The sequence below is a fragment of the Phascolarctobacterium sp. Marseille-Q4147 genome (genome assembly GCF_017968825.1).
Lineage (GTDB): Bacteria > Bacillota > Negativicutes > Acidaminococcales > Acidaminococcaceae > Phascolarctobacterium_A.
The window spans coordinates 2,251,866-2,367,208 of record NZ_CP072874.1 but is presented as its reverse complement, the minus strand read 5'-3'; the positions used below and the strand labels follow the sequence as shown (position 1 = coordinate 2,367,208).

General features: G+C 48.0%; 103 protein-coding genes, 1 pseudogene and 1 riboswitch (2 of these 105 cut by a window edge). Of the genes and pseudogenes, 89 read left to right on the top strand and 15 right to left on the bottom strand.

Translation table 11 applies throughout. The features are described 5' to 3' along the window. Window positions 1-875, bottom strand: the start of a protein-coding gene (locus KAH19_RS10820; protein WP_210684598.1) for an NAD(P)-binding protein. Its footprint begins 976 nt before the window's first position; only the first 875 of its 1,851 coding nucleotides appear in the window; its start codon is at window positions 873-875; its stop codon lies off the left edge, out of view. Window positions 876-1,158: 283 nt separating this feature from the next. On the opposite strand from KAH19_RS10820, the gene KAH19_RS10815 reads away from it, so the two are divergent. The 16 genes from KAH19_RS10815 to KAH19_RS10740 all read left to right on the top strand — a co-directional run bounded on the left by KAH19_RS10815 (window position 1,159) and on the right by KAH19_RS10740 (window position 20,022). Then, window positions 1,159-2,538, top strand: a complete 1,380-nt coding sequence (locus KAH19_RS10815) for a sodium:solute symporter (RefSeq protein ID WP_210684597.1) — start codon at window positions 1,159-1,161, stop codon at window positions 2,536-2,538. 494 nt (window positions 2,539-3,032) lie between these two features. Next, on the top strand, window positions 3,033-6,440 hold the full coding sequence (locus KAH19_RS10810; protein ID WP_210684596.1) for a DNA polymerase III subunit alpha: 3,408 nt from the start codon (window positions 3,033-3,035) through the stop codon (window positions 6,438-6,440). A 134-nt stretch (window positions 6,441-6,574) separates the two neighbouring features. Next, window positions 6,575-7,369 carry an electron transfer flavoprotein subunit beta/FixA family protein gene (locus KAH19_RS10805; protein ID WP_210684595.1) on the top strand — a complete coding sequence of 265 codons (795 nt, stop codon included), beginning with the start codon at window positions 6,575-6,577 and terminating at the stop codon, window positions 7,367-7,369. A gap of 8 nt (window positions 7,370-7,377) precedes the next feature. After that, window positions 7,378-7,578, top strand: a complete 201-nt coding sequence (locus KAH19_RS10800) for a 4Fe-4S dicluster domain-containing protein (protein WP_210684594.1) — start codon at window positions 7,378-7,380, stop codon at window positions 7,576-7,578. 12 nt (window positions 7,579-7,590) lie between these two features. After that, on the top strand, window positions 7,591-8,571 hold the full coding sequence (locus KAH19_RS10795) for an electron transfer flavoprotein subunit alpha/FixB family protein (RefSeq protein WP_210684593.1): 981 nt from the start codon (window positions 7,591-7,593) through the stop codon (window positions 8,569-8,571). Between the two features lie 33 nt (window positions 8,572-8,604). Further along, a complete protein-coding gene (locus KAH19_RS10790) occupies window positions 8,605-8,799 on the top strand; it encodes a glutamate decarboxylase (protein ID WP_210684592.1) in 195 nt (64 codons plus the stop codon). Between the two features lie 15 nt (window positions 8,800-8,814). Further along, window positions 8,815-10,566 (top strand): pyruvate kinase, encoded by a 1,752-nt coding sequence (gene pyk / locus KAH19_RS10785; RefSeq protein ID WP_210684591.1) that lies wholly within the window; start codon window positions 8,815-8,817, stop codon window positions 10,564-10,566. A 4-nt stretch (window positions 10,567-10,570) separates the two neighbouring features. Further along, window positions 10,571-11,509 carry a hypothetical protein gene (locus KAH19_RS10780; RefSeq protein WP_210684590.1) on the top strand — a complete coding sequence of 313 codons (939 nt, stop codon included), beginning with the start codon at window positions 10,571-10,573 and terminating at the stop codon, window positions 11,507-11,509. 25 nt (window positions 11,510-11,534) lie between these two features. Continuing rightward, window positions 11,535-12,416, top strand: coding sequence for a ribokinase (gene rbsK, locus KAH19_RS10775; protein ID WP_210684589.1), 882 nt, complete (start codon window positions 11,535-11,537; stop codon window positions 12,414-12,416). After that, a complete protein-coding gene (gene rbsD / locus KAH19_RS10770) occupies window positions 12,416-12,814 on the top strand; it encodes a D-ribose pyranase (RefSeq protein ID WP_009146329.1) in 399 nt (132 codons plus the stop codon). Before rbsK ends, rbsD begins: the two co-directional genes overlap by 1 nt. A 31-nt stretch (window positions 12,815-12,845) precedes the next feature. Beyond that, window positions 12,846-14,327, top strand: coding sequence for a sugar ABC transporter ATP-binding protein (locus KAH19_RS10765; protein ID WP_210684588.1), 1,482 nt, complete (start codon window positions 12,846-12,848; stop codon window positions 14,325-14,327). Window positions 14,328-14,332: 5 nt separating this feature from the next. After that, on the top strand, window positions 14,333-15,262 hold the full coding sequence (locus KAH19_RS10760; protein WP_210684587.1) for an ABC transporter permease: 930 nt from the start codon (window positions 14,333-14,335) through the stop codon (window positions 15,260-15,262). A gap of 106 nt (window positions 15,263-15,368) precedes the next feature. Beyond that, entirely contained in the window at window positions 15,369-16,283 is a 915-nt protein-coding gene (gene rbsB / locus KAH19_RS10755; protein WP_009146332.1) for a ribose ABC transporter substrate-binding protein RbsB, read from the top strand. Between the two features lie 444 nt (window positions 16,284-16,727). Further along, complete coding sequence (gene glyQ, locus KAH19_RS10750; protein ID WP_021719659.1) at window positions 16,728-17,609, top strand: glycine--tRNA ligase subunit alpha; 882 nt, start codon at window positions 16,728-16,730, stop codon at window positions 17,607-17,609. Continuing rightward, complete coding sequence (gene glyS, locus KAH19_RS10745) at window positions 17,609-19,780, top strand: glycine--tRNA ligase subunit beta (protein ID WP_210684586.1); 2,172 nt, start codon at window positions 17,609-17,611, stop codon at window positions 19,778-19,780. The genes glyQ and glyS overlap by 1 nt, the downstream gene beginning before the upstream one ends. 23 nt (window positions 19,781-19,803) lie before the next feature. Beyond that, window positions 19,804-20,022, top strand: coding sequence for a hypothetical protein (locus KAH19_RS10740; protein WP_021719657.1), 219 nt, complete (start codon window positions 19,804-19,806; stop codon window positions 20,020-20,022). Window positions 20,023-20,249: 227 nt separating this feature from the next. On the opposite strand, the gene KAH19_RS10735 is transcribed toward KAH19_RS10740, so the two are convergent. After that, a complete protein-coding gene (locus KAH19_RS10735) occupies window positions 20,250-20,630 on the bottom strand; it encodes a desulfoferrodoxin (RefSeq protein WP_210684585.1) in 381 nt (126 codons plus the stop codon). 281 nt (window positions 20,631-20,911) lie between these two features. Here KAH19_RS10735 and rlmD point away from each other — a divergent pair, with 281 nt between their 5' ends. After that, entirely contained in the window at window positions 20,912-22,288 is a 1,377-nt protein-coding gene (gene rlmD / locus KAH19_RS10730; RefSeq protein WP_210684584.1) for a 23S rRNA (uracil(1939)-C(5))-methyltransferase RlmD, read from the top strand. Window positions 22,289-22,491: 203 nt separating this feature from the next. Here rlmD and KAH19_RS10725 read toward each other — a convergent pair whose 3' ends face one another. Continuing rightward, complete coding sequence (locus KAH19_RS10725; protein ID WP_210684583.1) at window positions 22,492-23,382, bottom strand: GIY-YIG nuclease family protein; 891 nt, start codon at window positions 23,380-23,382, stop codon at window positions 22,492-22,494. A gap of 327 nt (window positions 23,383-23,709) precedes the next feature. On the opposite strand from KAH19_RS10725, the pseudogene KAH19_RS11010 reads away from it, so the two are divergent. The 3 genes and pseudogenes from KAH19_RS11010 to KAH19_RS10715 form a co-directional block, all read left to right on the top strand. Then, window positions 23,710-23,915 (top strand): annotated as a pseudogene (locus tag KAH19_RS11010) (terminase large subunit); the annotation flags it as partial. 132 nt (window positions 23,916-24,047) lie between these two features. Further along, window positions 24,048-24,986 carry a Fic family protein gene (locus tag KAH19_RS10720; RefSeq protein WP_210684582.1) on the top strand — a complete coding sequence of 313 codons (939 nt, stop codon included), beginning with the start codon at window positions 24,048-24,050 and terminating at the stop codon, window positions 24,984-24,986. Window positions 24,987-25,411: 425 nt separating this feature from the next. Further along, entirely contained in the window at window positions 25,412-25,561 is a 150-nt protein-coding gene (locus KAH19_RS10715; protein WP_210684581.1) for a hypothetical protein, read from the top strand. Between the two features lie 133 nt (window positions 25,562-25,694). Here KAH19_RS10715 and KAH19_RS10710 read toward each other — a convergent pair whose 3' ends face one another. Beyond that, window positions 25,695-26,366 (bottom strand): Crp/Fnr family transcriptional regulator, encoded by a 672-nt coding sequence (locus KAH19_RS10710; RefSeq protein WP_210684580.1) that lies wholly within the window; start codon window positions 26,364-26,366, stop codon window positions 25,695-25,697. Window positions 26,367-26,675: 309 nt separating this feature from the next. Between KAH19_RS10710 and KAH19_RS10705 the strand changes: the two genes are divergently transcribed. From KAH19_RS10705 to KAH19_RS10695, 3 genes are all read left to right on the top strand, one after another. Next, a complete protein-coding gene (locus KAH19_RS10705; protein WP_210684579.1) occupies window positions 26,676-27,092 on the top strand; it encodes a TIGR04076 family protein in 417 nt (138 codons plus the stop codon). Between the two features lie 203 nt (window positions 27,093-27,295). Next, entirely contained in the window at window positions 27,296-29,572 is a 2,277-nt protein-coding gene (gene priA, locus KAH19_RS10700) for a primosomal protein N' (RefSeq protein ID WP_210684578.1), read from the top strand. A gap of 127 nt (window positions 29,573-29,699) precedes the next feature. Next, window positions 29,700-30,734, top strand: a complete 1,035-nt coding sequence (locus tag KAH19_RS10695; protein WP_009145209.1) for a 3-deoxy-7-phosphoheptulonate synthase — start codon at window positions 29,700-29,702, stop codon at window positions 30,732-30,734. A gap of 99 nt (window positions 30,735-30,833) precedes the next feature. On the opposite strand, the gene KAH19_RS10690 is transcribed toward KAH19_RS10695, so the two are convergent. After that, the gene (locus tag KAH19_RS10690; protein WP_210684577.1) at window positions 30,834-31,244 is read right to left on the bottom strand and encodes an amino acid-binding protein; all 411 of its coding nucleotides are present in this window, start codon (window positions 31,242-31,244) and stop codon (window positions 30,834-30,836) included. A 389-nt stretch (window positions 31,245-31,633) separates the two neighbouring features. Here KAH19_RS10690 and KAH19_RS10685 point away from each other — a divergent pair, with 389 nt between their 5' ends. The 10 genes from KAH19_RS10685 to rpe all read left to right on the top strand — a co-directional run bounded on the left by KAH19_RS10685 (window position 31,634) and on the right by rpe (window position 41,797). Beyond that, complete coding sequence (locus KAH19_RS10685; protein ID WP_210684576.1) at window positions 31,634-32,671, top strand: substrate-binding domain-containing protein; 1,038 nt, start codon at window positions 31,634-31,636, stop codon at window positions 32,669-32,671. A gap of 169 nt (window positions 32,672-32,840) precedes the next feature. Then, complete coding sequence (gene def / locus KAH19_RS10680) at window positions 32,841-33,323, top strand: peptide deformylase (protein ID WP_021719674.1); 483 nt, start codon at window positions 32,841-32,843, stop codon at window positions 33,321-33,323. Window positions 33,324-33,366: 43 nt separating this feature from the next. Continuing rightward, complete coding sequence (fmt, locus tag KAH19_RS10675; RefSeq protein ID WP_210684575.1) at window positions 33,367-34,302, top strand: methionyl-tRNA formyltransferase; 936 nt, start codon at window positions 33,367-33,369, stop codon at window positions 34,300-34,302. A 32-nt stretch (window positions 34,303-34,334) separates the two neighbouring features. After that, window positions 34,335-35,150, top strand: a complete 816-nt coding sequence (locus tag KAH19_RS10670) for a DUF116 domain-containing protein (RefSeq protein WP_210684574.1) — start codon at window positions 34,335-34,337, stop codon at window positions 35,148-35,150. After that, the gene (rsmB, locus tag KAH19_RS10665; RefSeq protein WP_210684573.1) at window positions 35,119-36,480 is read left to right on the top strand and encodes a 16S rRNA (cytosine(967)-C(5))-methyltransferase RsmB; all 1,362 of its coding nucleotides are present in this window, start codon (window positions 35,119-35,121) and stop codon (window positions 36,478-36,480) included. The genes KAH19_RS10670 and rsmB overlap by 32 nt, the downstream gene beginning before the upstream one ends. Window positions 36,481-36,495: 15 nt before the next feature. Continuing rightward, a complete protein-coding gene (rlmN, locus tag KAH19_RS10660; RefSeq protein ID WP_210684572.1) occupies window positions 36,496-37,551 on the top strand; it encodes a 23S rRNA (adenine(2503)-C(2))-methyltransferase RlmN in 1,056 nt (351 codons plus the stop codon). Then, complete coding sequence (locus KAH19_RS10655; protein ID WP_210684571.1) at window positions 37,551-38,297, top strand: Stp1/IreP family PP2C-type Ser/Thr phosphatase; 747 nt, start codon at window positions 37,551-37,553, stop codon at window positions 38,295-38,297. Before rlmN ends, KAH19_RS10655 begins: the two co-directional genes overlap by 1 nt. Next, window positions 38,290-40,254 carry a Stk1 family PASTA domain-containing Ser/Thr kinase gene (gene pknB, locus KAH19_RS10650; protein ID WP_210684570.1) on the top strand — a complete coding sequence of 655 codons (1,965 nt, stop codon included), beginning with the start codon at window positions 38,290-38,292 and terminating at the stop codon, window positions 40,252-40,254. Before KAH19_RS10655 ends, pknB begins: the two co-directional genes overlap by 8 nt. A 2-nt stretch (window positions 40,255-40,256) precedes the next feature. Continuing rightward, the gene (rsgA, locus tag KAH19_RS10645) at window positions 40,257-41,156 is read left to right on the top strand and encodes a ribosome small subunit-dependent GTPase A (RefSeq protein ID WP_210684569.1); all 900 of its coding nucleotides are present in this window, start codon (window positions 40,257-40,259) and stop codon (window positions 41,154-41,156) included. Beyond that, window positions 41,156-41,797 carry a ribulose-phosphate 3-epimerase gene (gene rpe / locus KAH19_RS10640; protein WP_210685548.1) on the top strand — a complete coding sequence of 214 codons (642 nt, stop codon included), beginning with the start codon at window positions 41,156-41,158 and terminating at the stop codon, window positions 41,795-41,797. The genes rsgA and rpe overlap by 1 nt, the downstream gene beginning before the upstream one ends. 111 nt (window positions 41,798-41,908) lie before the next feature. Here the strand turns inward: rpe and KAH19_RS10635 are convergent, their stop codons facing one another. Continuing rightward, window positions 41,909-42,535, bottom strand: coding sequence for a DNA-3-methyladenine glycosylase (locus KAH19_RS10635; RefSeq protein ID WP_210684568.1), 627 nt, complete (start codon window positions 42,533-42,535; stop codon window positions 41,909-41,911). 259 nt (window positions 42,536-42,794) lie between these two features. Between KAH19_RS10635 and gltX the strand changes: the two genes are divergently transcribed. The 18 genes from gltX to KAH19_RS10545 all read left to right on the top strand — a co-directional run bounded on the left by gltX (window position 42,795) and on the right by KAH19_RS10545 (window position 61,185). Further along, the gene (gltX, locus tag KAH19_RS10630) at window positions 42,795-44,264 is read left to right on the top strand and encodes a glutamate--tRNA ligase (RefSeq protein WP_009145224.1); all 1,470 of its coding nucleotides are present in this window, start codon (window positions 42,795-42,797) and stop codon (window positions 44,262-44,264) included. A gap of 131 nt (window positions 44,265-44,395) precedes the next feature. Continuing rightward, the gene (locus tag KAH19_RS10625) at window positions 44,396-45,238 is read left to right on the top strand and encodes a protease inhibitor I42 family protein (RefSeq protein WP_210684567.1); all 843 of its coding nucleotides are present in this window, start codon (window positions 44,396-44,398) and stop codon (window positions 45,236-45,238) included. Window positions 45,239-45,254: 16 nt separating this feature from the next. After that, entirely contained in the window at window positions 45,255-45,707 is a 453-nt protein-coding gene (gene zapA / locus KAH19_RS10620) for a cell division protein ZapA (RefSeq protein WP_210684566.1), read from the top strand. Between the two features lie 7 nt (window positions 45,708-45,714). Next, window positions 45,715-48,180: a DUF3656 domain-containing protein gene (locus tag KAH19_RS10615; protein ID WP_210684565.1), complete on the top strand. Its 2,466-nt coding sequence runs from the start codon at window positions 45,715-45,717 to the stop codon at window positions 48,178-48,180. A 286-nt stretch (window positions 48,181-48,466) separates the two neighbouring features. After that, complete coding sequence (locus tag KAH19_RS10610; protein ID WP_210684564.1) at window positions 48,467-49,723, top strand: DEAD/DEAH box helicase; 1,257 nt, start codon at window positions 48,467-48,469, stop codon at window positions 49,721-49,723. Between the two features lie 200 nt (window positions 49,724-49,923). Beyond that, window positions 49,924-50,715, top strand: coding sequence for a xanthine dehydrogenase family protein subunit M (locus KAH19_RS10605; RefSeq protein ID WP_210684563.1), 792 nt, complete (start codon window positions 49,924-49,926; stop codon window positions 50,713-50,715). Beyond that, window positions 50,715-51,182 (top strand): (2Fe-2S)-binding protein, encoded by a 468-nt coding sequence (locus KAH19_RS10600; RefSeq protein WP_210684562.1) that lies wholly within the window; start codon window positions 50,715-50,717, stop codon window positions 51,180-51,182. The genes KAH19_RS10605 and KAH19_RS10600 overlap by 1 nt, the downstream gene beginning before the upstream one ends. 15 nt (window positions 51,183-51,197) lie before the next feature. Further along, window positions 51,198-53,477 carry a xanthine dehydrogenase family protein molybdopterin-binding subunit gene (locus KAH19_RS10595; protein WP_210684561.1) on the top strand — a complete coding sequence of 760 codons (2,280 nt, stop codon included), beginning with the start codon at window positions 51,198-51,200 and terminating at the stop codon, window positions 53,475-53,477. 464 nt (window positions 53,478-53,941) lie between these two features. Beyond that, window positions 53,942-54,898 (top strand): GTP 3',8-cyclase MoaA, encoded by a 957-nt coding sequence (gene moaA, locus KAH19_RS10590; protein ID WP_210684560.1) that lies wholly within the window; start codon window positions 53,942-53,944, stop codon window positions 54,896-54,898. Window positions 54,899-54,922: 24 nt separating this feature from the next. Then, a complete protein-coding gene (gene moaC / locus KAH19_RS10585; RefSeq protein ID WP_210684559.1) occupies window positions 54,923-55,411 on the top strand; it encodes a cyclic pyranopterin monophosphate synthase MoaC in 489 nt (162 codons plus the stop codon). Continuing rightward, entirely contained in the window at window positions 55,396-56,346 is a 951-nt protein-coding gene (locus tag KAH19_RS10580; RefSeq protein ID WP_210684558.1) for an MOSC domain-containing protein, read from the top strand. The genes moaC and KAH19_RS10580 overlap by 16 nt, the downstream gene beginning before the upstream one ends. A 5-nt stretch (window positions 56,347-56,351) precedes the next feature. Continuing rightward, window positions 56,352-57,026 (top strand): molybdate ABC transporter permease subunit, encoded by a 675-nt coding sequence (gene modB / locus KAH19_RS10575; protein WP_371816707.1) that lies wholly within the window; start codon window positions 56,352-56,354, stop codon window positions 57,024-57,026. Between the two features lies 1 nt (window position 57,027). Continuing rightward, window positions 57,028-57,819 carry a molybdate ABC transporter substrate-binding protein gene (gene modA, locus KAH19_RS10570; RefSeq protein WP_210684556.1) on the top strand — a complete coding sequence of 264 codons (792 nt, stop codon included), beginning with the start codon at window positions 57,028-57,030 and terminating at the stop codon, window positions 57,817-57,819. A gap of 13 nt (window positions 57,820-57,832) precedes the next feature. After that, complete coding sequence (locus tag KAH19_RS10565) at window positions 57,833-58,864, top strand: molybdopterin-binding protein (RefSeq protein WP_210684555.1); 1,032 nt, start codon at window positions 57,833-57,835, stop codon at window positions 58,862-58,864. Between the two features lies 1 nt (window position 58,865). Then, window positions 58,866-59,210: a winged helix-turn-helix domain-containing protein gene (locus KAH19_RS10560; RefSeq protein WP_021720233.1), complete on the top strand. Its 345-nt coding sequence runs from the start codon at window positions 58,866-58,868 to the stop codon at window positions 59,208-59,210. Window positions 59,211-59,442: 232 nt separating this feature from the next. Beyond that, window positions 59,443-60,069 (top strand): MotA/TolQ/ExbB proton channel family protein, encoded by a 627-nt coding sequence (locus KAH19_RS10555; RefSeq protein WP_009145240.1) that lies wholly within the window; start codon window positions 59,443-59,445, stop codon window positions 60,067-60,069. Window positions 60,070-60,085: 16 nt separating this feature from the next. Beyond that, window positions 60,086-60,499 (top strand): biopolymer transporter ExbD, encoded by a 414-nt coding sequence (locus KAH19_RS10550; protein WP_021720231.1) that lies wholly within the window; start codon window positions 60,086-60,088, stop codon window positions 60,497-60,499. Beyond that, the gene (locus tag KAH19_RS10545) at window positions 60,496-61,185 is read left to right on the top strand and encodes an energy transducer TonB (protein ID WP_210684554.1); all 690 of its coding nucleotides are present in this window, start codon (window positions 60,496-60,498) and stop codon (window positions 61,183-61,185) included. Before KAH19_RS10550 ends, KAH19_RS10545 begins: the two co-directional genes overlap by 4 nt. Window positions 61,186-61,464: 279 nt before the next feature. Here the strand turns inward: KAH19_RS10545 and KAH19_RS10540 are convergent, their stop codons facing one another. Beyond that, the gene (locus KAH19_RS10540) at window positions 61,465-62,658 is read right to left on the bottom strand and encodes a pyridoxal phosphate-dependent aminotransferase (RefSeq protein ID WP_210684553.1); all 1,194 of its coding nucleotides are present in this window, start codon (window positions 62,656-62,658) and stop codon (window positions 61,465-61,467) included. Between the two features lie 388 nt (window positions 62,659-63,046). Here KAH19_RS10540 and rimP point away from each other — a divergent pair, with 388 nt between their 5' ends. The 10 genes from rimP (at window position 63,047) to rpsO (ending at window position 71,464) form a co-directional block, all read left to right on the top strand. Further along, window positions 63,047-63,526, top strand: coding sequence for a ribosome maturation factor RimP (gene rimP / locus KAH19_RS10535; RefSeq protein WP_246869372.1), 480 nt, complete (start codon window positions 63,047-63,049; stop codon window positions 63,524-63,526). Between the two features lie 24 nt (window positions 63,527-63,550). Continuing rightward, window positions 63,551-64,624: a transcription termination factor NusA gene (gene nusA / locus KAH19_RS10530; protein WP_210684552.1), complete on the top strand. Its 1,074-nt coding sequence runs from the start codon at window positions 63,551-63,553 to the stop codon at window positions 64,622-64,624. Continuing rightward, the gene (gene rnpM / locus KAH19_RS10525; protein WP_365688225.1) at window positions 64,624-64,896 is read left to right on the top strand and encodes an RNase P modulator RnpM; all 273 of its coding nucleotides are present in this window, start codon (window positions 64,624-64,626) and stop codon (window positions 64,894-64,896) included. The genes nusA and rnpM overlap by 1 nt, the downstream gene beginning before the upstream one ends. Then, window positions 64,883-65,179, top strand: a complete 297-nt coding sequence (locus KAH19_RS10520; RefSeq protein ID WP_009145248.1) for a ribosomal L7Ae/L30e/S12e/Gadd45 family protein — start codon at window positions 64,883-64,885, stop codon at window positions 65,177-65,179. Before rnpM ends, KAH19_RS10520 begins: the two co-directional genes overlap by 14 nt. An 84-nt stretch (window positions 65,180-65,263) precedes the next feature. Further along, a complete protein-coding gene (infB, locus tag KAH19_RS10515) occupies window positions 65,264-67,813 on the top strand; it encodes a translation initiation factor IF-2 (RefSeq protein ID WP_210684550.1) in 2,550 nt (849 codons plus the stop codon). Window positions 67,814-67,918: 105 nt separating this feature from the next. Continuing rightward, window positions 67,919-68,296, top strand: coding sequence for a 30S ribosome-binding factor RbfA (gene rbfA / locus KAH19_RS10510; protein WP_021720223.1), 378 nt, complete (start codon window positions 67,919-67,921; stop codon window positions 68,294-68,296). Then, a complete protein-coding gene (locus KAH19_RS10505; RefSeq protein WP_210684549.1) occupies window positions 68,289-69,239 on the top strand; it encodes a bifunctional oligoribonuclease/PAP phosphatase NrnA in 951 nt (316 codons plus the stop codon). The genes rbfA and KAH19_RS10505 overlap by 8 nt, the downstream gene beginning before the upstream one ends. A gap of 1 nt (window position 69,240) precedes the next feature. Further along, on the top strand, window positions 69,241-70,116 hold the full coding sequence (gene truB, locus KAH19_RS10500) for a tRNA pseudouridine(55) synthase TruB (protein WP_210684548.1): 876 nt from the start codon (window positions 69,241-69,243) through the stop codon (window positions 70,114-70,116). A 2-nt stretch (window positions 70,117-70,118) separates the two neighbouring features. Then, window positions 70,119-71,042: a bifunctional riboflavin kinase/FAD synthetase gene (locus tag KAH19_RS10495; RefSeq protein WP_210684547.1), complete on the top strand. Its 924-nt coding sequence runs from the start codon at window positions 70,119-70,121 to the stop codon at window positions 71,040-71,042. A 155-nt stretch (window positions 71,043-71,197) separates the two neighbouring features. After that, a complete protein-coding gene (rpsO, locus tag KAH19_RS10490; RefSeq protein ID WP_210684546.1) occupies window positions 71,198-71,464 on the top strand; it encodes a 30S ribosomal protein S15 in 267 nt (88 codons plus the stop codon). A 434-nt stretch (window positions 71,465-71,898) separates the two neighbouring features. Here the strand turns inward: rpsO and KAH19_RS10485 are convergent, their stop codons facing one another. Beyond that, a complete protein-coding gene (locus tag KAH19_RS10485; RefSeq protein ID WP_044484102.1) occupies window positions 71,899-72,099 on the bottom strand; it encodes a helix-turn-helix domain-containing protein in 201 nt (66 codons plus the stop codon). A 223-nt stretch (window positions 72,100-72,322) separates the two neighbouring features. Here KAH19_RS10485 and KAH19_RS10480 point away from each other — a divergent pair, with 223 nt between their 5' ends. The 9 genes from KAH19_RS10480 to KAH19_RS10440 all read left to right on the top strand — a co-directional run bounded on the left by KAH19_RS10480 (window position 72,323) and on the right by KAH19_RS10440 (window position 86,234). Then, window positions 72,323-75,559, top strand: coding sequence for a helicase-related protein (locus KAH19_RS10480; protein ID WP_210684545.1), 3,237 nt, complete (start codon window positions 72,323-72,325; stop codon window positions 75,557-75,559). Then, window positions 75,559-76,173, top strand: a complete 615-nt coding sequence (locus KAH19_RS10475; protein ID WP_210684544.1) for a DUF4391 domain-containing protein — start codon at window positions 75,559-75,561, stop codon at window positions 76,171-76,173. Before KAH19_RS10480 ends, KAH19_RS10475 begins: the two co-directional genes overlap by 1 nt. Continuing rightward, on the top strand, window positions 76,170-78,053 hold the full coding sequence (locus tag KAH19_RS10470) for a site-specific DNA-methyltransferase (protein WP_246869370.1): 1,884 nt from the start codon (window positions 76,170-76,172) through the stop codon (window positions 78,051-78,053). Before KAH19_RS10475 ends, KAH19_RS10470 begins: the two co-directional genes overlap by 4 nt. After that, entirely contained in the window at window positions 78,053-81,220 is a 3,168-nt protein-coding gene (locus tag KAH19_RS10465) for a type III restriction-modification system endonuclease (protein ID WP_210684543.1), read from the top strand. Before KAH19_RS10470 ends, KAH19_RS10465 begins: the two co-directional genes overlap by 1 nt. Window positions 81,221-81,381: 161 nt before the next feature. Then, window positions 81,382-81,547, top strand: a riboswitch (Lysine riboswitch). A gap of 93 nt (window positions 81,548-81,640) precedes the next feature. Then, complete coding sequence (dapB, locus tag KAH19_RS10460) at window positions 81,641-82,411, top strand: 4-hydroxy-tetrahydrodipicolinate reductase (RefSeq protein ID WP_210684542.1); 771 nt, start codon at window positions 81,641-81,643, stop codon at window positions 82,409-82,411. A 20-nt stretch (window positions 82,412-82,431) separates the two neighbouring features. Next, a complete protein-coding gene (locus KAH19_RS10455; RefSeq protein WP_210684541.1) occupies window positions 82,432-83,469 on the top strand; it encodes an aspartate-semialdehyde dehydrogenase in 1,038 nt (345 codons plus the stop codon). Window positions 83,470-83,580: 111 nt separating this feature from the next. Further along, on the top strand, window positions 83,581-84,801 hold the full coding sequence (dapG, locus tag KAH19_RS10450) for an aspartate kinase (RefSeq protein ID WP_210684540.1): 1,221 nt from the start codon (window positions 83,581-83,583) through the stop codon (window positions 84,799-84,801). A 132-nt stretch (window positions 84,802-84,933) separates the two neighbouring features. Continuing rightward, window positions 84,934-85,830: a 4-hydroxy-tetrahydrodipicolinate synthase gene (dapA, locus tag KAH19_RS10445; RefSeq protein ID WP_210684539.1), complete on the top strand. Its 897-nt coding sequence runs from the start codon at window positions 84,934-84,936 to the stop codon at window positions 85,828-85,830. Beyond that, window positions 85,827-86,234, top strand: coding sequence for a CGGC domain-containing protein (locus tag KAH19_RS10440; protein ID WP_210684538.1), 408 nt, complete (start codon window positions 85,827-85,829; stop codon window positions 86,232-86,234). Before dapA ends, KAH19_RS10440 begins: the two co-directional genes overlap by 4 nt. Window positions 86,235-86,308: 74 nt before the next feature. Here the strand turns inward: KAH19_RS10440 and msrB are convergent, their stop codons facing one another. The 3 genes from msrB to KAH19_RS10425 all read right to left on the bottom strand — a co-directional run bounded on the left by msrB (window position 86,309) and on the right by KAH19_RS10425 (window position 89,526). Continuing rightward, the gene (gene msrB / locus KAH19_RS10435) at window positions 86,309-87,280 is read right to left on the bottom strand and encodes a peptide-methionine (R)-S-oxide reductase MsrB (RefSeq protein ID WP_246869369.1); all 972 of its coding nucleotides are present in this window, start codon (window positions 87,278-87,280) and stop codon (window positions 86,309-86,311) included. Window positions 87,281-87,767: 487 nt separating this feature from the next. Continuing rightward, complete coding sequence (gene panF, locus KAH19_RS10430; RefSeq protein ID WP_210684537.1) at window positions 87,768-89,270, bottom strand: sodium/pantothenate symporter; 1,503 nt, start codon at window positions 89,268-89,270, stop codon at window positions 87,768-87,770. Continuing rightward, window positions 89,263-89,526 (bottom strand): YhdT family protein, encoded by a 264-nt coding sequence (locus KAH19_RS10425; RefSeq protein ID WP_210684536.1) that lies wholly within the window; start codon window positions 89,524-89,526, stop codon window positions 89,263-89,265. Before KAH19_RS10425 ends, panF begins: the two co-directional genes overlap by 8 nt. A 181-nt stretch (window positions 89,527-89,707) precedes the next feature. Here KAH19_RS10425 and KAH19_RS10420 point away from each other — a divergent pair, with 181 nt between their 5' ends. From KAH19_RS10420 to KAH19_RS10410, 3 genes are all read left to right on the top strand, one after another. After that, window positions 89,708-90,115: a hypothetical protein gene (locus KAH19_RS10420; protein WP_210684535.1), complete on the top strand. Its 408-nt coding sequence runs from the start codon at window positions 89,708-89,710 to the stop codon at window positions 90,113-90,115. Then, the gene (locus KAH19_RS10415) at window positions 90,105-90,914 is read left to right on the top strand and encodes a Cof-type HAD-IIB family hydrolase (RefSeq protein ID WP_210684534.1); all 810 of its coding nucleotides are present in this window, start codon (window positions 90,105-90,107) and stop codon (window positions 90,912-90,914) included. The genes KAH19_RS10420 and KAH19_RS10415 overlap by 11 nt, the downstream gene beginning before the upstream one ends. 62 nt (window positions 90,915-90,976) lie before the next feature. After that, entirely contained in the window at window positions 90,977-91,348 is a 372-nt protein-coding gene (locus tag KAH19_RS10410; RefSeq protein WP_246869368.1) for a metal-sensing transcriptional repressor, read from the top strand. A 44-nt stretch (window positions 91,349-91,392) separates the two neighbouring features. Here KAH19_RS10410 and KAH19_RS10405 read toward each other — a convergent pair whose 3' ends face one another. After that, on the bottom strand, window positions 91,393-92,703 hold the full coding sequence (locus KAH19_RS10405; protein WP_256437804.1) for an MATE family efflux transporter: 1,311 nt from the start codon (window positions 92,701-92,703) through the stop codon (window positions 91,393-91,395). 146 nt (window positions 92,704-92,849) lie between these two features. Between KAH19_RS10405 and KAH19_RS10400 the strand changes: the two genes are divergently transcribed. From KAH19_RS10400 to ftsY, 4 genes are all read left to right on the top strand, one after another. Continuing rightward, window positions 92,850-93,860 (top strand): elongator complex protein 3, encoded by a 1,011-nt coding sequence (locus tag KAH19_RS10400; RefSeq protein ID WP_210684532.1) that lies wholly within the window; start codon window positions 92,850-92,852, stop codon window positions 93,858-93,860. Continuing rightward, the gene (locus KAH19_RS10395; protein WP_246869367.1) at window positions 93,830-94,327 is read left to right on the top strand and encodes a DNA-deoxyinosine glycosylase; all 498 of its coding nucleotides are present in this window, start codon (window positions 93,830-93,832) and stop codon (window positions 94,325-94,327) included. The genes KAH19_RS10400 and KAH19_RS10395 overlap by 31 nt, the downstream gene beginning before the upstream one ends. A gap of 88 nt (window positions 94,328-94,415) precedes the next feature. Then, a complete protein-coding gene (gene smc, locus KAH19_RS10390) occupies window positions 94,416-97,985 on the top strand; it encodes a chromosome segregation protein SMC (RefSeq protein ID WP_210684531.1) in 3,570 nt (1,189 codons plus the stop codon). Further along, complete coding sequence (ftsY, locus tag KAH19_RS10385; RefSeq protein WP_210684530.1) at window positions 97,985-98,902, top strand: signal recognition particle-docking protein FtsY; 918 nt, start codon at window positions 97,985-97,987, stop codon at window positions 98,900-98,902. The genes smc and ftsY overlap by 1 nt, the downstream gene beginning before the upstream one ends. 173 nt (window positions 98,903-99,075) lie before the next feature. On the opposite strand, the gene KAH19_RS10380 is transcribed toward ftsY, so the two are convergent. Next, entirely contained in the window at window positions 99,076-99,267 is a 192-nt protein-coding gene (locus KAH19_RS10380; RefSeq protein WP_210684529.1) for a hypothetical protein, read from the bottom strand. 22 nt (window positions 99,268-99,289) lie between these two features. Next, complete coding sequence (locus KAH19_RS10375; RefSeq protein ID WP_210684528.1) at window positions 99,290-100,132, bottom strand: Rpn family recombination-promoting nuclease/putative transposase; 843 nt, start codon at window positions 100,130-100,132, stop codon at window positions 99,290-99,292. 350 nt (window positions 100,133-100,482) lie between these two features. Here KAH19_RS10375 and KAH19_RS10370 point away from each other — a divergent pair, with 350 nt between their 5' ends. The 8 genes from KAH19_RS10370 (at window position 100,483) to KAH19_RS10335 (ending at window position 107,903) form a co-directional block, all read left to right on the top strand. Next, on the top strand, window positions 100,483-101,355 hold the full coding sequence (locus tag KAH19_RS10370) for an AAA family ATPase (protein ID WP_210684527.1): 873 nt from the start codon (window positions 100,483-100,485) through the stop codon (window positions 101,353-101,355). Between the two features lie 67 nt (window positions 101,356-101,422). Continuing rightward, the gene (locus KAH19_RS10365) at window positions 101,423-101,908 is read left to right on the top strand and encodes a GNAT family N-acetyltransferase (protein WP_210684526.1); all 486 of its coding nucleotides are present in this window, start codon (window positions 101,423-101,425) and stop codon (window positions 101,906-101,908) included. 293 nt (window positions 101,909-102,201) lie between these two features. Further along, a complete protein-coding gene (locus tag KAH19_RS10360) occupies window positions 102,202-103,218 on the top strand; it encodes an exo-alpha-sialidase (RefSeq protein WP_210684525.1) in 1,017 nt (338 codons plus the stop codon). Window positions 103,219-103,245: 27 nt separating this feature from the next. Next, window positions 103,246-104,214, top strand: a complete 969-nt coding sequence (locus KAH19_RS10355) for a tripartite tricarboxylate transporter substrate binding protein (RefSeq protein ID WP_021720217.1) — start codon at window positions 103,246-103,248, stop codon at window positions 104,212-104,214. Between the two features lie 156 nt (window positions 104,215-104,370). Continuing rightward, a complete protein-coding gene (locus KAH19_RS10350; protein ID WP_210684524.1) occupies window positions 104,371-105,474 on the top strand; it encodes an adenosylcobinamide amidohydrolase in 1,104 nt (367 codons plus the stop codon). A 93-nt stretch (window positions 105,475-105,567) separates the two neighbouring features. Continuing rightward, window positions 105,568-105,882: a hypothetical protein gene (locus KAH19_RS10345; RefSeq protein WP_040565031.1), complete on the top strand. Its 315-nt coding sequence runs from the start codon at window positions 105,568-105,570 to the stop codon at window positions 105,880-105,882. A gap of 419 nt (window positions 105,883-106,301) precedes the next feature. Beyond that, on the top strand, window positions 106,302-107,060 hold the full coding sequence (locus KAH19_RS10340) for a hypothetical protein (protein WP_210684523.1): 759 nt from the start codon (window positions 106,302-106,304) through the stop codon (window positions 107,058-107,060). A gap of 204 nt (window positions 107,061-107,264) precedes the next feature. After that, entirely contained in the window at window positions 107,265-107,903 is a 639-nt protein-coding gene (locus KAH19_RS10335; protein WP_246869366.1) for a recombinase family protein, read from the top strand. Window positions 107,904-107,940: 37 nt separating this feature from the next. Here KAH19_RS10335 and KAH19_RS10330 read toward each other — a convergent pair whose 3' ends face one another. Next, window positions 107,941-108,264: a hypothetical protein gene (locus KAH19_RS10330; RefSeq protein ID WP_210684522.1), complete on the bottom strand. Its 324-nt coding sequence runs from the start codon at window positions 108,262-108,264 to the stop codon at window positions 107,941-107,943. Between the two features lie 182 nt (window positions 108,265-108,446). Between KAH19_RS10330 and KAH19_RS10325 the strand changes: the two genes are divergently transcribed. The 4 genes in view from KAH19_RS10325 to KAH19_RS10310 are tightly spaced (at most 16 nt apart) and all read left to right on the top strand, a layout consistent with a single transcriptional unit that may run on beyond the window. Further along, complete coding sequence (locus KAH19_RS10325; protein WP_210684521.1) at window positions 108,447-110,171, top strand: phosphoadenosine phosphosulfate reductase family protein; 1,725 nt, start codon at window positions 108,447-108,449, stop codon at window positions 110,169-110,171. 16 nt (window positions 110,172-110,187) lie between these two features. After that, window positions 110,188-111,090 (top strand): DUF4007 family protein, encoded by a 903-nt coding sequence (locus tag KAH19_RS10320; protein WP_368501797.1) that lies wholly within the window; start codon window positions 110,188-110,190, stop codon window positions 111,088-111,090. Continuing rightward, window positions 111,090-114,710 carry a hypothetical protein gene (locus KAH19_RS10315; RefSeq protein ID WP_210684519.1) on the top strand — a complete coding sequence of 1,207 codons (3,621 nt, stop codon included), beginning with the start codon at window positions 111,090-111,092 and terminating at the stop codon, window positions 114,708-114,710. Before KAH19_RS10320 ends, KAH19_RS10315 begins: the two co-directional genes overlap by 1 nt. Before the next feature lie 12 nt (window positions 114,711-114,722). After that, window positions 114,723-115,343, top strand: the 5' portion of a protein-coding gene (locus KAH19_RS10310; RefSeq protein WP_210684518.1) for an aminotransferase class V-fold PLP-dependent enzyme. It continues 525 nt past the right edge of the window; the window shows 621 of its 1,146 coding nt (coding positions 1-621); its start codon is at window positions 114,723-114,725; the stop codon falls past the right edge of the window.

Here is a 115,343-nt window from a genome sequence, read left to right as displayed (position 1 = left end):
TCTACGCCGGTGGACAAAATAGCGTCCAGATCCTCCTGCAGACGCTCGCGTGGGAAGCGGTAGGCAGGAATGCCGTAGCGCAGCATGCCGCCGAGCTTGCTCTTTTCTTCAAACACAACAGCATGATGGCCCATCAGCTCCAGATAGTAGGCTGCGGACATACCGCTGGGGCCGCCGCCGATGATGGCGATACGTTTGTTGGTAGCAGGCTGCTTTTCGGGCAGCGGAACGGTGTTGCTGGGTGCATTGTCGACAGCCATGCGTTTCAGACCGCGGATGTTGATGGGAGCATCAATCATACTGCGGCGGCAGCGTGCTTCACAGGGATGCTCGCAGATCAGACCGCAGGCAGTCGGGAAGGGGTTATCCTTGCGTATGAGCTTGACAGCGTCGGCATAACGGCCTGCGCCGACCAGTGCAATGTAGCCGGGGATATCAACCTGTGCCGGGCACAGAGCAACGCAGGGGATAGAATGATGGACGTTGACAGAGCATTTGCCCTTCTTTATGTGGTTAATGTAATCTTCACGGAAGCCTTCAAGACCGGCCAAAACCATTTTGGCTGCTTCGAAGCCGATGGCGCAGTCAGCGCTGTTGGCAACGTTTTGCGCGGTGCTTTCGATTAAATCCAGAGTGTGCATGTCAGCCTTGCCGGCGAGCACGTCTTCCATGAGATTCTGCAGCTGCGCGAGACCTACGCGGCAGGGTACGCATTTGCCACAGGTTTGTGCGTGGCAGACTTTGAGAAACGACAGCTGCAGGTCAACAGGGCACAGTCCCGGGGGGCTGGCGATGATGTGTCGTTCCAGGTCTTTGTACAAGCGCTCGACCGTAAGCTGGGCCTGGTCGGGTGTTTCGATTCTTAAACGGCTCATAATTTTCCTCCAAAAAGCATACACTAAATATATAAAGGTATAAACTATATTATACAGAAAAAAGCTGAATTTCGCAATAATAAAGAAGATAGTTTTTGTGTAACAATCTGAGCAAAACAAGCTTGCAAGCGCTTTTTTCGTCTGCTGCCGCAGCAAAGCATTCTTGCGGGGGCTATGCTTTTTTTGCCGTATTTTTTGTGTTATACTAATACTGAGCTTTTTAGCATTAATGCTGTCGGCAGAACGTTTGCATCCGGCAGCTTAAAATATTGGAGGGTTGGATATGCAGCTTACTGCTACACATTATATAAGCCTGGCTGTAACGCTTCTGGTGACGCTGCTCCCGGGGATTTTGGCAGCCAGAAGGGTGAAGTCTGCCGATGATTATAACGTAGGCGGCCGCAGCTCGGGTGCAGGCCTTGTCGCAGGTACGATTATCGGCACTATTGTCGGCGGTGCTGCTACCGTCGGTACGGCACAGCTTGGCTTCAAGCTGGGACTGACGGCTTGGTGGTTCACCTTGGGCAGCGGTATCGCACTTTTTCTGATGGCGGCGTTTTACGCTGTGCCATTGCGCCGCAGCTCACTGACCACAGTAGCGGAGTATCTCGTTACGGATTACGGCAAGCCTGCGGGGTGGCTGGCAACCTTCAGCGCCTGCGCCGGCATTTTTTTCAGTATTGTAGCGAGCACGCTTACAGCGCTGCATCTGATTGCCGGCTTGTTCGGTGTACCGCTTTTGGCTGCAGCGGCAATTGTTATCGCTGTTACTTTGCTGCTGGTGTTTTTCGGCGGCCTCAGCAGCAGCGGTATGGCCGGCATTTTTAAGATTGTGCTGATTTTCGCCAGCATTTTCGTCGGCGGCTTTCTGGCTTACGTCGATATGGGACATTGGCAGGGCCTGACGCAGAGCTTCGCTGCGTATCCCTGGTTCAGCCTTTTCGGACGCGGCGTGGAGGATGGTCTTGTCAGCCTCGGTTCGATGATTGTGGGTGTTATTTCTACGCAGACCTATGTGCAGGCGCTGTTTTCGGCGCGCGATACCAAAACTGCAGCTGTTGGCTGCTGTGCTGCCGCGCTGATAGTAATTCCCGTGGGATTGCCGTCAGTAATGATCGGTATGTTCATGCATCTGCATCATCCGGAGATAAATTCTATTGACGCACTGCCGCTGTATCTCGTTACCTATCTGCCGCAATGGCTTGGCGGTATCGGCCTGGGTGCTGTGCTGCTTTCGGCCCTGGGCTCAATCGCCGGTCTGGCGCTGGGCGTAGGTACGATGATTTCACGTGATATCGTCAGCAAAATCTGGCTGAAGGCTACGTCTGCAGGCCAGCTGTGGGCAAGCCGCCTGAGCGTGCTGGCCGTTTCTGTCGCTGCGATGGTGTTTGTCTTTATGCACCTTGATTCGTCGGTGCTGGAGTGGAATTATCTCTCCATGGCGCTGCGGGGCAGCGGTATCTTTCTGCCGCTGACGTTCTGCATTTTCTTCCCGGGGAGGGTACGCGCTTCAATGGGCGTGGCTGCTATGGGCGCAGGTATTTTTGCGGTGCTTTTCTGGAAGCATATCAGTCCTTGGGAAATCAACAGCCTGTTGCCGGCGCTCGTGTATAATCTGTTCTTTCTGCTCATTGGTCTGGCGTGGGGAAAAAAAGGGGAGTAGAAAAGAAAAAGCTGCTTTTGCAGCAAGCGGGTTGCTTGCAAAAAGCAGCGTAATATGCTATATTATAGACAAAGGACAACCGCCCACGTCGGTGGGTTGCCACAAGTTCTAAAGCGGAAAGACCGCCCTGTCACCTGGCAAAGTTTAAGGGCGGTTTTCCTATGTCTGGGTTATTTACTGAATTGAAAAATAAATGTCAGCAACGCCAGAATGAATACGCCAAAGGCCATCAGGTCCTTAAAGTCGTAGTTCTTCATAGGCATCACCTCCATTCTGTTGGAGAATGATGGCAATGCCCACCCGTAAGCACGATTGTCCAAAGTCTGAATATATTGTAACATAGATAAAGAGAACATACAACGAACGAATTGTGAATTCACGGTTGTATGTTTTTTCAGTTTTAGGCAGGAAATTTATCTATAATGCTAGAATAGTTTTACATACATTTGCCGCAGATTTACGCGGCAGCGGTCTTTTAATTTAAGGAGCAAGAGATGACAAAACGCTTTACTCATTTACATGTACATACGGAATACAGCCTGCTAGACGGCGCTTCGAAAATCCCTGAGCTGGTGGCCTACGCCAAGGAGCTGGGCATGGACAGTCTGGCGATTACCGACCACGGCGCAATGTACGGCGCAGTGGAATTTTATCAGGAGTGCACCAAGGCAGGCATCAAGCCGATTATCGGCTGCGAGGTGTATCTTGCAAAGGGCTCGCATCTGGAAAAAAATAACCGCGGCATGTACCATTTAATCCTGCTGGCGGAGAACGATACAGGCTACCATAACCTGATGAAAATCGTCAGCATCGGTCAGCTGGAGGGCTTTTACTATAAACCACGCGTAGACAAGGACGTACTGCGCACCTATCACGAGGGCATAATCTGCCTCAGTGCCTGCGTTGCCGGTGAAGTGCCGCAGATGATTCTGCAGGACAACCTGGAGGGAGCACGCCGCTGTATTCAGGAATATATAGATATTTTCGGCAAGGAAAATTACTTTTTGGAAATCCAGGACCATGACCTTGATGAGGAGCACAAGGTCAGCGCGGAGCTGAAGCAGTTGGCGCAGGAATTCGGTCTTGGCTTAGTGGCGACAAACGATTTGCATTATGTGCAGCAAAAGGATGCCGCGGCGCAGGATATTCTGCTGTGCATCCAGACGACGAGCACGGTTGATGAGCCTGATCGTATGCGCTTCAACAACGACAGCTATTATCTGAAAAGCTATGATGAGATGGAGGCACTGTTCGGAGATTGTCCGGAGGCTTTGAGCAATACCAATAAAATTGCCGACCGCTGCAACGTGAAGATGGAATTTGGCCATCTGCTGCTGCCGGAGTTTCCGGTGCCGGAGGGCTTTGACGCTGTGAGCTATCTGCGTCACCTGTGCGAGGAGGCTTTGCCTAAGCGCTATGAGGTTGTGGATGAGAAGGTGCGCAAGCGTCTGGATTTTGAGCTGGACATTATCAACACGATGGGCTATGCCTGCTACTTCCTCATTGTATGGGACTTCATCAACTACTGCCGCAGCCATGATATTCCGGTCGGGCCGGGTCGTGGCAGTGCCGCAGGCAGTATCGTGGCCTATCTGTTGCGTATAACGAATATCGAACCTTTGCGCTATCATCTGCTGTTCGAACGCTTCCTGAATCCTGAACGCGTCAGCATGCCTGATATTGATACCGACTTCTGCTATGTAAAGCGCAATCAGGTGCTGGATTATGTAGTGCGCCGTTACGGACAGGAGCGTGTAGCGCAGATTATTACTTTCGGCACACTGCAGGCGCGCGCGGCGGTGCGCGACGTAGGTAAGGCACTGGGCATGAGCTACGGCGAGGTGGACGAAATTGCCAAGCTGATTCCGCGTGAGCTGGGCATTACGTTGGAGAAGGCGCTGAACGGCAGCAAGGATTTCCGTCAGGCATACGACTCGCGCCCGGAGGTCAAAAAGCTGATTGACCTTGCGCAAAGTGTGGAGGGCCTGCCGCGTAACGCAGGCACGCATGCCGCCGGTGTAATTATCGCACCGCATAATATGAAAAATTACGTACCGCTGCAGCAGGGCAGTGAGGGTGGCGTCATCACCCAGTACGATAAAAATAAGGTAGAAGAGCTTGGCCTATTGAAGATGGACTTTTTGGGCCTGCGTACGCTGACTGTTATCGGTGACTGCATTCGCTTTATTCGCGAAACTACGGGTGAAGAGGTTGATATTGATAACATTCCGCTGGCAGATGAGGCGACCTGCGCAATGCTGCGCCGAGGTGAAACGGCCTGCGTCTTCCAGCTGGAGTCGGCTGGCATCACCAAGCTGGTTATGGATTTGGCGCCCGAAAGCTTTGAGGACCTGATTCCGTTGGTGGCTCTGTACCGTCCGGGTCCTTTGGGCACCGGTATGGCGGAGGACTTTATCGCCGGCCGTCACGGACAGCGCACGGCGAAGGTATTGCATCCGCTAATGGAGCCTATTTTGAAGGACACCTACGGCGTTATTCTGTATCAGGAGCAGGTTATGCAGATAACCTCTGCGCTGGCAGGCTTTACGCTCGGTCAGGCAGATATTCTGCGCCGTGCAATGGGCAAGAAGAAGGCCAAGGAGCTGGATTCTATGCGCCAGTCGTTTATCGACGGTGCCAAAAAGCTGCATGATATCCCCGAAGAGCTCAGCGACCAGATTTTCTCGCTCTTGCAGCACTTCGCCGGTTACGGCTTCAACAAATCCCACTCCGTAGCCTATGCGCTGGTAGCTTATGAAACCGCTTATCTGAAGGCACACTGGCGTCCGCAGTTCTATGCGGCCTTCCTCAACAGCATTATCGGTGATGCGGATAAGGTGAGCTGGTATATCAACGTCTGCCGTAATGATAATGTCAAAATCCTGCCGCCGGATGTCAACGAAAGCGGTCACAACTTTACGGTACATCAGAATGCATCTATCCGCTTCGGCCTGGCAGGCATCAAAAATACCGGTGATGCAGCAGTCGATGCAATTATAAGCGCCCGCAACGAGGGCGGTCCGTTCAAGAGCCTGACGGATTTCTGCTGCCGTGTGAATATGCGCGTGGTCAACAAGCGCGTTATCGAAAATATGATTAAATGCGGTGCAATGGATTCCTTCGGCGCCAGACGCTCACAGATGCTGTCTATTATGGAGCAGGCGGTTGATTTGGGTGCCGCCTGCCAGAGGGACAAGGCCAACGGCCAGCTGGGACTGTTCGGTGACGATAGCTTCGGCGTGACGGAAATCAAGCTGCCGCCGCTGCCGGAAATCCCCAAGCAGCTTATTCTGCAGAACGAAAAGGAAATTATCGGCTTTTACGTTACCGACCATCCGCTGAGCGATTACAAGCAGATGCTGCAGCGCTTCATGCCGTTGCACCAGTTCGGCGGTGAAACGCAGGTACAGGACGGACAGTTCGTGCGCGTGGCCGGTATTATTACGGACTGTGTGATAAAAAATACCAAGCGCGGTGATACGATGGCCATTTTGACGCTGGAGGATTTCAGCGGACGCTTTCCGGTTATCGTTTTCCCGCAGGCTTATCATACAAATGTCAAGGATATCTATGAGGACAGCATTGTGGCGATTGAAGGACGCTTCAGCGTGGATGAGCGTGAAAGCAAGATTATTGCCAACAGCGTGCGCGCTCTGCCGTCCAAGCCGCCTACGGAAATCCGCCTGCGCATCGAAGCGCATCTGGAAAATCCGCTGGTGCAGCGTGAGCTGATGCAGCTGTTTCAAAAATACAAGGGCGATGACTGCGTATACCTGCAGCTGATGGGCTCGCGTAAGCTTATCAAGACAACGCCTAACTTCTGGGTGAACAGCGAAGCACCGGGCTTTGCCGAGGATGTGGTCAAAATACTTGGTGAAAACTGTGTGGTAAAGAAAAATTGATGTAATTATTTGAGCTGTTTTTCATAAACTTTCATGATATACTTGCAAGTTTAAGTACAAAAATGCTAAAATAAAGAGAAGAATGTAAAAAAGCCGGAGCAGCAGCTCCTGTAATAAGCTTAAGGAGGCAGCAAATGAATATTCTCGTTTGTTTAAAACAAGTGCCGGATACGGCAAAAGTAAAATTTAACCGCGAAACCAATACCTTAGACCGTACGGGTGTAGAAAATATTATGAACCCCTATGACCGTCAGGCATTGGAGGTAGCACTGTGCCTGAAGGACAAAGAAGGCGCTAAGGTAACTGTACTGACCATGGGCCTGCCCCAGGCAACCGATATTCTGAAGGAAGCAATCGCTATGGGCGCTGATGACGGCGTTCTGCTGAGCGACCGCGTTCTGGGCGGCAGTGATACTCTGGCAACCAGCCTGGCTCTGGCTGCTGCTGTAAAACATCTGGGCGAATTCGACCTCGTGCTCTGCGGCAAGCAGGCAGTAGACGGCGACACCGCACAGGTTGGCCCGGAAATGGCAGAGCATCTGGGAATTCCTCAGATTACCGGCGCTCTGAGCCTGAGCTATGAAGACGGTAAATTTGTTGTTGTCCGTGAAAACGAAAACTACCAGCTGACTCTGGCTTGTGCTGCACCGCTGCTGGTTACCGTAACCAAATCCGAAAAAGAGCCGCGTTTTGCCAGCATCAAAGGCAAAATGAAAGCACGTAAGGCACAGATTCCTACTCTTACCGTTGCTGACCTGGATCTTGATCCTGCAACCGTAGGCCTGAAGGGCTCTCCGACTAAGGTTAAAAAAGCCTTCACCCCGACCCCGCCTGAAATCAACGGCGAAATCATTACCGAAGAAGATGCTGATGCAGCAGTAGATATGCTGTTTGAAAAGCTGGTTAAGGCAGAGGTTATTACCCGCTAAGGTGAACCATGCTGATAAAAGTAAACAGGCAGCTTTGCTGTGGCTGTGAGGAATGTGTGGCAGTCTGCCCGATGGGCGCTGCGACGCTGCGTGAGGGCAAGGCGCAGATTGATATGCAGCAGTGTGTCTGCTGCGGTGCCTGCATCCGCGAATGTCCCATGGAGGCTATAGCTATTGCCGAAACTGACGATACTGAAGATAACGAATAGGAGTGTGTAAATATGTGGGTTATTGCTGAACAGGAAAATGGTCAGCTGATGAATGTTACCTTTGAGCTGTTGGGCGCTGCCAAAGAGCTGTGTGCCAAGCTGGAGGAAAAATGCTGTGCGGTACTGGTGACCGCTGCTGCAGGCGAGCTGCCGCAGCAGCTGATTGCTGCCGGCGCTGATGTTGTTTATGTCGTTGAGGATGCTAAATACGCAGATTACGATACCGAGTTGTATACCGATGCTATCTGCCAGCTGTCCAAGAAATATGATCCGGCTTCCATTATGTTCGGTGCTACCGATGACGGCCGTGACCTGGCTCCGCGTGTTGCAGCACGTCTGCATACCGGCCTGTGCGCTGACTGCACCGCTCTGGATGTAACCGATGACAAGCTCGTTGCCTGGACTCGTCCCGCACTGGGCGGCAACATCTGCGCTACCATCATCTGCGACGTTAACCGTCCGCAAATGGGTACCGTTCGTCCTAAAGTATTCAAACCGGCTGAAATGGACAACACCCGCACCGGTGAGGTTATTGCCTTCACTCCGGAAGCAGGCGCTGTAAGCCGTGTTGAACTGGTTAAAAAAGAAGCTCTGAGCAGTGAAAACGCTGTTAAGATTGATGAAGCTGATATGATCGCAGCAGGTGGCCGTGGCTTCGGCAGCAAGGAAAACTTTGACGTGCTCGAACAGCTGGCTGCTCTCTTTGAAAATTCCGCAGTAGCAGGCACCCGTGCCGCTATCGACGAGGGCTGGCTGACTCACTCCCAACAGGTTGGCCAATCCGGTAAATCCGTTACTCCGCATATCTACTTTGCCTGCGGCATCAGCGGTGCTATCCAACATCTGTCCGGCATGAAGGACAGCGATATCATCATCGCTATCAACAAGGATGCAGAGGCACCGATTTTCACCGTTGCTCATTATGGCATCGTAGGTGATGTAAACGTAATCCTGCCGAAGCTGATTGAAAAAATCAAAGCTTACAAGGCTTAATCCAATTACCTGATTTACAGGAGGCATTCTAGTATGTGGAAAACAATTTATATTGCCCACACTGAGGAACAAGCCAAAAAAATAAAGCAAATGCTGACGGAAAACGGCTTTTTGGTACAGCTGAAAAGTGCCGGAGGCAAGCATAATAAGGCTTATGAAATCTGTCTGCCGGTTTCGGAGGCAGAGGATGCCTATGAGGTTTTGTGTGAGAATAAGTTTCAGTACTGAGGAGGCGCAGTCCTGATGAAGAAAACAAAGATTATCTGTACAGTAGGTCCCAGCACGGACAACGTAGAGCTGCTGCGTAAGATGATGCTTGCAGGCATGGACTTGGCACGCTTCAACTTTTCGCACGGCAACCATGAGGACCATGGCAAAAGGCTGCAGCTGGTGCGTCAGGCAGCAGAAGAGGCCGGAAAGGTAATCGCTACGATTGCCGATACCAAAGGCCCGGAAATGCGCCTTGGCATGTTTGCCGAAAGTAAAATCGAGCTGCACGAGGGTGATGATTTCTGCCTGACTACCGAGGATTATCTGGGCGACCGCCATATGGCACATGTCAATTATGCCGGTCTGCCGCAGGAGGTAGAAATCGGCAGCAATATTCTGCTGGCCGACGGACTGCTTTCCTTAAAGGTTGTACGCATTGACGGCTGCAAAATTTATACCAAGGTAGTCAACGGCGGTGAGCTGAGCTCGCGTAAGCGTGTGGCTTGCCCCGGTATCGAGCTGAAGCTGCCGTTTTTGTCGGAGCAGGACAAGGCAGATATTCTTTTTGCTGTCGAGCATGATATGGATTATATTGCGGCATCTTTTGTGCAGAAGGCCGATGATGTTATCGCTATCCGTAAAGTGCTTGAGGAAGCAGGCTCTTCTATCGGGATTATTTCCAAAATCGAGAATGAGGCCGGTGTGCAGCATATCGATGAAATTATCGGCGTATCCGACGGCATTATGGTTGCCAGAGGCGATCTGGGTGTAGAGATTCCGACCGAGGATGTACCGCTGGTACAGAAGGATATCATTGCGCGCTGCAATAAGGCGGGCAAGCCTGTTATTACGGCTACGCAGATGCTGGAAAGCATGATTAACAGCTATCGTGCAACCCGTGCCGAAGCCAGCGACGTTGCCAACTCTATTTTCGACGGCAGCGACGTTATTATGCTGAGCGGCGAAACTGCCAGCGGCAAATATCCGCTGGAGGCGGTGCAGACGATGGCCAAGATTGCCGTTCGCACGGAAAATGCGCTTGATTATGTGCATATCTTCCAGAAGAAGGGCATCAGCGAGCGCATCCATTCTACCGATGCCATCAGCCATGCTACCGTGCAGATTTCTCAGGAAATAAAGGCAGATACTATTCTTACGATTACCGAATCAGGCTTTACGGCACGTATGATTGCCAAATATAAGCCTCAATGTACTGTTGTTGCTGTATCACGCTTGCCTGAGCGCGTGCGTGCGATGCAGCTTTATTGGGGTGTGCTGCCGCTTTTGGGGCCATACTCCACAAATACTGATGAAATGATAGAGCTGTCTTTGCAATGTGCTTTGCATCACTCCGTAATCAAGGACGGCGCATCTGTTGTTATAACTGCCGGCGTGCCTATCGGTACTCCGGGCAGTACAAATCTGATTAAGGTGGTTACAGTGGGTACCAAACTTCTCAGCGGTACCGGTATCGGCAGCAAGACTGTCACCGGCCGTATCTGCGTAGGCAGAACTGCGGCAGATTTCAAGGACAAGCTCCAAAAGGGTGATATCCTTGTAGTTGATGTGCTGAATGATGAGTTTGTACCGCAGGCTGCTGCCAAGGCAGCAGCAATTATCGCCGAAGAGGGCGGCCTGACATCCTCCACCGCCATTGTTGCCGTAACCTGCGGCCTGCCTGTTATCGTAGGCGCGGAGAAAGCAACCTCCAAGCTGGCCGACGGCCTGCTGGTAACGGTGGATCCTGTTTCCGGTGACGTCTACGAAGGCGATATTAACCTGTAGGAATATGGTAACAGAACTTATTTTAGAAACATGTATTGCTCTGCGTGACGGCAGAGAACAAAACGCCTGCACAGCTTTTTCGGGTATTATTGCTGAAGCAGCAGATAATGAAGCATTACAAGCAATCAGCTGCTGTCTGCTGGTGGCCTTACGCCACCGGCAACGGCAGCTTTTTGCGGCTTGGATGCAGGAAAGCAGGCCGCGTCTGGAGCAGCTGCTGGTCAATCCGCAGCTGGCACATCAGGGCGGCAGCGTTCTGCTGCGGCTGACGTTTGCCGTGTGCGACAGGCGTTTGGCTGAGGTGAGTCCCATGCTCGCACTGCTGGTGCGGCGCTGGCTGCGGACGCAAGCCGACAATACTGCGATGCTGCAGGAATTTATGGGCGAATGGCTCAGTCTGGCGGCGCGTATGGCACGCAGGCGGTGGCGCGAGGAAACCGCGTTTCTGCTGCGTGAGGCCGGACGTTGGCTTTTAAAGCAGCAGGACCTGCAACAGTGGGCGTGGAGCCTGCAGCAGCTGCAGCTGCATTTCGTCGTGTATGCACGCTGGGACGGCTTTGACAAGGCCTGCAGAATTTACAGAGAGCTGACGCTTTTGTATCGCCTGCTGCTGCGGCGTGTGCCGAAGGCACCGCCTGAGCGGCAGACAGCGCTTCTGCAGCTGCTTTTGCGTCACCTGCGTGACGTTACAGCCAACGTATCGCGTTCGGCGATGCTGGATGATGCTGATATCTTCCGCCAATGGTACAGCTTTTTCTGGCAGCTGACTGCCGATGACAAGAGTGCCAGGGAGGAGCTGCTGCGTCTGCTGCAGCTTGCTATCACCTATTGGCAGCAGACCATGCCCAAAACCAGCCGCAAGCAGGCAGTACTCCTTAAGGATTTGCTGCAGCCGAATCTGATTGACGGGCAATACGCATTGTTATTACAAAAAATTATATAAATCCTGAAGACAGGAGGTAGAAAATATGTCAAAGATTGTCGTAGTAGGTAGCTGTAATATTGATATTACCGTTGAATGTGACCGCTGGGTGCATCCCGGAGAAACTATTTTCGGCAACCGCCTGACCGTTTCTCCCGGCGGCAAGGGTGCCAACCAGGCTGTTGCTGCAGCCCGCCTGGGAGCAGATGTTATGATGGTCGGCTGCATCGGTGATGATGTATACGGCCAGCTTGTATTGAAGGCTTTAAAGGAAAACAACGTTGATTCCACCTATGTGAAGGTGCTGCCGGGTGAAAACAGCGGTACCGCGCACATTACCGTAGCGGAGGACGATAACACGATTATAGTTATCAAGGCCGCCAATGACTTGGTATCCACGGCGTTGATTGATGAAGCGTGGGAGGACATCAGCAAGGCAGATATGGTGCTTTTGCAGCACGAAATTCCTGCCGCTACTAACGCTTATGTTATCGAAAAATGCGCAGCGCACGGTGTACCTGTGCTGCTGAACCCCGCACCTGTTGCTCCGGTGCCGCAGGCTCTGCTGGATAAGATTACTTATCTGACTCCCAACGAGCATGAGGCAGCAACATTGTTTGCCGGTAAGGGCAAGGCGGATATCCTTGATCAGAACCAGGGCAAGGTGATTATGACGCTGGGCAGCAAGGGTGTTGCCTATGCGGAAAAGGGGCAGGTTATTACTGTTCCCGGCTTTAAGGTAAAGCCGGTTGACACTACGGGTGCAGGCGACACCTTTAACGGTGCCTTTGCCGTTGCCCGTGCAAATGGCAAATCCATGCAGGAAAGCATCAGCTTTGCCAATGCTGCCGCAGCTCTTTCGGTGCAAAAGCTGGGAGCACAGGGCGGTATGCCTTATTTACATGAAGTAGAGGAGATGCTTAAGTAATGCAAAAGGGTGGAATGTTAAACAGCTCTATTGCGAAGGTGCTGGCTGATTTGGGCCACACTGACACTATCGTTATCGGTGACTGCGGTCTGCCTGTGCCTGCAGGCGTGCAGAAAATCGACCTGGCTCTGAAGCCGGGAACTCCCTCCTTCCTGGAGGTTGTTGAGGAAGTAGCCAAGAATATGGTTATCGAAAAGGTAGAAATTGCAGCGGAAATGGAAGGCAGAAATCCTGCTGTCTACGGCGCTATGAAGCAGCTCTTCACTGAAGAGCAGTGGATTATCGATGCAGACCACGAAGCCTTCAAGGAGGCAACCAAGCATGCAAAATGCATTATCCGCACCGGCGAAATTACTCCTTTTGCCAATGTGATTCTGCACAGCAATGTTTTCTTTTAAAAATTAGCGTAAGGTAGGAATAAGGAAAAGTATGGAGATTGAATTAAGAAATATCCATAAGGCCTTTGGTTCTAATGAGGTGCTCAAGGGTGTTGACCTGAAGCTTAAAAGCGGTGAGGTACACGCTCTGATGGGTGAAAACGGTGCCGGCAAATCAACACTGATGAATATCCTGACGGGTATTCACAAGCAGGATAAGGGACAGATTTTTGTCGACGGCAAGGAAATCAGCTTCAAAAATCCTCTGGAGGCAGAAGCTTACGGCATCGCCTTCATCCATCAGGAGCTGAATATCTGGCCGAACCTGAGCATTCTGGAAAACCTGTTTTTGATGCACAGCGTAACCAACGGCATGGGTATCCTGGATTTTAAGGCTATGCGTGCTATGGCAGAGCAGAAATGCCGTGAAATTGAAATTGAGCTGCCGCTGGATATGGAAGCTGGCGAATGCTCGGTAGGACAGCAGCAGATGACGGAAATCGTCCGTAACCTTCTGCTGGATGCCAAGGTTGTTATTATGGACGAGCCTACGGCGGCGCTGACCGAAAGAGAAACAGAAAAGCTCTTTGAGGTTATGCGCTCCCTGAAAAAACGCGGTGTAGCAATGGTTTATATTTCGCACCGTATGGAAGAGGTTACGCAGAACTGCGACACGATTACCGTTATGCGTGACGGCGTATCCGTTGCAACCAAGCCTGTTAAGGAATACAGCATGGAGCAGATTGTCCGCGATATGGTAGGACGCTCCATTACGGAATTTTATCCCGACCGCCGCAATAAGCCTGGCGAGGTGCTGCTGGAGGTTAAGCACTTTGAACAGCCGGGAGTTTTCCATGATATTAACTTTAACCTGCGCAAGGGCGAGATTTTGGGTTTTGCCGGCCTTATGGGCAGCGGCCGTACCGAAATCATGCGCGCCGTTTTCGGCGTTGATCCTCATGCAGGCGGCGAGCTGGTTTTCAAGGGCGAGCCTTTGAAGATTACCAAGCCTGAGGATGCTATTAAGGCAGGATTGGGCTTCGTAACCGAAAACCGCAAAACAGAAGGTCTGATTCTGGACTTCTCCATTTTGCGCAACATCGCTCTGCCGAGTGTTGACAGCTTTGCCAAAAGCGGTGTCATCAATTTTAATATTCTTAACGATTTTGCCGATAAAATGGCAAAAAAGTTGGGCGTAAAGACCAGCAGCCTGGACCTTGAGGCCGGTGCGTTGTCCGGCGGTAACCAGCAGAAGGTGGTTATTGCCAAATGGGTTGGCAGGCACCCGGAGGTCATTATTATGGATGAGCCTACCCGTGGTATCGACGTAGGTGCAAAACGCGATATATATGAGCTGATGAACGAGCTTACTGCAAGTGGCGTTTCGATTATTATGGTTTCTTCGGAGCTGCCGGAGGTATTGGGCATGAGCGACCGCATCGTCGTTGTTCACGAAGGCCGCATTGCCGGCGAGCTGCTGCACGATGAAGCAGACCAGGAAAAAATCATGACACTTGCAACGGGAGGGCAATAAAAATAATGGATGTAAAAGCAATCTTAAAAAAATCCGGTTCCATAATCGGACTCATTGTGTTGTTTGTGGTCATTTCCTGCCTTAACAGCAGCTTTATCGACCCCAGCAACCTGAAAAACCTGCTGCGTCAGGTTTCTATCAATGCCTTAATTTCCTTTGGCATGACCTTTGTTATCTTAACCGGCGGTATTGATTTGTCCGTCGGCAGTATTCTGGCGCTTTCCAGTGCACTCATGGGCAGCTTTATCAAGGGCGGTATGGATCCTGTATTCGGTATCGTGCTGGCCTGCCTCATCGGTGCTGTACTGGGCAGTGTCAACGGCTTGGTAATTACCTACGGCAAGGTGGCACCCTTTATCGCAACCCTGGCGACCATGACCATTTTCCGTGGTCTGACTTTGGTATATACCAACGGCAACCCTATCAGCAGCCTGTCTGAGGATGACCGCTTCCTTGAATTCGGTCAGGGATATGTTGCCGGTCTGCCGGTTCCTGCCATTATGATGCTGATTATGTTTTTCATTTTGTGGTTCATCCTGCACAAAACTCCGCTGGGACGCAAAACCTATGCTGTCGGCGGTAATGAGAAGGTTTCCTTCATTGCAGGTATCAAAATCAACCGCATTAAAATATTTGCTTATACCGTAACAGGTTTCCTTTGCGGTATGGCAGGCGCTATTCTTACCAGCCGTCTGAACAGTGCTCAGCCTACTGCCGGTACCGGCTATGAGCTGGATGCTATCGCAGCTGTAGTATTGGGCGGCACCAGTCTTTCCGGCGGTAAGGGCCGCATCTTCGGTACCATTATCGGTGCGCTGATTATTGGCACGCTGAACAATGGTCTGAATATCTTAAACGTATCCAGCTTTTACCAACAAGTTGTCAAAGGTATTGTAATTTTGCTGGCTGTGCTGATGGACAGAAAGAAAAACTAAGCATGATGCGGACGTAAAGCACCATTCAGTGCTTTTCAGCCGCAGCCTGCTTAATTCAAGTTTTTGTCCGCATAGTAATTTCTAATTCCGGGAGGTATTTTCTCACATGAAAAAAATTTTATTGGTATTAACCTGCATTGTAGCAATGGCTATGATGATTGTCGGCTGCGGCGGCAGCGACAAGAAGGATGCTGCAAAAGGCAACGACAAGAAAATCACCGTTGGCTTCTCCGTATCCACTCAAAACAATCCGTTCTTCGTTTCCCTGGCTAAAGGCGTAGAAGCTAAGGCTAAGGAGCTGGGCGTAACCGTAAAGGTTGTTGACGCTCAGAACGACCCTGCAAAGCAGGCTAATGATATTGCTGACCTGCTGCAGCAAAACATCAGCGTTCTGCTGGTTAACCCTGTTGACTCTGATGCAATTTCTACATCCGTAAAAGCTGCCAACAAGGCTAACATCCCTGTTATCTGCCTCGACCGCAGTGCTAACCAGGGTGATGTAGCATGCCTGGTTGCTTCCGATAACGTAAAGGGCGGCGAAATGGCTGCTGATTACATTATCAAAAAGCTGGGCGAAAAGGTTAAGGTTGCTGAGCTGGAGGGTATCCCCGGTGCCAGCGCTTCCCGTGAACGCGGTGAAGGCTTCCACAAGCTGGCTGACAGCAAGCTGACCGTTGTTGCTAAACAGACTGCTGAATTTGACCGCAGCAAGGGCCTGACTGTAGCAGAAAACATGCTGCAGGCTAACCCGGATATCAAAGCTATTTTCGCTCAGAACGACGAAATGGCTTTGGGTGCAATCGAAGCTGCTAAGAGTGCCGGCAAGCAAATCTTCATCGTTGGCTTTGACGGCACTGCTGACGGCGTAAAGGCTGTAGAAAGCGGCGCTATGAGCGCTACTATCGCTCAACAGCCGGAAATCATGGGCCAGCAAGGTCTGGAAGTAGCTGTTAAGGCTGCTAAAGGCGAAAAAGTAGAAGCTAAGATTTCTGCTCCGCTGAAGCTCATCGAAAAGAAATAATAGCCGCTTAATTTATATTAACCTGACAACTTGAAGCAATAATGCCTCTGCGCGTTCGCGTGGGGGCATTTTGTTATGGTGAAAGCTAATAGTAACGATACATTTTTGTGAGTGGTATTTACAAAATTATTTGCTGCACTTGACAAACAGCGCTGCATTTTATATACTAACAGTTAAGCTAAGAAGAAGAGTAGTAATCTGCAAACTCAGCGAGCCGTGACAGTGCAAGGCGGCAAAGGCGGATGAAGGCGCTTTGGAGCTGTAATAGTATATTGATTGAGGCGGGCTGCAGTTATTGCAGTCAAGCAGGGTGGAACCGCGGAGTTTGAGCTGTATGCACTCCGTCCCTGTAACATTTAAGTTACGGGGACGCGGGTGCTTTTTTGTTTTTTCGGACAAAGCTGCTGCCATTGCCGTCTTTGTAACAAATATAGGAGGTAAAACATGGATTTTCAGACAATTATTTTGAAGCTGCAAAAATTCTGGGCAGGCCAAAACTGCATTATGGCACAGCCCTATGACATCGAAAAAGGCGCAGGCACTATGAACCCGTCTACCTTTTTACGCGTACTCGGACCTGAGCCCTGGCGTGTGGCTTACGTAGAGCCTTCCCGCCGCCCGGCAGACGGCCGTTACGGTGATAACCCGAACCGTCTGTTCCAGCATCATCAGTTCCAGGTTATCGTAAAGCCCTCTCCGGAAAACATTCAGGAGCTGTACCTGCAGAGCCTGGCTGAGCTCGGCATTCATCAGGAGGAGCATGATATCCGCTTTGTAGAGGATAACTGGGAATCTCCGACTCTGGGCGCTTGGGGCCTTGGCTGGGAGGTTTGGCTGGATGGTATGGAAATCACTCAGTTCACCTACTTCCAACAGGTAGGCAGCATTGACGTTAAGCCTGTAACCGTTGAAATCACGTACGGCCTGGAGCGTCTGGCTATGTACATCCAGGGTGTAGAAAACGTATTCGATATCCAATGGGTTGGTGACATCACCTATGGTGACGTTTTCCACACCAACGAGGTAGAGCAATCCTTCTACAACTTCCAGGTAGCAGACACCGCGTTGCTGTTTGACCTGTTCGACAAATATGAAGCAGAAGCTAAGCGCGTTATCGAGCTTGGTTATATCCGTCCTGCTTATGATTACGTTCTGAAATGCTCCCATGCATTCAACCTGCTGGATTCCCGCGGAGCAATCAGCGTAAGTGAACGTACTGCCTACATCGGCCGTGTACGTGCGATGGCCCGCCTGTGTGCAAAGGCTTATGTAGCACAACGTGAAGAAATGGGCTTCCCGCTGCTCAAGAAAGGGGAGAATAAATAATGGAAAAATTACTTTTTGAAATCGGTACAGAAGAGATTCCTGCGAAATTTATGCCTGCCATTCTGGAACAATTAAAGGATTTGGCAGAAAAGAAAATGACTGAGCTGCGCATTCCCTTCGAAGCAGTTAAAACCTATGGCACTCCCCGTCGCATGACCTTCATTGCCAGCGGTGTTGCCGAGGCTCAGGAGGACAGCACTGTTGAGGCTAAAGGTCCTTCCGCAAAAATCGCTTTCGTAAGCGGTGCTCCTTCCAAAGCAGCTATCGGCTTTGCTCGCGGCCAAGGCGTTGACGTAAAAGAGCTCGTTGTCCGCGATGATTATGTATATGCTGTTAAGCATCTGGCAGGCCAACCGGTTAAAGATTTGCTGCCGGGCCTGCTGACTGATATCCTCACCAGCCTGAACTTCCCGAAAAACATGCGTTGGGCAGATCATGAATTCAAATTCGTCCGTCCTATCCGCTGGCTGGTTGCACTGTTCGGCGATGAAGTTATCCCTGTTGAAATTACCGGTGTAAAATCCGGCAAATTCAGCCGCGGTCACCGCTTCCTGCGTCCTTCCGCACTGGATAACGCTAAAGCTCATGAGTCCATCGGCGATGCTGCCAAGGCTTTGTTCGACACTGTAAAGAGTAAGGCTAAGAACGCAGTAGCTTCCGTTGCTATCGGCACCATCGGCGCTGTAGAAATCCCTGATGCTGATTCCTATGAAAAGGTTATGTATGACAACTATGTAATGGTTGACCAGGACGCTCGCCGTGAGCTGATTCGTCAACAGGTTACCGACTTGGCAATTGCCGAAGGTGGTCATGCAGAAATCAACGAGGACCTGCTGGAGGAAGTAAACTATCTGGTAGAATGGCCGACTGCTCTGTGCGGCAAATTCGAAGAAAAATTCCTTGCTCTGCCGAAGGAATGCATCATCACCCCGATGCGCGAGCATCAGCGTTACTTCCCGGTACTGGCAGAGGACGGCTCTCTGCTGAACAAGTTCATCACCGTACGCAACGGCGGCAAGGAGCATTTGGAAATTGTTGCTCACGGTAACGAGCGCGTACTGCGTGCACGTCTGAGCGACGCTGAATTCTTCTTCAACGAAGACAGAAAACAAACTCTGGCTGACCGTCTGGAAAAACTCAAAACCGTTTCCTTCCAGGAAGGCCTGGGCAATATGAACGATAAGAGCAAACGTCTGGTACAGGCTGTTGATATGCTGGCTATGGCTATTAATGCCAAGGTTGATAAAGAAAAGCTGGAGCGTACTGCGCTGCTGTGCAAATGCGACCTTGTAACCGGCATGGTTATCGAATTCACCGAGCTGCAGGGCGTTATGGGCCGCGAATATGCTAAGCTCGACGGCGAAGCTCCCGAGGTTGCACTTGGCATTTACGAGCATTATCTGCCGCGCTTTGCCGGTGACGAGCTGCCGACTACCGATATCGGCCGTCTGACCGGTATTGCCGACAAGCTGGACAACATCTGCGCTACATTCAGCCGCGGTCTGGCTCCGACCGGCTCTCAGGATCCGTATGCACTGCGCCGTCAGGCTCTGGGCATTATCAACATTCTGCTGGACGGCAACTACCATGTATCTCTGTACAAGGTTATCGCCGGCGCTCTGTACCTGTTGAACATTCCGGCAGAGGACACCAAAAAGCTCGTACCGCAGATTGCTGAGTTCATGAAACAGCGCCTGCGCAACATGCTGATGGATCAGGGCATCCGTTATGACGTAGTTGACGCAGTTCTGGCTGACCAGATGAACGACGACTTCACCGATCTCGTTGCCCGTGCTAAGGCTCTGAACAGCTTCGTTGCTTCCGCAGAGGCTCCGGCACTGATTCAGGCTGCAACCCGTGTTGCTAACCTGTGCAAGAAGATTGAAGAAGAATCCGCTATCAACCCGCAGCTCTTTGCAGTTGAAGCTGAAGGCGCTCTGCACAATGCTGCTATGGCAGCCAGCAAGGAAGTGCTGGTTGCAGCAACCAAGTATGACTATGCTGCAGTTCTGGCTGAAGCAGTTAAGCTGGTTGACCCGATCAACAAATTCTTCGAAGACGTTATGGTTATGGACGAGGACGTTCGCGTGAAGAACAACCGTCTGGCACTCTTGGCAGCAGTTAAGGATATTACCCATGCTGTAGGTGACCTGAGCGTTATCGTACAATAATAAAAGCTAAGGAGATTAGTCTAATGGAACAATTTAATGCAGAAGCAAAAGCACTTGTAGAAATGCAGAACGAATACGTTTTGCTCACCGGCAAAAACCCCAGCGAAATGTGCCACGATGATTTCATCCGCGCAGAAGAGCTGAACGTACAGATTAAGGACGCAACCAAGGTTATGGCTGCGCTGGCAATCGAATTTGCCGGCTACAAAAAAGACGAAAAGGGCCTGTGGGTAGAAAAATAATTCTTCCGCTGTGCTTTTTGAACAGCCTTTGGGGCTTAAGACCATAAGCCTCGCGTGATTGTTTTTGTAATTTAACCGGTCTCGGATATGCTATTACATGTAGCTGTCGGAGGCCGGTTTTATTTTTAGCTTTCAGGCAATAAAAAAGTATCGGAGCCCCTGACCGTTATCGGTCGGGACTCCGACACTGAGAAAAGAAGTGTTCTATGAATGTAAGGCGTCAGCTGTTACAGCTTTGCCGCCCACAATCCGTGCAGATTGCAATAAGCATAAGCGGCGAGCGGAGCTGCACCTTCAGCAAGAGCGAAAACAGCCTCCGGCTTGTCACCCGGCTTTAAGATATAGCGCTGACCGCCATGAGTTGTTTGCAGATAAATCCATTGGATATAGTGCTTTTCAATCATGGGATGCTCCACGCTGCCTACAGCTACACGCACCGTGCTGCCATCAACGGTAATTACGGGCACATGCTTTTCCTGTGCTGCGTCCTCGGTGTTGGCAACAAGCTCCTGCATGGGCTTGCCGCAGCAGACAAGCTCGCCGCCGCCGTCTTGAATCAGGCCGACGATATTACCGCAAATACTGCATTTCAAAAATTTTACTGTCATTGTGCATCGCTCCTTTCGCAAAATAAAACCTTTATAGACCCGGAAACTCAATGTCCCTAACTTAATTATAGCTTATGTTATATGCAAAGTATATAGCTTTACAGAAAATGTTGCACACTTCTCACAATTACAGTAAAGATGCAAAGTGATATTTTGGCGTTATGTAGGCTACGGAATTGATGTAAAGCATTATCTTAGCGTGCTGCTGTTTCTTTGCAGGCTGTTTTTGTGATATAATTAGATATATATACAATAAAATCGAAAAGGTCAGGTGGAAATATATGAAGCAGATAATTCCTGTAAAACAGGGGGATAATATTACGTTAACTGTCAATGGTCTTGGCAGCAGCGGCGAGGGCGTTGGCAAGTATGAAGGCTTTACAGTCTTTGTCAAAGGCGCGCTGCCTGAGGAAGAGGTGCGCGTAACAATTACGCTGGTGAAGAAAAGCTATGCAGTTGGTGCGCTGGAGGAGATTGTTAAAGCATCTGCCGAGCGTGTGGAGCCTGCGTGCCCGGTGTATAAGGAATGCGGCGGCTGTCAGCTGCAGCATTTGAGCTATAAGGGACAGCTGGATTGCAAGCGTCAGCAGGTGCAGGATGCGCTCACCAGAATCGGACATCTGGACTTAGAGGCATTGCCGGTGTTGGGGGCGGCGGAGCCGTGGAGCTACCGCAATAAGATGCAGTTCCCGGCGGCAGCGGACGCTGAAGGAGTGCTGCATATAGGCTGTTATGCGACGGCAACGCACAGCGTTGTAGATACGGATGCCTGCATGATTTCCAAAGAGGCGAACAATGCGATTATGAAAACGGTGCGCACCTGGATGCAGCATTATAACATCAGCGCCTATGACGAAAAGACAGGCAAGGGACTTGTGCGCCATATTATGGGACGTGTTGGCGTACACAGCGGAGAGGTGATGGCGGTTATCATTACCTCCGGCTATGACATTCCGCACCGTGGCGTGCTGATTGAATGGCTGAAGCGTTATGTTCCGGGACTTGTGAGCGTGGTGCAGAACATCAATAAAAAGCAGACGAATGTGGTTATGGGCAGCAAAACGCGCGTGCTTTATGGCGCAGAGGCGATTAAGGATAGCTTGGGCAGCCTTAGCTTTAATATTTCCGCGCAGGCCTTCTTCCAGGTGAACAGTGAGCAGGCCGAAAAGCTGTATAACAAGGCGTTGGAGTTTGCGGCGCTGAGCGGTAAGGAAACCGTAGTGGACGTTTACTGTGGTACCGGTACGATTTCCCTGTATCTTGCGCGCCACGCCAAACAGGTTTATGGTATCGAGATTGTGGCGCCTGCGATTGAAAACGCCAAGAAAAATGCCGAGGAGAATAAATGCGCTAATGCGGAATTTATCTGCGGTGATGCGGCGATAGAGCTGCCAAAGCTGTTGGCCGGCGGTGTGCGTCCGGACGTGGTTGTGGTAGATCCTCCGCGTGCGGGCTGCGAGCAGAAGGTGCTGGCGGCGATTGCCGAGGTGCAGCCTGAGCGCGTTGTCTATGTGTCCTGCAACCCTGCGTCCTTGGCGCGTGATTTGGCGTTTATGGAGCAGCATGGGTATAAGGCGATTGTAGCGCAGCCGGTGGATATGTTCCCGATGACGAGCCATGTTGAGTCAGTAGTATTGATGACTAAGGTACAGAAGTAAATATAAAAAAGGCTTAAAATAAAGCATTTTCGGGTATTCGATAACTTCATGCGAGTTGTACGGATGCCCGATTTTTACTTTATAGGAACATAACAAGTGCAGAAATCCGAGGGTTGAGTTGACAGAATGAAAATGGCGAGGGTTGAGTGGATAGGAGAGATAAAAAAACCAGTCAAGAAGTATTTTCTTGACTGGAGCAGGCTTTAGTTCTGTTCTAAATTTTTGAGTGTTATGCCTTCTGCATTGCACCATGTAGCGTTTCCGCTGAGACTGGCGCCGCCTATGAAGGATGCGGCTGAAGAAGGACTGGAAAAAAGGATATCTTCCATTAAGCAGAAGTTTTCATCAATTTTGTTTGCGTATTTCTTGCGATTGCGCAATGTAGGCTCAGGACAGCTTTTTGTAAGTTTTGAAGTAATATGACTGCCTTTAAGCACGACAAAACCCTCTGTGGTTCTTTTTCCTGTGGCTTTTACTCCGGAGTGATTAAAATACAGAATCTCATCTGCTGCGTCTGGAATCGCAATTGCAGGAGTGGCAGAAACAGAAGCAGCGGAAGGTGTTATAATGGGGATGAATACCTTATGACCGAGAGTGCCCATGATAATCTTTGCATTATCAATAAACTCTTCAAGCTCGCTTTCTTTTTCTTCCGTAATATTACCGGGCGTTGGATCATTTTCATTTTTAACAACATAGCGCTTAGCTTGCTTAGCTAACCCACAGAAGCGATTTTCAAGATAACTGATTTCCGTAGGACCAAAGGAGTTGTTAGATGTTGTAAAAACGATTGCTTCTGTCCAGTAATCTTTTCCTGGACTACGCTTGTGTTCCTGCAATCGGTTCAAAATACCCTCGCCGTTTTTTCTTGCCCCAGCTTGTCCGATATAAACAACATCGTCATCAGTATCTTCAGTTTTGCCAAAGAGGCAATATACACCACTTTGTTTAAGGTCTTTCCGTTCCTTACAAAGGTCTAACTCTGTTCTGGGAATTTTATAAGCGACACCTGTCCAGTTGGCAAGAGTACACTTTATACGCCCGTTTGCATCTCCGTCAATGAGAAAGAGATTGATACTTTTTCCATATGCCATGGCAATGTCCTCCAATCAAAAAGAATTTTCTAGCAAACATAGATATGCAGTCTTCTATTTTATAATATCTTTACTCAAACTTTCCACACAGCAGATCACAGACATGCAGCTCATAACTGGGATTAACCTGAGAATATAAAAATAGCACAAGCCTCTCTTAATTGATATAATGAATTTGCAGAACCCAAAACCGGAAAGAATGGCTTGCACTATGAACATTATACCATCTAATTACTTCAATGAACAGATGAAAACGTTGTGTGATTGAACGATACCGCACAGACAACAGAATATGCTTAAAACCGCTTGATAGAAGACTTTTTGAAATACTGGATTCTGGAAGACAACATCGACCTTCGTGTGCGTCGGACCATGTACCGTATGGTATTTGGGAATGTAAGGACTTGCTTATGACTACCGAGGGCAATGTAGTCCATTACGGATAAATTGAGAAATTCATCGAGTCCCTAGGTGAGAAATATAACATCCGTGAAATTGCCTATGACCGTTGGAATGCTGTGCAGATGGTACAAATTCCTGTGCATATTGAATTGGGGAACATTTCAATGCTATTTGTTAAGAAATTGTTCCCTAATTCATATTGAATATTGGGGAGCATTACGCTATAATAATTATACAATTTATTCCCCAAAGGAGGAAATGCTATGGCAGTTCAATATCAAGATATACAGGAATTACTAAGAAGTCGAGCAGACCTTCATGTAAGATTGAATCTGATGCCTTATGATGGGACACCTGAAATCAAAGAGCGTGGAGATGGAAAATATCTATATGTCAGAAAGCGTGTGGCAGGTAAACAGACATCGACTTATGTAGGCACATATACAGAAGAATTATATAATCTGCTTCTTCGTAACGCGAGAGAAGCCAGAGAAATCAGAAAAGAACTTCGTGGTATAGAAAAGCAGCTTGCTGCCGCCGGATATTCGGAAGATGAACTTTCTGCTGATGTGATAAACAATATTGCATTTGCACGAGCAAATATGAAAATGAATATCTATAATCAGGCTGTTTTGGAGGGTGTTGCTACATCATTCCCACAGACAGAAGAAATCATAGAAAACGGAAAAGTATCTGGTATGACAGCTACTGATGTTCAAAAGATTTTGAACTTAAAACACGCATGGGAGTTTATCCTTGACCGTGATGTGGTTGCCAGTCTTTCCGACTACTATATGCTCAGTCACATTGCAAGGCTTGTTAATGAAGGTTTCTTTGCCGAGGGTGGCCGTATTCGTGGCGTACCAGTCACGATTGGTGGTTCATCCTATGTTCCGCCGTTGCCTAATGAGTTGGAAGTAAAAGACAGGATTCGCGAGATTGCCGAAGAAAATGATGAGGCTATCAATGTTGTTATCAAACTGTGTTTATATTTTATGAAAACACAAATATTCCTGGATGGTAATAAACGAGCATCTGTAATTTTTGCAAATCATTATCTGATTGCACACGGTGGCGGTTTTCTGGTAATTCCCGAAAAGGAAGTGCCGCAGTTCAAGCAGTTGTTTGTAAAATATTATGATGGTGAAGATATTTCTGTTATCGCCACTTTCATGAAAGAACGCTGTTGGAAAACAATGTAAATCAAATACGAATCCTATCTTGGGGAGCATATTCTGTTATTTGTGATGAAATTTGTTCCCCATATTAGGGTTGACGGATTGAAAGAGGGTTTAATGCCTGTCACACTACACATTCTTATGACGCAAGGAAGATGTAGTGAAGATGCCGATAAGTATTTTATTTCACATATTTCAGATGATGCGGTAATGAAATAATTAGAACAAATGCTAATGAGTTTGTAATTCATTTTGACACGGTTCAGTCAAGTGAAAGCACGTATATATATTCCTGCAAACGGCTCAAACACGAAAAAGGCTATGGAATTGTTCCCATAAACGGCAAAACAGCCAAGAAATTCAGCCTATCGTATCGTTTCATGTGGAGTGTGTTACCCTGTGGTTTGCAAAAATTATTTTGCTTAACCTTGAACGAGGGGATTGCTAGTATGGAAAAAGTAAAAAAACACACAGGCGACAACATACAGGAAGATGTTCAAGGATTCGTGCTTGATGATTTGCCTAAAACGGTAGAAGAACAATTAGCGATTATTAGAAGATACTTTGAGCGTAGTGCGCAAGAAAGAGAGAAAGAATAGGTTATTTAAAAACTGAATGATTGATATTGAAGCAGATTTTGAACACTATGCTCAGAGTCTGCTTTTTATGTGCTTCACCAGAAGCAGACGAAACAAATTCTGTTGAGTATAATAAACACGTAACCTCGAATGACTACATGGTTTCATCAGTACACAGGGATGCCAGTGTCGGAAGGTCTGTAACGGTCAATTTGCCGCGGGTGGTGGATAGAATTCCTCTGTTTCTCAAGTCGGTCAGCTCCCGCGTTATTTGAACCCGGCTCATGCCAAGAATGTCCGCAATATCTTCCTGCGTCATCTCAATAACCAGTCCGGAATTGGATGGTTGATTCATGGTCAGCAAATACAGGAGATTGCAGAGCTTTACCTGAGAGGAATTAAACTCTTGGTGGATAGTTTCAAAGAGAAAGCGGTTGACATACATCGAATACCAGTTGACAACACTCTCAGCCAGTGATGTATTTTCTTCAAACATAGCTTTGAACTGCGGCACAGTAAACTCCAGTACTTTAATTTCAGAGAGTGCAACGGTTGTCAGAGACTGCTCAATGCGAAAGTCATTTGTGTGATATCCTGGAAAAAGCGTCCCCGGTCCATGAAAGCTGATGATTTTCCGTCTTCCGCTTTCGTGTTCAGAAAAATGAACAGATGCGCCGGATACATAGTATTGGACACGATCATACGGCTGTCCGGGATTCCAGAGGTAATCACCTTTATGAAATGTTCGCTCTGTATGGGGTTGGGAAAGAAAGTATTCATAAAAGATGCGGAAGTCATCTGCAAAATAATATCGTGGTTTCAACATGGAAATCACCTCGCACTCGGAAAAGTTTGAAGATATTATACCACGAGATGATGAACATTTCCATGCGAGGTTATTAAGAACAGGAGGATAAAAGTAGTCCGCATAGGCATGGAATATCTGCATTGCTAGCAGATTAATTTATCAGTGGGGCAACGGAAAGTGGGCACACTGGTTTTCGTTTCGAAGCTGTTTTTGAATGTGTGCATCCTTGCTTTAGGTTATGCTGCGGACAATGAGCCGAAAGCGGTAAAGCGAAAAGATAGCGCCTGCTATTTTAAATAAGTACTTTTTGGAAATGAGGAAAAGAAAATGCAGTATAAAGTAAAGGTCACGGTTTTAGACAAAAAATTATACCCGGAATTACAGCAGGAATACTGTGCTGTTCCGGACAGTGGGAAATGCCCCTGTTACTATGTGGGTGATGAGTTTCTGTTTTACCGCAACGATGAGAGGGACGACTTCTGGCACATGGGTGCGGGAACGCTTGTGAAATCCGGCAAACCGGATGAGGGCTGTTTACAGTCACCGGGAACGATGCATTGCGGAACAAAAGGGGTTCCGTTCTGTTCTGAGGCGTGGGATGCTATCAGCCGTTACATTTATACGGCTCTGCAAGGTGGAAGCATCATGCATGGTTGGACGAAAGATGATAAGGTTATGATTGCTTGTTGCAACGATGGCACAAGGCCGGTCATCTTCAAAATAGAAAGAATGGATTGTGAATGATGCCAATATAATTGGGGAAAATTCAATAATCTATAAAAATCCGCTGCAATTTTCATCTTAATGTACGATGAAAGTTACAGCGGATTTTGTTTCCCCAAGGAGTGGCTCTGGTTGCCATAATACAAACAAATCAAGCATATCCTTTTGGCAGCACCGCTGATTTATGCTATAATAAACTACAAGTATGTTTGCAGGAGGTTGCCATGTTTGCTGTTAATGTTGCGATAAATTTACCGGTAAAAAATTTATTCCGTCAGTTTACCTACAGTGTGCCGGAAGAACTGCAGTTTATAGACAGCGGCTGGCGTGTAGTAGTACCTTTCAGCGGCCAGAAGGTGGAAGGCTTTGTGGTAGAGCGTGTGCCGCTGCCTAGTGATGAAGTGCTGAGAAGTAAGCTGAAGCCGGTGGCGGCAGCTTTAGGCGATACGACCTGGTTTGATGAGGAAATGCTGGCTACTGCTAAATGGATGGCAGATTATTATATGTGTTCGCTTGCAGAGGCGATGCGTCTTTTTGTGCCGGGAAAATCGAGCATTAAGCGGCGTGCCGTGCGTGACGCGCAGGGACGTCTGCTTTATTATGTTTATAATGAGCGCCTGCAGGAAAAAACTGTGTTGGCTTACCGCATCAACGCCGCAGGAAAGCAGGCGTTGGCTGAAGGAGTACTTGCCAAACGCGCCAAAGGTCAGCATGCTGCCTTGGGGGTACTGTCGCAGGCAACCGGTGCGCTTAGCGTAAGCGAGCTGGCGCAGCAGGGAGTAAGCTCTGCCGTGGCGCGCGCTTTGTCACAGAACGGACTAGCGAATGCAGTGCAGAAGCGTGTGCTGCGCAACAGCTACAACACGGTGCAGGAGCGTGGCGAAAGCCTGCAGCTGACGGCGGAGCAGCAGGATGCTGCGGCAAAGATTAATCAGGCGATAGATGTGCAGCGTGCGCAGTCTTTTTTGCTGCAGGGTATTACCGGCAGCGGCAAGACGGAGGTTTATCTGCGCGCGGCGGCTCATGCTGTGGATGCAGGCTGGCAGGTGCTGATGCTGGTGCCGGAAATTGCGCTCACAGCACAGCTGGTGAAGCGCTTTCAGGCGTGGTTCGGCAGCGAAATTGCTGTGGCGCACAGTAAGCTTTCACAAAACGAAAGAGGCGACGTGTGGTACCGCATGCGTACAGGCAAGGCAAGGGTGCTGATTGGCGTGCGCAGTGCTGTGTTCGCTCCGTTTGAAAAGCTGGGATTGGTGATTGTAGACGAGGAGCACGAGGGCAGCTACAAGGAGGAGGACCATCGTCCACACTATAATGCACGTGATGTTGCCCGCACCCGCTGCCGCCTGACCGGCGCAGCTTTGGTGCTTGGCAGTGCTACGCCGGATTTATGCACGTATTATAAGGCACTGCAGGGCGAATGTACACATTTGCATCTTACGTCACGTCCTAATGGTGCTGCTTTGCCAAAGGTTGAGATTGTGGATATGCGCAAGGAGCTGGAGGCGCGCAATTTCAGCGTGCTGTCGCGCGCGCTGCAGCAGGCGCTGGTGATGACGGCGGCGGCGGGGGAGCAGGCGATTGTCCTCTTGAACCGCCGTGGCTATTCTACCTTTGTGATGTGCCGTGACTGCGGTCAGACGATTACCTGTCCGCATTGCGCCGTAGCAATGGTTTACCATAAGAAAAACGAGGATTTGCGCTGCCATTACTGCGGTAATACTATGCCGCTGCCGCAGGAGTGCCCGAACTGCCATAGCCGCCGTATTAAGTATTTCGGCAGCGGTACGCAGAAGGCCGAAGAACAGCTGCAGCAGCTGCCGGAGGTGCGTGTGCTGCGCATGGATCAGGATTCGACTGTGGCGAAGTTTGCGCATGCCGATATCTTGCGGCGCTTTGCCGACGGTGCGGCCAATGTTTTGATAGGCACGCAGATGGTGGCGAAGGGACACGATATTCCTAATGTAACACTGGTGGGAGTGCTGGCGGCGGACAGTACGCTGCATCTGCCGGATTACCGAGCGTCGGAACGTGCCTTTTCGCTGCTGACGCAGGCGGCGGGGCGTGCGGGACGCGGTGACAGGCCGGGACATGTAATCTTCCAGACCTATGATCCGGATAACCCGATTCTGCAGCTGGCGGTGACGCAGGATTACGACACCTTTGCCAAGCGTGAGCTGCAGGAACGTCAGAACTATTTTTATCCGCCGTTCGCCCAGATGCTTAAGCTGCAGATAGTGGATAAAGATGAGGGCGCAGGCCTGGCATTAGCGCAGCAGGTTGTCTTTTATCTGCAGAGCTTAAAGTTGCAAGGCAAACTGGAGGATTTGCTGATTGCAGGACCGTTTCCCTCGCTGGTGGCGAAGGCCTATGATCTGTATCGCTTCAATGTGCTGCTGAAGGCGCAGGACCTGCGAGAGACCAAGGAGGCGCTGTTGAACAGCGAATTTAAGGAAAAAGCAAATTTATACTTTAATGTTGACCCTGTAAGTGTAATTTAACATGGTAAATGATTGTATAAAAACAGAGTTTGTGTTACAATATAGGAAATTTAACACTGCTAATACCGGTAGAATGTTGCAAAAAATCTGCCGGTGTCAGCAAATTGATTAATGGGAGTAATTGTTTATGAGCATGCAGATGGAATTTATCAAGGTGCTGCCGTCGCCGCAGGCCTTAATGGAGGATTATCCGGTAAGTAAGGCTTCTAAGCTGCTGAAGCTGCAGCGTGACGAGGCTATAAAGAATATTTTTACAGGCAAGGATGACCGCTTTTTGCTGGTCATCGGTCCATGTTCCAGCGATAACGAGGACGCTGTGCTGGACTACGTTTATCGTCTGGCTAAGCTACAGGAAAAGGTGCAGGATAAAATTTTTATCGTACCGCGTCTGTACACCAACAAGCCGCGTACTATCGGCGTAGGCTATAAGGGTATGCTGCATCAGCCTTCTCCCGAGGGTGAAGAGGATATGCTGGGCGGTATTATCGCCATTCGTAAAATGAACGTGCGCGTGGTAGAAGAAACAGGCCTGACCGGTGCGGAGGAAATTCTCTATCCTGAGGTTTTCCGCTATCTGTCCGATTTGCTGAGCTATGCCGCAGTTGGCGCGCGCTCCAGCGAGGATCAGCTGCACCGCATGATTGCCAGTGGCGTAGGCATTCCCGTTGGCATGAAGAATCCTACCAGCGGCGATTTGTCCGTTATGCTCAACAGTGTGGCGGCAGCGCAGCATGAGCAGGAATTCCTGTTCCGTGGTTGGGAGGTACGCACCAAGGGCAACCCGCTGGCGCATTCCATTCTGCGTGGTTATGTAGACCCCATCGGCAATAGCTTCCCCAACTACCATTATGAGGTGCTGAAAATCGTTATTGATATGTACGCAGAACGTCAACTGCAGAACCCGGCAATTATTGTGGATACCAACCATGCCAACTCCGGCAAAAAATATCTGGAGCAAATCCGCATTGCCAAGGATATTGTGCATTCCCGCAAGCTGAACGCGGACATCAACAGAATCGTCAAGGGTCTGATGATTGAAAGCTATATCGAGGACGGTGCTCAGGGCGTACATGACGGCGTCTATGGCAAATCTATTACCGACCCCTGCCTGGGCTGGGAAAAAACGGAAAGATTGCTGCTTGACCTGGCGGAAGAACTGTAAACTGATAAGTATGAGCTGCTGTAGCGAAGGCTGCGGCAGCTTTTTTGCATGCAAAAAGACCGCCTGCTTCAGCGGGCGGCCTCTAAACATTCTCAGCTATTAAAATGTTTCCAGCAGCTTGTAGCCACGACCGATGAGGAAAGTGGCAGTTTCCGGTTCGTTGGTTTTGAAAACTACTACCGGCTTAACGTTATCACGGTTAAAGGAAATATACAGATAGGAAATGTCGATGTTGGCACCGTGGATAGCGGCAAGAATTCCGTCCAGATAACCCGGAGTATCGTCCATCTCTACGGCAATAACCTTGTCCTGACGGCATTGGTAGCCTTCTGCCTTCAGTACCTCGATAGCAGTATCTGCCTTGTCCACAATCAGGCGTACGATGCCGAATTCGGCGCTGTCATTGGCCAGCATGGTGTAAATATTGATATTGGCTTTAGCAAGAATGGTAGTGATTTTGAACAAACCACCCTCGTTGTTTTCGGTGAATAAAGAAACCTGGTTCAGCATATGTAAAAATCCTCCCTAAATTATCATAAAGCGGGCTGTACTGTTGTCAGTTTTTGCTTGCTTAATAAAAGATTATAGCACAAACTTTGATGAGAAGAAAGAGGCTTTTGTAAAGTTATCTTTACCTGACGCAAGCTATTGTGAAGTGAAAGAGGACAAAAATAATATTTAGCTTTGATTTGAACGCAGAAAAACAGCTTTGATTTGTGATAAATATAATGCTTGCTGAGTCTTTTGTTCTTTAATGTTTACGTGGTTATTGAGTTTAGGGTAAAACAAACAAAAATTACAAATTGCTTGATTTTTCTTGTAAAAGTGTTATAATATTGTTGATAACATATGAGCAAGTTTTGAAATGTTACTCATATAAATAAGCGGAGGTTGATAGTATGGGTATGAAGAAATTATTAGCAGTTTTATTCTCGGCTTTACTGCTTGTAGGCGTTGCCGGCTGCGGCGGCAACAATGCGCAACAGGGCGCGGTGACACAAAAGGTTATGAACGCCAAAACTAAGCAGGATTTTGAGCCTGTAACAGAAATTAAGGAAGGACGCAAAAACGTTTATGCCGTACTTAAGGTTATGAAGGGGAACTACTGGGAAGAAGTTATCCGCGGCATTAAAGACGGAGCAGCTAAGGCTGACGTTAACGTTTATGTAGGCGGCGTTATGAAGGACGGCGACTGGGAGCTGCAGCGCGATATGGTCAAAGAGCTTCCCGGTAAAAAAGCAGATGCAGTAATTCTTGCTCCGGCAGACAGCTCCAATATGACGGCAAGTGCGAAAACTCTGCGCGAGCAGAAGCTACCGGTATTTTTGGTTGATACCGCATTGAGCAGCAATGATTACGATGCAGCTTTCCTTACCAATAACCTGGAGGCAGGTGCCGAGGTTTGCCAGCAAATGGTAGAGCAGATGAAGGCTAACGGTGTGAAGGAATCCGAGGAGGCAACAGTTCTGGTACATGTCAGCACCTTGGCTAGCACTACGATTGCCGACCGCTTGAACAGCATTATGGCAAACTGGGGTAAATTTGCTCCTGCAAGCTGGAAAATCGAACATGATTATATTATTAACTACGGTGATGAAGCGGGCGCAGTTAAGCTGGTTACCGAAAAAATCAAAAACACTCATAATGTTAAAGGCATTATTGCCTGCAACAACGGCTCCACCAATGCGACCGTGGAGGCTGTAATGGCTGCAGGCCGTAAGGATATTGCCGTTACCGGTTTTGACCTTGGCAAAAAGACTTTACTGGGCTTGGAGGACAAGAACTATAATATTGCCGTTGCCGTACAGAATCAGTACAAAATGGGCTACGAGGCTGTGATGGCTGCCGCTGCTGCAGCAAAAGATGGCAGCAAGCCTGCACAGAAGCTGGTAAATACCGGTATCCGTATGGCAGACAAAAACAATTATAAAAAATAGATAACAAAAAAGCTTAAGAGCCTTCTGCTTCTGACGGGAAATCCGCCTGGTGCAGAAGGCTTTTGCAGTATTTGCTTAAATATATGAGGAAGCCTGTGCAGAGAATTTGTTTTTTTCTGTAGTAATGTGTTATAATGAACTATTGGAATAGATACAAGGAGGAACAAAAATGGCTAAGTTAAAAATAGTGATTGCCGGCGCTCCGGTGCTGCGTGAGGTGGCTCAACCGGTAGAGCGTATAGATAAAAAATTGCAGCGTCTGCTGCGTGATATGGCAGAAACAATGTATGCGGCCGACGGCGTAGGCCTGGCAGCACCGCAGGTGGGTGTAAGCAAGCGCGTAGTAGTTATTGACGTAGGCGAAGGTCTGTACGAGCTGATTAACCCTGAGATTGTTAAACGTGAGGGCAAGGTGCTGGGCAGCGAAGGCTGTCTTTCCGTGCCTGATTACGAAGGCGAGGTAGAACGCTCCGAATATGTGGAATGCGAATTCACCGACAAAACCGGTCAACGCATGCTGCTTTCCGCAAGTGGTCTGCTGGCTATCTGCATTCAGCATGAGCTGGACCATCTGGACGGCATTCTGTTCATCGACAAGGCTAAAACCATTTCGCCTAAGCAGAAGGAAAATCCCGAGGATGCTGTAAGATAAATCCTGAGCGGGATATGAAAAAAATATATACGGAGGAAAACAAATGCGTATAGTATTTATGGGAACACCGGATTTCGCAGTCGGCAGCCTGCAGGCGCTGTGCGAAAGCGGTAAGCATGAAATTCTTGCGGTAGTAACTCAACCGGACCGTCCAAAGGGACGCGGCAACAAGCTGCTGCAGACACCTGTTAAGGAATATGCGCTGGAGCAGGGCCTGACTGTTTACCAGCCGCAAAAGGTAAAAACCCCTGAATTTGTTGAGCTGCTGCACGAGCTGCAGCCGGAGCTGATTGTCGTAGCTGCCTTCGGCCAGTTCTTGAGCAAAGAAATTCTGGAGCTGCCGAAATACGGCTGCATCAACGTACACGCTTCGCTGCTGCCGAAATATCGCGGTGCGGCGCCGATTCAGTATGCCATCATCAAGGGCGAAAAGGAATCGGGCGTAACGATTATGCAGATGGATATCGGCATGGATACCGGCGCAATGCTGGATAAGGTAGTGGTGCCTATTGCTGAAAACACCACGATGGGCGAGCTGCATGACGCTCTGCGTGAGCAAGGTGCGGCACTGCTGCTCGAGGTTATCGACAAAATTGCGGCAGGTACTGCCGTGGCTGAGCCGCAGGATGATGCGCAGGCTACCTATGCGACACTTCTCGACCGCAGCATGGAGCATATCGACTGGAGCAAAACGGCGCAGGAGGTACACAACCTCATCCGTGGCTTCAACCCTGCACCCAGCACCTTTACCAAGCTGCCGAACGGCAAGAGCCTGAAAATCTGGGGCAGCAAAATGACTGACAAAAGCAGCGCTGCTGCTGCCGGTACCGTTATCGAAACCGGCAAGCACAGCTTCTTTGTAGCTTGCGGTGAGGGCGTACTGGAAATCACCGAGGTACAGCCCGAATCCAAAAAACGTATGCCGGCGCAGGTTTTCCTGAACGGCCGCGGCGTACAGGAGGGCGACCTGCTTGCCTGAAGCAGGCTGTGATTTGAAGGAGTAATCTTTTAATGAACGAAGATAGTGTATTTAAGCCCAAAAAACGTATATTTATGGCTCTGACCTCCATCAGCGCCGTATTAGGTGCGTTGATGTTTTATGTGGTCTGGAAGGTAACCTTTCCGGGACTTTATGAAATCAGCCGTTTTCTGCCGATAATCTTCGGCTTTTTCGGCGTACTTATCGTGTTGGCAATGCTCAGCGGCGTTCTGGGAATTGTTATGGCGCTGTTGGGAATACCGGTACTCAAGATTTTGTATTTTTGGGCGTGGAAGGCGATTAATATTCTTTTCCCCTTTGCGGTAGTACTGGGACGCTTGTTCAACATTCCCCGTGACCGCATCGAGCAGTCCTTTATCGAGGTCAGCAACAATCTGGTGCTGCAGCATAAGGTGAAGGTGCCTGCCAACCGAATTATGATTTTAACACCGCATTGTATCCAGCTGGATACCTGCGTACATAAGATAACCCGTAACGTAGAGAACTGCCGTCAGTGCGGACGCTGCAGCGTAGGTGCTATGCTGGGGCTGGCGCACAAATATGGCTGCCACTTTGCCGTAGCTACAGGCGGTACGCTGGCAAGGCAGATGGTTAAGCAGGCAAGGCCGAAGGCTATTGTGGCCGTAGCCTGCGAGCGTGATCTGACCAGCGGCATTCAGGACGTGTTTCCTCTGCCGGTTCTGGGCGTTTTAAACGAGCGTCCCTTTGGTCCCTGCTTTAATACACGGGTAGATATTAATAAGCTGGAAGCAGCAATTTTAGCATTTATGGAAGATGATGAGGAAGAAACAAAGCATGCGGAAGGAACAAAAAGCAAATTATCCTGAAAGTGCCCGCGGAGCAGCGGCGCTTTTGGTGCGTATGGTGCTGGAGGACGGTGCTTATACGAATATAGCGCTGAACCAGTATTTGCGCGGCAGCAGACTGAGCGACCTTGACAGAAGGCTGGCAACGGAGCTGGTATACGGCACGGTAAAGGCCAGCGGTACGCTTGACTGGTATCTGGCGCAGTGCGTCAGCCGTCCGCTGGATAAGGTGGCTGGTGATATTCTGGCGATACTGCGCATCAGCACCTACCAGCTGCTGTATATGACGCGTATTCCTGCGTCGGCGGTAGTAAACGAGGCTGTAAAGCTGGCGCGCTCGGTGAGCCATGAGGGCAGTGCCAAGTTCGTCAACGGCGTGCTGCGCGGTCTGTTGCGCAAGCAGGAGGCAGGTGCGTTTGTCCTGCCCGATGCCGAAAAGCAGGATGCCGATTATCTGTCACTGAAATACTACCATCCGCGCTGGCTGGTGAAGCGCTGGCTGGGACCGTGGGGACGCGGCGGCACCGAACGCCTGCTGGCGTTTGATAATACGGCTGCGCCGGTGTGCCTGCGTGTTAATACGCTGGTGACTACGCGCGACAAGCTGTTGGCTGATCTGACGGAAATGGGCGCGCAGGTGCGTGCTTCCGAATGGAGTCCCTACGGCATTGTGGCAGAGCATCTGCCGTCGCTGCATACACTTTTGGCGGCACTGCCGCAGCATTTTTATATTCAGGACGAAAGCTCCATGCTGGTAGCGCCGGTGTTGGCGCCGCAGCCCGGAATGCGCGTGCTGGATATGTGCAGCGCTCCCGGCGGTAAGGCAACGCACGTGGCACAGCTTATGCAGGATAAGGGTGAGGTTATCGCCTGCGATATCCACGAGCACAAGCTGGAGCTTATTGCCGAAAACGCTGCCCGTCTGGGCATGAAGAGCGTCAAAGCACTGCAGAACGATGCTCTGCAGCTGCGCAGCGAATGGCTGGGCGCGTTTGACAGAGTTTTGGTTGATGCACCCTGCTCCGGTCTGGGTGTGCTGCGCCGCCGTGCGGAAGCACGTTGGCGCAAGCAGCGTAAGGACTTGAAGCTGTTCCCGCCGCTGCAGCTGGCAATTTTAAAGAATGCCGCACAGTACGTGAAGGATGGCGGTACCATGGTTTACAGCACCTGCACGATTGAGCAGAGCGAAAACCATTATCTGGTAGAAGAGTTTTTAACGCAGCATCCCGAATGGCAACGTGTGGAATTTACGCATCCGCTGACGGGCGAACAGGTACAGGAGCTGCAGCTTCTGCCGCAGAATGACGGCATTGACGGCTTTTATATCTGTAAGCTGATGAAAAAGCAGTAATATAGAGGTAAGAGAATGCAAGATATTTTTGCTTTACCAATAGAAGAATTACAAGAATTATTTGTGGCGGCAGGCCTGAAAAAGTTTCGTGCCAAGCAGGTATTTCAATGGCTGTACCAAAAGTCGGTCTTTGATTTTGCCGCTATGCACAACCTGAGCAAGGCCGATATCGCCGTGTTGCAGGAAAAATTTACCGTGCTGCCGCGCAGTCTGAAAATTTTGCGTGAGCAGAATTCCTCTGACGGCATGACGAGCAAGCTGCTCTTGGGCTTGCCGGACGGAAATTCGGTTGAAACTGTTCTGATGCACCATGACTACGGCTACAGCGTGTGTGTTTCCAGCCAGGTAGGCTGCGATATGCACTGTGCCTTCTGCGCCAGCGGCCTGAAGGGCGCTGTACGCAATCTGACGGCGGCGGAAATCGTAGCGCAGGTTTACCTGTTCAACGAGCGCCTGCGTGAGCAGGGAGCAATGGTGAGCAGAGTGGTGGTTATGGGCAGCGGTGAACCGATGCTGAACTTTGACAGTGTTTTGCAGGCGTTGGATTTTCTGCACCGCGAGGACACCTGCAACATGAGCTACCGTAATATGACGCTTTCGACCTGCGGCATCATTCCGGGTATTAAACGTCTGGAGGAGCAGGGCAAGCCGATAAATCTGGCAATTTCACTGCATGCGGTAAAAAACGAGTTGCGTACAGCACTGATGCCTGTCAACAATGGTTATCCCTTCGTGGATGTGCTGACAGCTGCTGAAAGCTACAGCAAGGCCAGCGGCAGGCAGATAACTTATGAATATATTCTGTTGAAGGGAAAAAATGACAGTCCGCAGGACGCGGAGCTTTTGAGCAATTACCTGCGCTATAAGCAGGCATCTGTTAATCTGATACCGGCCAACCCGGTACCGGAGCAGAGCTTTGAGCGTCCGTCCAAAGCGACAGTAGAACGTTTTTTGCGCATCCTGCAGAAAAACAGGATTAACGCTACCGTTCGTAAGGAGATGGGCAAGGATATTGATGCAGCCTGCGGTCAGCTGCGGGCTAAATTTGCCAAGGAACAGGAGCAAAAATAATGCAGGTAATCAGCAGAACCCATGTGGGCCTGGTCAGAGAGAATAATGAAGATGCGCTGCTGGTACGCGAGCCTTCTCTTTTTGCCGTTGCCGACGGCATGGGAGGCTATGCGGCAGGCGAAATCGCCAGCAGGTCTACTATTAAAGCCTTTGAGGCTGCGACACACAGCCTGCGCCATGAGCAGGAGGAACAGAATATCCGTAAGGTTATGCTGGAGGCCTTTGACAAGGCCAATACGCACGTTTATAAAATGGCGGTGAGCAACGAAAGCTATTCCGGCATGGGAACGACGATGACGGCGCTTTATCTGCCGGGGGACGGGCACGGCTACTGCTGCCATGTAGGCGACAGCAGACTGTATCTGTTCCGCAACGACAAGCTGGAGCAGCTGACGCATGACCATACACTGGTAGCAGATTTAAAGGAACAGGGAAAAATCACGGACGAGGAAGCCTTTGTACATCCGCAGCGCAATATTTTGCTGCAAGCCCTGGGTGTCGAGGAAACAGTCAATGCTGATTTCTTCAGCTTCCGTCTGCAGGAGGGTGACAGGCTGCTGCTGTGCAGCGATGGTCTGTCCGACATGCTGCGTGCAGCTGAAATCAGCCGGATTATCGGCTGTGCAGATCCGGAGCAGGCTGCTGACAAACTGCTGGAGCAGAGCCTGGACAACGGCGGACGCGATAATGTGTCTCTGATTCTGATTGATTTAACTACGCAGGGGGAGGAAAGCTGTAATGGATAAAAATGGCAAGACCATCTTGAACGGACGCTATGAGATTATTCGTCCGATTGGCTATGGCGGTATGGCCGAAGTCTTTTTGGCCCACGACCAGCTTTTGGACCGTAATGTAGCCGTGAAAATGCTGCGCGACCAGTTCCTCGAGGACAACGAGCTGCTGGAGCAGTTCCGCAGGGAGGCAAAATCCGCGGCGCGTCTGGTGCATCCGTATATCATCAACATTTATGATGTTGTGTCGGAAGGCAACAACCAGTATATAGTTATGGAATATGTTGACGGTGTTACTCTGAAGGAGTATATGAAGGAGCATAAGCTGAGCCTGAATACCGTTCTGGAAATCGCTGTGCGTCTTGCAGATGCGCTGCAGCATGCTCATAGCCATAATATTATTCACTGTGACATCAAGCCGCAGAATATTTTGATAGATAAAAATATGAATCCTAAAATCGCTGATTTCGGTATTGCCAAAATGGTCACGAATCAGACGATGGTTTATTCCAAATCGGTGATGGGTTCGGTGCATTATATTTCGCCGGAGCAGGCCTGCGGCGGTAAGATTACTGCCAGCAGCGATGTCTATTCTTTGGGCATAGTGCTCTTCGAAATGCTTACGGGTGAGGTTCCCTACGTCGGCACAACGGCTGTTTCGGTTGCCATGATGCATGTAGAAAAGCCTGTGCCGCAGCTGAAGGACTACATGGATAATGTTCCCGAGGGCATGCAGGAGATTATGAACAAGGCGCTGGCGAAGCGCTGTGAGGACAGATACGCTAACGCCGGACAGATGCGACGCGATTTGCTGAACCTGAAGATGAAGCTCTTCCCGTTCAGCAGCGAGGACTATCATCAGGAGCTGGGCGCGGTGAAGTCCAACGGCAATGTTGTCGATAGCCCTGATGACGGTGCTACGGTGATTATGAAGCCGGTGCGCAGTGAGCTGCCGCCGAAGCAGGTAACTCCGGCTGTAACACAAGAGCCGGAAAAAATTCAGGAAAAGCAGGGAGCAATGCCTTCCGAAAAAGCAGGGGATGAAAAACCGGTGGTTAAGAAAAAGCTGAATTATACCAAACTGATAGTAATGATTACTGCTGCGGTAGTAGCAATTTCACTGGTAGCGCACTTTATCTTCAACCGCAATCTGGCGGAGATTGAGGTGCCTAATGTTACCAATATGACGGTAGTAGAAGCACAGAAGCTGCTGGAGGAAAAGCAGTTTAAGGTAGAGCTGGAGGAAAAATACGGCGATCCTGATAAGTTTAAGCCCGGTACTGTTATGGAACAGTCTCCGAAGGCCGGCGAAAAACGTAAGCAGGGCAGCCTTATTATCCTGACCATCTGTAAGGGCGCGGAGCTGAAGGCAGTGCCTGATGTTACAGGCATGTCGCTGTCGAAGGCGGAGCAGCAGCTGGCGGATGCAGGCTTTAAGGTCGGCAAGGTAACGCGCAAGCATGTGGACGGCGGTAAAATCGGCGCTGTACTCAGCCAGTCGCCGAAGGGCCTGGACAAGGCTCCCAAAGGAACTGCCATCGATCTGGTAATTAACGAGGGCGACAAGCCGGTTCCGAATATTATCGGCAAATCCGTTGACGAAGCCAAGGGCATGCTGGAGCAGGCAGGCCTGAAGCTTGGTGAAATAAAAAAGGTTCAGGATGCCAACGCTAAGAAGAATGTAGTTTTGGCCTGCAACCCGGGTGTAGGCAGTAACCTTAACGACGGCGCGGCTGTAGCGATTACTGTAGCTGCCGGCGGCGAAAAGAAGAGCGCCTACGTTGACTTTGTCGTACCGAGCGGCAAGCCTGCCAACGTGCGTATTGTACTGACGGATGATAACGGCACGGCAACACTGTACAGCGGTACACAAAACGGCAGCGTGCGTCTGCGTCAGAAGGTGGAATATGCAGGCAATGCCAAGGTTCAGTTCATCTGTGACGGCAAGCTCATTTCCGAAAGGAACCTGTAAACATGGCAGAGCTGCAGGGCAGAGTCCTGAAAAATTATAACGGCTATTATTACCTTAAGGTAGAAGGCGAAAGCGAGCCTTATACCTGCAAGGTAAAGGGAAAAATGAAGAAGAACCGTTTTTCGCTGGCAACAGGCGATATCGCTGGCTTTGAGGTAAGCAGCAGCGAAAAACGAGAGGGGATGATTACCGGCGTGCTGCCGCGCAGAAACTTTCTGCCGCGCCCTACGCTGGCTAATCTGGATTTGTTTGTGGTAGCCTTTGCCTGTGCTGCGCCGGATTTCAGCTTTCTGCTGGCAGATAAGCTACTGGCGTTGGCAGAGCTGGCGAAAATTCCTGCGATTTTGGTGCTTAACAAGGAGGATAACGCTCCTGCGGGTCTGATTGAGCAGGTGAAGGCTGTTTATGAGCCTATCGGCTACGAGGTTTATACTCTGTCGGCGCAGAATGGTACCGGTGTGGAGGCTCTGCGTGAGCGTCTGCGTGGTAAAATCTGCGCCTTTGGCGGACCTTCGGGCGTAGGCAAATCGTCTACCATCAACGCCATCGACAGCAGTGTGGACCTGCGCACGGGCGAGGTTAGCGAAAAAATCGGCCGCGGCAAGCATACTACACGCTATGCACAGCTGCTGCCGTTCGACGAAGGCTATATTGCGGACACGCCGGGCTTCGGCAATCTGCTGCTGGAGGGACTGACCGCCGAAATGGTGCTGGCCTCCTTCCGTGAGTTTGCCGATTATGAGGCAGGCTGCAGGTTCTGTCCCTGCACGCATACGCACGAGCCTGTCTGCGGTGTAAAGGATGCTGTGGCTGTAGGAAGAATTTCTGCCAGCCGTTATGAATCATATTTGACAATGTTAGCAGAGGTAAAACTCCTGCAAGAGAAAGAGGGAAGAAAATGATGATTAAAGTTGCTCCATCAATTTTATCTGCCGATTTTGCATATCTGGCTGATGAAATCAAAAAAATTGAAGCTGCCGGTGCCGACTGGGTACACATCGATGTTATGGACGGCCAGTTTGTACCTAACCTGACCTTCGGTGCTCCTGTAGTGAAAAAAATCCGTAAGGTAACCGACCTGTTTTTCGACTGCCATCTGATGGTAGAAAATCCGGAAAAATACATTGCCGATTTCAAGGCTGCCGGTGCCGACCAGATTGTTGTGCATGTAGAAACCACCAAGCATCTGCACCGCTGCATCCAGCAGATTAAGGCTGAGGGCATGAAGGCCGGCGTTGCACTGAACCCTGCTACCAGCCTGAGTACGGTAGAAGAAATTCTGCCTTACGTTGACATGGTACTGCTGATGACCGTTAACCCCGGCTTCGGCGGCCAAAGCTTTATTGAAGGCGTAGTGCCGAAGATTGAGCGCCTGCATGCGATGATTACCGAGCGTGGCCTGAACGTGGATATTCAGGTTGACGGCGGCGTTAATGCCGAAACCTCCAAACTGGTGAAGGCTGCCGGTGCCAACGTATTGGTAGCAGGCTCCTATGTTTACGGAGCTGAGGATACCGCTGCCGCTATTGCCAGCTTGAAATAGTATTCAGTGATTAGTGAACAGTAAATAATGTTCGGAGAATAAGAAAAACCGTCCTTTCCCGTTATCTGCAAATTGCAGACTGGGAAGGACGGTTTTGTTTTGCTTTTTGTGTTATTTTTTTTCGCTATCGTTAGCTTTTTGCCAGATATACCACACTGCGAGCGAGCGCCAGGGACGCCATGTTTCCGTAAGCGTATTGATTTTGCCGCGTTTGGGAATTTCGCTCAGATTAAGCATTTTCTGCAGCTCTTTTTTGAAGATGAAGTCAGCACTGGGTACAACGTCTGTGCGGCACAGAGCCAGCAGCAGAAACATTTCGATGGTCCATTGGCCGAGGCCGCGGATTTGCATCAGCTGCTTGGTAATCTGGCTGTCGGTCATATCATCGAACTTATCCATGGTTACGCTGCCGTTGATCACTGCTTCGGCAAAGCTGCGCAGGTAATCCACCTTTTGCTTAACAAGACCGATGCTGAGCAGGTCCTCGGCGGAAGCAGCAAGCACTGCCTGCGGTGTAATGGGATTGCCGGTGAGGCCTTCGAGCTTTTTCATCAGCTGCTGGCTGACATCAGGCGGCAGCTGTTGGGCAATAATACCGGTCAGTAATATAGTAAAATAAACCTCTTTAGATTTTGGTTTTAACGGACAGGGCGAATAACGGTCAACTAACGGGGCGAGCTCTGGAACGTTTTCACGCAGATAGCGGTCACCGACGGACCAATCTGGGGTTTGGCACATAAGCATCCTCCTTTTATTTACTTCATTACAATATTATAATACGAAAACGGCGGTTAGACAAACGAAAAAATGCGAAATAATAGCAATAAAAGCAGTTTTCTATGAACGAAGTCTTTTGGATTTGCTTTTTCTTTAAATCATGAAGAAAAATAAAAAACGGCGGCAACGCAGATTAATATTTGCACTTTTTTCTTCAAAGCTGTATAATTAGTCTGATTGACAATCTATATTTGTAATTAAAATGTAAGGAGACGATGAAATGTCTGAAGTCAGAGTAAGATTTGCTCCCAGTCCTACTGGGTATTTACATATTGGTGGTGCGCGTACTGCGCTGTTTAACTGGCTGTTTGCCCGCAAAATGGGCGGTAAGCTGATTCTGCGTATCGAGGATACCGATATTGAACGCCTGAAAGAGGATTCCGTAAGCCAAATCCTTACCAGCCTGAAATGGTTGGGCATCAACTGGGATGAAGGCCCGGAGGCCGGCGGCGAATACGGTCCTTACTATCAGTCCGAGCGCTTTGATATTTACAAAAAATATGCTCAGCAGCTGTTGGACGAAGGCAAAGCATACTACTGCTTCTGCACTACCGAGGATCTGGCTGCACAACGCGAAAAACAACGCGCTGCTAAGCAACCGTTCCGTTATGCACGTACCTGCCGCGATATTCCGGCAGAGGAGGCTAAAGCACGCATTGCTGCAGGCGAACCGTATTCCATCCGTATCAAGATTCCTGCCGAAGGCAGCATCACCGTTCATGACCTGATTCATGGCGAAGTTACCTTTAACATGGACCAGTTCGACGATTTCGTAATTGTAAAATCCAACGGTATTCCTACCTATAACTTCGCTGTTTGTGTCGATGACCATCTGATGGGCATGACTCACGTACTGCGTGCCGAGGAGCATCTTTCCAACACTCCGAAGCAGCTGCTGGTTTACGAAGCACTGGGTTGGGAGCCGCCTAAGTTCGGTCATATGCCGATGATTCTGGCTATGGACCGTTCCAAGCTGAGCAAACGTCACGGCGCAACCTCCGTTGAAGAATTCCGTAGCCAAGGCTATCTGCCGGAAGCTATCATCAATTATCTTACTCTGCTTGGCTGGGGCCCCGGCGATGAACGCGAAATCTTCACTTTGGAAGAAACTGTTAAGCTGTTTGAGCTGGAGCAGATGAGCAAAAAGGCTGCTATTTATGACACCAAAAAGCTCACCTGGATGAACGGCCAATATCTGTCCGAGCTGCCGCTGGAAAAAATTCTGCCGGATGCTAAGCCCTTCTTCGTTAAAGACGGCTTGGTAACCGAAGAATGGTTCAACGATGCTGCCAACGAAGCATACTTTGAAAAGCTCGTAGACGTTGTACGTGTACGCGTTAAAACTCTGCAGGAGGTTGCCGATGCTTCCACTTACTTCTTCAAGGATGTTGAAGAATATGATGAAAAGGGTGTAGCTAAGCACTTCAAGGCAGAAAATATTCCTGTTCTGGAGCAGTGCATTGCAGCAATTAAAGCTGATGATGTATATGACCTGGCTTCTACCGAAGCAGCATACAATAAGATTGCTGCCGATAACGGTCTGGCTCTGGGCAAGGTTATCCATCCGACTCGTCTGGCTCTGACCGGACGCACCGTAAGCCCCGGTATGTTTGACGTTATGGTTCTGCTGGGTAAGGAAAGAACTCTGGCACGTCTGGAAAAGGCTGTTGAGTTCATTAAAAGTTTATGATTGTAAAATAGCGATTGGCGGCTTGTTTTAGCGCGATTGCTTTAATTGAGCAGGAGGGCTTTTCTTCCTGCTTAATTTTTACCAAGAGGTTCAAGGCTTGGAACATTGCTTTTGGAAAGGAGCTGCAGGCTATGAAAATCCTGTTGACAACATTATTATGCTTATGTTTATCTCTGCCGGTGCTGGCAGACCAGCAGACTACGGTGCTTACCGAACAGACCTCTGTAGGCAAGGCAACGGCAACGCTGCCCTACATCGATGGCAGTAATTCCGCAGAGCTGGAAAAACAGGCCAACGCTATGGTGCGCGACGCTGCAGCTAAGCTGGTAAAAGAGGTAGGCGGTCAGGGAAGTGTAACCTATAAGGTGATGCTGAACCGTCCGAGTATGGTGAGCCTGCTGCTGGAGGCAGACAACGGCGGACGCAAGGCATATGCCGGACTGAATCTTGATTTGACCACCGGCAAGGAGTTCGAGGTTACGGATTTCTTTGTCGATAATGATAATGTAAAGGCTGCCTTAGGCAATTATGATAATGTGCTCTTCGGCGAAGAGGGCTTGTTTGTGCGCAGCAAAAAAAATACTGCCTATAGCAGCTTTGTGCCCTACAGGGATGTAGTTACCTCTCTGCGCATCGGCGAAGCGGGACGCCTGCTGCAGCTGGCAAAAATTACCGATAAGGCTGCAGGCAAAACACTGCGTCTGCCTGCAAGCGGACTGATGGCGCTGAAGCTGGACAGCAATCCTTCCACCGGCTACGGCTGGCAATTTGCCTGCAGCTCACCGGCAGTAAGCAAGGTAGGCAGCTCGTTTACCATTCCGCGTGGTGACGAGGAAAGAATGGGTGCGCCCGGCGTTGAAATTCTGGTGCTGGCAGTTACAAAGCCCGGTACCTATAATATCCGCATGGATTACAAGCGCTCTTGGGAAAAAATGAGCCTGCAGAGCTTTAACTTTACCGTTATCGCAGAATAAGCTAGAGGATGTGTTTATGGAAAAAGCATCAGTTTCTGTAAAAATATATAATAGTACCTATGCATTAACGACCTCTGCTTCCGAAGAACAGGTGCTGAAAATAGCAGCAGAGGTAGACAGAAGAATGCAAGAGCTGGCAGAAAGCAAAAAGCTGCTGCAGACAGATAAAATCGCCATCTGGACGGCGCTTGACCTGGCTGCAGACAGACTGGAACTGCAGGAAAAATGCGTTGCTCTGAAACAGGAAATGCAGCAGCAATCCGTGGCAGCGGAGCAAAAAATGCAGGAAAAATGCGCTGCGATGGAGCAGGAGCTGCAGCAAAAATGCGCAGCAGCAGAACAGAAAATGCAGGAAAAATATGCTGCGCTCGAGCTGGAAATGCAGCAAAGAAATGCTGTGCTGGCAGAAGAGCTGCAAAGCCTGCAGGCCAGATACGACAGACTGCTGGCAGCAGTGCGTGAAAGGTAGATAACATATGGAAAAGAAAACAATAGAACTGCTTGCTCCCGCAGGTAGCTGGGAAGCATTGGAGGCAGCGGTAAACGCCGGCTCCGATGCTGTATATATGGGCGGTAAAGCCTTTGGCGCACGTGCCTATGCCAGCAATTTTGATGAAGAGGAAATGGCGAAGGCGGTGTATTTTGCGCATATGCACCATGTGCGCCTGTATATTACCGTCAATACTTTGGTTGATGACAGCGAGCTGGAGGCTTTATCCGCTTACCTGCTGTTTTTGAATAACGTAGGCGTAGACGGACTCATTGTGCAGGATTTGGGCGTTATCCGCCTGGCGAAAAAAATTGTGCCGGAACTGCCGCTGCATGCCAGCACGCAGATGAGCATTACCAACAGCAGCGGTGTAGACTTCGCTATGGGCGCAGGCATGGAGCGCAGCGTATTGGCGCGCGAGCTGAGCCTGAAGGAAATCGGTGCAGCCTGCAGCCGAGGCAGTGAAATCGAAACCTTTATCCATGGCGCTTTGTGCGTATGCTACAGCGGTCAATGCCTGATGAGCAGTCTTATCGGCGGCCGCAGCGGCAACCGCGGACGCTGTGCCCAGCCTTGCCGTTTGCCGTATAAGCTGCTCAACGCGAAGGATGAGGATATGCTGCAGGGCAAGGATGCAGGCCAGTATCTGCTGAGCCCCAAGGATATGAATACCTTGAGCATTTTGCCGCAGCTGATTGACGCAGGCGTTGTGTCCTACAAAATCGAAGGACGCATGAAGCGCCCCGAATATGTTGCGGTAGTAGTAGATGCTTACCGCCGTGCGATTGACAGCTATCTTGCCGGTGACTACAACGTGCCGGAGGAGGATTTGGCGAATATCGAGCAAATCTTCAACCGTGACTTTACCACCGCTTATCTGGAGCGTCGTCCTGGACGCACGATGATGAGCGACCGCCGTCCCAACAACCGCGGCGTGCTTATCGGCCGTGTAGCGAAGCTGGATAAAAACCGTAATAAGGCAGTTATCAAGCTGGATAAGGAGCTGCATCTGGGCGATGGCTTGGAGTTCTGGGTAAGCGTGGGCGGACGTGTGGGCACCACTGTTACGGATATGCTGTGTGGCGGCAATAGTGTGCAGAGCGCTGCCACCGGACAGCAGGTAACGATTGATGTGCCTAACGGAGTACGTTTGAATGACCGCGTTTTCCGTACGCTCGACAGCAGATTGATGAGCTATGCGCAGCAGTTCTTCGGACCGGACGCCAAAAAACGCATTCCGGTAGATGCCGTTGTTACTGCACGTTTGGGCGAGCCTATGACCGTTACGCTGACGGATGTTGAAGGCAACGTAGGCTACGGAGAAACCGATTTTATCGTAGAGGCAGCACGCAAGCGTGCGCTGGATGAGGCCGGTGTGCGCAAGCAGCTGGACCGCCTCGGTACGACTGAATATTTCCTGAACAGCCTGATCTTTGAGCATGATGAAAATGTTATGGTGCCGATGAGCGAAATGAACGAAGCACGCCGTATGGCATGCGAGGCACTGGATGCAGCGCGTCTGAATGCCTTCGCACCGGCGCGCACAGCGGTGCACAGCTTCAGCGAGCAATTAGTGCCGCAGGCACATAAGGCTAAACAGCATGAATCCGTTCTGGTAGTGCATTGCGACAGCGTTGAGAAGGTCAATGCTGCGCTGCAGGCAGGTGCTGAACGCATTCTTTTCGGCGGTGACTGCTTCAATCATCAGCTGCCGTCCGAGGCGGATTATGCTAAGGCTGCCAAGCTGGTGCGCAAGGCAGGCCGTCAGCTGGCCTTTGCTACTCCGCGTATCATTAAAGAAGCACAGCTGGCATATTTCGACAAGCTCTTCACTCTGTGGGAAGAGCTGCAGCCGGATTTTGTTTACATAAACAACAACGGCTTGTGGCCATTGGCGAAGAAGCATGCTGCACTCAATTTGGTAGCAGATATGTCTTTGAACATCTTCAATAGCCAGACACTGCAGTTTTGGCAGGAGCAGGGCGCTGCAGGCGCAGTGCTCAGCCCCGAGCTGACCATGGCGCAGGTTGAGCATCTTGTGAGCGTCAGCCCGCTGCCGTTGGAGTGCATGATTCAGGGACGTTTGGAAATGATGGTTTCCGAATACTGCGTAGGCGGCAGCTTCCTGGGTGCGCTGGATAAGGGTGCCTGCAAGTTTAACTGTGCAGAGCCTTTGTTCCTTGGTGACCGCAAGGATGCACGCTTCCCGATTGTTACGGACCAGTTCTGCCGCATGCATATTCTGAACGCACATGAGCTTTCGATGACTGCCAATGTGCAGCATATGGCGGAAGCAGGCGTGGTTGCGCTGAGAATTGACGGCCGTGATTACGATGCGGCGCGTCTGGGCGAGCTTGTGGCGCTGTACCGCAAGATTCTCGGCGGTGCGGTGGAGGCACCGGAAAATCTGCCGGGTACTACAAGAGGCCACTATTTCAGAGGCGTAATGTAAAAGCAAATATCAGCTTGATAGGCTGAATAAATTGAATAAGTCAAGGCTCCTGTCAGCAATCGCCGGCAGGAGCCTTTTGTCGCATGTACAATTTGTTTGCCTAAGCATTTTTATATGCTTTATTATAAAAATCAGAGATAGTTCTCAGGCTATAGCAATCATATGCAGCAGAAAAATTTGCCTGCATCTTTCCGTTCCTGCCTGATTTATGATATAATACTAAAGTTATAGAGAAAAACGACCATAAGGTCAGAAGATAAATTTTAGAGGAAAAGAGGAATGTGAAATGACAAATGGATTTGCAGCCTTAAAGGTTTGTGCCCACACCGTAGAGCAGCTTCAGAAAATGGGCATCAAAAAGCCGATGCCGGTACAGGAGCAGGCTATCCCGGCGCTGTTTGCCGGACGTGATGTAATCGCCCGTGCGCAGACAGGTACAGGCAAGACACTGGCGTTCTTGGTGCCGCTGGCAGAAAAAATCGATACTGCCAAAAGCTATGTGCAGGCATTGGTAATTACGCCGACGCGTGAGCTGGCACAGCAGATTGCTACCGAAATGAAAAAAATCCTGGGCGAAAGCGATATCAAGGTGCTGGCTGTTACCGGCGGACGCGATTTCGAAACGCAAAAATATAAGCTGGAGGGACGCAGCCATGTGCTGATCGGTACTCCCGGCCGTCTGCTGGACCATATCCGCAAGGGCAACACCGACCTTGGCGGCGTGCGCTATCTGGTACTGGATGAGGTTGACGAAATGCTCCAGCAGGGCTTTATGGATGAAGCGCTGGAGCTGATTGCTATGACTGCGCCGGAGCATCAGACGATGCTTTGCTCCGCAACTCTGTCGGAAGAGGTGCGCAAGCTGGGACGCAAGCTGACGAAAAACTGCGCGCTGATTGATATCAATCCTGACCAGGCTACTGTTGAGAAAATCAAGCAGATTTGCCTGAAAACAACCGACGAATACAAGAATAAGGCTGTGGCAGCGCTCATTGACCGCCTGAATCCTTATCTGATGATTGTTTTCTGCATGAGCAAGGAGCGCACCAAGGAGCTGGGCGACTGGCTGGGCATGCAGGGCTACAATGTTGATGTACTGCATGGCGAAATGTCTCCCGCAAAGCGCAAAACTGTTATGAAGGCCTTCCGTGATGCTAAGATTCAAATTCTGGTTGCCAGCGATTTGGCTGCCCGCGGATTGGACGTTGAGGGCGTAACCCATGTTGTGAACTACGATATTCCGCATGATGTCGACTGGTATGTTCACCGTATCGGCCGTACCGGACGTGCAGGCAATGAGGGCGAAGCAATTACGCTTTATACTGCCGACGAGGTTAAATGGCTGCGTAATATCGAAACCAAGCTGGGAATTCTGATGGAACGCCAAAACCTGGAGGGCGGTGTTGTGGCACGTCGCGTTGCTGTGGCTGCCAAAAAGAAAAAGCCCGCAGGACCTAAGCGCGGACGTAATTCAGTTGTTGACAAGCGCAAGGCTCCCAAAACCGGCAGCAACCGCCGTCAGGGTGCTAAAAAAGGCAAATAAGCAGGCTTTTAAATCTGAATAACAAAACTTTAAGTGTGGATGCTTCTCTTGCTTTACAGAGAGGCATCCATTTTTTCTTATGTCTTAGAAGAATGTAACTTATGAGCCAATGTGCATTTTTTATCTTTTCAAGTATAGAAAAAATATGGTAAAATATAATGGAATAGGTATGCAATAAAAAAAGAACAGGAGGGCAGTATATGTTGACAATTCGTGAATATAAGCAGGCAGCAACGCTGGAGGAGGCCTGGCAGCTGAACCAGAAGCGTCCTAACCGCGTGCTTGGCGGTATGCTGTGGATGCGCCTGAGCAAGGGCAATGTGCAGACAGCGATTGATTTGTCGGCTTTAGGCCTTGATACAATAGAGGAAACTGAAACAGAATTCCGCATCGGTGCGATGGTGAGCTTGCGCCGGCTAGAGCTGCATGAAGGCTTTACCGCCTACAGTGAGGGAGCAAATAAGGAGGCGCTGCGCCATATTGTAGGTGTGCAGTTCCGTAATCTTGCTACCGTAGGCGGCAGTGTGTTCGGCCGCTTCGGCTTTTCGGATGTGCTGACACTGCTTTTGGTAATGGACAGCTATGTGGAATTATACAAGGGCGGTATCGTGCCGTTGGCAGATTTTGTGAATATGCCGTATGACAGAGATATTCTGGTGCGCATTATTGTTAAAAAGACTGCGGCGCATTACAGCTATAAATCCGTGCGTATCAGCAAAACCGACTTTCCGGTGCTGACCTGCGTGGCGGCGCTGACGCAGGAAGGCGTGCAGGTTGCAGTGGGCGCACGCCCGGCGAAGGCTGCGCTGGTGAAGGATGCAGAGCAGCTCGCAACTCTGCCTATGACTGCCGAGAAGGCACAGGCCTTTGCGGAATATGCTGCAGGCTTATTGCCGACGGAAACTAATCCGCGTGGCAGTGCTGAGTATCGTACACACCTGATTAAGGTGCTGACAGCAAGATGTTTAACAGAACTGGGAGGTAAGGACTGATGGAGATAACCTTAACCTTAAATGGCAAAAAGCTGACTCGTATGGTGGAAGCTGATACAGTTTTACTCGATTTTCTGCGCAAGGAAGGCTGCTACAGCGTAAAGCGCGGCTGTGACACTACCAACTGCGGTTTATGCACGGTGTTTATGGATGATAAGCCGGTGCTTTCCTGTGCTGTTTTGGCAGCTCGTGCTGCAGGCCACAGCATCGTAACGATGGAAGGACTGCAGCAGGAGGCAGCGCAGTTCGGTGCCTTTATTGCCGACCAGGGCGCGGAGCAGTGCGGCTTCTGCAACCCCGGCATGATTATGAACGCGATTGCGTTGCTGCGTGAAAACAGCGAGCCTACGGAAGAAGAAATCAAGGAATTTCTGGCAGGCAACCTGTGCCGTTGCTCCGGCTATGAGGGACAGCTGCGCGGAATTCAGAATTTCATCGCCTGGAAAAAAGCTCAGGCGCAGGCATAAGGAGGGGAGCTGCAGATGAAAATAGTTAACCAATCCTACCGCAAAAAGGATGCTATGCAGCTGGTGACAGGCCAGCCTGTCTATACCGATGACCTGGTGCCGAACGACTGCCTGCTTGTCAAGGTGCTGCGCTCTCCGCATGCGAATGCTATTATTGAAAGCATTAACACCGCGATTGCAGCCAAGGTGCCTGATATCGAAGCAATTTATACCTGGGAGGATGTGGACCAGGACGGCGAGCGCTGCACCTATGCAGGCCAGACCTATCCCGAACCGAGTCCCTATGACCGCCTGCTGCTGGACCGTCATGTACGCTTTGTGGGTGACATTGTAGCGATTGTTGCTGGCAAAACGGAAAAGGCTGTCGACAAGGCGCTGTCTTTGATTAAAGTAAAATATCAGCTGTTGGACGCAGTGCTTGACTTCCGCACTGCGCTGGATAACCCTGTGCTCGTGCATCCGGAGGATACCTGGAAGGCGAACTGCCCGGTTGGTGCCGACAATAAGCGCAACCTGTGTGCCCATGAGGTTATCGAGGACGGTGAGGTTGATAAGATTCTGGCGGAATGCGATGTTGTTATCGACCAGACAACTCACACCAAGGCTGTGCAGCAGGATATGATGGAGCCGTTCGTAACCTACTGTTCCATTGATACCTACGGCCGTCTGAATATCCTCAGCTCTACGCAGATAGTTTTCCATTGCCGCCGCATTATTGCGAACGCGCTGCATATCCCCAAAACCATGGTACGCGTGGTTAAACCGCGTATCGGTGGCGGCTTCGGCGCTAAGCAGAGCTGTGTCAGCGAAATGTATCCGGCCTTTGTTACCTGGAAAACAAAAAAGCAGAGTAAGATGATTTTCTCGCGTTATGAATGTCATATAGCTTCCAGCCCGCGCCACGAGATGGAGGTGCGCGTGCGTCTTGGTGCTACTAAAGAAGGCAAAATCCGCGCGATTGATTTATATACTCTTTCCAATACCGGTGCTTACGGCGAGCATGGTCCCACGACCGTCGGCCTTTCCGGTCACAAGTCTATTCCTCTGTACCGTACCGAGGCCTTCCGCTTCGGCTTTGACGTAGTTTACACCAACCTGCAGGCCGCAGGCGCATACCGCGGTTATGGCGCTCCTCAGGGAATTTTTGCTGTGGAGTCCGCTGTGAACGAGCTGGCAGCACGTCTGAAAATGGACCCGATTAAGCTGCGCGAGATGAATATTACGCGTGAGGGCGATATTATGCCTGCTTATTATGGTGCGCCCAACACAAGCTGTGCGTTGGACCGCTGCCTGGAGCAGGTACGCGAGATGAGCGGCTGGGAGCAGAAGTTCCCGCTGCAGCAGCTGCCTGACGGCAAGGTACGCACAATGGGTGTGGCTATCGCAATGCAGGGCAGCTCCATTCCTTACTGCGACGTCGGCGGTGCTACCCTCAAAATTAACGACGAGGGACATTACACACTGCTGATCGGTGCTGCTGATATGGGCACCGGCTGCGATACCGTTCTGGCGCAGATGGCAGCAGAGGTTTTGGAATGTGATTATGATAACATTACCGTATTCGGTGCGGATACCGACGCGTCTCCGTATGACTCCGGTTCCTACGCATCCAGTACAACATATATTACCGGCAAGGCCGTAGAAATCTGCGCACAGCGTTTGCGCGGGAAGATTTGCCAGCTGGGCGCACGTATGCTGGAATGCGGTACGGATCAGGTTGTTTTTGACGGACGCGAGGTGCGTGATACCGTCAGCGACAAGGCTGTAAGCCTCTTTGATATCGCCACTGCTTCCATGGTGAATAATGATATCGCTCTGGAAGAAACCGTGGAGCAAAACAGCGTGCTGTCCCCGCCGCCGTTTATGGCCGGTGTGGCTGAGGTTGAAACCGACCTGCTGACAGGTGAGGCACAGGTTGTGAACTTCTACGCATCTGTTGACTGCGGTACTCCTGTTAACCCGCATCTGGCGAAGGTGCAGACTGAGGGTGGCATTCTGCAGGGCATCGGCATGGCGCTGATGGAAAACGTAACCTACAGCCCCAAGGGACGTATTTACGAAAACTCCTTCATGCAATATAAGGTTCCCTGCCGTGAGGATATCGGTCATATCTATGTTGACTTTGCCAGCAGCTATGAGGAAAGCGGTCCCTTCGGTGCCAAATCCGTGGGCGAGCTGGTAATCAATACTCCGGCTCCGGCGATTGCCGACGCAATTTATCAGGCAACCGGTAAGCGCTTCATGACGCTGCCGATTACCCCGGAAAAAATTGCTATGGGCGTTGACGAAGAATAAGATTTTAATAAGCTGAAAACAAATGTGGTTGCAAGACCACATTTGTTTTGGCAGGCGTTATTCTCGGGTGAGAGTGACGATGGAGCGCTTTGCCACCTTTCGCCTCACTGTGTTCGGCACATTCCCTATACTAAGACCCATTTTTCATAAAATGAAAAATGCTGGTCGTGTTATACTCGACTCGAAGAGTGCAAGGGGCAGGCAAGAAGGACAGCAGAACACAAACAGGTTAGCTCAAAGCCTTAACGAGCAATTAATATATCGCAGCACAACCCTCAGTCATCGCCTACGGCGATGCCAGCTCCCTTTCAGGGAGCATATAAAAGTTAGAGTTTCAAAATACAATTATATCTCCCCTGAAAGGGGAGGTGGATGCGAGCATAGCGAGCAGACGGAAGGGTTGGGATACTCTTTGTTCACGCTTTGTAAACTAATTTCAATTCACGTAAAAAAGGACTACAATCATGTATGACCAATACAACCGCAAAATAGATTACCTGCGCATTTCCCTTACCGACCGCTGCAATCTGCATTGCCGCTATTGTCAGCCGGAGGTGAGTGAGCATGTGCCGCATAACGAAATATTGCGCTATGAGGAGCTTTTGCGCATCTGCCGCGTTGCGCTGCAGCTTGGCATCCGCAAATTCAAAATCACCGGCGGCGAGCCTTTGCTGCGCAAGGGCTGCAGTGATTTTATCGCCAGACTGAAGCAAATGGAAGGTGTGGAGCAGGTAACGCTGACGACGAACGGCACACTGCTGGTGCAGCAGCTGCCTGCGCTTATCGCAGCGGGTGTGGACAGCATTAACGTTAGTTTGGACACGCTGGAAGCGGCGTATTATACAGAGCTTACCGGCGGCAGACTGAGCAGCGTTTTGCAGGCACTGCAGGAGCTGCAGTCTGCAGGGATTCCGTTCAAGCTGAATTGCGTGCCTTTGGCGGAGAACGGTTTTGCGGATATCATGGCGCTGCTGCAGCTAGCAGACAAATATAATGCACCACTGCGCTTCATTGAGCTGATGCCGCTAGACTGCAACGCTGATCTGCGAGGAGTGAGCGGCAGTGAAATCCGTAGTCAACTGGAGCAGTCAGGCCTGCAGCTGCAGCCAGACGCACAGTGCTACGGCAACGGTCCTGCAAGCTATTGGCGCATCAGCGGTTATGCAATGCCGGTGGGCTTTATCGAACCGCTGCACAATAAATTCTGCGCTGTCTGTAACAGGGCGCGTCTTACCTCCGTGGGCATGCTGAAGCCCTGTCTTTACTGTAACGAGGGCATGAACCTCAAGCGCTTGCTGCGTGACGGTGCAAGTGATGCTGATTTGCTGCAGGCGATGCAGGAGATTATTTACGCTAAGCCTGCGGGACACAGCTTTGATGTAAAAGCAGCGCGCTTTAATATGAGCCAGATAGGCGGATAAATACAAGCTTTGGAGGAGCAGACAATGAGTGAATTTACACATTTTGACGCTGCCGGCAATGCTCTGATGGTGGATGTCAGCGACAAGGCTGACACCGCGAGGGTTGCCGTGGCGCAGGGAAAAATCTGCGTAAGCAGAGAGATATATGAAAAAATTGCTGCCGGCAGTATGGCCAAGGGTGATGTGCTGGGCGTGGCGCGCGTCGCGGGAATTATGGCGGCCAAGCGCACCAGTGAGCTGATTCCGTTGTGCCATCTGCTGCAGCTGACGAAGTGCACGGTAGATTTTGAGCTGTTGGCGGAAAACGGCAGCTATGCCGTACAGGCGCAATGCCTGGTAAAAACTACGGGCAAGACAGGCGTGGAGATGGAGGCGCTGACAGGCGTACAGATTGCCTTGCTGACGATTTACGATATGTGCAAGGCTGTGGACAAGGCAATGGTGATTACAGATGTGCATCTGCTGAGCAAAGCGGGCGGAAAGAGCGGTGATTTTGTATGGAAGCAAGCATAAAGGGTATAATTAAAGCTGTATGTATCAGTAAAAAGAAGGGTACAGAAAAGCATCCGGTTAATGAGATTGTCCTCAAAGAAAATTTCGGCATCGAGGGTGATGCTCACGCCGGGAAATGGCACCGTCAGGTGAGTTTGCTGAGTGCGGAAAAGGTGGATGAATTCAATGCGCGCGGCGGTGATGCCGCTATCGGTGCCTTCGGTGAAAATATTCTCGTAAGCGGTATCGACTTCAAAAAGCTGCCGGTAGGCAGCATCATGCGCAGTGGTGACGTAGTGATGAAGCTGACGCAGATTGGCAAGGAATGCCACAGCCACTGCACGATTTTTGCGCGTGTGGGCGACTGCATTATGCCGCGTGAGGGCGTTTTTGCTACGGTAGAGCATGGCGGCGTTCTGCGCAGCGGCATGGAGCTGGAGGTGACGCTGCCTGCAGCCGACGCACCTTTGCGTGCGGCGGTAATGACGCTTTCGGATAAGGGTGCAGCAGGTGAGCGTGTCGATACCAGCGGCCCGCGGGCAGCACAGTTGTTGGCGGAGGCAGGCTACGAAATTGTGGAGCAGGTTTTGCTTCCCGACGCGCAGAAGAGAATCGAACGTGAGCTGATACGTCTGGCGGACAGCAGACAGGTTGATCTGATTATCACCACAGGCGGCACGGGCCTGTCGCTGCGTGATGTTACACCGGAGGCAACTATGGCGGTGGCTACACGCAATGTGCCCGGTATTGCGGAGGCCATCCGTGCGGAATCGCTGAAGATTACGCGGAGGGCAATGCTGAGCCGCGGCGTTAGTGTTGTGCGCGGACAGACGCTGATTGTGAATCTGCCGGGCAGCACCAAAGCGGTGGAGGAAGCGTTGGCAATCGTTTTGCCGCAGCTGAAGCATGGACTGCGTATCCTGAAGGGCAGCGCCCATGACTGTGCAAGAAAATGAGCGCAATTGACTGGTCACCGCTGTGGATTTCGCTGCATACTGCGGCAGCAACAATCATAATAGTTTTCTTTATCGGCGTAATTATTGCCTGGTGGGTGGAACGGCTGCAGAGCCAAAGCTTGAAGATTTTTGCCGACGCTGTAATAACACTGCCGATGGTGCTGCCTCCTACGGTAGCAGGCTTCTTTCTCTTATATTTTTTCGGTAACAACCGTTTTTTAGGCCAGCTTATTTATCAGCTGACAGGTATAAAAATAGCCTTCAGTTGGCTGGCGACGGTGCTGGCAGCAGCGGTAATTTCGCTGCCGCTTATGTACCGCAGTGCACGCGGAGCCTTATCGCAGGTTGATAAGGGCATGCTAGAGGCGGCACGTTCACTGGGCATGACGGAATGGCGCATTTTCTGGCGCATTCATCTGCCGAATGCACTGCCGGGCATTATTGCCGGCGGTCTGCTGGCCTTCGCCCGCGGTCTGGGTGAATTCGGCGCCACGGCGATGATTGCCGGCAATATCGCAGGACGCACACGCACACTGCCGCTCGCGGTTTATTTTGCCGTCGCGGCAGGCGATTGGGAGGCCGCAGGCTGGTATGTGGCCGTAATTGTGGGCATCTGCCTTTTGGTAGTTATCGGTCTTAATGTTTACTTATATAAAACAAAACAACAACAGGGGGAGTAAAATGAAAAAACTCTTATGCTTAGCATTTTCTTTGATGTTAGCTGTTATGGCTGCAGGCTGCGGCGGCAGTGCTAAGCAGGCTGCTGCACCGCAGGCCGGCAAAACACTGCGTCTGGCTGCTGCTGCCAGCATGGAAAAGGTATTTACGCAAAAGCTCATTCCGATGTATCAGCAAAAGCATCCGGAAATCAAAATTGAGGGCGTATATGATGCCAGCGGCAAGCTGCAGGCACAGATTGAAAGCGGTCTGGCAGCGGATGTGTTTATTTCTGCGGCCAACAAGCAGATGAACGCGCTGAGCGAGAAGGGCTATATGGATAAAAGCACGGTGAAGTCGCTGCTGGAAAACAAGCTAGTGCTGATTGTGCCTAAAAGTGGCAGCGAAATCAAAGGCTTTGAGGATTTCAGCAAGGCTAAGCATCCTGCTATCGGCGATCCGGCAAGTGTTCCTGCAGGCCAATATGCCAAGGAAGCGCTGACCAAGCTGGGCCAATGGGACGGTATTCAGTCCAAGGTAAGCCTTGGTACTAACGTAACACAAGTGCTGAACTGGGTTGCCGAAGGCAGTGCCGATGCAGGCCTTGTTTACGCTACCGATGCAGCGCTTTTGAAGGACAAGGTAACTGTTGTTGCCGAAGCTCCGGCAGGCTCCTTAAAGAAGCCGGTAATTTATCCTATCGGCGTGCTGGCGAAGGCTCCGCAGGCTGAGGCTGCCAAGGATTTTGCTGCCTTCCTGCAGACCGAAGAAGCTATGAAGATTTTTGCCGCCTACGGCTTTGCGCAGGCTAAATAAGAGGTAGATAAACATGAAATTAATTCGTACTGAGGATGCGGTCGGCAGTGTTCTCTGCCATGACCTGACACAGATTATCAAGGGTGTTACCAAGGATGCCGTGTTCCGCAAAGGACATGTGGTGCAGCCGGAGGATATTCCGGTGCTGCTTTCCATCGGCAAGGAGCATTTATACGTGTGGGAGGCAGACGAAAGCATGCTGCACGAAAATGATGCTGCACGCATTTTGTGTGACATCTGCAAAAATACCATGATGGATGAATCGCCTGTGAAAGAGGGCAAGATTGAGCTGGCTGCCGCTGCCGACGGTCTGTTTAAGGTGGACAGCGCGCGTCTGCGTCTGGTGAACAGCTTCGGACAGATGATGATTGCGACGCGTCACGGAAATACGCCGGTGAAAAAGGGCGATAAGCTCTGTGGTACGCGCATTATTCCGCTGGTTATCGAAAAGGAAAAGATGCAGCGTGTGCGTGAGCTCTGCGGTGATGAACCGCTGCTGCAGCTTTTGCCGTATAAAATCAAAAAGGCTGCCGTACTGGCAACCGGCAGCGAGGTATTCCACGGACGCATTAAGGATACTTTTACGCCCGTGCTGGAGGAAAAGCTGGCCGAGTTCAACGTAGAGGTAGTTTATAAGCAGGTGTTGGATGACAAACCGGAGCAGATTACCGCTGCGATTAAAACGGCGATTGAGGAAAAGGGCGCGGAAATGGTGCTTTGCACCGGCGGCATGAGCGTTGACCCGGATGACCGCACACCGCTGGCAATAAAAAACACCGGTGCACGCATTGTTTCCTATGGTGCACCGGTGCTTCCTGGGGCCATGTTTTTGCTGTCGTATTACGGCGAAGACCAGGTGCCTGTTCTGGGCCTGCCGGGCTGTGTGATGTATGCTAAGCGCACTGTTTTTGATTTGGTGCTGCCGCGTGTGCTGGCCTGTGACATCGTCACTGCCGACGAGCTGGCGGCCTTGGGCGAGGGCGGACTGTGCCTGAACTGTGCAGTGTGTACCTATCCTGCCTGCGGCTTCGGCAAGGGGTGGTAAAATGACCTACGCAGACCCGCAGCATTATCATGTGAAGGTGCGCGTGTATAACGAAAGCATTGATTTCGGCAAGGGCGTAGCGGAGCTTCTGCAGCGCATTGAGGCCACCGGTTCGCTGAGTGCTGCCTACAAGGCTATGGGGATGTCGGCCAGCAAGGCGTGGAAGATTCTGCGACGTGCGGAGGCAGACCTGGGCTTTGCGCTGGTCAGCAGCACGGCAGGCGGCAAAAGCGGCGGCAGCAGCGTGCTGACGCCGGAGGGACGCCTGCTGCTCGAGCGGTATACAGCCTTCAATGCAGAGGTGCAGTCGGCGGCGGCGCAGGCCTTCGCCAAGTATTTCAAATAACATAAAGCTTGTGGCAGTACGGGGAATTTTTCCTGTACTGCCTTTGTTTATATAGTTTGTGTTTTCTTGACGCAGATTAGTAAAGAGGCTATAATATAAACATCTAGTAAATAGCAACAAGTATCAGATATGGGAGCTGTGCCGACTTCCTTCCGCTGTGTATAGGCGGATGATGAGCTTGCGATTTGCCGCAAAAAAATTGCAGCGTTATTTTTTGAAAGAAGGTTTAAGTATGAGTATTTTTGCCGGAGCTGTTGATTATTTTGTTAAGGGTGGTCCCTGCATGTGGCCACTGCTGATGTGTTCCTTTGCCGCTATTGCTATTGGTGTGGAACGATATCTTTTCTATAAGAAGGCTATTTCCGGAGAAAAGTTCGCGAGCAGCTTCTGCCGCATGATGAATGACTTTAATCTGGTTGGCGCCAGTGAGCTGGCAGAGCAGAGCAAGGGTGAGGCTGCTGCTATGGCTAAGGAAATTCTGGATATTAAGGGTGACCTCGGCCAGCGTCTGGAAACTATTGTCTATACTAAAGCAGACCGTATTATCGACAGTCTGGAAAAAAATATTAACTATCTGAGCGTTGTTATCGGTCTTTCGCCGATGCTCGGTCTGCTCGGTACGATTACCGGTATGATTTCTTCTTTTAACGCTTTGAACGAAAGAACACAGAATCCGATGGCTGTTACCGCAGGTATCGGCGAAGCATTGATTACTACTGTTTTCGGCTTGTGCATTGCCATTATGGGTATGTGTATCCATGCTTATCTTACAAGTAAAATCAAAACCGAAACTCTGAATATCAACGAGGTCGCAGATACGTTGGTTGATATTTTCAAAGCTAACGAGCAGAGTAAATGAGGGGCGGTGTTGAAAAATGCGCAGACGTCGTAAAAGAGTGATGAAGTCACCGGAAATCATGCTCAGTCCAATGATTGATATGATTTTCCTGCTGCTGGTATTTTTCATTGTCAGCACTATGTATATGAGCGAGGTCAAGACGATTCCTATTCGCCTGCCGGTTGCCAAGCATTCGGAGAATGTCAGCAAGAGCAACTTTAATGTAACGATTAAAAAGGATGGCAGCCTTTATCTTGATGAAAATAAAATCGAGATGGATATGCTGGTTCAGAATGCTGCGATTGAAAGCAAGCATGATTCCTCCTTCTCTGTTATTATCAGAGCAGAGGACGAAGCGCCCTATAAAACTATTATCCAGCTGATGGATAAAATGAAGGGAGCAGGTGTCACACGCTTCGGTTTGGCTACGGATACAGGTGAGAGCAAATGAAGGACGAACAAAAGCGATTTGGCAAGGGCTTTGCCGTAGCTCTGGCTGTGCATCTTGTTCTTGCCGCCGGCCTTGGCATTTTCGGCTACCGCTTTGTGCATACGCCTCCGGAAATTTTAGAGGTTTCTTTGGAGGGCGGCGGTGGCGGCGCTGAAGCTCAGGAGGAAGAAATCGAACAGGCGGAACAGCAGGAAGAGCCTATCATTCAAAGCTTGGAGGATATTATTGACCAAAAGCTGAAGCCTAAACCGCAAAAGAAAGTTGTCAGGAAAAAGGCGACTGCAGCCCCCGGGCCGAAGGCTCCTGCCGGCAGCGGCACAGGTACAGGCACTGGTACCGGAACAGGCAGCGGCAGTGGCAGCGGAAGCGGCAACGGCAGCGGTAATGGCAGCGGCGAAGGCCGCGGCGTGCCGGTCAAGCCGCCACGCCTGCTGCGTGAGGTCGCACCTGTATATCCTGCGTCCGCACGCAATAGCGGCGCAACCGGTGTAGTAACTGTACGCATTCTGGTGGGTGCTGACGGCAGTGTAGAGGATGTAACGGTGGTTGGTTCCTCCGGCAACGGTGCTATGGATAACAGCGTTGTGACGGCAGTCAACAAATGGCGCTTCAGTCCTGCCAAGGACAAGTACGGGCAGAATGCACGCTGTCGCGTTACGCGTGCAGTAAGCTTTAACTTAAGATAGAATTATACGCAGATGCTTTTATGCAAAAAGCTGCCGTCTCCGGCTTGGACCGAAGGCTGGCAGCTTTAGCTTTTTATGCTATGGATTTTTCAGCTGAAAAAGAGAAAAACACGGTCATGAACATGCCGTGCTTTTCTCTTTGCCTTGTGTCTCACGGAAGGAGTGAGACGAAGTGGAAGGGATTAGATAAATACAAAAATCGTCGGCTGATATTTTATCAGCTGTGTATATTATACTATATGATAAAAGAACTTGTCTAATATTGAATCAGCATAACAGTTATTTCGCCTTGTTCAGATTTCTGTATTTCGTTACGAAGAGGGCGATGCGCTCCAACGCCTTATGCAGGATTTCTTCACTGTAAGCATAGGAGCAACGGATATAGCCTTCGCCACCGGCACCGAAGATATTGCCTGGGATTACGAGAACCTCCTGCTCCTCCAGCAGCTTTTCAACAAATTCCATGCTGGAAAGGCCGGTTTCCTTGATGCAGGGGAAAACATAGAAGGCGCCTTCGGGCTCATACAGCGGCAGTCCCATCTTGTGGAAGCCGTCAATCATAATCTGACGGCGGCGGCTGTATTCGGCAACCATATTGTCAACGTCCTGACGGCAGTATTTCAGTGCCGCAATCGCGCCGTACTGTGCCGTAACGTTGGGGCAGAGCACAACATACTGATGCAGGATGTTCATAGCGTTGATGATTGCTGCCGGTGCCATGATATAGCCAAGACGCAGGCCGGTCATAGCGTAGGCCTTGGAGAAGCCGTTGAAAATAATGGTGCGGTCGCGGAATTCCGGGAAGGAGGTGAACATGGTGTGTGTTTTGCCGCCGTAGGTAAGATGAGCATAAAGCTCGTCACTGATGACAATCAGGTCATGCTTTACAGCCCAGTCGCCGATAGCCTTAATCTGCTCCTTGCTCATAATAGCGCCGGTCGGATTATTGGGATAGCCAAGCATAATAGCCTTGGTCTTGGGCGTAACAGCCTTTTCCAAATCTTCGATGGTAGGCACAAAGCCGTTTTCCTGATAGGTTTCTACGGAAACAGGCTTGCCGCCTGCCAGAATAACGCAGGCCTTGTTGGCAACGTAGCAGGGCTCGGGAAGAATAATTTCGTCATCGGGATGCATAATGGTAGTAATAGTGGTGTACAGTGCTTCGCTGACACCGACGGTTACCATGATTTCGGTTTTCGGGTCGTATTTAACGCCGTAGTTTTTATGGATATCATCCGCAATTGCTTCGCGCAGCTCCAAAAGGCCGAGCGTAGGAGTATAGCAGCTTTTGCCTTCGCAGATGCTGTTGATTTCGGCATCCTTGACAGCCTGCGGAATATCAAAATCGGGTTCGCCGACGCTGAGAGGCACAATGTTGGGGTTAGCGGCCATAATATCAAGAAACTTTGCCAGACCGGAGGGAGGCAGTGCTTTAATAAAGGGAGAAACAGCAGCATCAAAATTATAGGACATAAAAATACCACCTTTCATAAAAAGCTTGTCGATAAAGCGCCCTTGTCCAAACTGACACTTTTTCCACAATCTCTATCTGTTTACTGTATTACTGTAGCAGATATTTTTGCCACTGACAAGGGAAAGCGCAGTGTATACATTTTACGTGGCAGATTTAGCATTTTTCTGTATAAAATTTAACATATAATAACTAGATATAGCGTAAGCTACTTGCAAGACTTGTCAACAGATGCTATAATAAGGATAGCCAAAATAAGTATGACTTGTGAAAGAGTGGGTTTAAAGCCCGCTCTTTCCGCTTATTATGATGTTTCTGACGCATTTGCGGCAGAGGCAGGTGTTGGCCGCAAGGTTAATACAGAAAGAAAAACTTAATATGGAGGTGAAAATGATGCAGGCAAAAGAAGTTGAAGCACTGATTACCGCAATGGTAGAACCCCTTCTGCAGGATACCGGGCTTACTCTGGTTGATGTAGAATATGTGCGTGAAAAGGACTGGTACCTACGGATTTTTCTCGATAAGCCTGGTGGAGTTGAAATTGATGACTGCCAGATGGTGAGCGAAAAGCTGACGGAGATTCTGGATGCAGAGGATCCTATTCCCGACAAATACTTTTTGGAGGTTTCTTCTCCGGGCATTGACCGTCCGCTGAAGAAGGACAAGGACTTTGAAGCTGCCTACGGCACCAAGGTTGACATTATGTTCTATACTCCGTGGGAGGGAATGAAAAATCTGACCGGCATTCTGGTAGCACATGATGACGAAGCTGTACAGGTTAAAAAGATTATTAAAGGTAAGGAATTCAAAAATCCTGACCGCATTGAACGTAGGCTGATTGCGAATATCAGACCGCATATAGACTTTTAATTTAAGAAATAGGAGGCTTATTAAGTGAACGCAGATTTTATCTCAGCAATCCAGGAATTAGGAAAGGAAAAGGGTATTGACCCCGAGCTTTTGTTCCAGGCTGTTGATGACGCTTTGGTTGCTGCTTACAAGAAGAACACAGGCACAAACCAGAATGTCCGTGTTGAAATGAATAAAGAAACCGGTGAAATCCATGTATATGCTCAGCGCACTGTTGTTGAAGGCGAGGCTGACGGCATTAACGAAATGACTCTGGAGGATGCTCAGGCAATCAACCCGCAGTATCTTGCAGGCGATATCGTAGAGGTTGAGGTTACACCGAAAAACTTCGGCCGTATTGCTGCCCAAAACGCTAAACAGTTTGTTGTACAGCGTATCCGTGAGGCAGAGCGCGGACAGGTGTATGAACGCTTCCAAAGCCGTGCCAATGATATCGTTACCGGTATTATCGAGCGCATGGAAAACCAAAACGTTTATATCGATTTGGGCAAGGTTGAAGCTGTGCTGACTCCGAACGAGCAGATTCCCGGTGAAATCTACCAATACCATGAGCGTATGAAAACCTATATTGTTGAGGTTAAGCGCACCAACAAGGGACCGCAGATTATGGTTTCCCGCACTCATCCCGGCCTGCTGAAGCGCCTGTTTGAGCTGGAGGTTCCGGAAATCCATGACGGTGTTGTTGAAATCAAATCCGTTGCCCGCGAGCCAGGTATGCGCTCCAAAATTTCCGTATATACCGCTGACAGCAATGTTGATCCGGTAGGTGCCTGCGTAGGCCACAAGGGCATGCGTGTGCAGACTATTGTCAACGAGTTGCGCGGTGAAAAGATTGATATTGTAAAATACAGTGAAGATCCGGCACAATATGTTGCCAATGCTCTGAGCCCGGCAAAGGTTGTTAAGACAACCGTTAACGAAGCAGATAAAATCTGCCGCGTTGTCGTACCGGATTACCAGCTGTCCCTGGCTATCGGCAAGGAAGGCCAAAATGCCCGCTTGGCTGCTAAGCTGACCGGCTGGAAAATTGATATTAAGAGCGAAACTCAGGCTGCTGAAGAGGCTGCTGCTGAGCCTGCTCCCGTGGAAGAAGCATGATGAAGGTAAAAAAAATTCCGCAGCGTAAATGCTTAGGCTGCAATGAAATGAAGGATAAAAAGGCTCTGCTGCGCGTTGTACGTTCACCTGAGGGTGAGGTCAGCCTTGACCTCACCGGCAAGAAGAACGGACGCGGCGCATATGTCTGCCCCGATAAGGAATGCATTACCAAGGCCGTAAAGGAGAAACGTCTGGAGCGCGCTTTGGAAAAGCCTATCGGTGAGGATGTACTCAAGCAGCTGCTGGAGGATTTCGAACATGGCAGGCAATAATGTTGCTTTTGCTTTAGGGTTGGCGCAAAAGGCAGGCAAAACCGCTTCCGGCGATGTAGCTGTGCGTGCTGCCTTAAAAAGCGGCAAGGTCAAGGTACTTGTTTTGGCACAAGATGCTGCCCCTAATTCAAAAAAGGAAATTTATTTCCTGGCAGAGATGGCAGGCGTGCAGGTAATTGAGCTGTTGACGCGCAATGAGCTGGGCTATGCAATCGGCAAAGGACCGAGAATAGCTGTGGCTATTACCGATGCGAATTTTGCCAACATGCTGTTGAAAAAATAATGATTTAAATCACAGTTGTCTGCGCAGCTTGTGCAAGCTCCGCAGATGAGTCTGCTTCTTATTATCTGGTCTGGAGGTGGATGAATGGGTAATAAAAGAATATATGAGGTTGCCAAGGATTATGGCAAACCGGTAAATGAGGTCATTGACCTGTTGAAGAAAAATAATATCGAAAAAACTAATTTTAGTGCAGCTGATGACAAGGCTATGTCTGTTATCCGTAAAGCATACGATAAAAAACCAGAACCGCCCAAACCGGCGAAGACGGAAAAACGTGATGTCAGCAAACCGGCTGCTCCTGCGCATCCGCAGGCTACAGCTAAAAGAAACGATAACAATATGAATAGGAATAACGGACAGAGGAATATGCAACAAAATCAACGCAATAACAACAACGCTCAACAAGGGCGTAACGAAAATCGTCAGGGCGGCCGCAACGAAGGCCGTCCGCAGCAGAACCGCGGTGGCCAGCAGGGCAACCGTCAAGGCGGCCAGGGTGGCCGTAACGAAGGTCGTCCGCAAAACCGCAATGGCCAGCAGGGCGGTCAGGGCAACCGTCAGGGTAACCGCAATGGCCAGCAACATCAGGGCGGTATCTTTGTAGGTCCTAAGAGCCAGCAGGGCCCGAGCGTACACGGTGAAAGCCGTGCACAGGTTAGCGGTGGCCGCAGCGAAGGCCGCAGCAGCGGTCGCAGCGAAGGCGGTCGCGATAACCGTCAGGGCGGTCGCAACGCAGGCAAGAGCCGTAAGGACAACAAGCCGCAGATTAAGGGCAGCTACGCTACCCGCGAAAGCCGTCCGAACCGCAGCGCCGGCCATCAGATGCCGGTAAACCGCGGCGGCAAGAAGCCCGCACCGAAGCAACAACAGGCTCCGGTAGAAATCGTTCGTCCGACCTACGTTGAAATCGGCGAATCTATCAATGTACAGGAATTTTCCAAGCTCATTAAGCGTGAGGTTAATGAAGTAATCAAGGCTCTGTTTATGTTGGGCGTAATGGTTACCATCAACCAGGATATCGATTTCGATACCGCACAGCTTATTGGCGACAACTTCGGTGTAGAGGTTGGCCAGAAGGCTCCGGAAGAGGATCCGACCGAGATTCCCGAGGTTGACGATCCGCCTGAAAAACGCATTCCGCGTCCGCCGGTTATTACCGTTATGGGTCACGTTGACCATGGTAAAACCTCCTTGCTGGACGCTATCCGCAAAACCAACGTTACTTCCCGCGAAGCCGGCGGTATTACCCAGCACATCGGTGCTTATAAGGTAAACTACCAGGGCAAGCAGATTGTATTCCTGGATACCCCGGGCCATGAGGCTTTCACCGCTATGCGTGCCCGCGGCGCACAGGTAACCGACGTTGCAATTCTGGTTGTAGCAGCAGATGACGGTGTAATGCCGCAGACCATCGAGGCTATCAACCATGCTAAGGCTGCAAAGGTACCTATCATTGTAGCTATCAACAAAATCGACCGTCCGGGCGCAAATCCGGATCACGTTAAACAACAGCTGGCCGAGCATGAGCTCATTCCTGAGGATTGGGGCGGCGACACCATTATGGTTCCTGTTTCCGCACATCAGAAAACCGGCATCAGCGACTTGCTGGAAATGATTCTGCTGGTTGCTGAAATGCAGGAGCTGAAAGCTAACCCGAATCTGCCTGCTCACGGCACCATCATCGAGGCACAGCTGGACAAAGGCCGCGGCCCGGTTGCTACCGTACTGGTACAACGCGGTACTCTGCATATCGGTGATACCATTATTGCCGGCACCTCCTATGGTAAGGTTCGTGCAATGATCAATGACCGTGGCGAAAAGGTTAAGAAGGCTCTGCCTTCTACCCCTGTAGAGGTACTGGGCCTGAACGATGTACCGGCTGCCGGCGATATCCTGGACAGCACCGATGAAAAGACTGCCCGCGGCGTTGCCGAAAAACGTATCGCCAAGAAGAAGGAAGAGGAAATCAAGCTGAACTCCAAGGTTTCTCTGGATGACCTGTTCCAACGCATTAAAGAAGGCGAAATCAAAGAGCTGAACATCGTTGTTAAGGCTGACGTTCAGGGTACCATCGAAGCATTGAAGGCATCCCTGGAGAAAATCAAAAACGATGAGGTTAAGGTTGCCGTTGTCCATGCAGGCGTAGGCGCTATCACCGAGTCCGACGTAATGCTGGCATCCGCTGCCAACGCTCTGATTATCGGCTTTAACGTTCGTCCTGACGCTAACGCGCGCAAGGCTGCCGAAACCGAGAAGGTTGACGTACGCACCTACCGCGTTATTTACGACGCTATCAACGACGTTGAGGCTGCTATCAAGGGTATGCTTGCTCCTAAATTCAAAGAGGTTATCCAAGGCCGCGTAGAAATCCGTCAGATGATTACTATTTCCAAGCTGAAGATTGCCGGCTGCTATGTAGTTGAAGGCAAGGTTACCAACAGCTCCAAGGTTCGTGTTGTCCGTGACGGTATCGTTGTTCACGAGGGCGTTATCGAATCTCTGCGCCGCTTCAAGGACGATGTGAAGGAAGTTGCCCAAGGCTTTGAATGTGGTATCACTTTAGAGAAATTCAGCGACCTTAAAGAGGGCGATATCTTTGAAGTATACGACATGGAAGAAATCGCAGTAGAATAGTCTGCCGCATAAGGCACATTGCGCAGGAATGCCGGCCGTATACGCCGCATTCCCCGCAGCTGCTGCCTGTACGTCAGTCTGTATCTATATATAGAGGAAAAGAAAATGGCAAGACTTAGAGTAGAAAAAGTACAGGAGGCCATCAAGCACGAAATCAGCAAAATGCTGCTGCATGATGTCAAGGATCCGCGCATTCAGTTTGTTACCGTAACCGGCGTGGAGCTGACAGATGACATGAGCTATGCCAAGATTTTCATCAGTATGTATGGTCCCAAGGATAAACAGGATGAAACCTGGAAAGCTCTGAACAAGGCATTAGGCTTCATGCGTACGGAAATCGCCAAACGCATCCGCCTGCGCTTTGCACCTACCCTGATTCTGCAGAAGGATACCTCCGCAGAATACAGTGCACATATTCAGAGCATCTTAGATAAGATTAAGCAGGAAGAAAAGCCTGCAGCCGAGGAAGCAGAGCATGAGTAAGGAGCTTAGCCTGCAGGAAACAGGCGCTATGCTGCTGGCGGCAGAAAAAATTGTGCTGTGCACTCATGTAAGCCCGGATGGTGATACCCTGGGCTCCACTTTGGGACTGGCACGCTTTTTGCTGGCACAGGGCAAGCAGGTTACTGTTTTCTGTGATGACGTTATCAACAAAAGCTTTAGCTTTTTTCCCGGTATTGAATTGTGTGAACGCCCGGTAGAGGGCAGCAAGCTGCAGACGGATTTGCTGGTAGTTATTGATGCCAGCTCCTTTGACCGTGTAGGTCTGGTGTCCGAGGTTGTGGAAGCAAAAACGCTGCTGAACATTGACCACCATATTTCCAACGAACGCTTCGCTGAATATCTCTACTTGGATGCTAAAGCAGCAGCCGTGGGCGAGGTAATGTGTGATCTGTTCATGGCGATGCAATGGCCCTTTGATAAGGAAATTGCTACCTGCTTTTACACAGCAATCAGCACAGACTGCGGCTCCTTCCGCTATGCCAACACTACGCCGAAAACTATGCGTAATGCTGCCAAACTGCTGGAATACGGCGTGCAGCCTAACGAAATCAGCGATGCACTGGACGTGCGCTCCCGTGATACGGTAGAGATGCTGGCCAAGGTACTGCCTTCGCTGACCTTCGCTTATGATGGCAAAATTGCTTATCTCACAATTACCAACGATTTATATGACAAGGATGTCCAGACCGACAGCTTTGTGTCCTACCCGCGCTATATTGAGGGCGTTGACGTAGCTATTATGTTCAAGGCCGTTGAGCCGGCGGTAACGCGCGTGAGCATGCGCTCCAAGAGCGTTGACGTATCCGCTGTGGCTGTAGCCTTCGGCGGTGGCGGTCATCTGCGGGCAGCAGGCTGTACGATTTATGCACCGGTAGAGGAGGCTCGCACTCAGCTGCTGGAAGCATTGGGCAAATTGGTTTAATATGGACGCAATTTTTAATGTATTAAAACCACCACAGATGACATCGCATGATGTTATCGGCTTTTTGCGGCGCGTGCTTAACACAAAGAAAATCGGACATGGGGGAACTCTTGACCCTGACGCGGCAGGAGTTCTTCCTGTTTTTGCGGGCAGTGCCACCCGTCTGCTGGAATTTGCTGTAGAAGGCCGCAAGGAATATATTGCTGAATTTACGTTGGGAGCGCAGACCGTTACCGGCGATGACAGTGGTGATGTTGTCAAAACGATGCCTGTTCCCGCATTCGGCAAACAGGAGCTGGAAGCGGTGCTGGCGCAATTTACCGGCAAGCAAATGCAACTGCCGCCGATGTATTCGGCAATCAAAATCAACGGCAAAAAGTTGTATCAGCTGGCTCGTCAGGGCGTAGAGGTGGAACGCACCGCACGTCCTATCGAGGTCTATAAGCTGGAGCTTCTGCATTATACTGCAACGAGCTTTACCGTGCGCGTGGCCTGCTCCAAGGGTACCTATATCCGTGTTTTGGGCGAGGACCTGGCAACGGCGCTTGGAACCTGCGGCACGATGAGCTTTTTGCTGCGCACGCAGGTGGGAGCCTATACGATTGACAAGGCCTGCACGCTGCAGGAAATCGCGGATAACCCCGAAGCCTGTGCCGCAGAGCCGCTGACTGCCGTTGCCGAGCTGCCCAAGCTTAAGGTAAACGCCCGGCAGGCGGCACGCATCACCAATGGTGTGCGCACCACGGTGGCGCAGACTGCCGACGGCAGATACGTCCTGCTTGGGCCGGGAGATGAATTCTTAGGCATCGTCCGTTGTGAGCAGGAGCGCCTGCAGGCAGAAAAAATCTTAGAGCATTACCCGATGCCAGAGGAATAAGCATGGAGATTATTACTTCTTTAGAACAACTGCATAAATTTTCCGCTCCCTGTGTGGTAGCATTGGGTACCTTTGACGGTTTGCATCGCGGTCATCTTGATGTAATTGAAACCGCAAGGGACAAGGCGCGTGAAGGCAATTCGCAGCTGGCGGTATTTACCTTCAGCAACCATCCTTTTGAATGGATTCGTCCGGGCATGGTGCCGCCGGCGCTGATAACCGGCGCGCAAAAGCAGGAGCTTTTGCAGCAGCTTGGCGTGGATGTGCTGGTGGACATTCCCTTTAATCAGCAGGTGGCGGACCTTTCGCCGCAGGAATTTCTGCAGCGACTGCAGCAGCTTGATTACAGCTGTCTGGTAGTCGGTGCCAACTTCACCTACGGCTGCCGCGGACAGGGAACTGTCTACACGCTGGCTGCTTCTGCCAAGACCATGGGCTTTGAGCTGATTGTGCGCGAGCTGGTAAGCGAGGGCGCAACTGTGATCAGCAGCACCGCTATCCGTCAGCTGATTGCCGCAGGCAAGGTAGCAGAGGCTGCAGCTATGCTGGGGCGCAGCTACAGCATCAGCGGCACTGTGGCGCACGGCAACGAGCGCGGTCGCTTGCTGGGATATCCTACGGCCAACATTGAGCTGGAGGATGCCCATGTTACGGTTCCTCTGGGGGGAGTGTATGCTGTGCGGGTGATTGTCAACGGCAAAAGCTATCACGGCATGGCTAATATTGGTTATAATCCGACCTTTGGCGATGTTGCCAAACCGCGTCTGGAAACGAACATCTTTGATTTTACCGGGGATCTTTACGGTCAGCAGCTCACAGTGCAGTTTGTGCAGCGCATCCGCGGCGAAGTAAAATTTGCCGGCATTAAGCAGCTCAAGCAGCAGCTGGCGCAGGATAAAAACGACTGCGAAGCGGCTTTGCGGTAAATTAAAGCTGTTTTTATAAAAATCTTTACAAAATACTTGCTATACAGTGGCAAGATATGGTATACTATCATAGTATTTGAACCAAGGCCTGGCAGTTCGATTCTCCAACGGCTGCTACGCTTATGGCAATTTGAAATTTTAGGAGGAAACAAACAATGTTAACTAGCGAAGCTAAACAAGCAGTAATTCTGGCAAATGCACGTCATGAAGGTGACACCGGTTCTTCTGAGGTACAAATCGCAGTTCTGACCGAACGCATCAAATATTTGACCGAGCATCTGAAAGAGCACAAAAAAGACCATCATTCCCGTCGTGGCCTGCTGAAACTGGTAGGTAAACGTCGTGGCCTGCTGAACTACCTGGCTGGTAAAGACATCGAACGCTATCGTGCAATCATTGCTAAACTGGGTATCCGTAAATAATCCGGTTTATGCTGAAAAGTCCGTCCTAAGGGCGGGCTTTTTTTGTGCTTGGATTTGGGTAAAAGAGGAGTATCTCGTGCAATAGTATTAAAAATAATTAATACCAACGCAAAAATCACTCATAGTGTTAAAATAAATTAATACTATCGACAAAATGTGCGATAGTGTTAAAAATAATTAACACTGTTGCGGGTGGTGGTGGGTTGGGCATTTGAAAAAAATAGAATTAAGGATGAGTATACGTATGTTAATCAGTCGATTCTATTACGAGAAAAGTGCACTAGGTGAAAAATCTCGTAATAGGGAATGGTGATGAAGCAGCAAAAAGAGAATTCTATTACGAGAAAAGTGCACTAGGTGAAAAATCTCGTAATAGAAAATATCGTTATAATAAAAATAAGGATTCACTTCCGATTTACTTGCGAAGTGAATCCTTATTTTTTGTTTGTTAAGCCTAAAATGTAATCCGTGGATGTGTTATGAAATTTAGCCAAGGCAATGAGTATATCTGTCGGTATATCTCGTTCGCCTTTTTCATAGTTGCTGTAGACTCTTTGTGAGCAGTTAAGGATTTCAGCCATTTGTGTTTGCGTCATATCCTTGTCCTCACGTAAGTCGCGAATGCGCTGATACATTGTTATCACCCAATAACATTATAGAAAGAGATGGCACTCCAACTTGCTATTTAGCGCAAATTGCGCTGGAATCAGAATAGAAAAGTATTAGCTTGCTAATACTTCAGGCAAAACACACTCGATGTGTGCTTTTGCTTGACTGGGGGGGACAACAGTGTATCATTATAATGAGTTATTGACAAATTTTCGACATATAAACAATTAACGGAGCTGACTTGGGAAAATGAAATTTATTAATAATGTAAATGAAACGCTGAAGGATGATTTGGCCTTAGAATTGCAGAAAGGCAGCATGCTGTCCATTGCGGCAGCAGATTTTTCTATGTATGCATTCGAAGCTCTACGTAAGGAGCTGAGCGAGATTGACGAATTACGTTTTATTTTCACTGACCCTACTTTTATTCAAAAAGAGAATAGCAAGAAAGAAAAACGCGAATTTTATATTCCTAAAATAAATCGTGAGCGTCGTATTTATGGCACGGAATTTGAGGTAAAGCTGCGCAACGAATTAAATCAAAAGGCTATTGCTAAGGAATGTGCTGAGTGGATTAAGAAGAAGGTTACTTTCAAATCCAATGTTGGTAATAAGGAAATTACAAATAGGTTTATCTTGTTGAACGACATAGCATATTTCCCAGTTAATAGCTTTACGACTGTTGATTTAGGCTGTGAGCAGGGAAATACTATGAGCATGAACATAGCTAAGGTAGAAAGCCCTATGTCGCAGGCACTCATAGAGCAATTCGCCAAGCTCTGGCAGAACGACGAAGAGTTAAAAGACGTAACCAACAATGTTATAAGCAGTATAAGCTCGGCTTACAATGAAAATGCACCTGAATTTATTTATTTCGTGACGCTGTATAATATTTTCCATGAATTTCTTACGGATATCAGCGAGGATGAGCTGCCGAATGAGCGTACAGGCTTTAAGAACAGCAAAATCTGGAATATGCTCTTTAATTTTCAACGTGATGCTGCGTTAGGCATTATTAATAAGCTGGAAAAATATAATGGCTGTATTTTAGCTGACAGTGTTGGTTTAGGCAAAACCTTTACTGCATTAGCCGTTATCAAATATTATGAAGGACGCAACAAGAATGTACTTGTATTATGTCCGAAAAAGCTGGCAGACAACTGGAATACGTATCGCGCTAACTATAAAAACAATCCTATTGCCAGTGATAGGCTGCGTTATGATGTTTTATATCATTCTGACCTGCTGCGCAAGCGTGGTTATAGCGGTGAGATTGATTTGAGCAGGATAAATTGGAGCAACTATGACCTTGTAGTTATTGATGAATCGCATAATTTCCGTAATGGCGGTGCCTTTGATGGCGAAGATAAAGAGAATCGCTATACGGTGCTAATGAACAAGGTTATTCGTGAGGGCGTGCAGACAAAGGTGTTGATGCTTTCTGCTACTCCCGTTAATAATCGCTTTAACGATTTGAAGAATCAGCTGCAATTGGCCTATGAGGGTGATAGCAGCAAAATTAATGATAAGCTGAATACCAAAAATTCTATAGATGATATTTTCCGTAATGCGCAGGCAGCCTATAATCATTGGTCGAAGCTGCCTCCGGCAGAACGCACAGTGCAGAATTTGCTGGAGAACCTCAGCTATGATTTTTTCAATTTGCTTGATTCTGTAACTATTGCACGTTCGCGCAAGCATATTACCAGATATTATGATACGAAGGCTATTGGCAGCTTTCCTGAACGCAAAACGCCGCTATCCTTTCGCCCTGCGTTGGTTAAGAATGGCGCAGTAAATTATAAAGAAATATTTTCGAAGCTTGATGAGCTGGAGCTGTCTATATATACTCCTACGGAATTTATTTTGCATAGCCGTTTGCCGAAATATGCAGAGCTTTTTGATGATAATAAGGTCAATACGGGTTTTACACAGGCGAACCGTGAGCGTGGTATTCGTCGACTGATGGCGATAAATATTTTGAAGCGCATGGAAAGCTCCGTGTATTCGTTCAGGCTGACTGTGGAAAGAGTGCGGGCTAGTATTTGCGCAGCATTGCAAAAGATAGACAGCTTCACGCAGCACAGGCTTGCTAATGCGCAGGTGGATACCGGTACTGATTTCAGCGGCGCCGATTTTGATATGGAAGAGGAAAGCTTTGTTGTGGGCAAAAAGGTGCCTATTGAGCTGGCTGACATGGATATTGTGGGCTGGGGGCATAGCTTGCAGCATGACAAGGAGTGTTTGGATGAGCTGCTTGGGATGGTGCAGAGCATTACGCCTGTGCAGGATAATAAGCTGCAGGAGCTGCTAGAGCTTATAGACGATAAAATTCAGCATCCCTTAAATGCAGATAACAAGAAAATTATTGTGTTTACTGCCTTTGCCGATACTGCTGCTTATCTTTATGAGCATGTCAGCAAGCATGTGCAGGAGCAGTTTGGCTTGCATACGGCGATGGTTAAAGGATCGGTGGATGGCAGATGCACGATACCGAAGCTTAGGTGTGATTTGAATACCGTACTGACCTGTTTTGCACCCTTGGCGAAGGATAAGAAGCTGATTTTCCCTGAGGATAAAAACGAGATAGATATTTTGATTGCTACTGATTGTATTTCCGAAGGTCAGAATTTGCAGGATTGTGATTTTCTTGTGAATTATGATATACATTGGAATCCAGTGCGTATCGTCCAGCGCTTCGGGCGTATTGACCGTATCGGCAGCAAGAATGCGTATATTCAACTGGTCAACTTTTGGCCTGACGTTGATTTAGATGAGTACATAGATTTGAAAAGTCGCGTTGAAAGCCGTATGAAGGCGGTGGATTTGACGGCGACGGCAGATGACAACCTGCTGAGCAATAATGAAAAGCTGGATTTGCAATACCGCAAGCAACAGCTGAAGCAACTGCAAAAAGAGGTTGTTGATTTTGAAGATATGGGTACAGGTATTTCCATCATGGATTTGGGCTTGAATGAATTCCGCCTGGATTTGCTGGAATATATCAAGACGCATGGCAAGCTGGATAAAACACCCTTTGGCCTGCATGCCGTTGTACCTGCGAGTGAGGAATGTCCTCCGGGTGTAATTTACGTGCTGAAAAACTGCACGGATAACATAAATATAGACAGAAAAAATCTTCTGCATCCGTTTTACGCCGTATATATTGGCGAGGATGGCGAAATTATCTGCAACCATCTGGCGCCGAAAAAGCTGTTGGACAAGCTGCGCTTTACCTGCCGTGGCAAGGATAAGCCTTTGACAGACGTGTGCAGCGATTTTAACAAGGCAACGAATGACGGCAGAAGTATGGGTATTTATTCCCAGCTTTTGGAGGATGCTATTGCTTCCATAATCAACGTGAAGGACGCTGACGATGTTGACAGCTTCCTGAGCGGTGAGGAAATCAGCTTCTTTGATAACAGTATTAAAGGACTGGATGATTTTGAACTGATTTGCTTCCTCGTTGTGCGAGGTGAGCAGTGATGTTAGGCTTACCGCAGACTACAGAAGTAAAAAAGATTATTCCCAAACGTGCCTTATATAGCAAGTTTGAACTGAATACAGCGGAGCAGAAGGAGTTTGACGTAGCCATTAGGCAGATGACCATCGTCAACGAAATTTCCTTACGCACAATTCCTGCCTTGCAAAAGCAGGAGCAGGGAAAAGCCGTTTTTGTTTTGGCAGTACAGCTGAAGCAGGAGGGCTGTGCGGAAAGGCTTTTGCAAAGGCTGTGCAGGCTGATTGACCAACGCTTGCTGTTGGCGCTTTGCTATGAGGACAAGCTGCAGCTGGCGCTGTATTTCGATAACAGAATATTACTCAATGAATTTATGCCTGTGGCTGAGCAGAAGGTGAATTTGCAAGGCACAAGCTTGAACGATATTTGGGAGCACTTAGCTCTGCAGGTGGCAAATTTAACGCCACTTGCAGGGCTTACACCTGCTTCCGTAATTGCCAATGCCGGCAGGCGGGCTGAAACAGAAGCACAGATAGCAGCGCTGACGAAGAAGATGTTTGCGGAAAAGCAGGCACGCAAAAAACTGACCTTGCGTGAAGCTATAAACAAGCTGAAAAAAGAACTGGAGGATTTACAATGATGGAACATCTCAACATGCAATCTATGGATAAGGTTGCAGCAAACGTAGCAAAAATAAGGGAGCTATTTCCAAATTGCGTTACAGAAAGAATCAATGCGGAGGGCAAGCTGGAGCATGCCATTGATTTTGATATGCTGAAACAGGAGCTTAGTGACCATGTTGTAGATGGCTTGCAGGAACGTTACCAGTTTACCTGGCCGGATAAGCGCAAAGCTATTCTTGCTGCCAATGCGCCGATTAACAAAACCTTGCGCCCCTGCAGAGAAGAAAGCGTTGACTTTGACAATACGGAAAACCTTTACATTGAAGGCGACAATCTGGAAGTGCTGAAGCTGCTGCAGGAAACATACTTAGGCAAGGTGAAGATGATTTATATCGACCCACCTTATAATACCGGTAATGACTTTGTATATGAGGACGATTTTAAGCAAAGTGCGGATGAATATATTGATAATAGCGGACAGCTTGACGAAGAGGGTAATCGTCTTGTAGCTAATACAGAAAGCAATGGGCGTTTTCATACCGATTGGCTGAATATGATATATCCAAGGTTGAAGCTGGCGAAGGATTTATTGCGAGAGGATGGAGTTATCTTTATCAGCATTGATGATAACGAAGTTGAAAATTTAAGAAAAATTGGTGATGAAATTTTTGGTGAGAGTAATTTTGTTAATCAAATAATTTGGCATAAAAAATATGGTGCTGCCAATGATGCTAAGTACTTATCTGATGTTCATGATTACATTTTGCTGTTTTGTAAAAACAAAGAAAAATGGCATCCTAATTTGTTCGAAAGACCGGCAGAATTAAATGCAAAATATAAAAATCCAGATAATGATCCGCGCGGTCCATGGATTGCTACTAATTTATCAGTAAAAACTTACTCCTCAACTAATGATTATGTGATAAAGTCTCCTGCTGGATTAGAATTTACTCCACCACCATCTCGCTGTTGGAGTGTATCTAAAGAGAGATATGAAGAAATGTTAGCAGATAATCGCATAACTTTTGGTAGTGATGGATTATCTAGACCATATAAGAAAACATTTTTGTCAGAAGTTCAACAAGGTATAGTACCGACAACTGTATGGTCTTATGATGATGCAGGACATAATATTGGTGCGAAATCAGAATTAAGAGATATTTTTAAAGAGATAAGAGTGCCATTTGATACTCCAAAGCCTACTAAATTAATAAAAAGAATAATAAAAATGGCAGAAACGGAAAGTTGTGATGATATTATTTTAGATTTCTTTTCTGGCTCAGGAACAACTGCGGATGCCGTTATGCAACTTAATTCAGAAGACAGAGGAAAGAGAAAGTATATTTTAATTCAATTAGAAGAAGAGACTTTGGAAAAATCGATAGCACGTATGGAAGGTTACAAAAACATCTGCGAAATAGGCAAGGAGCGCATCCGCCGTGCCGGTCAAAAAATCAAAGAAGAAAATCCGTTGACAACGCAGAATTTGGACATCGGCTTCCGTGTTTTGAAATGCGACAGCAGCAATATGGAGGACGTGTACTTCACGCCGAAGGATTACATGGATAAACAGCAGAGCTTGTTTGTTGATAATATCAAAAAAGACCGCAACGATGAGGATTTGCTGTTCGATGCTATGCTGAAGCTGGATACGCCGCTTTCCAGCAAAATAGAAAGAATCACTATTGCCGGCAAAACTGTCTACAATGTGGCGCAAGGTCATTTAATGGCATGCTTTGATAAGAACGTGACGGATGAGGTTATCACTGCCATTGCCAAAGAGATGCCGAGCTATTTTGTTATGCGTGACAGCTCGCAGGCTGATGACAGCGTAGCGATTAACTTTGAGCAGATTTTCAACACCTATAGTCCGCAAACTGTGAGGAGGGTGCTGTAATGAAGTTCAGTTTTAAAATTCAGCAGTACCAGACGGATGCCGTCAATGCAGTGGTGGACGTGTTCAAGGGACAGGTGCGTCCTGCGCAGGATACCAGTTACTTTTTTGATCCGGGCAGACTTGTGCCGGTGAAAACAAAAAAAGCAAAGAATACCAATGGTTATAATTTGTTTCAGCAGGAGCTTGATGAACAGGAAGCCAAGCAGGATATAATACTCGGTTATGCCAATGCGCCTATCAAATTGGATAAGGCACAGCTTTTGGAAAATATTAAGCTCATTCAGGGCAATAATAATATAACTCCGTCGAAGGAGCTTATAGAAGGTCAGGGAAAGTGCAGTCTTGATATCGAAATGGAAACAGGTACAGGCAAAACCTATGTCTATATCAAGACCATGTTTGAGCTGAATAAGCAATATGGCTGGAACAAGTTTATTATCATCGTGCCTTCTGTCGCAATCCGTGAAGGCGTCAAGAAAAGCCTGGAAACTATGGAAGAGCATTTCATGAGCCAGTATGGCAAGAAAGCGCGTTATTTCATTTATGACAGCAAGAATCTGACGAAGATTGATGATTTTGCCAAAAGCAACGAAATCAACGTAATGATTATTAATAATCAAGCCTTTGCTAAATCCTTGAATGAGGATAAGAATAAGGAAGGCCGTGGCGGTGATAAGGGTGCGTTGATTATTTACAGTGAACGTGATGAATTCGGTTCACGCAAGCCTATTGATGTTATTGCCAAAACTAATCCGATTTTGATTATCGATGAGCCACAGAAGTTGGCAGGCAATGTTACGCAAAAAGCAATGAAGCGCTTTAATCCATTGTTTAGCGTAAATTATTCTGCTACGCATAAACAGGAGCATAATGAAGTATATCGTTTAGATGCGATTGATGCCTATAATCATAAGCTTGTCAAAAAGATAGAGGTTAAAGGTATTGAGGTTGTAAATCTTAAAGGCATCGACGGTTATCTTTATTGCGACAGCTTTGTTACGTCTAAAAATAAACCTCCCATGGTAAAGCTGGAATTTGAACAGCAGCTTAAAAGCGGTACTGTAAAGCGTGTTTTACGCAATTGTGCTTACGGAGATAATCTGTACGAGCTTTCTAACGGCATGCTGCAGTACGAAGGTTATAAAATCAGTGAAATTGATGCCAGTGATACAGGCTGCGTAAGATTTACCAACGGAGAAGAATTACATGGCGGTGAAGTTGCCAACAACAGTCAGGAAATGTCAGATTTACGTCGTGTACAGATTCGTGAAACCATCAAATCTCACTTTGAAAAGGAAGAGCAGCTTTTTGCGCAAGGCATCAAAACCTTATCGCTGTTTTTCATTGATGAGGTGGCCAAGTACAGACAATACGACGAAGATGGCACACAAAAGCTGGGCGAATACGGCAAAATATTTGAAGAAGAATATCAGAAAATATTCAGAGATAGGATGCAGGAGCTTTATCAAACACCTTATGGCGAATATCTGAGAAATATGGCTGCGGATGTAAGTGCAGTGCATACAGGTTATTTCAGCATCGATAAAAAAGGCCATAGCGTTGACAGTAAATGTGAGCGTGGCAAGGATACCTCTAACGATGAATCTGCCTATGATTTGATTATGCGCAACAAAGAAGCATTGTTAAGCTTCAATAATCCGGTGCGTTTTATATTCTCTCACTCCGCGTTGCGTGAAGGCTGGGATAACCCCAATGTTTTCCAAATCTGTACCTTGAAGCAGTCTAACAGCAATGTCAATAAGCGTCAGGAAGTCGGCCGTGGCATGCGTATCTGCGTCAATCAGCAGGGTGAGCGCATGGATGAAAGCGTTTGCGGAGCAAATGTACACATAGTCAATAAGCTGACGGTTATTGCTAGTGAAAGCTATGCCGATTTTGTCGACAGCCTGCAGGATGAAATCAAAAAAGCTTTGTATGAACGTCCTGAAAAGGTATCTATAGAGTACTTCTTCGGCAAAGTAGTAAAGGTTGGCGATGAAACCTATAAAATTGAGGGTGAGCAGGCACGTCAGATAGTGAAATATCTTGACAGACATGATTATCTTGACGATGATGACAGAATCACCGAAAAGTATAAGCAGGATGCTGCCAACGGTACCTTAGAGCCTGTGCAGGATAAGCTTAAGGATATTGAGCCTGCTGTACATGTGCTGATTAAGAGCCTGTATGATAAAGATTCACTTAATGAAATGATTACTAACGGTAACCAGACAACGGTAGAAAACAAGCTCAACAATAAGAATTTTGAAAAGCAGGAATTCCAGGAGCTGTGGAAGCGTATCAATCGTAAGTGTGCTTATACCGTAAAGATTGACAGTAATGTGCTGATTGACAAGGCTGTGGCAGCGATTAATACCAAACTGCAGGTTACTCAGACACTTTATACCTTGAGCGTCGTATATCAGAAAAATAATATGCAGGCGCATGAATTAGAGCAGAAAACAAGCTTTGTAGCACCTTCGCATACTACAAATGTATTGCAAAATGCTCATGACAGCAGCTTGAAGTATGATTTACTGCACGAGCTGACACAAAGGACTTCTTTGACTCGTCGCACTGTTGCTGCTATTTTGAGCAGAATCAATATGAGGAAGTACATGAAGTTCCGTGATAATCCGGAAGAGTTTATCAGTAAGGTTGCACGTCTGATTAATGAGCAGAAGGCAGGCCTGATTGTAGAAGGCGTTACCTACAATACAACAAATGAAGTGTTTGACAAAGAAATCTTTACGGCGGAATGTCATCGTGTTGCATTATCCAAGGTATTTCCTGCGTTGCGCGCCGTAACGGATTATGTTGTTACTGATGGTACGGCAGAGCAGAGCGTGGAGCGTAAATTCGTTGAAAATCTGGATAAAGCGGATGAAGTCGCAGTATATGCAAAGCTTCCGCGAGGCTTTTACATTCCGACACCTGTAGGCAAATATTCGCCTGACTGGGCAATTGCTTTTAAAGAAGGAAAGATTAAGTACGTATATTTCATTGCCGAAACTAAAGGAACAAATGAAAGTACGGAACTGAAATCTATGGAGCAGGCGAAAATTAAATGTGCCGAAAAGCTTTTTGAAAAGCTTTCCAATGGCGAAGTGCATTACGGTCAGGTAAAGGACTACAAGAGCCTGATGGATATCGTACTGGATAAATAAAATCACAACCGAATATGGAATAATTCGCACTGATAGTTTGCTTGTGCCTATGTGTACACTCTTTTTGTAAAATCTTTACACTTGTTGCTATAAGAAGATGCTAATAATTTTCCTCGTTGACAAATAGCAGTAACAGTAATATAATTTTTTTAATAGCAAACCATTAAGATAGAGGCGCGGAAAGCATGAGTAGGTTGTGGAGCGGGAGCTGAGAAGCATCACAAAAGGGCTAACGCCGAAGTGCAATGGCAGCCGTGTCGTTGTGCTGGGCCGTCAGTGAAAGCTGCCGGACTGTCGCTGCATCTGCAGCGGAGGGCTATCTCGGCTATGGGTGTGAATATTATTTAGCATGCTAACCGTTGAGATAGAATCCAAAGGAAATATCTCAACGGTTATTTTTATGATTAAGGAGTGAACGACATGATTCGTGTTTTGGTAAATGGTGCGCTGGGCCGCATGGGCAGCGAGGTATGTAAAAAGGTTTATAGCGAAGCTGATTTGGAGCTTGTAGGTGCTGTTGATATTAAGGAAGGTACTGTGCAACTGGGTGATGGTGTTAAGGTAACGACTGATCTGGTTGCTGCCATTGAAGCTGCCAAACCGGACGTTGTTGTTGACTTCACCCGTCCTGATGTTGTTATGGGTAACCTGCGCAAAATGCTGCCGCTTGGCGTGCATGCAGTAGTTGGCACAACAGGCTTCAGCGATGCGGATTTAAAAGAGGTTGATGAGCTGGCACGCAAGCACAACACCAGCCTGCTGATTGCTCCGAACTTTGCGCTTGGCGCAGTTGTAATGATGAAGCTGGCGTGTGAGGCTGCCAAATATTTCCCGCATGTGGAAATTATCGAGAAGCATCACGATAATAAGCTGGATGCTCCCAGCGGTACGGCGATTATCACCGCACAAAAAATTGCTGAGGTGCGCAAGGCTATGCATCAGGGCAATCCTGATGAAAAGGAAACCATGGCAGGTGCGCGCGGTGCGGATTACGAGGGCATGAAGATTCACAGTGTCCGCTTGCCGGGTTATGTTGCTTCCCAGGAGGTTATCTTCGGCGGTCAGGGCGAAACTCTGAAAATCAGTACCGACCCGATTAACCGCGAATGCTACATGCCGGGCGTTGCGCTTGGCTGCCGCAAGATTGTTGACCAAGTAGGCCTGGTATACGGCTTAGATAAATTACTCTAAATAGTGAGGGGGAGAATTTTATGAAAAAGTATAATGTTGCTATTTTGGGCGCTACCGGTGCTGTTGGTACTGAATTTCTGAAGCTTATCGAAGAAAGAAACTTCCCGTTTGCAGAACTGCGTCTGCTGGCTTCTAAGCGCAGCGCAGGCAAGCAGATTGAATTTATGGGAAAAACATATACTGTGCAGGAGGCCACTAAGGACTCCTTTGAGGGCATTGATATTGCTCTGTTCGCAGGCGGCAGCGTTTCCAAGGAGTTCGCTCCTTACGCTGTAAAGGCCGGTGCCGTTGTTATTGATAACTCCAGCACCTTCCGTATGGACCCCGAAGTGCCGCTGGTTGTGCCGGAGGTTAACCCCGATGACATCCTGAAGCACAAGGGCATTATCGCTAACCCTAACTGCTCTACCATTATTATGGTTATGGCACTGAAACCGCTGTATGACCTGGCACGCATTAAACGTATCGTCGTTTCTACCTATCAGGCTGTTTCCGGCGCAGGTAAAGAGGGTATTGACGAGCTTACCGACCAGACTAAGGCTTACAGCGAGGGTAGAGAGATGGAGGCACACATTCTTCCGTCCGCAAGCCTGCCGAAGCATTATCCGATTGCGTTTAACCTGATTCCGCAAATTGATGTTTTCCTTGACAATCTCTATACCAAAGAAGAGATGAAGATGATCAACGAAACCAGAAAGATTATGCATGATGACGAAATGCGCATCACCGCTACTACCGTGCGTGTGCCTGTATACCGCAGCCACAGCGAATCTGTAAACATTGAATTTGAGCATGATCTGGAGCTGAAGGATATGGCAGCTGCTATTGATGCCTTCCCCGGCGTTCAGATGATGGATGATCCTGCCAACCAGGTTTATCCGATGCCTTTATATACCTCGGAAAAATATGACTGCTTCGTTGGCCGTCTGCGCCGCGATGAGTCCAATCCGAACACCTTCAACCTGTGGGTAGTAGGCGACCAGATCCGCAAGGGCGCTGCGCTGAACACTCTGCAGATTGCTGAGGTTATGATTAAAAATGGCTGGTTAGAAAAATAATAATGCACCTCTGCGGTGTAAAGACTAAACGGCGTACAGCTTGTACGCCGCAGCCTTTCCGGCATCCGGTACATTTTGCATTTTAATTTAAACAGATGAGGAGCAATTTACATGAAAATCATTGTACAGAAATTCGGCGGCACCTCCGTCGCGAGCGAGGAAGCCCGCGTTGCAGTTAAAAATAAGGTACAGCAGGCTATCCGCAACGGTTACTCCCCGGTAGTAGTAGTTTCGGCTATGGGACGCAAGGGCGCACCCTACGCAACCGATACGCTTATCGGCGCCCTGAAGGATGTTAATCTTTCCGTTAATGTGCGTGAGATGGATATGATGATGTGCTGCGGCGAAATCATTTCCTCCTGCGTAATGGCAGCAACTCTGCAAAAATTCGGCATCAATGCTATGGCGCTCACCGGCGGTCAGGCAGGTATCATTACCGATTCTCAGTTTGGTGCAGCACGTATCAAAAACATCAATACCTCCGGTCTTATCCGTCTTTTGGAGGCAGGCATCATTCCGGTTGTCTGCGGCTTCCAGGGTATGACGGAAAATAACTACAAATTTACGACCTTGGGCCGCGGCGGCAGCGACACTTCCGCTGCTGCACTGGGCGCTGCACTCAAGGCTGATTTTGTGGAAATTTATACAGACGTTGAAGGCATCATGACTGCTGACCCGCGTATTGTCGAGAAGGCTAATATTCTGCAGCAGATTTCCTATGCTGAGGTTTGCCAGATGGCGCAGAACGGTGCGAAGGTTATTCATCCGCGTGCCGTTGAAATTGCTATGGGCAGCAATATTCCCATGTATGTTAAATCTACCTTCAGCGATGCTCCCGGCACTCTGATTACCAGCGAACGCATCGGTCAGGGTAACGGCGGCGAAATTGCGATTAACGAATCCTGCGCCAGCGGTGTAGCTCATCTTAATGATCTGGCACAGTTCCGCATTGACCTGAACCCGCAGGATATTACTGCAGGCCGCAATCTGTTCGAGGATTTGGCGGATGCAGGCATCAGCGTAGGCTGCCTGAACCTGTCCGAGAAGGAAGCAATGTTTGCAGTATTCTCTCCGGATGTAGAGCACACCTGCAAGGTGCTTGATGCAACCGGCTTTAAATATACGCTGAACGAAGGCTGTGGCAAGGTTTCCGTTGTCGGTAGTGCTATGCGTGGTGTGCCCGGCATTATGGCTACCTTTGTAAGTGCGCTTGCCAGCCACAATATCGCTATTTTGCAGACTGTGGACAGCGATACCACAATTTCTGCGATTGTTAAAGAGGAGCATTTGGTGGAGGCGGTTAAGGCATTGCATGAGGCTTTTAAATTATAAGTCTCCGTCTGTGTCGCTACATTTCCTTAGCGTACCATTTAGTACGCCGTAAAAAATATAAAATCATTTAGATAACAATCAATATACCATAGAGAATTTTAGTTTCTATTAGTTTTAAGAGGTGGAATTACAATGAAAAAACCGTATTTTGGCAGATTATTAACGGCAATGGTTACGCCGTTCAACGCTGATGGCAGCATCAATTATGCAGCCGGTGCAGATTTTGCTGACTGGCTGCTGGCTAACGGCAGTGACGGACTGGTAGTAGAAGGCTCTACCGGTGAAGCTGCAACCATGGACATGGATGAAAAAATTAAATTCATGCAGACCATCGTTGCACGTGTAAACGGCCGTGCTAAAATTGTTGCCGGTGCAGGCACCAACTGCACTGCCAGCACTATTGACCTGGTTAAGAAAATGGAGGCCTGCGGTGTTGACGGCGTGCTCGTAGTCGGACCGTACTACAACAAACCGACTCAGGAAGGCTATTACCAGCATTTTGCAGCCGTAGCAAAGGCTACTAAGCTGCCGATTATCGTATATAACGTTCCCGGACGTACCGGCGGCAACATTGCTCCGGAAACTGTTGCACGTCTGGCAGCAGATTTCAGCAACATTGTTGCTATTAAAGAGGCAGCAGGCAACGTAGCACAAACTGCAGAGCTGTATCGTGTGCTGCCGGAGGATTTCTCCATTTACAGCGGTGACGACGGCCTGATTCTGCCGTTCCTGTCCGTTGGTGCCTGCGGCTTGATTTCCGTTCTGGCCAATGTTAACGGCAACATACTGCAGCAATTGATGCAGGCTTACAGCGAAGGCCGCGTTAAGGATGCCGCTGACCTCAACAAGGTTATGGTGCCGCTGGCTAAGGCTATGTTCATAGAAAGCAACCCGATTCCTATCAAAGCTGCCGTTACCAAGGTTACCGGTATTGAAGCAGGTGCTCCGCGTCTGCCGCTGACTCCGATCAGCGCTGCGGCTGAGGCTAAGCTGGATGCAGCTTTAAAAGCAGCAGGCATGATAAAATGAGCAAGCTGGTAGTAATTATCCAGTGCGACACAGTGCAGCAGCGTTGCTGCGGCTACAACTGTACGCACGCCTTTTACAGCCGTGAGGGCAAGTTTGCCGGTTATCCAGAGGATACGCATTACATGAGCTTCACCTGCGGTGGCTGCTCCGGCGGTGCGCTGACGGTTAAGCTGGAGAATTTGGCGAAGCGCCTGCGCCGCTTTAAGGAGGATGGGCAGGAGATTTGCGTGCATCTTTCTACATGCATGGTATCGGATAATTCGCATAAGCCGCCTTGTCCGCATCTTGATTACATTCAAAAGATTTTAGCGAAGAAGAAGCTTACCAATATTGTTCATGGTACTTATATTTCCAAAACGGCAACCAGACGTCGCGAGGAAGGTATCTACAAGGAATTTGAGTGAGTTTTGAATAAGCAATGAAAAACACCCTGCGTATTGCCGTTGGCAATGCACAGGGTGTTTTATGTTGGAGAGTATTATTTGAAAAGATACAGCAGATAGCCATAGCCTTCGGCTTCCATCTGTTCGTAGGGGATAAAGCGCAGGGAAGCACTGTTGATGCAGTAACGTACACCGTTGGGTGATTCGTGGTCACCGGTGAAAACATGGCCTAAATGCGAATCGCCGCTGCGGCTGCGCACCTCGGTGCGTGCCATACCATGGCTTGTATCTTTGCGTTCTACTAGCAAAGGTGCTTCAATAGGCTTGGTAAAGGCGGGCCAGCCGCAGCTGCTCTGATATTTGTCGGTTGAAGAAAAGAGTGGTTCGCCGGTTACGATATCAACATAAATGCCTTTGGCAAATTTATCCCAAAATTCGTTGCGGAACGGTAGTTCGGTACCGTTTTGCTGTGTTACCTGAAATTGTTCTGCGGTAAACTTATCGCGTATAGTTTCGGCAGCAGGTTTTTTGTAGGCACCGGCATCAATTTTCAAGGTACTGAGCAGCTTGATTTTAGCAGGCGATATATGGCAGTATCCGCCAGGATTTTTATCAAGATAGTTCTGATGATATTCTTCTGCCGGATAATAGTTTTTCAGTGGTCCGACTTCGACTGCAAATACCTTATGACGACCGCGTTCCAGTTCCACGATACGTTCTACGACAGCCTGCGCTTGTGTATTGGTATAGTAGATGCCTGTTTGGTATTGTGTTCCGGTATCATTACCCTGTTTGTTGAGGACTGTTGGGTCAATGACGTAAAAATATGCCAAGAGCAGATGGTCAAGACTTACCTTTGCCGGATCGTATTCAACACGCACGGTTTCGCGAAAACCGGTTTTCCCGCCCAAAATTGTCTGATACTTGGCATCTGCTTTGCCTGTGCCGTTGGCATAACCGCTTTGGGCATCGATTACGCCCGGTATGGATTGCATCAGCTTTTCCAGTCCCCAGAAGCAGCCGCCTGCAAGATAGATAACATTTTCTTTTTCTTGGGAAAAATCCATAATTGTGACCTCCTTGACCTTTGGGATTGCTTGTTGCTTAGCAGATTGCTGCATGCGTGTGTTGGCAAAGCAGCTGGTAATTAAAAGCAACATTCCTGCGAGAATAATGACAGATTTTTTTAGCATGACGGCACGCTCCTTCCTGCATCGTGGGGTGAATGGCTGAGAACTGCTTATACTTTTAAGATAGCAGAAAATAACATTCTGTGTCAATGGATAATTATGATTACTTAATGAAAACTACTTGTCGCTTTTGTAAATAAGAATAAGGCGGATATAAAAGACAGGAGTGTCAGCATTGAGAAAATTTTATCTATGAGGAAATCAATCAGCAGCGTCTGTTAAATGCAGGAAAACCATAGGTAAACAGTGTCAGATACTTAATTTTGTAAAGAAAACAGAGCATAAAAAATCTCTGCCAAGGTGCTTGCAAACACCGTAAGCAGAGATTTTGATTTTTTGATATTGGAATAATATGCGGCTTTATTTATTTTTCGTCGTCGAATTTTTCGGGGAAGAAGATGCGCAGTGTTTTTTCATCGACTGTTTTGCCGAAGCTGTTGCCGATGAAGAAGCACAGCAGGGAAAGGCCGATGCCGAGCACTATCTGGTGCAGGTCAAGCACCTTAATCTTAAAGACCATGGCCAGGCAGTAGATGATAACGCCGCCGCCCATGGATGCAATAGCGCCGTATTTGTTGGCCTTAGGCCAGAAAAGACCGAAAATCAGCACCCAGAAGAAGGCTGTTTCCAGACCGCCGAAGGCAAACATGTTAATCTGCCAGATAACGCTTGGCGGTTTTATGGCGATGGCATAAACAAAAAGGCCGAGGATAACAGTCGCGCCGAGACTGTAGAGGCGGATCTGATTATTGCTGAGCTGCTCTTCGCGCTTGCCCTTGATGTTCATGTAAACGTCCTTAACGATAGATGAGGACGATGAAAGCAGCAGCGAGGAAACGGTGGAAATGGTTGCTGCAATGGGGCCGATGATGATGACGCCGGCCCAGAAGGGGGTGAGGCTTTGCACGATGGCAACAGGCATGATGTTATCAACACTGTTGCCGTAGGCTGTGATGGGCGCAGTCAGAACACCCTTGCTGATGACACCTATCCAGGTTGCGACTAGTGTCATAGCGCCGATTACAACGGTACCGATAATCATAGCGTTGTGCAGCGCCTTAGTATCCTTGTAGCTGATGCCACGGACAACGGACTGCGGCAGCGACAGCGTACAGATGCCGACGAGCAGCCATTGGCTGATGTACAGCGAAATCGGCATTTTGCCGCGGGAAAGCGGCTCCAGCATATCGGGATGCTGCGTGCTGATGTAGCTCATTATTTTGTTGAAGCCGCCGCCTGCGTGCATCATGCCGCCCATGAGGATGCACAGGCCGACGATCATGGCGATGGCGCAGCAGGCATCGGTAACGGCAACGCCTTTAAAGCCGCCGATAGTGGTGTAGATGACAACAATCAGGCCGAACATCGTAAGGCCGGTGAGGTAGGAAAAGCCGGTTACTGCTTCGAAGAGCTTGGCGGCGCCGACGAACTGTGCCACCATAGTGGCGCAGAAGAAGGCGACAATAACAACGGCAGCCATGTTCGCCAGAAAGTCGGAATGATAGCGGGCACGCAGCACGTCAATGACAGTTACGGCGTCAATCTCACGCGCGATAAGGGCAATCTTTTTGCCGAATACGCCTAAAACGAGGAAGATGACGACTACCTGGACGATGGCCATGTACAGCCAGCCGTAGCCGATAACCCAGGCTACGCCCGGACCGCCGACGAAGGTGCTTACGCTGCTGTAGGTGGCAGCAGTGGTCATAGCCAGTACAAAGCCGCCGAGAGTACGCCCGCCGATGAAGTAATCCTTGGCGAAATCCTTTTGTCTGTTTTCCTTTGACGTGCGCTGGATATAGGCGCTGATGCTCAAAAGAATCAGCAGAAAGGCCAGCGCAGGTATAATGTTCAAAATACTACTCATGCTGCTTATCCTCCGTGCTGTCATCCAAATCAAAGTTGACAAAAACCTTCTTTGTCAGAAAAACGGTAACGGCGATGGCAAAAAGCCAGGTGCCTACACAGCCGCCCCAAACCCAAAGAGGTGTATGCCAGAAAGTAATATTACTGTCTGCGAGTCCAAAGCCTGCCAGACACCAGAAGATGATGACGGCGATGGTGGCAAGAACAGTTGCCAGCGCCTCACGGTTGGCCTGGCGGAATTTATCACTGCGCTTCATATAAAATGCTCCTTTCGTACAGACAATGCTGTCTGCTTACGTTAATAAATTTATTTTACCACAAAATATGCAGAAATACTTGCAAAATATGCTTAAAAGCATCATAAAATATCAGACGCCCAGTGTAATTTGACGGCTGTCTGTGTTATAATGTATCTTGGTGATTAATTTGAAGAAAACAATGTATAATTTAGCTACAATGTGGCTGACGCTGAGCGTCATTTTTTTCCTTTGTGAATATGTAACCGGTATGCTGCAGGTTGTTACTCTGGGCGGTCTGGTGGCAGGCTCCTTTATCGAGGGTGCTTTTATGTGCCTGGGCCTGAAGCTGATGCATGTTATTGTTGACAAGCAGTTTTTGCTGACGAGGCTGCAGGAGATGGCCAAACGCAGAAATGACTCCCTGAAGGCTATGCTGGTGATGGCTGCCTTCTCCCTGGAGGGTGCCGTAACTGTTTGCCGTATGCTGCCGGGTTATGACCTTAACTTTGGCATTATGCACGGTATTTTTCTTTTGCTGCTTTATCCGGCAGCAGCTATATTTTTGGATAAATTGATGTTAAAGGAGCAGATGGAGCATGGAAATTAAGCTGATTGCCAGCGATATGGACGATACACTTTTGAATAAGGACTGCCAGATTTCTCCGCGCAACGAGGCAGCTATCAGAAAGGCGCTGGACGCAGGCAAGATTTTTTTGATTGCCACGGGCAGAATGTACGTTTCCGTGCGTCCTTATGCGGAAAAGCTGGGCTTGGATGTGCCGCTGGTTACCTATAACGGCGCTCTCGTTAAGGGCAGCCTGAGCGGTAAGGTTTATTATGAGCACAAGATGAAGCTGTCTACCGCCAATGAGGTGCTGGCATACTGCCGCGAGAAGGGTTATTACCTGCAGCTTTATGTGCGTGACAGCATTTTGATTAAGCAGGAGAATGACTGCTCCCGGATGTATACCAAAATCAGCGGCATTCAGACGACTGCTATCGGTGATGCGCTGTATCATACGGATGAAGAACCGTACAAGATTCTTGTTATGACTAAGAGCGAAGAATTCGCCGATGTATGGCAGCAGTTCAAAGAGGACTTTGCCGGTAAGCTGGATGTAACCAGCTCCAAAGACAATTTCCTGGAGCTGATGGAGCCCGGTGTCAACAAATGGGAGGCAGTTAAGAGTGTAGCGGCAAGCTACGGCGTACAGCCGCAGGAAATTATGTGCATCGGTGATTCAAATAACGATGTGAAGATGATTGCCAATGCCGGTATCGGCGTTGCTGTTGCTAATGCTAAGGACAGCGTGAAGCAGAATGCAAAAATCATTACCGCATCCAATAATGATGACGGCGTGGCTTTGGTAATCGAAAGCATTTTGACGCCGCAGGCAGCGGAATAAAATGAGGGAGCGTGTTTAGTGCGCTCCCTTTTAATAATGTAGAGATAAGGTTGGTGACAGTAATGGCAGAGGAAAAATCTTTATTGGAATATGTGCGCAGTCAGTCGGAGCTAAATCAGCAGGATGATAAAAAACAGCAGACTTTGCAGGAAGCTCATGCACACGCTCACAACCATCCTAATAAGAAGAAGGTTGTCAACCGCCTGGCACGCATTGAAGGACATGTGCGTTCTATCAAGACTATGGTAGATAACGACAGGGATTGCTCGGAGGTGCTGATTCAGATAGCTGCGGTGCGCAAGGCGCTGGATAATACAGCCAAGGTTATTTTAAAGGACCACTTGGAGCATTGCATTTTGCACGCTATCGAAAAGGGTGAGGGCAGCAAAAGTCTGGAGGATTTTGAAGCGGCCATTGACCAATATCTGCGCTGAAGTTAAAAAGACTGCACGTTAAGAACGTGCAGTCTTGTTTGAGATTACGCCAAAGCTACTCTTTGCTGCAGCTTGGGAACAAAAAACAGTAAAAAGCTGCTGCGAGCAATATAGAAGATGAGGAAGGCCAGCCACAGGCCGATGTTGCCATAAAGCGGGATGAGTGTAAAGTAGGCGGTAAGGTAACAGCCTGCGGTAAGCAGCATGGAGATGCAGATAGGCTTGGTGTAGAGCGCACCATTGAATACGCCGTAGTAGACGATACCGAGTGCGCTGATAAGCGGGAAGAAGGCTATAAACAAATCGTACTGCTGCGCCGTGGTAATGACGCTGTGCAGATTGGTGAAGCAGCTGAGAATGGCGTGACGGCAGCAATAATAGCCGACAGTCTGCAGCAGGCCGAAGCCGATGGCCCAGATAAAGCTGATCCGCAGCGTATCATTGAGCATGGAGCGGTCATGCTCGCCGAAGGCAATGCCGGAATAGATGGCACCTGCCTGCGAAAGGCCGGTCAGAATATCGCCCATAATGAACTGTATCTGGAAAAGAATAGAATTAGCGGCCAAAAGCTCGCCGCCGAAGGCTGAGCTTTGATGCATAAAGCTATTGACCATGATAATCATGCAGAACATACGCACGGTGAGATGCGAACCGCATTGCAGCATCTGGCGGCAAGTGGGGCCGGAAAAGATTTTTCGCAGTGGAACTGCTGTCAGTGGCAGGGGCTTGTGCTTGGCATAAAAGTACAGAATAGCCAAAAAGCCGGTAATATTGGCGATGCAGGTAGCAGCAGCAACGCCGGTTACCTCATAATGCAATACAATGACAAAAAGCACGTCAAGCAGCAGGTTGATGATGTTGCTGGCAAGTGCGGTGAGCACGGCAATGCGTACATGCAGTGTACCGGCGAACCATCCCTGTGCTGTCTGGAAAACGAGCGTCAGCGGCATAATCCAGATGAGCATGCGATAATATTGCTCCAACATAGGCCTGGTTGCTGCGTCGGGGTTGAAGAGCAGCAGAGCTGTCCGCCAGATAGGCTCCTGCAAAATGACGAGCAGAAGGCCGATACCGAAGGCTGCAAGCACTCCGCGGATAAAAGCACCGGCGAGCAGCTTGGGATCGTGCTGACCTAAGGCTTGCGCTGCAAAACCGCTGGTAGATATTTTAAGAAAGCCGAAAAGCCAATAGACTGTGCTGAAAATTACTGCGCCCAAAGAAACGGCGTTAATGTATGTATAATTCCCCAAATGCCCGACTACGGCAGTGTCGACGGCACCCATAAGGGAGGCCGCCATTGTAGAAAAGGTAAAGGGAAGACTTGTTTTTATAAACTCTATATGAGATAATTTCATTGCTGCACCACATTCCTATTAAATTTCTTGCAACACTATAATAACCCCCTACAGGGGATAATGTCAATAGGAACAGTTATCATTAATTAGTTTTTCTGAAAAATTTATATAAAAGCTGTGTTTTTGTTCAAAAAGAAGGGATATCTATGTCTATTCTGCCGATTTTCATACCGCATGCAGGCTGTCCGCATCAATGCGTTTTTTGTAACCAAAAGACAATTAGCGGACAGAAGCTGGCTGCTGTCGCAGGTGCCAAGGAACAGCTTGTGCGTTGGCGCAGCTGGCTGCAACCGAGCGCTGCCAACGAGGCGGCGTTTTACGGTGGCAGCTTTACCGGTCTGCCCCTGGAGCTGCAGGAGGAGCTGCTGGCGCTGACGGACGCATTGCTTGCCGAAGGCTTTATCGGCAGTGTGCGCCTTTCGACACGCCCGGACTATATAGATGAAGAGCGTTTGTTGCTTTTGCAGCAGCATGGTGTGCGCCTGGTGGAGTTGGGCGTGCAGTCGCTGGATGACAGAGTGCTGGCGGCAGCGGAGCGCGGCCATACGGCAGCACAGGTGGCGCCGGCGGTAGCGCTTTTAAAACGCTTCGGCTTTCAAGTTGGTCTGCAGCTGATGGTTGGCATGCCCGAGCAGAGCTTTGACAGCGTGCAGGCAACAGTGCGCAAGGCGATAGCAATGCAGCCTGATGTGGCGCGCATCTATCCTTTATTAGTAATCAAGGGTACGCCGCTGGCTGCGGACTACGCGGCGGGGCGTTTTGTATCGCTGACGCTGGAGGAGGCCGTGACGCAGGCGGCATGGGCTTATCGCGAGCTGACGGAAGCAGGCGTGAATGTTATCCGCATCGGCCTGCAGCCTGACGATGAGCTGTGTGCGCCGGGGAATATCCTTGCGGGACCGTTTCACCCGGCGATGGGCGAGCTGGTAAAAAGCAGAGTGCTGCGTGACAAGATTACCCCGCAATTAGCCAAGCTGACTGACTGCGGCGCTGTTGATATCCTTTGTCCTGCACGCCTGGAATCAAAGCTGCGCGGGCAAAAAAGCTGCAACCTGCGTTATTGGGAGAAATACTTCCCGGGGCTTGAGCTGCAGATAATTCAAGATAAGGCAGATGAGATAAGAGTATGTCCACATGTAAATCCTTCGCACCGATAGCGGACGAGCAAAGCAGAATATTGATTCTCGGCTCCATGCCGGGGATAAAATCCCTGGAGCAGCAGGAGTATTACGCACATCCGCAGAACCGCTTCTGGCGTTTGCTGGCGTTGCTTTTGCAGGAAGATGTGCCACAGGATTACGCTGTCAAGCAGGCCTTGCTGCACAAGCATCACTTGGCGCTGTGGGACACGCTGGGCTATTGCGAGCGTGACGGCAGCCTGGACAGCAATATCAAAAACGAAGCGCCGAACGCTGTCGTTGAGCTTGCAGGCGAGCTGCCGCATTTGCAGGCGGTAGTCTGCAACGGCGGTAAGGCGGGTGCAGCCTTTAAAAAATATTTTGCAAAAAAAATGCCTGAGCAGGTGCAAATTTTTTATCTGCCGTCGACAAGTCCTGCCAACGCGCGCCTGCGTTTGGAGGATTTGGCAGAGCATTGGCAGGTTATTTTGCAATTTTTAGCATAAGAGAAGTTCTGCAAGGTGTAAAAAAACACCGTTTTATGATACAATAAAAAGATATAATAACTGACTTAGAGAAAATGGGTGATTTCTAGTGCGTTTAAAGTCCTTTTCAACCTATGGCTTTAAATCCTTTGCTGATAAAACTGAATTGACCTTTGACAAGGGAATTACTGCTGTTGTCGGACCGAACGGTTCAGGCAAGAGCAATATTTCGGATGCCATCCGTTGGGTGTTGGGCGAGCAGAGCGCCAAGTATCTGCGTGGCAGCAAAATGGAGGATGTTATCTTCTCCGGCAGCGGCAAGCGCAGAGCGTTGGGCGTAGCAGAGGTCACCGTTGATTTTGATAACAGCGACAGAACACTGCCGCTCGATTTTGAGCAGGTAAGCCTGACGCGCCGCATTTTCCGCAGCGGTGAAAGCGAATATGCGATTAATAAGAAAAGCTGCCGTCTGAAGGATATAATCGACCTGATGGCAGATACCGGTCTTGGTAAGGGCTCGATGTCCATTATCGGCCAAAATAAAATTGATGAGGTCTTAAACAGCCGTCCTGAGGACAGACGCAGTCTGTTCGAAGAGGCTGCAGGCATTGCTAAGTACCGCCTGCGTAAGAAGGATGCGGTACGTAAGCTGGATGATACGGCCAACAATCTTACGCGTATCAACGATATCCGCAGTGAGGTAGATGCGCAGGTAGAACCTTTGGCGCAGGCAGCAGCCAAAACGCAGCAGTTCAACGAGCTGAGCGAGGAGCTGCGCCGTTGCCGTTTATCTGTACTTTTGCGTCGCTTAGACGCTTTGGAGGAAACAGGCAGAGAGCTGCAGGCGAAAAAGGAAGCAGCGGCAGGTGCTTATTCCGAGCAGGCAGCGAAGGTAGGCAGCATGCAGGCCGAGGCCGTAAAGGTACAGCAGGAGCTGGATAAGCTGGCCGAGGCTTATAATAAATTACAGGATGATATCAAAAACCGCGAAACTGCTTTGGAAAAGCTGCGCGGCGACCAAAAGGTTTTGGATGAACGTGTCAGCCAGAACGAAAAGGCCGGCGAACGCCTTGTGCAGCGCAATGAACGTTTAGAGCAGCAGGTGCGCGAGCAGGAAGCAAGGATGCAGGAGCTGGCAGCAGAGTTTGATGCTGTCGAAAAAAGACATGCTGTGGCTGATGGCGCTGTAAAGCAGCTGCAGGCGCAGCGTGACGAGCAGAGCGCCAAGCTGGAAGAGGCGAAGTGCAATGATGAGCAGGCGCAATCGCAGTTTTTCAGCGGTATGCAGGAGCTGATTAATCTCCGCAACGAGCTGCACAATCTGGAACAGGAGCAGGAGCAGCGCGCACGTCGCCGCGAGGCCCTGAAGAAAAGTATAGAAGAAGCCGAAGCGGCAGACCGTCAGGCACAGGAGCAGTACAACAGCCTGTTGGAGCAGCAATCGCAGTGCGCTCACGGCATGGAGCTGGTGCGCAAAAAGGGCGAGGAGCTGCGCAGTGCCTATGATGCAGGGCAAAAGGAGCTGCAGGCTGTACGCAGCAGTCAGCAGCAGTGCCAACGTCAGCTGACTGCTGCCGAAACACGCGAGCAGAGCTTAAAGCGTCTGCAGCAGAGCTACGAGGGCTTCAGCTACGGCATCAAAGCGGTGCTGAAGGCACAGGAGCCTTGGCGTGAGCAGGTTGTAGGCGTGGCAGCTGAGCTGCTGCAGGTAGAAGATAAATATGTCGTTGCTATCGAAACCGCGTTGGGCGAGGGTGCGCAGAACCTGGTGATGCGCTCGGCCAATGCGGCGAAGGAAGCGATAGCCTTTTTAAAGCGTACTGGTAGCGGACGCGCAACCTTCCTGCCGCTGGATACCGTGCAGCGTCGCGGGCCGAACCGCGAGGAGGAAGCACTGGCGAAGCTGCCGGGAATTCTTGGCTATGCGGTTGATTTAATCGGCTATAAGCCTGAGGCGGAAAGTGCGGTACGCTTTTTGCTGGGCAGAGTGCTGATTGCCGAAAATATTGATGCTGCCTTGGCTGCGGCAAAGGCCGGTCGCTACCGTCTGCGCGTAGTTACGTTGGACGGTGATGTGGTAAATGCCGGCGGCAGTATGAGCGGCGGCAGCAAAAAGCATAAGGAAGGCTATTTGAGCCGTAATGTAGAAATTGCTCAGGCGGCAGCGCAGGTGAAGCAGCTGCATGCCGAAATGCTCAGCTGGCAGGAAAAGTTGGAGGAGCTGGAAGCAACCGAAGGAAATCAGAAGGAGCAGCTGCAGCAGCTTGCTGCACAGTTGCGTCAACAGCAGCTTAAGGCCGACAGGCTTAAGCTCAATCTGGAGCAGGTGCAGCAACAGAAAACGCGCGACAACGAACGCCTGCTGCTGCTTTTGGATGATCGCAGCAATATCACCGCGGCCTATATGGCAAACCGTGATAAGGTTAAGGAGCTGCGTGCGGCAGTTGCCGAGCGCGAAGGTCAGGATACCCAGGCTAAGGAGCTGTTGGATAACCTGAAGAAGGAAATTGCCAAATACGGCAGTGCGGTTACCGCATTGGATAACCAGCTGCAGGATGCCCAAATTACGCTGCAGACCTCGGCCGCACGCACGCAGGATATCAGCAAGGCTATGCACAGCCTGGATCAGGATACACTGCGGCTGCAGGAAGAAATTGCTGCCAACCAAAAAGAGCAGGAGCGCAGACAGCAGGAAATTGCCGACTGCGATGTGCAAAAGCAGAAGCTGCAGCAGCAAAGCGATGAGATTATGTTACAGCTGCAGCAGATTCTGGGCGGCAAGGATGACTTTGCTCAGGAGCGCGGCAGCCTGCTTGATAAACAGCAGGATATTGAAAAAGAGATTGCCGGACTGCGCAAGCAGGTGAATGACAGTGAAGCACAGCTGAAGCAGACAGAGCTGGACCTGGCACGGCACGAAAGCAACTGCGGCCATATACGTGAGCAGCTGCAGCAGGATTATCAGCTGGATGAGGCGGCGGCACGCGGTCAGAATTTTGCCGAGCTGCAGGACATGGATCTTGCGGCGCTGCAAAGACAGGAAAGCCGTCTGACGCTGCAGATTGCGGATTTGGGACCAATTAACGCGGCAGCGATTGAAGAATATAACGCAGTGAAGGAGCGCAGCGAATTCCTGTGTAAGCAATATAATGATTTGTGTACAGCAAAGGAAAATCTGGAGGCTGTTATCGCGGAAATCAACAGCGGTATGACCAAACGCTTCAAGGAGGCCTTTGCCAAAATCAACGAATACTTTGCGCAATGCTATGTCAAGATATTTGGCGGTGGTACGGCAGTGCTGCGGCTCACCGAGCCGGATAATCTGCTGGATTCCGGTATTGATATCGATGTCCAGCCACCCGGCAAAAAACTGCAGAGCCTGTATCTGATGAGCGGTGGCGAAAGAGCGCTGACGGTTATCGCATTGCTCTTTGCTCTTTTGAGCTACCAGCCTTCGCCGTTCTGCATCCTGGACGAAATTGACGCGCCTCTGGATGATGCCAACATTCAGCGTTTTGCCGATTTCCTGCGTGATTATGCAGGAAACACGCAGTTTATCGTGATTACGCACCGTAAGGGAACGATGGAATGCGCTGATATCATGTATGGCGTAACTATGGAAGAATCCGGTGTTTCTAAATTATTATCCGTAAAAATAAATGCAAAGGAGAATGAATAATGGGATTTTTTGAGCGTTTAAAGGAAGGCCTTTCTAAAACAAGACGCAACTTTACTGACCGCATTCAGGAGCTTGTAGGCCTGTCTGCAACGATTGACGATGATTTCCTTGATGAGCTGGAAATGATTCTGCTTTCTGCGGACGTAGGCGTAAAAACTACCGAAAAGCTGATTGATGCTGTGCGCAAGGCTGCGAAGAAGAAGGAAATCAGCGGTACCGAGGATGTTATTCCGTTCCTGAAAAAATATATGGCAGAGATGCTGGCAGACAGCGGCCAACGTACACGTATCGGTGCCAAGCCGACGGTTATTCTGGTTGTTGGCGTTAACGGTGTAGGCAAGACTACTACTATCGGCAAGCTGGCAAATTATTTCACTTTGTTCAAATACAAGGTTGTTCTGGCAGCAGGCGATACCTTCCGTGCCGCAGCAGGCGAACAGCTGCAAATCTGGGGCGAGCGTGCGCACTGCGACGTTATCCGCCATGCAGAAGGTGCCGACCCGGCGGCAGTTGTGTTTGATGCTATGAAGGCCGCTATTGCGCGCAAGGCCGATATTCTCTTCATTGATACTGCAGGCCGTTTGCACAACAAGGCTAACCTGATGAATGAGCTGGAAAAAATTCACCGCATTATTAAGCGCGAAATTCCCGAAGCTCCGCACGAAACCTTCCTGGTTTTGGATGCTACTACCGGCCAGAACGCAATCAATCAGGCTAAGGTGTTCATGGAAACTGCCAAGGTTACCGGCGTTGTACTCACAAAGCTCGACGGCACTGCTAAGGGCGGCGTTGTAGTTGCAATTAAGGAAGAGCTGGGACTGCCGGTTAAATGGATCGGCGTAGGCGAAGGCATTATGGACTTCCGTCCCTTTGAGCCGGATAAGTTTGTGGAAGCACTTTTTGACAGCGGCAAATAAGAGGCTGCTTTCAGATAGCAGGCGTTAAGGCCTGGCTTATATTATTATAGTAGAAAATCTCCCGAGCTGCGTTTGGCAGCGTGCGGGAGATTTTTTTTGCTGGCAGAGAAAAAGCCGTGTGCTGAAGCACACGGCGGTGGTGGTAGGGATTAGGTTTTTCTGTTATGGTTTGGTTATTTTTGCTCTGCTTTAAGATTTTCAACCTGCTCAACAGAAAGCGAAGTACCTTTAGCGACATCTTGTACTGATAAGCCCATGTTTAAAAGACGCTTAGCAGTAGCAAGTTTTTCTTCAACTCTACCTTTAGCTTCACCTTCGGCAAGAGATTCTTCACGAATATCCTTCATACGCATTTCGTAAGTCATATAGGAATCCCTCACTTTCTTATCAAGCTTGTTCAGCCTTAAGATTTTCAACCTGCTCAACAGAAAGCGAAGTACCTTTAGCGACATCTTGTACTGACAAACCCATGCTTAAAAGACGCTTAGCAGTGGCAAGTTTTTCTTCGGCTATACCTTCAACTCTACCTTTAGCTTCACCTTCGGCAAGAGATTCTTCACGAATATCCTTCATACGCATTTCGTAAGTCATATAGGAATCCCTCACTTTCTTATCATTCTTGATTTCCGTAATCGTATTAGCAACCTCGCGAGTGAAGTTGCTGGTAACTGTATTGTTGTTGATGTAGTCAAACAGGCTTTGAATATCCGGCGATACATCGCCCTTAGTGCCTAATGTGTTAAGAAATATAATAGCAGCTTCATCTGCTAATTCAATCTCCATGTTTTCCAGGCAGCGTCTTTTAAAAGTATAAATACGCTGGGAATCCTCAAAGAAGTCAAACAGGCAGAAGAAGATGATATAAGTGGGAGAAAGCTCGTCATAATCCTGTCCCTTTTGCAGCATGTCTGTATCCAACATGGCTTGGTAGTAGCGAGTGCGCTTGGGAAGTTGAAATTTACCAGTACGGCTGACAGGATTTTTGACCTGCATTTCGAGATTATAGTGCGTATTGGTGTCGTCAGCAATTCTGACGTCCAGACGAATACCATGGCTGTCGGGATAAACATCAAGTGTCTGTTCTGCTTCAAGATAGGTGATATCTGCAATTTTGGTGTGTAAAAGCTCCTCTAGAATATGCTTGCAGATGCGCTTTCTGAGCATAACGTGCTTGAACAGAAAATCGTTGGAAAGAGTGAGCTTGTCAAGATTAGATACTTGCTTTTTCATATGTTTCCTCCTTTGATTATAGCATAAAATAAGGTAAAAATATATAAGACAGCAGATATAAAAAAAGCGCCTGCCGAAAGCTCGACAGGCGCCACTGGTCCGCACGACCAGGCAAGAGCTCCGCAAAATTGCGGCTACCCATGCAACTAAGGTTATTATAACATAGAAAAAGGATGAAAACAATAGTTCGTAAAACAAACATTTTTATAGATAAAAGCGCTCCAGGTTTTTGCCAAAAAGGCAAATGCTAAGAATATCTTCTGCTTTTTTCTATTTAACCGGATAACTATTCGTGATATACTTATTATGATTTGCAATTTTTGCTAGTGCTATAATTACAGGTGAGAAAAATGATATATCTGAAAAGCTTTAGCTTTCCTGATGAAAGTCAGGAAGGTTCTGTTTTAGATGATGTGATGAGCAAATGGCACAACACTATCTATCCCTTTAAGATTGCTTCGGGAGTTTTGCTGGAAACGTTGGAATTTGCTCCGGTGACGATTTTATACGGCAGCAACGGCTCCGGCAAGACCACGCTTTTGAACGTTATTGCGCAAAAGCTGGGCGTAGAGCGCACCACGCCTTACAATACATCGACCTTTTTTCCCGATTACTTAAATCTTTGCTCGTATGAGGAAAAGGGTGAGGGCGTTCCGCAGGCCAGCAGGATTATCACCAGCGATGATGTGTTTGATTTTGTCCTGAACAAGCGCATAATCAACAGCGGTATTGATAGCAGGCGCAAGCAGCTGATTGCCGAATATCTGGAGCTGAAGAAGCAGGATAACGGTCGTTTCCGCTATCACGGCAACGATGATCTGGAAAAGCTGGAGAAGCTAGTGGCGATGCGGAATAATACGCTGTCGATGTATGTTAAGAAAAATGTCGGATTGAATATCAGAGAAAAGTCTAACGGTGAAAGTGCCATTCGTTATTTTTTCGATAACATTACGGAAAATGCGCTGTATTTGCTAGACGAGCCGGAAAACAGCCTGGCACCACTCAGGCAGCAGGAGCTGGTGAATTTTCTGGAGGAGGCCGTGCGCTTTTACAACTGTCAGTTTATTATCGCCAGTCATTCGCCATTTGTGCTTGCGATGCGGGAGACGAAGATTTATGATTTGGATATCAGGCCGGTGGAGGTCAGGAAATGGCAGGAGCTGGAAGGCATCAGGGTTTATTACGATTTCTTTAAGAAGCACGAGGACAAGTTTGAGACGTGAAAAGATATTGCGCCGTAAACTGTGCGTATGTGCATAAAAACGCAAATTTATTGAGGAGAAAGAGCTTATGATTATAAAATATGCAACTACGGAAGATATTGCTGTCATTGCCGCAGTGGAGGCAGAATGTTTTCCGCCGGCTGAGGCAGCAACGGAAAAGGAATTTATTGACAGGGTAAAATATTACGGCAATCATTTCTGGCTTATGTATGAGGCTGAAAAGCTGATTGCCTTTGTGGATGGCTTTGTAACGGATGAGCCTGATTTGACGGATGAAATGTACGAGAAGGCAACGCTGCACGATGAAAACGGCGCGTGGCAGATGATTTTCGGTGTCAATACCATTCCTGCTTATCGCAAGCATGGCTATGCCGGCGAGCTGATATGTCGTGCGATTGAGGATGCCAGAAAGCAGGGGAGAAAGGGCCTGGTGCTGACCTGCAAGGATAGGCTTGTTCATTATTATGCTAAATTCGGTTTTACCGATGAGGGTGTGTCCGAGAAATCTACGCATGGCAATGCTGTCTGGCACCAGATGAGGCTTACATTTTAATCGGGGGAGCTTAAGGGAATGCTCTAATTTGGCTTGTACATCATGACAATATTGCTGCTGTATATCTAATGTAGAAAAGCTGTGTGTCGAATAAATAAGCAGCTGCGCAAGCAAAAAGCCTGCGCAGTTTTTTCTGTCTGCGTTCTGTAAAGCGCTGTTGATGGCTTAGTTGGCAACGTGTCGACGGACAAAATTTGTCAGAAATGTGAAGAAAAAAGTTTACGCTTTTTTGTATATGTGTTACAATATTTATGTTATAGAATTATGCGACTTTTTTGGATGTGATTGATATAATGCAAAAGGAATTGATTATGCGCTGTTTGCCGACGGCCTTCTGCCATGCTTCAACAGTACTGGTGCTTCCTGACGGCAGCCTGCTGTGCTGCTGGTTCGGCGGTACGCATGAGGGCGAAAGCGACGTGGGTATCTACTTCAGCAGACGCACGGATGCAGGCTGGAGTGAGCCAAAGCTGTTGGTGAACGGGGCGGCGGCGAACTGGAATCCGGTGCTTTTTGCGGGCGCGGACGGAAGATTGCTGCTGTTTTACAAGCAGGGCCAGCAGATTGCCGATTGGCAGACGTGGCTGCTGCAGTCGACGGATAATGGCGAAACCTGGAGCGGACCGCAGGAGCTGGTGCCGGGTGATGTGAGCGGCGGGCGCGGACCTGTACGCAATAAGCCTTTGCGCTTGGCGAGCGGACGTATTCTTGCCGGTGCTTCTACCGAACATGGTATCTGGAAGGCCTTTGCAGATATCAGTGATGATGACGGCGCAAGCTGGCATAAATCCTCTGCAGTGCAGATTGAGGGATTGCAGTATCAGGCAGGCGAAAAGACTGCCGACAGTAATATTGCTGTAAGCCAGCAGTCCTTTTACGGACGCGGCGTAATCCAGCCGAGCCTGTGGCAGAGTGCGGACGGCAGCGTGCATATGCTGCTGCGCAGCAGCGAGGGCTTTGTCTATCGCAGCGATTCTGCGGATGACGGCGAAACCTGGTGCAGTGCCTACGCTTTGAGTCTGCCGAACAATAACAGCGGTCTTGACTTGGTGCGGACTGCCGGCGGTGTACTCTATCTGGTGTGCAATCCTGTTGCTGCCAACTGGGGGCAGCGTTCTCCCTTAAGCCTGTTCAAATCAACAGATGAGGGTGCGAGCTGGCAAAAGCTGTTTGACCTGGAAACAGAGCCTGCGGAATTTTCCTATCCGGCAATTATTGTCGATGGCGAGGGCCTTGTGATTACCTATACCTATAAGCGTTGCAATATTGCTTGTGTAAGGCTGAGCGCGGATGAACTTGTTACCCTTTAAATTTAAAATATAAGGAGATGTAAGACAATGAAGAAAATTTTAGTTGTGCTGATGGCTATGCTGACCATGGCTGTTATGCTTACCGGCTGCGGCGGCGACAGCAAAAAAGCAGCTTATCCTGCAGACGGAGATATTTCCGTAATTATTCCTAAGGCTCCGGGCGGCGGTACCGATATCTCTGCCAGAGGCCTGATCCAGTTCATGGAAAAAGAGCTGAAGGGCAGCAAATTTGTTCCCGTAAACAAACCCGATGGTGGCGGTGTAACCGGCATGGTAGAGCTTGCTAATGCTAAACCCGATGGCCATACTCTGGGCATGGTTACTGTTGAGCTGGCTATGTTCCCGCATCAGGGCAAATGCAAAAACACCTATAAGGATTACGCTGCTATCTGCGCTCCGATTGCAGCTCCGGCAGCTTTGATTGTGCCGAAGGATGCTCCTTATAACAGTGTAGACGAATTCGTAGCCTTCGCTAAGGCAAACCCCGGCAAGGTGAAGATGGGTAACTCCGGTATCGGTGCTATCTGGCATATTGCCGCACTTTCCTTTGAAGAAGAATTTGGCGTACAATTCAAGCATGTACCGTATCCGAAAGGATCTGCTGACATTGCTGCTGCTCTGGCAGGCAAGCACATCGATGCAACTTTGGCTGACCCGTCTGTTTTCAAGAGCCAGGTAGACGCAGGCAACCTGAAGATTCTGGCTGTTATGGCTGATACCCGCAGCGTAATCTATCCGGATGTTCCGACCTTCAAAGAGCTGGGCCACAACATGACTGTTCGCGCTTGGGCAGCTCTGGTTGCTCCTAAAGATACTCCGAAAGAAAAGCTGGAAGCTCTGCGCGCTGCTGCTAAAAAGGTTTGCGAATCCAAGGAATTCAAGGATTATTTCATGAAACAGGGTATCGACCCGACCTGCATTATCGGTGCCGATGCTGATAAGATGATGGCTGAAGACCATGCAATGTATGAAAAATTCCTGAAGAAAGCAAAATAAAATCGTTGTAAGGCGTAAATGAAAATGCCGACGCTGTAACCCGGAAGGGTTGCGGACGTCGGCGTTTTTTTGTTGTTCTTATTTAACCTGTAATTCTCTTGACCATACTATTACTATATAGCTTATAATAACAATAAAAATCAAAGGAGGCTGATTATGTCGGAACATTTATGTACCTTGTCGACAGGAGATAAGGTTTATTTTTACGATAAAAGCATCGTTATTTTTTTTGAAGGAGCACGTAAAATCTTAAGCACATCGCTTTATAACGGCGGCTACCATGATGATTACGTCGCCGTATATAATTATGATGCCAAGCAGGGAGCAGGTATGCCCTGCGAAATGCTGGCGGACACCTATGTGGAGCACATGCGCCTTGTATCCAAGCGCCTGGCGCTGGACCCGGACAAGGTGAGCGGCATGGGCACAGCGGCCAGCATGGAAAACGCCGTGGTAGAAACTATGAGCTTTAAGGAGCTTACCGTGACAGCCATCGTAACCGGCGGCATTGAAACAAACGGCGGGCGCGCAGGTGACCCTGCGGATTACTACAAGCCGCAGCCCAAGCCGGTGAAGTACGGCACCATCAACATTATGCTGCTGTTGGACTGCGATATGCCGGAAGGAGTAATGGCGCGCGCTCTGGTGACCTGTACCGAGGCCAAGACAGCCGCTATTCAAGAGCTGCTGGAGGGCAGCAAATATTCCAACGGTATTGCTACAGGTTCCGGCACGGACCAGACAATTATCATCGCCAACAGTGCGAGCGAGCTGTACATGGAGGGAGCAGGCAAGCACTCCAAGTTGGGCGAGCTTATCGGCAAAACCGTGAAGAACGCAGTTAAAAAAGCGCTGGCCAAGCAATCCGGCCTCACTCCCGCAAAACAGCATGACGTGTTCCGCCGCCTCAAACGCTTTGACATCAAGCCGGGCGATATGTGGCAGGCATACAGCGTACAGGATGCTGCGGTAGTAAAGCCGGAATATCTGCTGGCAGCCGAAAAGCTGGCTAAGGAAGATATAATGCTGGTATATACTTCGCTCTATGCGCACCTGCTGGACCAGCATTTGTGGGAGCTTATCAGCGCTAAAGAAATGCAGTTGGCAGGGCAGAAGCTGCTGCAGGCTATTGCAGAACAATATAATGTTGAAGCTGAGATTATAAATGAGGGCACTTTGGCTTCTATGCTGGCCTCCTGGCAGCAGCAGTTTAACAAAATTATCACCCAACGCTTGCATCAGACTGCAAAAGAGAGCTAGTTTCAGGTGAGAAAAATATAAATATGCACTTGACCTTATAGCGGCAATATAGTGTATATTATGGTTGTAATCAAAGGAAGCGAGGTGAATAATATGCATCCGAAATTTGAAATTCCGACTGATCCGCACGGCAAGCATCGTTATGAAAGCGCTATGAAGCACGTAGAGGCTGCTAAAAAGGCAGGTAAATCCAGCGATGAAATCCATGCTATCTTCAAAAAGGTAATGGAGTTCAACCCGATGGACATTGAGTCCATTCCGCAGGATGAAGCACATGCTAAGTATCGCACTGCCATGGTGCATATGAAAAAAGCACTGGAAAGCGGCAAGAGCGCAGACGAAGCGCATGAGGTTTTCCGCAAAATCATGAATGGCGAGACCAGCGGTCACTGCCACCACAGCAAATAAGGCTGAAAGCAAAAGCATCGTAGGCTATTGAGGTAGCTTACGATGCTTTTTTGTATACAAAAAAGGCGCCTGCCGAAAGCTCGACAGGCGCCACTGGTACGCATGACCAGGCATAAGCTCCGCAAAATTGCGGCTACTCATGCAACTAAGATAATTATAGCATAGGCAAAGAATAAAAACAATAGTTCGATAAAAGAAAGTGATGTTGCGTAAAATAATTTATAAAAATTTTATAAAAGCAAGTCAAGATAGACAGATATTGTCCAATTTATATGGTAAGATTATATTAAAGCAGAAGTCAAAAAGCTTCGGCAACGCGAGAAGTTCGCAAAAATGGCTTTTGTTTTACCCCGATATCTGTAATGCCGGGTGTGATGGTATTCAAGATATCCCAATTATTGAAGGGAAGGTGTTTGAAAATGAGAACAACAGGAAAATTTGCGGCAGCAATCCTCAGCGCAATTATGATGGCTAATGGCTTGAGCCTGCCGATGGCTTATGCTGCGCCGTCAAGCAGCTATGTAAATGTGGATGAAAAGTACGACCCGTTTGCAGAAGAAGAAATGCCTGCTAAGGAGGCAGATCCTTCGAAGCTGACTTTTAAGGAAAGACTTGTGCTGCAGAAAAAAGAGGAGCAGGCCGCTGCTCAAAAGGTAACAATTGCCAATGTTTTGCCGGGACATATTTATATCCCTAAAAAAACTATGCTTAACGTTGAGCTTATCGAGCCTGCAAACTCTAAAACTCATAAGAAAAATCAGCAGGTGGAGTTCAAGACTACCGAAAACCTGATAATCAACGGTGTTGTAGTTATTCCTAAAGGTACTATCGGCATGGGTTATGTATATGAAGTGCAAAAGGCAGGCGGCTTCGGCAGAAAGGGTGTACTGCGTATTGCAGGCAAGGAAATCAAGACATTGAACAATGTAAGCGTTCCGTTGAGAAAAGGCCTCGAAGGCAAGGGCAAAACAGATGGCGGTGCTGTTGCTGTTGCTGCTGCGGTCAGCCTGGTTGGCGGTCTTTTTATGAAGGGCAGCAATATCAACTATCCGGCCGGTACTGATTTTCAGGTAGAGGTTAGGGATAATGTGGATTTGGGTGTAACTCCGGAGGAGCTGAAGGATGCTATGAATCCTAATATTCCGCATGGTCAGGAAATCGTTATTGAAGTTAAATAAGGTATCTGAGTGAATTAAGGTTTAACCTTTCGTGTTTTGGCGAATCTGCGCAGGCTGTGTGCTTGCGCAGATTTTTTGTATATAAAAAAGCCGTGCGTGGGAGCGCATGACGGGGGAAGAATACAAAACTTTATTGCTTGCTATAAATTGTATTTGAATATAGTATATAGTCTCCTAAGGGATTGTACCATAGGAGACTATTTTATGAAAGAAGTGATTGTTTTTATGAAAACAGAAGCCGTTAATGAGCCAAAGTTATATGGATATGCTAGAGTGTCCACATTTCAACAGAAGGAGGATAGGCAGATTATTGCATTAAAATCAATAGGAGTGCTTGATAAAAATATTTATGTTGATAAACAGACAGGAAAAGATTTTAATCGTCCTCAGTATAAAAAGCTTCTAAGAAAATTAGATGCATCAAGTGTTTTGGTTATCAAATCTTTAGATAGACTTGGAAGAAATTATCATGAATTAAGTGAACAATGGCGTATAATAACTAAGGAAAAAAGGTCGGATATTGTAGTTATTGATGTACCTTTATTAGATACAAGACGTGAGAAAAATCTTTTAGGAACATTGATTAGTGATTTAATATTAAGTTTATTAAGCTATTGTTCTGATAATGAGTATAGAATTATACATCAAAGACAAGCAGAAGGTATTGCTGCAGCAAAAGCTAAGGGAATAAAATTTGGGCGTCCGCCTAAACCTTTGCCGGAGAATTTCCATGTTATTGTTACTCTTTGGAGCAAAAAACTTATTTCAACTAAAAAGGCAGCTGAATTATGCGGTATGCCAACATCTAGTTTTAGGTATAAAGCTAAGAATTATAAGATATAAAAAAGTATCAGTCACCTACTAGGTTGGCTGATACTTTTTACATATACTTATCGTTAAATTCTTTAAAAATACGACTAAATACTTCCGGCGATGTCTTGTATAGATGATAGGTTTCATAAAAGAGCTTACTTGCTGAAGAAAAGCCGTGCTTACCATCTGTAACTATATATGTTATACAACCAAGTTGCATAGAAAGACCGTTAATGTTACGGAATTTATCATCCGTTTGAATACCTAATATAACTGCTCTTTTTTTGTATGCAGCTGATAGTTTTTTTAAATCATTTTTTGAAGTTAAGCCATTGAAATAAAAATAGAACAAGGCGACAGCTTCTTCAACGGACCAGTTTATTTTAATCATTTAAAAATCCTCGATATGGCAAAAAAGTATAGGTTTTTAACTTGCTTTGAGTAAGCATAAACCTATTTATATTTTACTACATCAGCTAAATTCACGCAATCAGGCATAAAGTATTTTTGATTTTATCTCACATTGGCAATATGACAAAAACCTATACTTTTTGGTTGTTGTCGAGGATTAATATGTGGTGTATAAATTGTCAAATAGAGACAAATAATGATGTATGTCCTGTTTGTAAACAAAAAACAATAGAAGATGTTCCAACTGATGTTTTGTGGTGTCATGAATGCAAAATTCCTGTTCAACAAACTGTTAATCAGTCAGACTACAAAATTTGTCCAATTTGTCATTCTAAAATGAAGCATTTATCTACTGATTTACGACCGGTGTTTCCGGAAGAAAGATTACTAGTAGAGCTTTTAATCGGGAAAAAACCGTATGAATGGATACAAAAATCAGTGTGGGCATCTAACAGCCGATATTATGTTGATGGCAAATCTATACCTGTTGCTAGTAAAGTTTTTCAAGCAGCTGATGCTGATGATTTGATAAAAAAACTTGCTGAGTATCAGGAAGGCAATACATATCAGTATTTTGATATGTATATAACGAAATTTGTACAAGCAAATAAAAATAGATTAAATTGGCTTAAGGATGAAGCTTTTTCTTTTATTAAGAATACAGCAAGCAAGTTTGAAGAAGAACAAATAGTGCTATCTTTTTCAGGCGGAAAAGATTCGACTGTGACGGCAGATATAGTTATTAAAGCTTTGAGTAATCCCAGCTTAGTGCATATTTTCGGCGATACTACTTTAGAATTTCCTTTGACTATTGAGTATGCACATAGATATAGGGAAAACAATCCGCAAGCTATTTTTCAAATAGCGAAAAATAGCGAGCAAATTTTTTATGATGTATGTTCAGATATAGGTCCTCCGGCTCGTATGATGCGTTGGTGCTGCTCTATGTTTAAAACAGGTCCGATTACGCGTGTTTTGAATAACTTATATCGTAATCAACAGATATTGACTTTTTATGGCATCAGAAAGGCGGAATCTGTAAGCCGTAGTAAATATAATAGAGTTGAAGGTAATTCAGAATCTGTAAAGATTCAAAAGCAAACAGTGGCTTCACCAATATTCTTTTGGAGAGATATTGACGTTTGGCTTTATATGTTAGCAGAAAAAATTGATTTTAATGATGCTTATAGACTAGGTTATGATCGAGTAGGCTGTTGGTGCTGTCCTAATAACAATCAGCGCGCTCAATTTTTGTCAAGAATTTATATGCCAGAACAATCTAAGAAATGGCGTGATTTTCTTATAGAGTTTGCTAAAAAAATCGGGAAACCGGATCCGGAAGTTTATGTTGATACAGGCAAATGGAAAGCAAGACAGGGCGGTAATGGTCTTCCTGCGGCAAATGATGTTAAAATAAAATTTACAAATTGTACGTCCGAAGAACATGCCAAAATATATAAATTAGTTCGCCAGTTTGATGATGAATTAGTTAATCTCTTCACTCCTTTTGGTAGAGTAGCTCCTGAACTGGGGCAAAAGTTATTACATGAGGTTTTAATTGTAGATATTAGAACTAATGTACCAATATTATCTATTCAGCCTTTTGGTAATAGTGAATTTGATTACGCTGTTAAAGTAAGAACAATGAACGTAGCTTCTCATGACGATTTACAACGCATGGTAAGCTATCAAATAAAAAAATTTAATGCTTGTCGTAAATGTCTTAAATGTGAATCATTATGTAAAGCAGGCGCCATTTCCATTATAGGTGATGAGTATTATATCAATCCTGATAAATGTGTGCATTGTAAAATGTGTGTTACGCCTAAGTATCTTGATGGTGGATGCATGATGGAAAAATATTTACGTACACTAAGCAAGAAATAGGAGTATCTAAATGTCAATGAAGTTTCGTGCCCATGAAACATTCTTTATCAGAAAAGGCTGGTTAAGCAAGGGAATGAAGAATGTAATAAATAAACCGAATGTTTTTGTAGATAAACTAAATAATCCAATGGATGCTTTGGGTATCGGAGCTAATATGGTAAAGTCCTTGCGTTATTGGCTGCAAGTAACAGGTCTTACTGCAGAAGGAAAAGGGAAGGTTAGAGAGCAGCACTTAACGGATTTAGGTGCTTGCATCTATGAACATGACAGGTATTTAGAGGAACTTGGCACATTGTATCTGGTGCAGTATAAATTGGCTACAAATCAAGAAAACGCAACTGCATGGTACTATTTCTTCAATCATTTCAATATGACTGAATTCAGCAAAGAAGATTTTATTCTGCAATTGCAAAAATATATAGCGGAAAAAGACGATGCAGATAATAAAGGACATGCGGTAAGATCCCTAGAGGATGATTTTAATTGTATTATCAATACATATTTGCCTAGGTATAAATCTAATCCTTTAAAAGTAAGTGCAGAGAATAATATTGATTGTCCTCTGGGTGAACTGGGATTAGTAGACCTTGTTACAAGAAAATCTTATAGAAAAGCAATGCCAGGCAGTAAAACAATTAACCCATGGATTGCACTTGCTGTAATTTCTGAACAAAGCAAGGGCAGAAAAGAAGTAGCTTTAAATAGTTTGTTAGTTGATGAATGTAGCATTGGTAAAGTATTCAACCTTGATTCTTTAGGACTTCTTGATGTTTTGAGAGCAATTGAAAAATTAGGAGAAATAAAGGTTATTAGGACAGCTGGTTTGGATGTGGTTCAATTCCATAATCAGCGTAATTTTATGGAATGTGTAGAGCGTTATTATGCAAATATTAATGATTGGGCTGGGAGTGAAGACTAATGAGAAATATGATAGAAGTCGCTACAGGTTTTCAATATTCAGTTAATATTGGTTTTGACCTGAATAGTGACGAGAAACTGAAAAACTTTATACCAACCCAGTCAGCATTAAAGTTGTTGGAAGAAATTATTTTAAGTACAAATCTTAATTCTACGGATAGAGCGAGAGTTTTAATTGGTGCTTATGGTAAAGGCAAGTCACATATTATATTGACTATATTGGCCATGTTAATGAAAAAGGACTTGTCTCTTTTTGAAAAGTTACTACTCAAGCTTAAAGAAAATGATAAGCTATATCAGGCTGTCTTGAACTATTACAAGAGTAATAATAAGATTTTGCCGGTAGTAATTACAGGCAGTAACACGAGCATACCGCAAGCATTTTTATTAGCTTTACAGAGAACATTGGCAATGAACAATATGCTTGATGTTATGCCGGAAACGAACTACCAGGCTGCTTGCCGTGTAATCGAAAGATGGAAAACTGAATATCCTTTAACATACAAGGAGTTCCAAAAGAAGATAGAGCTTCCGATAGCTGAATTTATTAGTGAATTAGAAGACTTTAATATTATTGCATATGAAAAATTTGAGAAAATATATCCTTCTCTGACTGCCGGAAGTGAATTTAATCCGTTTTTAGGCTTTGATGTTATTGACTTGTATGAGGCTGCGGTAAAAGGTATTAAGAGCAGAGGATATACAGGAATTTATGTTGTCTATGATGAGTTTAGCAAATTTTTAGAAGCAAATATTTCTGAAGCATCTGTAAGCGATACCAAAATGTTGCAGGACTTTGCTGAAAAATGCAATCGTAGTGGGGAATTACAATTGCATTTGATGCTTATCTCTCATAAAGAGATTGCCAATTACATAGATAAGCTGCCTAAACAAAAAGTAGATGGTTGGAGAGGCGTATCTGAAAGATTTACGCATATTCATCTTAATAATAATTTTACGCAGACTTATGAAATTATAGCCGCTGTGATAAACAAGAAATTAGACCAGTGGCAGCTTTTCTGTGCGCAAAATAAAGGTTATTTTGATAATACATTTCAGGTATATGAAAATCATAATATTTTTATGGATATGGATAAAATTGAGATTCGAAAAACTATCTACGATTGTTATCCGTTGCACCCGATATCGACTTTTGTATTGCCAAGATTATCAGAACGTGTAGCGCAAAACGAAAGAACTCTTTTTACATTTTTGTCTGCAAAAGGAGTAAGTACACTTGCTACGTATCTTGATAATGTTGATCAGAGTAAATTTGCGTTAATAACACCGGATTATATTTATGATTACTTTGAGCCTTTGTTTAAAAAAGAGGTTTATTCCGGGGATTTACATGATAAATATATTCTTACAACAGCTATTTTAGATGCATTAGAAAAAAATTCGCTGGAATGCAAGATAGTAAAAACTATTTCTTTGATTTATATTTTGGAGCAGTTTGAAAGATTGCAACCAACAAAGGCGGAAATTTTTAATATCTATAATAATGAATTTGGTGAGGAAAAAGTTAGCCATGCTTTGACTAATTTGATGGAAAAAGAACTTGTAATCTATCAAAAGCAAAGCAATGGCTTTTTGCGCTTAAAACGCAGTTCTGGTGTCGATGTTCAAGATAAGATTAATGATTTTATGGCTGTTAATGCTAACCGGGTTTCTACAAAAGAAATTTTAAATCAGTCAAATTTTGATAATTACGTATATCCATCTCGTTATAATGACGAGAAAGAAATGATTCGTTATTTTGCATTTGAATTTATCGAAGCTAGTGAAGTACGGGAAAATATTGATTGGCAGGTAAAGAGTGAAAATAGCGAGGCAGATGGTGTAATTTATGCAATAATTCCCGAAGAAAACAAATCTATAGATGTTATAAAAGATATAGTCTTGCAGACTAGCAAGGGAATTGATCAGTGCGTATTTGTTCTGCCTAAGAAATATCAGGAAATAAAAATGATTGCCCAGCAGTTTTATGCTGTTTCAAAGCTGAAAGAGGCTGCAGAGGGTAATTCAATATTGTTTGATGAATATGAGGTTATCTATGAAGATTTACGTGATGTAATTCTTGATTTTATAAATTCATATACTCATCCTAATAATTACAAATCTGTTTATATACATAATGGTAATGTAGAGCATATTACAAGAAAAGCAGTACTTACAGAATTGTTGTCAAATATTTGTTATAGAATTTTTCCTAATACTCCTGTTATCAATAATGAGGCAATTAACAAGAAAAATATTACATCTATCGCTAAAAATAGCAGAGATAAAGTTATAGCAGCATTACTACGTAATGATATTGAGGAAAATTTAGGATTTTCCGGTAGCGGTCAGGAAGTATCGATCATGCGTAGTACATTACTTAATAAGGGTATTTTGTGCGAAGGCTTTATGGGTACATCCGTTCTTAATATGGAGCCTGAGGATATCCATATGGCAGAAGTTTTGGCAACAATAAAAGCTGTTATTTTTGAGGCAAGAACTTTAGGCCCGATACCATTTAGAGAGATTTATCGTAGATTAACTGATGCAGAATATCATATCGGGTTAAGAGATGGTGTTATTCCGATTTATGTAGCTGTAGTATTCCATGAGTTAAAACAGCAAATTGTCATCCAAGATAGTTATGGACAAGTGTCGTTGAATGCGGATGTAATGCAGCAGATGCTTTCAGATCCTGGTAATTATTATATTTCGTACTTTGATTGGGATATCAATAAAGCTTTATTTGTGGAGAAATTGGCAATTGTATTTTCTGACTATGTTATTGAAACTGAGAAGTTGAATGATGCATATGGCTATGTTGCTTCTGCCATGAAGCGTTGGTATTTAGGTTTGCCAAAATATACGAGGGAATCAAAGAAAACAATTGATGGTGTAAAGATAGATAGTAAGCAAATAGCATTTTTGAGGCAGTTAAAACAGGGGAATGGCAGTCAAGAATTGTTATTTGAAAAGATTCCTGAGGTATTTGGTTATAAGGAGTTTAATTCCGATATTTGTAAAGACATAGCCGCTTATAAAAAGAATATTGATGCTTATATTGATGTTCTTAAAGTAATGTTAGCAGAGCAGCTAAAAGAAATATTTGCTATACAGGAGAATAAGCTTAGTTTAAAAGCTATGTCATTAGCATCTGTAATTAAGGATTGGTGCGAACAGTTAGATCAAAAAGTTTTTGAGCAACTGTTCGGCAACGGAACAGAAAAATGCCTTGCTTTATTTAAAACAGTAACTAATGATGATCAGGCTACCATTGTACGAATTGCTAAGTTAGCTACAGGCTTGCGTATTGAGGATTGGGATGATCATACAATCAAAATATTTATGGAAGCTCTTAAAGAATATAAAGCTACTGCAGAAGCGTTTGCAAGCAAGACTGACGATGCTGTAGAAAATACTGCGACAACAAGTAGTTATGAGCTTTCATATATTGACGAAACAGGCAATGCTGTGACAAAACGCTTTGAAAAAGTTGAGTTTAGCAAACGTGCTAAGTTGTTGATGAATATGATTACAGCTGATGTAGAATCTATGGGAACATCTATTTCTGATCAGGAAAAACGACAGATTATGATGGAGATACTACAAAAGTTGTGCTAAGGATGTGAAAAAATGGCTTATTTTGATAATGCAGCTACTACATTTCCAAAACCTGATAGCGTATATGAATTCATGAGTGAATTCTATAAGAATAGCGGAGCTAATGCAGGCAGGGGTAATTATAGTATGGCTAAAAGTGCAGGAGCTTTGCTAAAAGATACTCGTAAACGTATTCAAGAGTTATTTCATTGCCCTGCAAAGCAGGTAGTATTTACGCCTACTGCGACTATTGCTCTTAATATAATTATTCAAGGACTGATAAAGAAAGGAATGAAAAATATCTATATTAGTCCCTTTGAACATAATGCAGTCACAAGAACTTTACATTATTATGAGCAAGCAGGTGCAATAAAGGTAGTTCAATTGCATGTTCAGAAGGATTTAAGGTATGATTTGCTTCGTATCCGTTATCAGTTTGATGAAGTAAAGCCTGATGCAGTCATTGTTAGTCATGCAAGCAATGTCATTGGACTTATTGCTCCGGTAGAAGAAATTTTCGCAATAGCCAAGGATTATGATGCTGTTACTGTTGCTGATATGTCTCAAACTGCCGGTTTAGTTGATACTAATGTAGGCTTAAATACTTTTGATTTTGCTGTTTTTGCCGGACATAAAACAATGTATGGTCCTACC

Excerpts from the sequence above, each read along its gene's own strand:
- KAH19_RS10425 (WP_210684536.1), bottom strand. The coding sequence starts at position 89,526 with ATGAAGCGCAGTGATAAATTCCGCCAGGCCAACCGTGAGGCGCTGGCA.
- KAH19_RS10470 (WP_246869370.1), top strand. The coding sequence starts at position 76,170 with ATGATGGAACATCTCAACATGCAATCTATGGATAAGGTTGCAGCAAAC.
- KAH19_RS10690 (WP_210684577.1), bottom strand. The coding sequence starts at position 31,244 with ATGCTGAACCAGGTTTCTTTATTCACCGAAAACAACGAGGGTGGTTTG.
- KAH19_RS10365 (WP_210684526.1), top strand. The coding sequence starts at position 101,423 with ATGATTATAAAATATGCAACTACGGAAGATATTGCTGTCATTGCCGCA.
- KAH19_RS10705 (WP_210684579.1), top strand. The coding sequence starts at position 26,676 with ATGCAGTATAAAGTAAAGGTCACGGTTTTAGACAAAAAATTATACCCG.
- msrB (WP_246869369.1), bottom strand. The coding sequence starts at position 87,280 with ATGGATTTTTCCCAAGAAAAAGAAAATGTTATCTATCTTGCAGGCGGC.
- KAH19_RS10805 (WP_210684595.1), top strand. The coding sequence starts at position 6,575 with ATGAATATTCTCGTTTGTTTAAAACAAGTGCCGGATACGGCAAAAGTA.
- KAH19_RS10740 (WP_021719657.1), top strand. The coding sequence starts at position 19,804 with ATGGAACAATTTAATGCAGAAGCAAAAGCACTTGTAGAAATGCAGAAC.
- KAH19_RS10320 (WP_368501797.1), top strand. The coding sequence starts at position 110,188 with ATGAAGTTTCGTGCCCATGAAACATTCTTTATCAGAAAAGGCTGGTTA.
- KAH19_RS10685 (WP_210684576.1), top strand. The coding sequence starts at position 31,634 with ATGGGTATGAAGAAATTATTAGCAGTTTTATTCTCGGCTTTACTGCTT.
- rlmN (WP_210684572.1), top strand. The coding sequence starts at position 36,496 with ATGCAAGATATTTTTGCTTTACCAATAGAAGAATTACAAGAATTATTT.
- rimP (WP_246869372.1), top strand. The coding sequence starts at position 63,047 with ATGATGCAGGCAAAAGAAGTTGAAGCACTGATTACCGCAATGGTAGAA.
- KAH19_RS10625 (WP_210684567.1), top strand. The coding sequence starts at position 44,396 with ATGAAAATCCTGTTGACAACATTATTATGCTTATGTTTATCTCTGCCG.
- KAH19_RS10360 (WP_210684525.1), top strand. The coding sequence starts at position 102,202 with ATGCAAAAGGAATTGATTATGCGCTGTTTGCCGACGGCCTTCTGCCAT.
- rnpM (WP_365688225.1), top strand. The coding sequence starts at position 64,624 with ATGAAGGTAAAAAAAATTCCGCAGCGTAAATGCTTAGGCTGCAATGAA.
- KAH19_RS10545 (WP_210684554.1), top strand. The coding sequence starts at position 60,496 with ATGAAGGACGAACAAAAGCGATTTGGCAAGGGCTTTGCCGTAGCTCTG.
- KAH19_RS10735 (WP_210684585.1), bottom strand. The coding sequence starts at position 20,630 with ATGACAGTAAAATTTTTGAAATGCAGTATTTGCGGTAATATCGTCGGC.
- KAH19_RS10595 (WP_210684561.1), top strand. The coding sequence starts at position 51,198 with ATGAAAATAGTTAACCAATCCTACCGCAAAAAGGATGCTATGCAGCTG.
- KAH19_RS10420 (WP_210684535.1), top strand. The coding sequence starts at position 89,708 with ATGTATAATTTAGCTACAATGTGGCTGACGCTGAGCGTCATTTTTTTC.
- KAH19_RS10475 (WP_210684544.1), top strand. The coding sequence starts at position 75,559 with ATGTTAGGCTTACCGCAGACTACAGAAGTAAAAAAGATTATTCCCAAA.
- KAH19_RS10550 (WP_021720231.1), top strand. The coding sequence starts at position 60,086 with ATGCGCAGACGTCGTAAAAGAGTGATGAAGTCACCGGAAATCATGCTC.
- KAH19_RS10565 (WP_210684555.1), top strand. The coding sequence starts at position 57,833 with ATGAAATTAATTCGTACTGAGGATGCGGTCGGCAGTGTTCTCTGCCAT.
- KAH19_RS10380 (WP_210684529.1), bottom strand. The coding sequence starts at position 99,267 with ATGACTTACGAAATGCGTATGAAGGATATTCGTGAAGAATCTCTTGCC.
- KAH19_RS10375 (WP_210684528.1), bottom strand. The coding sequence starts at position 100,132 with ATGAAAAAGCAAGTATCTAATCTTGACAAGCTCACTCTTTCCAACGAT.
- KAH19_RS10405 (WP_256437804.1), bottom strand. The coding sequence starts at position 92,703 with ATGAAATTATCTCATATAGAGTTTATAAAAACAAGTCTTCCCTTTACC.
- dapB (WP_210684542.1), top strand. The coding sequence starts at position 81,641 with ATGATTCGTGTTTTGGTAAATGGTGCGCTGGGCCGCATGGGCAGCGAG.
- KAH19_RS10600 (WP_210684562.1), top strand. The coding sequence starts at position 50,715 with ATGGAGATAACCTTAACCTTAAATGGCAAAAAGCTGACTCGTATGGTG.
- dapG (WP_210684540.1), top strand. The coding sequence starts at position 83,581 with ATGAAAATCATTGTACAGAAATTCGGCGGCACCTCCGTCGCGAGCGAG.
- KAH19_RS10395 (WP_246869367.1), top strand. The coding sequence starts at position 93,830 with ATGTCCACATGTAAATCCTTCGCACCGATAGCGGACGAGCAAAGCAGA.
- KAH19_RS10790 (WP_210684592.1), top strand. The coding sequence starts at position 8,605 with ATGTGGAAAACAATTTATATTGCCCACACTGAGGAACAAGCCAAAAAA.
- KAH19_RS10480 (WP_210684545.1), top strand. The coding sequence starts at position 72,323 with ATGAAATTTATTAATAATGTAAATGAAACGCTGAAGGATGATTTGGCC.
- glyS (WP_210684586.1), top strand. The coding sequence starts at position 17,609 with ATGGAAAAATTACTTTTTGAAATCGGTACAGAAGAGATTCCTGCGAAA.
- KAH19_RS10670 (WP_210684574.1), top strand. The coding sequence starts at position 34,335 with ATGAACGAAGATAGTGTATTTAAGCCCAAAAAACGTATATTTATGGCT.
- KAH19_RS10540 (WP_210684553.1), bottom strand. The coding sequence starts at position 62,658 with ATGTCCTATAATTTTGATGCTGCTGTTTCTCCCTTTATTAAAGCACTG.
- KAH19_RS10340 (WP_210684523.1), top strand. The coding sequence starts at position 106,302 with ATGAGAACAACAGGAAAATTTGCGGCAGCAATCCTCAGCGCAATTATG.
- pyk (WP_210684591.1), top strand. The coding sequence starts at position 8,815 with ATGAAGAAAACAAAGATTATCTGTACAGTAGGTCCCAGCACGGACAAC.
- KAH19_RS10455 (WP_210684541.1), top strand. The coding sequence starts at position 82,432 with ATGAAAAAGTATAATGTTGCTATTTTGGGCGCTACCGGTGCTGTTGGT.
- KAH19_RS10505 (WP_210684549.1), top strand. The coding sequence starts at position 68,289 with ATGAGTAAGGAGCTTAGCCTGCAGGAAACAGGCGCTATGCTGCTGGCG.
- ftsY (WP_210684530.1), top strand. The coding sequence starts at position 97,985 with ATGGGATTTTTTGAGCGTTTAAAGGAAGGCCTTTCTAAAACAAGACGC.
- priA (WP_210684578.1), top strand. The coding sequence starts at position 27,296 with ATGTTTGCTGTTAATGTTGCGATAAATTTACCGGTAAAAAATTTATTC.
- KAH19_RS10520 (WP_009145248.1), top strand. The coding sequence starts at position 64,883 with ATGGCAGGCAATAATGTTGCTTTTGCTTTAGGGTTGGCGCAAAAGGCA.
- rpsO (WP_210684546.1), top strand. The coding sequence starts at position 71,198 with ATGTTAACTAGCGAAGCTAAACAAGCAGTAATTCTGGCAAATGCACGT.
- KAH19_RS10465 (WP_210684543.1), top strand. The coding sequence starts at position 78,053 with ATGAAGTTCAGTTTTAAAATTCAGCAGTACCAGACGGATGCCGTCAAT.
- rbsD (WP_009146329.1), top strand. The coding sequence starts at position 12,416 with ATGCAAAAGGGTGGAATGTTAAACAGCTCTATTGCGAAGGTGCTGGCT.
- KAH19_RS10615 (WP_210684565.1), top strand. The coding sequence starts at position 45,715 with ATGGAAAAGAAAACAATAGAACTGCTTGCTCCCGCAGGTAGCTGGGAA.
- KAH19_RS10370 (WP_210684527.1), top strand. The coding sequence starts at position 100,483 with ATGATATATCTGAAAAGCTTTAGCTTTCCTGATGAAAGTCAGGAAGGT.
- rlmD (WP_210684584.1), top strand. The coding sequence starts at position 20,912 with ATGAAGCAGATAATTCCTGTAAAACAGGGGGATAATATTACGTTAACT.
- modA (WP_210684556.1), top strand. The coding sequence starts at position 57,028 with ATGAAAAAACTCTTATGCTTAGCATTTTCTTTGATGTTAGCTGTTATG.
- rbfA (WP_021720223.1), top strand. The coding sequence starts at position 67,919 with ATGGCAAGACTTAGAGTAGAAAAAGTACAGGAGGCCATCAAGCACGAA.
- KAH19_RS10715 (WP_210684581.1), top strand. The coding sequence starts at position 25,412 with ATGGAAAAAGTAAAAAAACACACAGGCGACAACATACAGGAAGATGTT.
- KAH19_RS10415 (WP_210684534.1), top strand. The coding sequence starts at position 90,105 with ATGGAAATTAAGCTGATTGCCAGCGATATGGACGATACACTTTTGAAT.
- KAH19_RS10315 (WP_210684519.1), top strand. The coding sequence starts at position 111,090 with ATGAGAAATATGATAGAAGTCGCTACAGGTTTTCAATATTCAGTTAAT.
- KAH19_RS10780 (WP_210684590.1), top strand. The coding sequence starts at position 10,571 with ATGGTAACAGAACTTATTTTAGAAACATGTATTGCTCTGCGTGACGGC.
- gltX (WP_009145224.1), top strand. The coding sequence starts at position 42,795 with ATGTCTGAAGTCAGAGTAAGATTTGCTCCCAGTCCTACTGGGTATTTA.
- dapA (WP_210684539.1), top strand. The coding sequence starts at position 84,934 with ATGAAAAAACCGTATTTTGGCAGATTATTAACGGCAATGGTTACGCCG.
- KAH19_RS10355 (WP_021720217.1), top strand. The coding sequence starts at position 103,246 with ATGAAGAAAATTTTAGTTGTGCTGATGGCTATGCTGACCATGGCTGTT.
- KAH19_RS10330 (WP_210684522.1), bottom strand. The coding sequence starts at position 108,264 with ATGATTAAAATAAACTGGTCCGTTGAAGAAGCTGTCGCCTTGTTCTAT.
- rsmB (WP_210684573.1), top strand. The coding sequence starts at position 35,119 with ATGCGGAAGGAACAAAAAGCAAATTATCCTGAAAGTGCCCGCGGAGCA.
- rbsK (WP_210684589.1), top strand. The coding sequence starts at position 11,535 with ATGTCAAAGATTGTCGTAGTAGGTAGCTGTAATATTGATATTACCGTT.
- def (WP_021719674.1), top strand. The coding sequence starts at position 32,841 with ATGGCTAAGTTAAAAATAGTGATTGCCGGCGCTCCGGTGCTGCGTGAG.
- rsgA (WP_210684569.1), top strand. The coding sequence starts at position 40,257 with ATGGCAGAGCTGCAGGGCAGAGTCCTGAAAAATTATAACGGCTATTAT.
- fmt (WP_210684575.1), top strand. The coding sequence starts at position 33,367 with ATGCGTATAGTATTTATGGGAACACCGGATTTCGCAGTCGGCAGCCTG.
- moaA (WP_210684560.1), top strand. The coding sequence starts at position 53,942 with ATGTATGACCAATACAACCGCAAAATAGATTACCTGCGCATTTCCCTT.
- KAH19_RS10350 (WP_210684524.1), top strand. The coding sequence starts at position 104,371 with ATGTCGGAACATTTATGTACCTTGTCGACAGGAGATAAGGTTTATTTT.
- KAH19_RS10815 (WP_210684597.1), top strand. The coding sequence starts at position 1,159 with ATGCAGCTTACTGCTACACATTATATAAGCCTGGCTGTAACGCTTCTG.
- KAH19_RS10760 (WP_210684587.1), top strand. The coding sequence starts at position 14,333 with ATGGATGTAAAAGCAATCTTAAAAAAATCCGGTTCCATAATCGGACTC.
- KAH19_RS10710 (WP_210684580.1), bottom strand. The coding sequence starts at position 26,366 with ATGTTGAAACCACGATATTATTTTGCAGATGACTTCCGCATCTTTTAT.
- KAH19_RS10325 (WP_210684521.1), top strand. The coding sequence starts at position 108,447 with ATGTGGTGTATAAATTGTCAAATAGAGACAAATAATGATGTATGTCCT.
- glyQ (WP_021719659.1), top strand. The coding sequence starts at position 16,728 with ATGGATTTTCAGACAATTATTTTGAAGCTGCAAAAATTCTGGGCAGGC.
- KAH19_RS10555 (WP_009145240.1), top strand. The coding sequence starts at position 59,443 with ATGAGTATTTTTGCCGGAGCTGTTGATTATTTTGTTAAGGGTGGTCCC.
- rpe (WP_210685548.1), top strand. The coding sequence starts at position 41,156 with ATGATTAAAGTTGCTCCATCAATTTTATCTGCCGATTTTGCATATCTG.
- KAH19_RS10335 (WP_246869366.1), top strand. The coding sequence starts at position 107,265 with ATGAAAGAAGTGATTGTTTTTATGAAAACAGAAGCCGTTAATGAGCCA.
- KAH19_RS10410 (WP_246869368.1), top strand. The coding sequence starts at position 90,977 with ATGGCAGAGGAAAAATCTTTATTGGAATATGTGCGCAGTCAGTCGGAG.
- KAH19_RS10440 (WP_210684538.1), top strand. The coding sequence starts at position 85,827 with ATGAGCAAGCTGGTAGTAATTATCCAGTGCGACACAGTGCAGCAGCGT.
- infB (WP_210684550.1), top strand. The coding sequence starts at position 65,264 with ATGGGTAATAAAAGAATATATGAGGTTGCCAAGGATTATGGCAAACCG.
- rbsB (WP_009146332.1), top strand. The coding sequence starts at position 15,369 with ATGAAAAAAATTTTATTGGTATTAACCTGCATTGTAGCAATGGCTATG.
- KAH19_RS10485 (WP_044484102.1), bottom strand. The coding sequence starts at position 72,099 with ATGTATCAGCGCATTCGCGACTTACGTGAGGACAAGGATATGACGCAA.
- truB (WP_210684548.1), top strand. The coding sequence starts at position 69,241 with ATGGACGCAATTTTTAATGTATTAAAACCACCACAGATGACATCGCAT.
- KAH19_RS10800 (WP_210684594.1), top strand. The coding sequence starts at position 7,378 with ATGCTGATAAAAGTAAACAGGCAGCTTTGCTGTGGCTGTGAGGAATGT.
- KAH19_RS10810 (WP_210684596.1), top strand. The coding sequence starts at position 3,033 with ATGACAAAACGCTTTACTCATTTACATGTACATACGGAATACAGCCTG.
- KAH19_RS10635 (WP_210684568.1), bottom strand. The coding sequence starts at position 42,535 with ATGTGCCAAACCCCAGATTGGTCCGTCGGTGACCGCTATCTGCGTGAA.
- KAH19_RS10725 (WP_210684583.1), bottom strand. The coding sequence starts at position 23,382 with ATGGCATATGGAAAAAGTATCAATCTCTTTCTCATTGACGGAGATGCA.
- KAH19_RS10795 (WP_210684593.1), top strand. The coding sequence starts at position 7,591 with ATGTGGGTTATTGCTGAACAGGAAAATGGTCAGCTGATGAATGTTACC.
- moaC (WP_210684559.1), top strand. The coding sequence starts at position 54,923 with ATGAGTGAATTTACACATTTTGACGCTGCCGGCAATGCTCTGATGGTG.
- KAH19_RS10580 (WP_210684558.1), top strand. The coding sequence starts at position 55,396 with ATGGAAGCAAGCATAAAGGGTATAATTAAAGCTGTATGTATCAGTAAA.
- pknB (WP_210684570.1), top strand. The coding sequence starts at position 38,290 with ATGGATAAAAATGGCAAGACCATCTTGAACGGACGCTATGAGATTATT.
- zapA (WP_210684566.1), top strand. The coding sequence starts at position 45,255 with ATGGAAAAAGCATCAGTTTCTGTAAAAATATATAATAGTACCTATGCA.
- KAH19_RS10720 (WP_210684582.1), top strand. The coding sequence starts at position 24,048 with ATGGCAGTTCAATATCAAGATATACAGGAATTACTAAGAAGTCGAGCA.
- KAH19_RS10345 (WP_040565031.1), top strand. The coding sequence starts at position 105,568 with ATGCATCCGAAATTTGAAATTCCGACTGATCCGCACGGCAAGCATCGT.
- KAH19_RS10765 (WP_210684588.1), top strand. The coding sequence starts at position 12,846 with ATGGAGATTGAATTAAGAAATATCCATAAGGCCTTTGGTTCTAATGAG.
- KAH19_RS10695 (WP_009145209.1), top strand. The coding sequence starts at position 29,700 with ATGAGCATGCAGATGGAATTTATCAAGGTGCTGCCGTCGCCGCAGGCC.
- KAH19_RS10610 (WP_210684564.1), top strand. The coding sequence starts at position 48,467 with ATGACAAATGGATTTGCAGCCTTAAAGGTTTGTGCCCACACCGTAGAG.
- KAH19_RS10655 (WP_210684571.1), top strand. The coding sequence starts at position 37,551 with ATGCAGGTAATCAGCAGAACCCATGTGGGCCTGGTCAGAGAGAATAAT.
- KAH19_RS10495 (WP_210684547.1), top strand. The coding sequence starts at position 70,119 with ATGGAGATTATTACTTCTTTAGAACAACTGCATAAATTTTCCGCTCCC.
- KAH19_RS10560 (WP_021720233.1), top strand. The coding sequence starts at position 58,866 with ATGACCTACGCAGACCCGCAGCATTATCATGTGAAGGTGCGCGTGTAT.
- KAH19_RS10605 (WP_210684563.1), top strand. The coding sequence starts at position 49,924 with ATGTTGACAATTCGTGAATATAAGCAGGCAGCAACGCTGGAGGAGGCC.
- panF (WP_210684537.1), bottom strand. The coding sequence starts at position 89,270 with ATGAGTAGTATTTTGAACATTATACCTGCGCTGGCCTTTCTGCTGATT.
- KAH19_RS10400 (WP_210684532.1), top strand. The coding sequence starts at position 92,850 with ATGTCTATTCTGCCGATTTTCATACCGCATGCAGGCTGTCCGCATCAA.